The organism is Marinactinospora endophytica (genome assembly GCF_054780875.1).
Genome location: NZ_BAAGVM010000015.1, coordinates 1 through 112,584, shown reverse-complemented (window position 1 = coordinate 112,584; position 112,584 = coordinate 1). Strand labels below are relative to the sequence as shown.

Sequence of the window (112,584 nt, the reverse complement as noted above, 5' to 3'; positions counted from 1 at the left end):
CTCGCCGCCGCCGCGGGCCTGGCCGCCACCCTGCTGTCCGCCCCCGCATCCGCCGCCACCACCCCCGTGGAGGAGCACGGACGGCTGGAGGTCTGCGGCACCCGCCTGTGCGGTGAGGACGGTACCCCCGTTCAGCTGCGCGGCATGAGCAGCCACGGTCTCCAGTGGTTCGACCACTGCCTCACCGACGGTTCGCTGGACGCGCTCGCCCACGACTGGGGAGCCAACGTCCTTCGTATTTCGATGTACGTCCAGGAGGGCGGCTACGAGACCGACCCTCAGGGCTTCACCAACAAGGTCAGCGAGCTGATCGACGAGGCCACCGAGCGCGGCCTGTACGCCATTGTCGACTGGCACACCCTGACCCCGGGCGACCCCAACTACAACACCCAGGCCGCGAAGACCTTCTTCACCGAGATCACCCGCCGCCACGCGGACAAGGACAACGTCCTCTACGAGATCGCCAACGAGCCCAACGGGGTCAGCTGGTCCTCGATCAAGGGGTACGCCGAGGAGATGATCCCGGTGATCCGAGCGCAGGATCCCGACGCGGTCGTCCTGGTCGGCACGCGCGCCTGGTCCTCGCTCGGGGTCTCGGAGGGCTCCAACGAGCAGGAGATCATCGCCAACCCGGTGAACGCCGAGAACATCATGTACACGTTCCACTTCTACGCGGCCTCCCACCGTGAGCCCTACCTCGCGGCCCTGGACCGCGCCTCCCAGCAGCTGCCGATCTTCGTCAGCGAGTTCGGCACCCAGGACTACTCCGGTGACGGCGCCAACGACTTCGCCATGGCGCAGCGCTACATCGACCTGATGGCCCAGCGGGGTATCGGCTGGACCAACTGGAACTACTCCGACGACCACCGCTCGGGCGCGGTCTTCCAACCGGGGACCTGCAACGCGGGCGGTCCGTGGAACGGCGGCGCGCTCAAGCCGGCCGGCGCGTGGATCCGCGACCGCATCTGACACTACGTGCCGGGGCCGTCCTCCTCTTCTGGGAGCGGTCCCGGCCGCTTTCTGGTGCTGTTTTCTCGCCTTTCGAATCAGGGTCCTCCCTCCATCACCTTTACGATGTAGATCACGAACGGAGCGGGCACCGGCGGGAGAGGTTCGGGGAACGTCTTCGCCCTCTCCCCACGCCGCGTAGGCCCGCCAAGCGGCCAAGGCGCCACGGCCAGGACGTTCGAGGAGTGACCGTCCCGGCGACGGCCCGGCCCGCCACCGCGCGCCTCCCCCACACCACCGCAACGGGGGCGACGACCACGCCCCCTCCCCACGACCGGACTGGAGCGTGACCATCACCCGAGCGGGCGCTCCCCGGTCGCCGACAGCCGCCTCGACGGCGGCGTATTCGACACCGCCGCGGCGGCATACCTCACCCCGTCACCACCGTGACCCGGCATCGCGGAGACCGTCCAGACGTCGGCCGGCGCCAGACCCAGCCACCTGCCGCCGTCGCTTGTCCCGCGGGGACTCGGGATCCACACGGATGTCCCGCCCGGCCTGCCGCGCGGCCGCGTCGCGATCCTCACCGTGACCCAAAGTCCCCGTGGAGTCTCCCGTCCTCACCCGGACGCTCCAGGGGGTGCCGGCCGGGTACCGACCGCCCCGTCACCCGGTGGCTACACGGTAGGCCGGCCCTCCGTCCGGCCGCGCTCCCCCGCTAGGCGGGCGCCGCCGGGCCCGTACCATCGCCTCCTGGCCGCCCACCGCCGACGCGGTCACGGTGCCGCTCGCGCCGCGCTCCTCTCGACCGGGAACAGGCCGCCGCGCTCCCGCAGGCCTTCTGCCGCCAGGGCCCGTCGCCCGGTCCGCCTCCCTATGGCCGGTTCGTCGAACCCACCGTCAACGCGGATACCGCGTCCGTCCTCTCACGTCGCACGCCCTAGTCGGCGAGCATCTCCTCGCGCAGTCGGCGCAGCGTCTTGGCCAGCAGACGCGAGACCTGCATCTGCGAGACGCCTATCAGGCCGGCGATCTCGGCCTGGGTCTTGTTGCCGAAGAAGCGCAGCAGCAGCACCCTGCGCTCCCGGGGTTCGATACGTTCCAAGGCCGCCTTGAGGGCCTCACGGTCGACCACGTTCTCCAGGTCGGCGTCGTCGGTGCCGATGCTCTCCCCCAGGGAGGCGCCGTCGTCCTCGCCGGCGTCCCCTCCGTGGGGGGCGTCCAGGGACAGGGCGCTGTAGGCGGCCGAGGCGTCGATCAGCTCCAGGGCCGCGTCCACGTCGAGGCCGAGCCCTTCGGCGATCTCCGGCACCGTCGGGCTGCGCCCGTGGCTCTGGGTGAACTCGCGGGTGAAGCGGTTGAGCTCGGACCGCTTCTCCTGGTGGCGCCTGGGCACCCGGATGGCCCAGGTGCTGTCCCGGAAGTGTCTTTTGAGCTCGCCGGTGACCATGGGCAGCAGGTAGGAGATGAAAGGACGCCCGTAGTCGGGGTCGAATCCCCGGATCGCCTTCATCAGACCCATCATGGCGACTTGGCGCAGGTCGTCCCGGGGTTCCCCACGGTCGCGGTAGTGGTCGGCCAGTCGCCGCACCATCGGCGTGTGCAACTGGACGAGCCGTTCGTTGATCTCCTCGCGCAGGATCGGATCGTGCGGATGCGCGGCTCGCTGGCGAAGCAGTTCCTCGGAGTCGGTCGTGTCGGCGATCCGGAGCGGGACTTCCTCCTCACGTTCGCCCCCCTCCACGCGGGGAGGGGGCAGCAGGGAGGTGGTGGAGGTGCGCATCGTGGATTCCCCTCGTCGCAGATTCGGTGGCCCTCCCGGCTGGAAGGGCCTCGCTTCCGCGGCTCGGCCGTCGCCTCACGGACGACACGCTGCTCGCACGTGTCCACGCGGATCCGCGTAGACGCGGGATCGGACACCGCGGCGGGGCAGATGTCCGAACGCGTGCCCCGTCCCCGGACCACGGCGCCGAACCTCGGGCCGCGCTTCTGGACCCACCCTCGGCCTGCCCTGGCCACCACAGGGCAAACACAATCGGGCGCATCGCCTCGTAATGGGCATCTCACCAGGCGTGACGCGCACAGGTGGGACGCCGGTGATCGGCCGTGTCGGATGGGGTGAGTGGGGTGGGGAATGTGGGGCCCGCGTTCGGCGCGAAAACGATGCGCGCCGCTCCGCGGGCCCCTGCGAGCGGTGGCCGGGCACGCGACGGTCCCCCAACCGTCGTCCGGCCCCCCTCCCGGAGAACTCACAGGAGGGCCGGTGCCGCCGGAACCCCCGATCCAAACGGCACTGCGTCACCGCTCATGCCTTGCCTACCCGCACGGGGAGCGGCAAACATAGAGAGTGCGAGTTGTTTTCCGATCGTCGTAGTCCGGCTCCCCGGAACGGTGTCCCGACCTGCTTGCCATGTGGCGCGGGCGGCCCTCACCGGCCAGCGGGGACGGACCTGACAGGGAGGACGGCCCCGGTGGCCGTGTCCCCGGGAATGGCGGCGGCCATGACGATTCGACACGCGCTCCCCGCGGTACCCACCGTGGGGGTGGAGGAGGAGTTCCTCCTGGTCCAGCCGTGCGGCCGGCTGTCCGCGCGCGCGCCCGAGGTCCTCGGCGCGGCCGGTGCGGGGCCCGGCGAGGTGCACCAGGAATTCCGCCGCTGCCAGGTCGAGGCGGTGAGCGCGGTGTGTTCGGGAGCCGGCGACCTGTTGGCGGGCCTGCGCTGCCTACGCCGACGGTTGGCCGATTCGGCCGCCCGAAGGGGGCTGCGCGTGGCGGCGACGGCGACGCCGGTCCTCGCCGAGCCCCGGTTGCCGCCTTTGTCCATCGGCCGGCGCTACGCGCGCATGGTACGGGAGTACGGCCCCTTGGCGAGCCGTTCGGTCACCTGCGGCTGTCACGTCCACGTGGCGATCCCCGACCGTGAGACCGGTGTGCTGGTGTGCAACCACCTGCGCCCCTGGCTGCCGCTGTTGCTCGCGTTGACCGCGAACTCCCCGTTCGGCCATGGGGCGGACGCCGGTTACGCGAGCCTGCGCTACGTCCTGTGGGGCCACTGGCCCTCGGCGTCGCCGCCGCCGTTCTTCCCCTCCCTCGACGACTACGAGGCGGGAGTTCGTGGCCTGTTGGCCTCGCGCGCCGCGTTGGACCGCAAGATGGTCTACTGGGATGTCCGCCTGTCGGAACGGCATCCGACCCTGGAGATGCGCGTCTGCGACGTGGCCCCCTCCGCCGAGGAGGCCGTCATGGTGGCCCTGCTCACGCGCGCCCTGGTGGTCATGGCCATGGCCCAGCTGGAGCGCGGCCGGGCGGCGCCGCGGCTGTCAGAGCACGACCTGCGCGCGCACATGTGGCGAGCCTCCAGGGACGGTTTCGAGGGGGCCTGTCTGGACCCTTCGACCGGCCGGCTCGCCCCGGCCGAGACAGTGCTGGGCCGGCTGTTGGCGTGGACGCGCCCGGCGTTGGCGCAGGCCGGGGATCTGGACCACGTCGAGACGGTGTCGGAAAGGCTACGACGTGGTGGCAGCGGGGCTCTTCGCCAGCGCCTGGCGTTCGCCCGGCGCGGGCGCCTTCCCGACGTCGTCGACGCGGTGTGCCTGCCCCCGACCGTACCGGAACAGGCCGGTCGCGTTCCGGCCGTCCGGTCGCGGGGCTCAGAGGGAGGGTCCGTGGAACCAACGGGTGGCCGCGCGGGCCGCGGCCTCCTCGACGCTGATGCCCTTCCGGGCGAAATGCCCCGATAGCGCGAGGTCGACGAGCCCGTGCAGCATGGCCCAGGTGAGGAAGGCGAACTCGACGGCGTCGCCGGAGCGGACGGCTCCGGCGCGTTGTCCCTCGGCCAGGACCTCGGCGAACTCGGCGAGTGAGGCCGAGGCGATCCCGTGGACGGTGTCGTCGTCGCATCCGGCCGCCGCCTCCCCGAACATCAGCCGGTAGTGGCGGGGGCGGGCCAGCCCCGCGCGGACGTAGGCGACGCATCCGGCCCGCAGCGCGGAGGCGATCGAGTCCAGCGAGCCGTCACGCCCCGCCATCACCTGGGCCGTCTCAGCGCGCAGCAGTTCGAAGCCGCGTGCGGCGACCGCCGCCAGCAGGTCGCTCTTGTCGCGGAAGTGACGGTAGGGGGCGGTACGCGATACCCCGACGCGCTCTCCCACGGCGCGTAGCGTGACCGCCTCGGGCCCGCCCTCGGCGACCAGGTCCCAGGCCGCCTCGACCAACCGGTCCCGGGTCTCACCACTCCCGCGACGGGAGTGGCCACCGTGGGCGGCATCGAGAACCCTGGTCTGATCTGCGGACATGGCGTGAGGGTACGAGTCGTGGTTGACAGCGTCAACCCGCCCTCCTATGTTGACATTGTCAACTTTCCCGCCGGGGCCTCTCCGCCCCGAGGAGAACACATGGACCTCAACGTCAACGGTGTTCCCGTCAGCACCGACAGCGATCCCGACGCCCCCGCGGTGGAACTCCTCCGCGACGGGCTCGGCCTCACCGGAACCAAACTGGCCTGCGGTAACGGCGTCTGCGGCGCCTGCACCGTCCTGATCGACGGCGCCCCCGGGGCCTCCTGCCTGCTGCCCACCGCCCACCTGGAGGGACGTTCGGTCACCACCGTCGAGGGCCTCGACGGCGCCCACCCCGTGCAACGGGCGTTCGCGGCGCACGACGCGATGCAGTGCGGCTACTGCACCCCCGGCTTCGTGGTGGAGGCGGCGGCCTTCGTCGACCGCTGGCGCGCCGAGCACGGGGACGTCGACCCGGGGCGGGCCGCCGTGGCCACGGCCATGGCCGGCCACCTGTGCCGATGCGGCGCCTACGAGGGCATCTACGCCGCCGTCCGAGCCGCCTGCGCCGGCGAACACGACGACCCGGCGTCCGCCCCCCGGCCCCGCGTCGAGGCCTTCGAGAAGGTCACCGGCCGGGCCCGCTACACCACCGACATCCTGCCCGCGAAGCGGCTTGAGGCCGTGATCGTGCGCTCCCCCCACGCCCATGCGCGCGTCGGCGCGATCGACGCCGGAGACGTCCCCCACGTCGACCTGCTCCCCGATGACAGGACCCTGCGCTACGTCGGCCAGCCCGTCCTCGCCGTGGCGGCCGCCACCCGTTCCCAGGCCCTGGCGGCGGCCGCGCGGGTGCGTATCGACTACTCCCCCCTCCCCGCTGTCACCCGCCCGGAACAGGCGCGGGCGGCGGGTTCCCCGTTGGTGTACGCCTCCCGGGACGAACGGCGCGCGGCGCCCCGCTCGGGTGAGGGTCCCGGCCTGCCCGGCCGCTGGCAGGGCAACGTGCGCGGGCCGTCCGGGTTCGGCCGTCGCCAGGCCACCGCGGTGCGCCGGCTGTCCCGGGCCGCCGAACGCGGCGACGACCGCCTGGTGGCGGCCGTGTTCACCACGTCGGTCCAGGTGCACACCCCGCTTGAACCGCACGCCTGCGTCGCCCGTTGGGACGAACGGGGCGACCTCCACCTGCACGTGTCCACGCAGGCCGTCACCGACGTCGCCGAGCAGGCCGCGCGCCGTTGGGGGCTTCCCCCCGAACGGGTGCACGTCGTGGCCGAGCACGTGGGGGGCGGTTTCGGCGCCAAGGGACGGCTGGGAGTCGAGGCGATCGCCGCCGCCGAGCTCGCCCGGATCTGCGGGGTGCCCGTGCGGCTGGTGTTCGACAGGTCCGAGGAGCTCACCGACGCCGGCAGCCGCCCCGGCACCCGTACCGAGCTGGCCCTGCTCGCCGACGCCTCCGGCGATCTCGCCGCCCTGGCCGTGGACGCCCACGGTGACGGTGGCGTGTCGGTGGACACCCCCACCGCCCTGTTCGCCAACCTCGTCTACGGCACCGCGCCGCGGCGGCTACGCGACTTCGACGTCGTCACCAACCTGCCACCCGGCGCCCCGTTCCGAGGCCCCGGCGGGGCCCCACTGCTGTGGGCGCTGGAGCAGGGGGTGGACGAGATGGCGCTGCGGCTCAAGGAGGATCCGATCGCGCTGCGCCGGCGCTGGGACGGCAACCCCAAACGTCACGCGCTGTACGACCGCGCCGCTGCGCTGCCCATGTGGCAGCGGCGGAACCGGGGCGCCCAATCGGGCCGGATACGGCACGGCGTCGGGGTGGCCGCCGCGAACTGGCCCTACCTGCTGAACACGGGGGCGCAGGTCGAACTGGAGGTCCGAGAAGGCCGGGTGGTCGCCCGCGCGGCGATCCAGGACATCGGGACCGGATCGCGATCGGTGATCGCGGACGTGGTGGCGGCAGAACTCGGCCTGCCCGCCGATCGGGTGCGTGTCGAGATCGGCCACAACAACGGCCTGAAGGGTGCCTCGTCGACGGGTAGCAAGACCACCACCTCCATCGGCCCGGCCGCCCAGGACGCGGCACGGCGGCTGCGCCGGCTCCTGGGCGACGCCCCGTCGGTGGCGCATCGCCTGGAGGCGTCCGAGGGAGCCCGCGTCGTCGGAGGACGCGGACGTGACCGTCATGGCTACCTCACCCCCGTCCCCCTCGGCGGCATGGCGGTGGGCCGCGGGTTCGCCGGCGCGGTGCACGTCGCCGAGGTCGAGGTCGACACCCGCCTGGGCCGGATCCGGGTGACGCGGATGTGGGCCGGGATCGCCGCCGGCCGGATCTACTCCGAACGTCTGGCGCGCAACCAGTGCGAAGGCGCCATCATCCAGGGCATCGGCTACGCGCTGTACGAGCAGCGCCACATCGACCCCGCGACCGGGGTGGTGCTCACCGACAACCTCGAGGACTACCGGATCCCCGGCATCGCCGACACCCCGGAGATCGAGGTGTACTTCCACCAGGAAGGCTGGGAGCACGTCAACGGCGGCGGCGTCGGCCTCGGCGAGGTCGCCGCGATCGGGGTGGCCGCCTCCATCGGCAACGCCGTGCGCGACGCGACCGGCTTCCGCCCGCTCGACCTGCCCATCCGTCCCGACCGACTTCTCGAGGGGATGCGCCCGTGAACCTGCCCTCCACCATCCGCGCGGCGGCCGACACACTACGCGACCACGGCGGCCAGGCCCGGGCCGGCGGCACCGACCTCACGGCGCGGGCCGGCATCGGACGGACGAGCGGGCCGTTCGTCGACCTGCGCGGTGTCGCGGAGCTGCGGGGGAGCGAGTGGCGGCCCGACGGCTCCGTGCGCATCGGTGCCATGACCACGATCGCCGAGATCGCCGCGGACCCCCTGGTGACGGCCGGCCACCCCGCCCTGGCTGCCGCGGCCGCCCGCCTGGCCACGCCGCAGATCCGCACCGTCGCGACGCTGGGCGGCAACCTGTTGCAGCGCAACCGCTGCTGGTACTACCGCAATCCGGCCTTCTCCTGCCACCAAAGCGGGGGGCAGGGCTGTCCGGCGCGCACCGGCGCCTCGTTGTACTCGGCGGTGATCGACCGGGGCCCGTGCGTCGCCCCGCACCCGTCGTCGCTGGCGGTGGCCCTGCTCGCCTACGACGCGACCGTCCGCACCCACCGGCTCGGCGTGGTGCCGGCGGCCCGGATCTACGGTGACGGCGACGACCCCACCCGCGATCACCTGCTGGAACCGGACGACGTCCTGATCGAGGTGACGCTTCCGCCGCCCGCTCCGAGCGAGGGCTGGGCCCACCACCGCGCCGCGGCGCGCGCCGCGGCCGAGTGGCCGCTGGTCGAGGCCGTGGCCCGGGTGGGCCGTGACGGCGGCCGGCTCACCTCGGTCGCGGTCGCGGTGGGCGGGGTGGCCCGGGTCCCGCTCCGGTTGCCCGAGGTGGAGCGGGCGGTGCTGCGGGACGGGGAGGCGCCGGAGAGCCTGTCGGCCGCGGCGGCGCGGGTGGCGGACTCCTGCTCGCCGCTGGCGGACAACGGCTACAAGGTGGAACTGTTGCGCGCGACGGTCCTGGAGGTGCTGGAACAGGCCCTGGCCGCCCCATCCGCGAAGGCCGACGTGGACACCCCCGCGCGGGAGGGGTGAGCGTCGGGCCGGCGGGGGCGGGTGGCCGGAAGGTTCAACCTCTGTCTCAGGGCACGGCCCATCCCTCTCGGGCGTCGCCCCGCCCGAGAGGGATGACCTTGACGGACGCCGCCCCGCCGGCCCTGGACCGTCCGCCTCGCAGATGAACCCCGCCGGCGGGAGGACCCTCACCTTTACGGACGGGGGAGGTCCCGGGCCCATTCGACGTCGTCGGGCAGTGGATGATCCGCGGCGGGCAGCTCCTCCACCAGGTCGAGGAAGCGCCGGGCCGCCGGCGTGGGGGTGGCCCCGTCGGGTACCAGAAGGTCGATCCCGCGCGCCGTCGCCGGCCCGTCCAGGGGACGGTGCTCGATCCGGGCGAAGCCCATCAGCACGCGCACCAGCGCCGGAAGCGCCGATACCCCGAGGCCCGCGGCGACGAGCCCGCCGACCGTGGAGACGTTGCCCGCCTCGACGGTCGTGGCGACCTCGACGCCCGCCGCCGCCATGGCGCGGTCGGTCAGCCGGCGGACGCTGGAGTCCACGCCCAGCGCGATGAAGGGGTGACCGCCGAAGTCGGCCCAGGCCAGCCTCCTTCGGGCGGTGAGCGGGTGGTCGGGTGGCAAGGCGGCGAAGAAGGTGTCGCGCACGAACGGACGCGCCCGCACGCCCGGGATCGCGCGGGCGGGGACCGCGATGGCCATATCGGCCCGACCGCGCGCCACGGCCTCCAGCGCCGTGTCGGACATGCCGTCGAGCACCCGCACCCCGATGCCGGGATGACGGGCCCGGAAGGCGGCGATCACCGGGGGTAACAGCACCGCGGCCACCGACGGCAGCGTGGCGATGGTGACGGTGCCCGTCTCCCCTTCGAGGAAGCGGCCCAGCCGGCTCATCTCGGCCCGGTGCGCGGCGAGGAGGCGTTCGGCGACCGCCAGCAGTTCCTCGCCCTCGGGGGTGCGCCGCACCCCGCGGCTGGTGCGTTCCAGCAGGCGCACCCGTAGCAGGCGTTCGATCTCTTGGACGGTCCGGCTCAGGGCGGACTGTGAGACGCGCAGCTCGCGCGCCGCCTCGCTGAATCCGGCCGCCCGCGCCACCGCGGCGTAGGCCTCCAGCTGTCGCAGGGAGAGATCCATGCGTCCAGATCATAGGTCCTTGCATTTTCGATGTTGGACACGCAACGCCGGCTCCCCCACGATGGTGACCGCCATCACCTTCGACGGAGACGCGGATCTCGCCGGGAGGGTTCCCATGTCGACCGTGCTGGGCTTCGCCACCATCGCGGCCCTCCTGGTCCTGCTGCTGTCCAACCGGGTGACCGCCGTGGTCCCCCTCATCGCCGTCCCGGTGGTCGCCGCGGCCGTCGCCGGCTTCTCCCCCGGCGAGATCGCCGGCTTCGTCACCACGGGCCTCAACGGGGTCGCGGCGACCGCGGCGATGTTCGTGTTCGCCATCTTGTACTTCGGCGTGATGCGCGACGCCGGCCTGTTCGACCCGGTGATCCGCCGCATCCTGCGGTTCGGCGGCGACGACCCGGTGACGGTCTGTCTGGCCACGTTGCTGCTGGCCTCGGTCGCCCACCTCGACGGCGCGGGGGCGACGACGTTCCTCATCACCGTCCCCGCCCTGCTGCCGTTGTACGACGCGCTGGGAATGCGTCGCTCCGTGCTGGCCGCCCTGACCGGCCTGGGCGCGGGGGTGATGAACCTGCTGCCCTGGGGCGGACCGACCGCGCGGGCCGCGGCGACCATCGGCGTCGACGCCAACCAGATCTGGACGCCCCTGATCCCCGCGCAGATCGCCGGCCTGCTCGCCTGCGGAGCGATCGCCTACTGGCTGGGGCTGCGTGAGCGGGCCCGGCTCGGCGCGGGCTCCAGGGTCACGGTCACCGTTCCCGTGGCGCCCGGTCACGTCGAGGACGCCCCGGGAGGGAGAGGAGAGGATGCCGGCGGGCGCCGGACGTGGCTGACGGCGGTCAACGCGGCGCTCACCCTGGCCCTGATCGGCGTACTGGTGTCGGGGGTGCTGCCGCCCCACCTGGTCTTCATGATCGCCACGGCCGTGGCCCTGCCGCTCAACCACCGGGGGATGAAGGCGCAGACCGACTGCGTCAACGCCCACGCCCAGGGCGCGATCCTGATGGCCAGCACCCTGCTCGCCGCGGGCGTGTTCCTCGGCGTCATGGAGGAGAGCGGGATGATCGAGGGGATGGCGGGGGCGTTGACCGGCGCGATCCCCGACCAGGTGGGACCCTTGCTGCCGGTGTTGGTCGGGTTGCTCGGCGTGCCGATGAGCCTGCTGTTCGGGCCCGACGCCTACTACTTCGCGGTCCTTCCCGTGATCAACGGGGTGGGCGCCGGATTCGGGATCGAACCCCTCGTGCTCGCCCAGGCCTCGGTGATCGGGCAGGAGACCGTCGGCTTCCCCATCAGCCCGTTGACCGGCTCCTTCTTCCTGCTCACCGGGCTGAGCGGCGTCTCCATCGGATCCCACATCAGATTCCTGCTCCCCCTGGCCTGGCTGGTGAGCGTGGTCATGCTCGCGGTGGCGGTGCTCACCGGGGTGGTGCCGTTGTGGGCGGGGTGAGCGGATACCGCCCGCTGCCGGCGGCGAAGACGAGAGAGGACGGATGATGACGGCCACCCGGATGCGTATCGGCTGCGGGGCGGGGTTCGCGGGTGACCGCGTCACCCCCGCGGTGGACCTGATCGAACGGGGCGGACTGGACGTCGTGGTGCTGGAGTGCCTGGGAGAGCGCACCGTGGCACTGGCCCAGGCCCGCCGGCTCACCGGGACGGGACCCGGATACGACCCGCTGCTCGCCCGGCGGATGAAGGCGCTGCTGGGGCCGCTGCACCGGCATGGGACGCGCCTGGTCACCAACGCCGGATCGGCCGATCCCTTGGGGGCGGCCCGCATGGTGGCCGGGCTGACCCGCGCCGCGGGCGTTCCCCTACGGGTCGCCGCGGTCCTCGGCGACGACGTCACCGACCTGATCGACCCCGCCTCCCCCGCCTGGGAGGACGGGCGCCCCCTGGAGGCCCACGGCGAGATCGTCTCGGCCGGCGCCTACATCGGGGCCGACGCGCTGCTGCCGGCCCTGGAGACCGACGCCCAGGTGATCCTCACCGGCCGGATGGCCGACCCCTCGTTGTTCCTGGGCCCCCTGATGCACGCCTTCGGCTGGGCGGACACCGACCTGGACCTGCTCGCCCGTGGGACCGTCGTGGGCCACCTGCTGGAGTGCGCCGGACAGGTGAGCGGCGGGTACTTCGCCGGCCCCGGCCCCACCTCGGTTCCCAGGCTGGCCGACCTGGGCTATCCGCTCGCCGAGGTGGATCCGGACGGCGGCGCGGTGCTCACCAAGACGCCGGGCACCGGCGGGCGGGTGGACCGGCACACCGTGGTCGAACAGCTCACCTACGAGGTGATCGACCCGCGCGCCTATCTCACCCCCGACGTCGCCGCCGACCTGACAACGGTCGGGGTGCACGATCTCGGCGGGGACCGGGTGCGCGTCAGTGGGGCCCGAGGCCGGCCGCGGCCCGCCGAACTGAAGGTCAGCGTCGGCTACCGGGCCGGATTTCGCGGTGAGGCCGAGATCGGCTATGCCGGCCGTGACGCGCGGGCCCGGGCCCGCCTGGCCGCCGAGGTGGTGCGGGAACGCCTGTCCGGGGTCGTGCCCCGGCTGCGCGCCGACCTCATCGGGGTGGACGCGCTGTACGGCGGTCCGGTGTCGGACGGGGAGGGACCGTATGAGTGCCGGCTGCGCGTGGCGGGGATCGGGCCGGACCGCGAGACCGCGGAGGCGGTGGCCGAGGAGGTCGGCGCGCTCTACACCTGCGGCCCCGCGGGCGGTGGCGGGGTGCGTTCCTCGGTCACCGAGGTGATCGGGGTGGTCTCGACGGGGGTGCCGCGCGAAGCGGTGACGACCCGCGTGGAGGTCGTCGGGGACGAGGGAAGGGACGTGGGGACGCGATGAGGGTCCGGCTGTACGACGTGGCACACTCTCGATCGGGCGACAAGGGCAACCTCACCACCCTGTCGCTGATCCCCTACGACCCCGCCTGGTATCCGGCGCTGTGCGCGTCGGTGACGGCGGAGGCCGTGGCCGAACACCTGTCCTGGCGGGTGACCGGGGAGGTCGTGCGGCACCGGATGGACAATGTGGGGGCGCTCGTGTTCGTGTGCCGCAGGGCGGACGAGGACACGGTCACCACGTCGCTGTACCTGGACGCCCACGGCAAGTCGCTGAGCTCGGCGCTGTTGGAGCTGTGCGTCCAGGTGGAACACCCCGCGGACTGAGGGCGGGCGGCTCCCCGACTTGTCGCGCCCCGCTCTCGCGAAGAGGGGATCGGCGCAGGTGGCGACGGGTTCCGCGGCGCCGGGAAGGGTTACCGGAGGGGCGTACGGGTACTCCGCCGTCATGGAGACGACTCTGACGATAGCCCTGAGCTCCCAGTTGCTGCTGTTCGCGAGCCTGGCGATCGGCATCCTGATCGTGGTCGGAGTGATCGCCTTCGTGGTACGCCGTAACCGCTGAGGCTCCCCGGCCGGGGCCGGACACGCGGCCGGGGCCTGGCCGCGTTCCGTCGGGCCCGCTCAGCCGGCGTCCAGGACCGCGCAGTAGTGCGACGCGGCACCGAAGGCCTGCGCCGCCTCGTCCCGCGAACCGCGCTCCAGCGCTCCCCGAGCGGCCTGCCCCAGCGCCGCGAGAACCGGGTCGTCGGAGGCCCCCAGGGCGTCGGCCCGCGCGGCCTGGTACCCCTCCCCCCGCTCCGTCGCGGTGAGGTAGGCCACCATCTGCCGCCCGCCCGTCGGAACGCCGCGTTCGCGACAGACCTCCTGCCAGGCGAGCGACCTCCCGGCCGGAGGCTCCCCCAGGGCCATCGGCGACACCGCGGTCGGCGCCTTCTCCGTCTCGAACGGGAGCAGGACGAGGAGGAACAGCACGGCCGGGAGGAGCGCGGAGGACCACGTCTGCACCGGGCCCGGACGACGCCGCCCCGCGGGCGGCGCGGCCGGCCGCGGGGGACGGCCCCGCAGCCACGCCCCGAGGAGCGCCACCGGGCCGCACACCGCGAACAGGCCCGCGAACACGAGGACGACGGCGCGGGCGAACAGCGGCGGTGTGAGACCGCCGAAGAGGTCGGCGAACGTCACGGGCAGGCACAACGGGGCGGTGAGCCCGGCCCCGCCACACCGCACGAGGGCGAGGTGCAGCAGGAACGCCGGAAGCACCGCCGCGGCCGCGAACATCGTCATCACGGCGGTGGCGCACAGCAGCCCGCCACTCCCTCGCCGTCCTCCGACGAGCGCTCCCAGGACCAGGGCGGCCCCGACGACGAGGATGGCGGCGACCGCCCACCACAGAACGGGCAGCACGACCGCCCGATCCCGTGGTCCCGCGTCGGTCAGCACGCTCAGAAGAAGCGCCCCGATCGGGGCGACGGCGGCGTGGAGGAGGAGCGGCCCCCCGCCCAACAGCGCCGGCAGCAGTGGGTGGGGGAGGCCGCTCTCCTCCCGCGTCCCGGCCAGCGGCAGGACGGCGGCCACGGCCAGCAGCGCGGGAAGCGGAAGGGAGAAGACCGAGAACCCGGCGAGCAGCGCCAGGGTCGACCACGCCGCCGCCTCCCCGAGCAGGGCGATCCCGTGGAACCAGGTCGTGAGCCCCACCGCGGACAGTGGTGCGGCGAAGAGGAGACAGGTCCCCCATCGGCGTCGAGGACACTGCGGGTCGGCGAGCCGGCCACGCGCGCTCAGGATCACCCAGCGGATGAAACACCACGACGCCCCCCACAGCAGCAGCGCCATCGCGGCGGCGAGATCGGGGGCGTCGCGGAGCAGGGTCCCCCAGGTGGGGGCGGGCCAGGCGGGGGCGAGGAGCTGGCCGCCGAGCAGCCCCGCGGTCAACGCGGTCGCCGCGGGGAGGGCCCTCGGCCGAGGCCCGCGGAGGCGCGCCTCCCGCGAGCCCGCCCGCCAGACGCCGGAGACGATCACGAAGGCGGCGGGGACCCCGAAGAGGAACCCCACCAGGAGGTCGGCCGGATCGGCGGGGCCCAGCCACATGAGGTCGAGGAGGAAGGCGGCCGCGGTGAACCCGTAGCCGGTCACCGTCGCGACCAGGGCGAGGTCGAGGGCGCCCATGGTCAGGAGCCGGCCCGGGTCGGCGAGGATCCGGCGCCGCCGCCTCACGCTGGGATGGCTCCGAAACACCTCGCCCACGCGCTCGCGGATCCGCCGGTGGGCCCCCGCCCCACCGCCTTCCCCTTCGGCCTCCGCCAGAAGCCGGTCCAGCTCCGCGCCCGCCTGCGGGTCCTGCCCCGCGCGCACGTCGGCGTAGTGCTCACGGGTACGGAGCAGGCGGGCGCGCGCGACGTAGAGCAGCAACGGTGTCACCGCCATGGAGGTGATCGCCTGGAGGGACCCCGGACGCGCGGCCAGGAGCAGCAGGAGCGCCGGGACGATGACGAGGAGCAGGAAGGCCCACCAGCTCGCCACCGTCACATACGCGATGCCGACGTCGCGTCCAAGGATGTGCGCGGCCTCGTGGCGCACAACGGCCCTGAGCCGTTGCAGGCCCGAGGGGTTCCCCGCGATCAGCAGCAGCCGCCGATCGATCGCCACGTAGTGGCGCCCGAACGCCCCGAAGGCCCGGGCCCCACCGGCCGTCCCCGGGGTGACCAGCAGGGTCGCGCCCCTCCTCCCGGCGAGCAGCGACTCCAGCTCGGCGCGGGCGGGAGCGGCCCCCGGCTCCTCGTCGCCGACCTCGTGGGGGCGCAGCCCGCGCCTGATCAGGCACGGATGGACGAGGTGGAGCAGCAGGCTCGCGGCCAGGGGGACGAGGGCGGCCACGGCCAGGAGGAACGCCTCGCCCCGGTCGGCCTCGACGACGCACTGGGTGTAGGACCGGGCCAGTCCCGCCACATCGCCGCCGGCCACCCGGGCCCGGGCGGTCTGCGCGCAGGTGAGCCGGCCGTGCCTCTCCCAGAGTCCCGCCGAGCGCGCGGTGTCGAACACCCACTCGTAGACGAGGACGGCCCCGACGAACGAGGTGAGCAGCAGGACGGCGAACTGCGCGGTGGTCGCGGCGGGCAGCCGGAACGGGTCGGGGCGCGCCGGACCGGCCGTCCGGGGTTCACCCCCCGACTCGGTCGTCACGCGCTTCCCCGGCCGCAACGAGGACCCGGACGATCTCGGCCGCCAACCGGCCGGCCTTGTCCTGCGGCAACCGTTCGCGGACGGCGTAGGCCGTGATGGCCGCGACGACGGCGGCGGCCTGGTCGGGGGTGAGGCGGGGGACGGGAGCGTTCACCTCCACCCGGACCCGCTCGCCCCGCCCCAGGCGGGCGCGCACCCACGACCACAGCCGTCTCCACCAGGGCCGGGAGACCTCCACGAGGCTGCCGGTCACCAGGTCGTGCAGAACGGCCAGGACGATCCCGGTGACCGCGCCGGCGATGACATCGCCGATGCCCAGAGGGCTGGAGCGGCCGGGGCGTCGCCCGTGCGCCAGGAAGTCGTCACGCAGGGCCGGGTAGTGCTCCACCTCCTCCCGCGAGACCCGCTCGACCACGTGGCGCGCGACGACGTCGATGGTGGGACGGCCGGCCGGACACGGCGGTGTCGAGGGGGTGGGCATCGGGCCTCCGGCTTGCGGGGACGGTCGTAGGCCCGTGGACCGGGCGGCGCGGTTCGCACTCGCGTCCCGCCCCGCGGCTCGCGGGCCCGGGACCATGAGGAACCGTACCAACACGGAAAGTCGCGGCGAGGTCGTTCACCCGAAACGCGCATCGCCATCACCCTGCGACCCTCATCGCGTTCGAGACGGGGCCGGCCTCGACCGGCTCCGGATCCGCGGGTCGGACACTGGCGGCACCCGGCCGTCCGATGCCCGTCTCGGCCGGGGTGCCGGCCCACGCCGGTCCCCCACCGGAACCAGGGCCGCCGCTTTCCGGACCCCGGCCCCTACCCGCCCCGCGCGGAATGGGGCGAGACCGCCGCCCCCTTCGCCGTCCACGGCGTGGACGGGGAGCGCACGGCACGGGAAGGCGAGGGCTCCGGCGCGGATCCCACGGAGGGGTGCTCGTGGGGGGGCGTTGTCCTCCCGTGGAGCCGGGACGCGCTGACCCAGGGCACGCCGTGAACGCGGGAGCGTGATGTCCGGCCGCGGTGGGCGGGGGCGTGACAATCCGCGCGCCGGAGCGGGGCCGGATCGGCTCGGCGCCGTCGGCGCCCTCACGGACGCCCGGCCGCCTCGTCTCGGGCCTCCCCGCTGGTGAGCGACGGCGGGGAAGCCGGCCGCGCGCTCCCTCGGGTGCTGTGAGCGAGGACCTGGGCCACCGCGGCGAGGGGGCACCGAGCGGGTTCGGTGTCACGTCGGGAATGAAAACGGTTATCATTCCCTTCTATAGAGCGAGAGGCACGTCCTCCACCGAGAGCCCAGGAGGCGACACGCATGGCCCGCAACGACACCCGGCCCGTCATCAAGCTGCGTTCCACCGCGAACACCGGTTACACCTACGTGACCCGCAAGAACCGGCGCAACACCCCCGACCGGCTCGTGTTGCGCAAGTACGACCCCGTGATCCGCGCCCACGTCGAGTTCCGCGAAGAGCGCTGACCACCTCCCAGGAAGGACCACCATGAAACCGGGCATCCACCCCGACTACCACCCCGTCGTCTTCCGTGACCGGGCCGGGAACTTCGCGTTCCTGACCCGCTCCACCATCACCAGCGACCGGACCATCGAATGGGAGGACGGCAACACCTATCCCGTGGTCGACGTCGACATCTCCGCGGCGAGCCACCCCTTCTACACGGGGCGGGGACGGGTCATCGACACCGCCGGTCGCGTGGAGCGCTTCCAGCGCCGCTACGGCCGTTCCTGACCAGCCGACCGACGACAAGGACAGACCATGGCCGTTCCCAAACGCAGGATGTCGCGCTCCAACACCCGCACGCGGCGCTCACAGTGGCGGGCCCAGACCCCCGACCTGGTGCCCATCGTCATCGACGGGCGCCGGGCGCTGGTGCCACGTCACCTGGTCCCGGCCTACAAACGGGGCCTGCTGCGCCTGGAACCGTGAGATCCGCGGGTCCGCGGCGGCGCGCACCGCGGACCCGCACGACCGTCACCGCGCGGGCAGGCGGCGCTGCTGGGGCCCGGTGTAGGCGGCGAGCAGCCGGCGCGGGATCGGCCCCTTGATCCGCGCGCCGCTCCCCCGCTCCTCCCAGGCGTGGGCGAGAATCCCCACCGAGCGCGACAGCACGAACAGCCCGCGCCCCAGTTCCGGGGCGAACCCCAGCTCGGAGTAGACGACGGCGGTCGCGCCGTCGATGTTCATCGGGACCGGGCGCTCGCGCCCCGCCGCGAGCGCCTGTTCCAGCGCCTGGGCGGCCCGCAGGTACTCTCCCGCGACCACGCCCTCCCCGGCCGCGTCGGCGACCAGGCCGAGGAGGGGGTCGCGGCGGGGATCGCGCGGGTGGAAACGGTGCCCGAACCCCGGCACGTGCTGTCGCCGCCGCCGGTACTCCGCCACCGTGTCGGCGGCCACCTCGTCCAGGTCCTCTCCCGCCCTCCAGCGTTCCCGGATCCGCGCGAGGAGGTCCATGCACTGTTGACCGGCGCCGCCGTGCACGTCGCCGAGCAGGTTGGCGCCGGTGGCCACGGCGTTGTTCAGTCCCAGCCCGCAGGTGACGGCCATACGCGCGGCCGCGATCGAGGGCGCCTGGGGGCCGTGGTCCACCGAGGCCACCAGCGCGGCCTCCAACAGCGCGGCCTGCCGGCGTTCGGGCAGCTCACCGCGGAGCAGCAACCAGACCACCTCGGCGAACGAGGCCCCGCCGATCAGGTCCTGCACCGGATAGCCGCGCAGGTCGATCTCTCCCGGGGAGATCCGGGTGATGGAGGTGCCCCACCACTGCTCGACGTCGGCGCGGGGGATCATCTCGTCGTCGCTCATGCCACTCCGTCCTCTCGCAGCGCGGCGATCTCGCCGGCGTCGTATCCCAACTCGGCCAGCACGTCCTCGGTGTGCTCGCCCAGCAGCGGCGCCGTGCCCTGCGGCGCGCTCCTCTGCCCGTCGACGTGGATTCCGTTGCCCAGCACCCGCAGCCGGCGTTCGGCGTCACCGGGGAAGGGAAGGTCGTGGACCAGTCCGCGCTGGGCGACGTGGTCCAGGTCGAGGGCCTCGGCGACGGTGAGCACGCGCGCGGCCGGCACCCCCTCCCCCGCCAACAGCTCCTCCCACTCGGCCGCGGAGCGGGCCGCCAGCGCCTCCTCCAGTTCCTCCTGGAGTGGCCCCCGGTTGGCCTTGCGCGCCTCGCGTTCGGCGAAACGGGGATCGGTCACCAGGTCGGGACGGCCGAGCAGGCGGCACAGGGCCACGAACTGCTCCTGTTTGTTGGCCGCGATGTTGAGTGCCCCCTCGCCGGTGCGGAAGGTGCCCGACGGGGCCGCGGTGGCGTTGTCGTTTCCCATCGGTCGCGGCTCGACCCCGGCGATCAGGTGGTTGGAGACGGCCCACCCCATGGCGGTGATCGCGGTCTCCAGCATCGACACGTCGAGCACGCCCCCCTCGCCGGTGCGGCCGCGGCGGACCAGGGCCGCGCAGATCGCGTAGGCCGCGGCGAGCCCGCCGAGCGTGTCGGCGACGGGATAACCGGCGCGCAGCGGGGCGGTGCCGGGGGTACCGGTGGTGCTCATCATCCCCGACAGCCCCTGGATGACCTGGTCGTAGGCCGGCCGGTCCCGCAACGGGCCGGTGGCGCCGAACCCGGAGATCGCGCAGTAGACGAGCCCGGGGTTGAGCCGGCGCAAGACGTCGGCGCCGAACCCGAGACGCTCCAGGACCCCGGGACGGAAGTTCTCCACCAGGACGTCGGCGGTGCGGACCAGGCGGCGCAGGACCTCCTTGCCCCTCTCGTCCTTGAGGTCCACGGTGATCGAGCGCTTGCCGGCGTTTTGCGCCAGGAAGGACGCGCCGAGCCGGGCCCGGTTGAGATCGGCGTCGGCGCCGAGCCTGCGGGCGAGGTCGCCGCCTCCCGGCGCCTCGACCTTGATGACCTCGGCGCCGTGGAGGGCGAGCTGGTAACCGGCGAACGGGCCGGCCAGCACGTTGGTCATGTCGATGACCCGCACCCCGGACAACAGCCCCGTACCGAAGGGGTGCTCGCTCATCCGGCCTCCTCCCCCGAGCGCGCTCTCCCGGCCGGATACAGGCCGATCTCGGAGATCCGGTGGGCCGCGCGGGTGACGGCGCCGGCGAACTCGGCGACCGCCTCGGAGGTGAAGCGCGCGGTGGGGCCGCCGAGAGCGATCGCGGCCACGACCCGTCCGGCGCCGTCCACGACGGGAGCGGCGACGCCCGACGCCCCGACCTCGCGCTCCCCGTGGCTGACGGCGTGGCCATCGGCGCGGGCCGCCGCGATCCGGATGCGCAGGGTCTCGGCGTGGCGGGCCCCGAAGGGCGAGGCGGCGGCGACGCGGCGCAGCAGCGCGTCGTCACATCCGATGAGCAGGACCCGGGCGGCGGCCCCGGCCCACAGGGGCAGTTCGTCGCCGACGGCGACGACGTGGCGCAGGTTCTGCGGCCCTTCCTGCTGGGCGACGCAGACGCGTGTGGCGTCGCCGCGGACGTAGAGGTTGGCGGTCTCCGCGGTCTCGGCCACGAGTTCGCGCATGACCTCGCGGACCGGTTCGGGCACCTGCCAGGCGGCGCGTGCCAGTCCCGCCCAGCGCAGCAGCCCGGGACCGGCTGCGATGAGACCGTCAGGCCGGCTCCACAGCAGGCCGCGCAGCTCCAGGGTGTGGACCAGGCGCAGCACCGTGGTCTTGGCCAGACCGCTGCCCTCGGTCAGCTCGCGGATCGACCGGCTCTGGTGCCGCTCGTCGAACAGCGCCAGCAGGTCCACGGCGCGCAGCACGCTGCGCACGCCGCCGTCGGTCTCGTCGTCGCCCGGCATGACCCTCCTTACTTTGGACCAACTAGTGGAACTTTTATACCACTAGGCGGTCCAACGGATATGGCGACGGTTGCCCACTCCCCCATCCCCTCGCCGTGCGTGATCCTCCCGTCACCCAGACACGAAACGGGAAACGCGACCATAAAGACATCCACGACCATAAAGACCAAAAGGTTTACCTCACGTTCCAGCTGCGCCATTCTCGCCAGACGGGCCGGACGGTGACCCGCGTCACCACACCGAGTGACCCCCGTCGTGGCGGCATATAGCGACGGCCACACCACGGCCCGAGCCGATGAACGGACTGGATAGACCACGGAATGGACCACATGGCAGGAGAGGCGCCTTGACGAGCAAACAGCGGACACTGCGAGCCCTTGGCGCGGCAGCCGCGGCGTTGATCATCGGCGCGGCTACCGTCAACGCCGCACAGAGCGGTGACGGCGCCTCGGAGGCCCGCTCCAAGCTGACCTTCATCGTCCCGGCCGACCCGGGCGGCGGCTGGGACCTGGTGGCCCGCGAAGGGCAGAACGCGCTGCGCGAGGGCGACGTCGTCGCCAACAGCCAGGTGGTGAACGTGCCCGGTGCGGGCGGGACGATCGGGCTGGCCCAGACCGTGCGCCAGGCCGAGACCTCCAACATGCTGATGGTGACCGGCACCGTGATGATCGGCGGCATCGTCGTCAACCGTTCCGCGCACACCCTGGAAGACGTCACCCCCATCGCCCGCCTCGCCGACGACTACGAGGTCATCGTGGTCCCCGCGGACTCGCCCTACAAGACGACCGCCGACCTCGTCGACGCCCTGCGCGAGGATCCGCGCGCGGTCGCGATCGGCGGTGGCTCCCTGGGCGGGACCGACCACCTGCTCGCGGCGATGATCGCCCGTGACGTCGGGGTGGACCCCCAGCAGGTCAACTACATCCCCTTCTCCGGCGGCGGTGAGGCGCTGACCTCGCTGCTGTCCCACAGCGTCGACGTGGGGATCAGCGGCTACAACGAGTTCAGCGACCAGATCGAGGCGGGCAACCTGCGCGCTCTCGCGGTCTCCGCGCACGAACCCGTGCCGGGGATCGACGTGCCGACGCTGGCCGAGCAGGGCATCGACGCGGTGCTGCCGAACTGGCGCGGTGTCATGGCCCCACCCGGCATCTCCGCCGAGGAGCGGGAGGAGCTCACCGAGATCGTCACGGAGATGACCCGCACCCCCGCCTGGCAGGACACCCTCGAACGCAACCGCTGGGACGACACCTTCCAAAGCGGCGCGGAGTTCGAGGAGTTCCTGAGCGCCGAGATCGACCGCATCACCACTATCACCGAGGAACTGGGACTCTCATGAGCACCGAGACGACGACCGGCGCCACCAGCGCGCCGGCCCCGACCCGTGAGCGCTCCTGGTGGAGCGGGCGCAGCGAGCTGTTCGTCGCCGCGCTGGTCATCGCGATCGCCGCCGTTCTCGGCGTGCAGACCGCGCTGATGGACGTCCCCCCGGGAACGGCCTCCCCCGGTCCACGGTTCTTCCCCACGATCGTCACCGTGATCATGGCCGGTGTCGGCGTGGCGCTGGCCGTGCAGGTCATCCGCCGCCCGGCCGACCGGCCCGGCCTCGACGAGACCGCTGCCGCGGACGCCGGCGACAGCGCCCCGGCCGAGGCGAGGACGGACGACTCCGGCGGGCGCACCCAGTGGCGGCCGGTCCTGACCGTCATCGGCTCGCTGGTCGTCTTCATCCTGCTGCTCCAGCCGGTGGGCTGGCTGCTGTCGGGGGCGCTGCTGTTCTTCGGCGTCGTCCACGCCATGGGAGGCCGACGCCCGCTGTTGGACGCCACGGTCGCGCTGGTGTTCTCCTCCTTCGTCCAGCTGGCCTTCGTCGCCGGCCTGGGCCTGAACCTGCCGGCGGGCATCCTCGGGGGCATCTTCTAAATGGACGCGCTCAACCACCTCATGACCGGGTTCGCCCACGCGCTGAGCCCGGAGAACCTGCTGTGGGCGCTGCTGGGCGTCCTGCTCGGCACGGCCGTCGGCGTGCTGCCGGGCCTCGGCTCGTCGATGGCCGTGGCCCTGCTCCTGCCGATCACCTTCCAGCTCGACCCCACCGCCGCCTTCATCATGTTCGCGGCCGTCTACTACGGCGGCCTGTTCGGCGACTCCACCGCCGCCATCCTGATGAACACCCCCGGTCAGAGCTCGGCGATCGCCACCGCGATCGAGGGGTATCAGATGGCACGGCGGGGCCGGGCCCCGCAGGCCCTGGCGACCTCGGCGATCGGCGCCTTCATCGGCGCCATCCTCTCGACGACCCTGGTGGCCTTCTTCTCCCCCGCGATCATCGACCTGGCGCTGCAGTTCGGTCCGGCCGAGTACTTCGCGCTGGCCGTGTTCGCCTTCCTCGCCACCTCCGCGGTGGTCTCCCAGTCGATGGTGCGCGGCCTGGTCGCGCTGTGCGTCGGCCTGGTCATCAGCCTGGTCGGCATCGACGGCATCAGCGGTGCCGAGCGTTTCACCTTCGGCATGCCGCAACTGTTCGAGGGCTTCAGCATCGTGACGATCACGGTGGCGCTGCTGGCGATCGGTGAGGTGCTGCACGTGGCCGGCGGCCACGGGGGGACCGAGAGCGGCGCCCTGCGCCGCAGCGGCACCCCCTGGCTGGGGCGCAAGGACCTGCGGCGCACCCTGCCGGCCTGGATGCGCGGGACCCTGTTCGGCCTGCCGTTCGGTGTCATCCCCTCGGGCGGGTCGGAGATCCCCACGTTCCTCGCCTACGGCACCGAGCGCAAGCTCGCCCGCCGGCGCGCGGCGCGCGGCGGCGCCCCCGACGAGTTCGGCAACGGCGCGATCGAGGGGGTGGCCGCGCCCGAGGCCGCCGGCAGCGCGACGGCGGGCACCGCGATGGGCGCGCTGCTCGGGCTGGGCCTGCCCACGTCGGCGACCGCGGCGATCATGCTGGCCGCCTTCCAGCAGTACGGCATGCAACCGGGCCCGTTGCTGTTCGAGCGCAACGGTGACCTGGTGTGGGCGCTGCTGGCCAGCCTGTTCATCGGCAGCGTGATGCTGCTCGTGCTCAACCTGCCGTTCGCCCCCTTGTGGGCCCGGCTGCTGCTGATCCCCAAGCCCTACCTCTACGCCGGCATCACCACGTTCTCCGCGCTGGGCGTCTACGCCGCCGCGTCGGCGATGGCGGACCTGTGGCTGATGCTGCTCCTGGGACTGCTGGGGTTCATGATGCGGCGGTACGGGATCCCGCTCGCTCCCGTCCTGATCGCCGTCATCCTCGGCCCGGTCGCCGAGACCGAGCTGCGCCGGGCGCTGGCGGTCGGCCAGGGCGACGTCGCCGTGCTGTTCGACAGCGGGATCAGCCTCGCCCTGTACGCGCTGATCGTCATCGTGCTGGGCGTGGTCACGGTGAACCGGGCGCGCGCCGCGCGCGCGGCGCGCGCCCAGGTCTCGGCCCCGCATCCCGCCGAGAAGGTGTGAGCCCGGGCCCACCGTGATCCTGGGACCACGGTGGGCCTCGACCCGGTCCGCGCCGGAGGGGCCCCCTCCGGCGCGCCGGTGGTGGAGCGAACCCGCGCTAAGACGTCGGGGCGCGTTCGGGTGCCCGGCCGCTCTCCGGTCGGGAGCCGGGGCGGCTTCTCGTGTCCGGGCCGGCCCCGTGTGCCCTCCTGGCCCATCCGCCTTCCCTTCGACCGGGCCGCTCCCGGACGGGTCCGCGGCACCGCTGGACCCGCCCGGGAGATCATCGCGGGATCACCGCGGCGTCAGCACGGCGTCGATGACATAGACCGTGGCGTTGGCCGTCCGGACATTCCCGCACACCACGTTGGCCTGATCATTGACCGTGAACTCCTCGCCGGAGCCGGAGGTGGTGACCGGATCGCCCTGGAGTGAGGTGAACTCACCGTTTTCCAGGTCCTGCGGGGTGTGGCGCCCCTCGACGACGTGGTAGTTCACCACGTCGGTGAGCCGCTCCTTGTCCTGCATCAGCGCGTCGCGCTCGTCTTCGGGGAACTTCTCGAACGCCTCATTGGTCGGGGCGAAGACGGTGACGTCCTCGGCGTCGTTGAGCGTGTCGTCCAGGCCGGCCCGCGTGATGGCCTCGACCAGCGTGGACAGCTCGGGGTTGTTGGAGGCGGCCGTGGCCACCGGTTCCCGGGCCATCCCGGCGAAGCTGCCGGCCCCTTTCTGAGGAACGTCGGCGCAGGCCGGCCCGAACGGCTCGGACATCGCCCTTTCGGTTCCCACGCCCTCCTCGGGGGATGCCTGCGGATCGGAGGACTGGGGACCCGGGGAGTCGGAGGAGGCGGTGTCGCCCTCGATGTTGCCGCCGCCGGTGCAGGCGGTGACCGCGAACGCCAGCAGGGTCGTCGCGGAGATCGCCAGGAACGTGTTCTTACCCATAGAACACATCTTCTTACTCTGCGTGGCCGAACGCGGGATTGTCCCGTGCCGGTGTGGCGGCACGGGATCGTCGGCTCATCGAGCCGTCACCCGACGGAGTACCGGTCACCGGCACCGTCGGGACGGGATCGGCGCGTCGCAAGGCCGGGGGTGTGGCCGGCCGCGCCGGTCGCCCGGCCTCCAGGTCGTGGCGGCCGGGCGGCGTGGCGGTCCGTTCCCAGGACCGCTGTCGCCGGGCGCCCGGCACCTCCCCCTTTCACCATCGACCTTCACGCGGACCTCGGCCGTGTCCCCTCGGTGCCCCACGCCGCGTGGGCACCGGTATCCGCGCTGGAGGACCGTGCGGTGCCGGACCCCGTCCCCGGGAGACGTGCTCCACGGGCGGCGGCTCGCCGTCCACGGCGACAGCGGGCACGGTGGTGCACCCGCCCAGGACGTCCTGCGCCAAAGGCACGCGGGTCCGACGTCACGGAGGTACCGAGGCCGCGCGATATCGCGCGGCCGGGGCCGATCCCGCCCGGCCGGTGTGGTCGGGGCGACCGCCGCCGCCTCGGGTGGGGACGCGGGTCAGCGCGATGCCGTGCTCCCCGGTGGGGCGAAGCGGGAGAGCGGGATCTGCTCCCCGTGACCGGTGGATCGTTGCCTGCCCCTCCACCGGGCCGACCCCGAAATCCACGGGTCAGCCCCCGTGGCCGGGAATGGTCGAGGAGGGGTCGCGGGCGCGCCGCGTCCTGGATGCCCCCGGCGGTCGTGGCACCGCCCCGGTGGGGGCGGCGCCGCGCGAACCGGGGCGGCCGGCTCCCGTTGCGGGCCGCACCCGCCGGCCGCTTCCGCTCCCCCGGGCCGTCCCCGCGACGGTGCCGTCACGAGCGCCGAACGCCGCCCTGATCGCCGTACCCGGGGAGACCACGGCGGACTCACCGGCGCTCAACGCGATCGCCGTGGTGGTGCTCCCCGCGCACGCCCCGGCTTGGCACGGCCGGACCGGGCGCGTGGTCCCCGCGCGGCATCGCGCCACGCCCGTGCCCCGGACGGCGCCGGAAGCGGGCTGCTCCCGTGGTCTGAGAGGTCTCTGCCGCGCGGCGAGCCGGGAGTGTCTGACGGCCCCCGTCACGGACGGGGGTCGGACCGGATGCGGGAGAGGTAGCGTTCGTAGGCCTCGGCATAGGCTGCGACGTTCGGCCCCGGTGTGATGACGGGTTCCTCCTGCGGAGCCACAGCTGGCTCGGGCACTGCGACGGCGCGGGCCGCGAGCAGGGCGGCGCCCAGCGCCGAGGCGCTGCGCAGGCGGATCGGCCGCAGCCCCACGCCCAGGACGTCGGCGAGGAGACGCCGGAACGCGGGCGAGCGGCTGCCGCCCCCGGCCAGGCGAACCTGTGGCGGCAGCCCGTCGGGAAGGGCGTCGGCGGCATGGCGCACCGAGAAGGCGACCCCCTCCACGGCGGCGCGCAACAGCGTGGCGCGGTCGGTGGACAGCCGCAGCCCGCTCAACGCGGCGGTGGCCGAGGGGTCCAGCACCGGTGTGCGCTCACCGGTCAGATGGGGAACGAAGGTGACACCGTGGGCACCGGGCTCTCCCCGATCCAGGGCCGCGTACACCTCGTCCCACTGCGCGCCGAGCAGGTTACGCATCCACTCCAGGGCGATCCCGGCGTTGTGGACCGCGGCCATGCGATACCACCCGGTCCGCTCGGCCGTGCGGTAGACGTGGAGGGCGGGGACCGGAAGCGGGCTGGTCACCGGCATGACGATCTGGGCGCCGCTGCCGACCGTGATCTGGGCCTGGCCCTTCTCCAGTCCCGTGGCGAGCAGGGCCGCGGGGGTGTCCCCTGCCCCGCCGGCCACCGGGGTCCCCCTCACCAGCCCCAGGTCCTCGGCGGCGGGACCGCCCAGCCCGCCGGCGATCCGATCGGAGGCCAGGACCGGGGGCAACAGGGCGGAGGGCGCGCCCGTCAGGGCGACAGCGGCGGGCGACCAGGTTCCCGTGGGCATGTCCCACAGCAGCGTCGCGGAGGCGTCGGAGGGATCGGTGCCCACGGCGCCGGTCATCCGCAGCCGTATCCAGTCCTTGGGGAGCAACGCCCAGCGCGCGCGACGCAGCGCCGCCGGCTCGTGCTCGGCCACCCAGGACAGCAGCGGCCCCGTCATACCGGGGACCAGCGGGTTGGCCAGTCGGTCCTGTTCCAGCGCGGCCAGGCCCCGCCAGCGCGCCATGACCGTGTCGGCCCGCTGGTCGGCCCACAGGATCGCGGGGCGGACGGGGGTCGCGTCCTCCTCCACGAGCACCAGGCCGTGCATCTGCCCGTCCAGGCCGATGGCGGCGACCTCGACCGGACCGGAACGCTCCACCCCCGCCCGCACCGCCCGCACGACGGCCCTCCACCACTCTCGCGGATCCGTCTCGGCCCATCCCGGCCGTCGCGTGTGAACCGGATAGGCGGCGTCACCCTCCCCCAGCGTGGTCCCGTCGACGCCGAGGAGAGTGGCCTTGACCCCGCTGGTCCCCAGGTCGATGCCGAGCAGTGCCCGCCGGGCCATCAGATCGCCCTCTTCCGTTGGAGGTGGTGGAACGCCGCCCATCCGGGCAGCACCGGCAGCCAGAAGGTCAGCAGCCGAAACAGCAGCACGGCGGGCAGCGCGATCCCGCCGGGTACGCCCGCGACCGTGGTCAACCCGCCCAGGAGCGCGGCCTCCACCGCGCCCAGTCCGCCCGGTGAGGGGGCCGCCGAGCCGATCGCGTTACCCGCCAGGAACACGACCGCGACCGCCGCGATGCTGGCGTCACCGCCGAAGGCCAGCACCGAGAAGTGCAGGCACAGGACGAACCCCGCGGTGAGCAGGATCGTCCCGCCGATGCCGGTGGCGAGCTTGCGCGGGTGCTGGAGCAGGTCCAGCAGGCGGGGTAGGACGCCGTGCAGGTAGGGGCGCACGCGCGACACGACGGCGCGACGCAGCCGGGGCAGTGCCAGCACGGCGGCGACCACGACCGACAGCAGGCCGGCGACGACGATGAGCGTGCTCGAAGGAGAGAAGTCGGCGGGGTAGGCGGTACCCGTGAGGTAGGCGCACAGCAGCAGGAGCGGGACGTGCACGAGCAGCCCGACGAGCTGCGAGACGCCGACCGCCGAGACCGCCAACGCGGTGGAGGCCCCGGCCTTGGTGACGTACCGGGTGTTGAGGGCGAGGGAGCCCAGGCCGGCCGGCGCGGCGATGCGGATGAACGACGCCGCGAACTGCACGAGCACGGTCCGCCACAGGGGCAGGCGGATCGGCACGAACCCCATCAACGCGAGTGCCGCCGCCACCATGCACAGCAGCGACATGAGCAGCGCGGCACCGGCCCAGCCGAGATCGGCGTCGCGGATGGTCGTCAGGTCGACGTCGGCGAGCTGGGAGACCAGGACCACCCCGACGACCGTGGCGACCGCGACGCTGACGATGGTGCGGGGCCGCATCCGCTCCAGCTTGACCGGGGCCGCCGGCGCGTCGGGGGCGATGCGGGTGATCTCGGCGCGGATCTCCCCCAGTATCCCGGCGTGCCCTCGCAACCGTTGGCGCAGGGCCCGTGGCAGTCCCGCGGTCTGGAGGTAGGGCAGCGTCGCCGCCAGGTCCTCGGTTCCCAGCGCCCGGTGGGCGGAGCCCACCGCCCGGTCGACGCCGACGCGCAACGCCAGGGCGGCCAGGAGAGCGGCGACGTCCAGTGAGGCGGCGAACGCGCCAGCGGCGACGCTGCCCGAGGACATGCCGGTGAAGACGACCCGACCGTCCATGCGCACTCCGATGCTGTGCTCGCCGATGTTGCGGTGGGCGATGCGATGGCGGTGCAGTCGACGTAGTTCCGCCCAGATCTCGGCGAGCAATCCGTCGGTGACCCGTTCGTCGGGCAGGTCGGCCAGCCGTTCGGAGCGGCGGTGGTCGCGCACGAGCACCGCGGTGCCGGGTCCGAGCTCGCCGATGGCCTTCAGCCTGGGGGTGGCGGCTCCGGCCGCCGCGGCGGCGTAGTCGAGCAGCGCGATGTGCTCCACCCTGCGTTGCAGGCTGAACAGGACCGGCGGGGCGGCGGGATCGCGCAGGAGCAACCGGGAGGACAGCCGTTTCCACACTCCGGTGGTGACATCGGCGCGCAGGAGCAGGACGTCGAGACGGCGGTCGGTGGTGTCGACGGCGAAGCGCTCGTTGCCCTCGGGGTCGCTGCCCTCGGGGGTGATCGTCAAGGCGTCCAGGCCGAACCGTCGTAGCTCCCGCACCAGCCGGGCGGAATCGGGCCGGGGCGGCGCCAGGCCGATGGCGTAGCGGGCGACGGAGGCGCACGTCCAGCCGAGCAGGATCGTGAGGATCAGCGCGAGCGCGGTGGTGAACCCCGATAGGAGGACGGAGGCGCAGGTGATGGAGATCCCCACCCAGATCGCGGCGCGCACACGGGGCAGGTGGGCGATGCGCATCGCGCGGGTGTAGCCGATCGCGGCGGCGAGATAGCCGTGCAGTGGTTCGGTGAACGGCCCTTGCTGGAGGCCGCCCCCGGCCAGCAGCGCGGGTAACCCGTCGGATCCGGCCAATACGCCGGTGAGCGTGTTGATCCCCCCGGCGAGTCCATAACCGAGCACGGCGGCCAGCAGCGCGCGGGCGACCTGACGGAACTCCCGGTTGAACAGGCGCTCCACACCGACGGAACAGACGAGCACGATGACGGCGAGGTTGGCGATCCCGGCCCCCAGGGCGAGCAACCGGGGTGGCAGCAGGGCGCGCAGTTCCTCCGCCTCGTCTCCGGCCGCGCCCCCGGCGACGACGCTGATCAACACCAGCGTCAAAGCCAGGAGCACGACACCACCCAGCGCCAGCATGAGGTCCAGCGGACGCCGAGCGGTTCCTCGGATGCCCTCCAATACCACCTCGCCCGTCCGTTCCGAGGTGACTTCTCCCGTTTTCACGCTTTACAGACTGCCCGACCTGATGTCGTTCTCGCGTCAATATTCGCGCGTGTCCACAGCGAGACGACGCCTTCCGGCCCCGCCAGGCGCGTCCCGGGCGACGGGGCCGTGAACGGCACGTGAACGCTCAGACCGCGCGGCGCATGGCGCGGGTCGCCAGGAGAAGTCCCACCGCGGCCACCGCGACGGCCACCACGGCCCCGTACAGGACCGGTGGCGCGGCGAGCTCGCCGACGAACAGACGGCGTTGCGCCTCGACGACGTAGGTGACCGGGTTGAGGGCGGCGACGGCCCGCAACCATCCGGGGGCCGCCTCCAGCGGAAGCAGCACTCCCGAAAGGAGCATCAAGGGAAAGACCACCGTCTGGGTGACGAGATAGAACAGGGTGCCGCTGGGGCGGGAGAGGATCGCCAGGACGAACGACAACGCCCCCAATCCAGTGCCGAACACGACGAGCAGGGCGATCCCCACGATCACGCCGACGAGGTCGGGGCGCAGCCCCATGGGAATCGCCACCGCCACGATCAGCACCGCCTGTACCAACAGGATCAGCGACTCCTTCAGGGTGCGTCCCATCAGCATCGCGGTACGGCTGGCCGGGGTGACCAGCATCCGCTCCATGGCGCCCCCGATGAGCTCGGAGAGCAGGGAGTAGCCCGCCGACAGCGGCCCGAACAGGCACATCATGACCAAGACACCGGGGATGAACCACTGCCAGGTCTGCTCCCGCCCTCCGCCGCCCGCCAGGACCGGGCCGAACAGGACGAGGAACAGCAGCGGCTGGAGCATCGCGATGATGGTTCCCAGCAGGACCCCGCCGGGCTCGCGCAGCGCCGGCGTCATCTCCCGACGGAACGAGACCAGGGTGTCCCGCAGCAGGCCCTTCACCGGCCGCGTCCTTGCGCCCCGCCGCATCGAGGCCGTTTCGACCGTCACGCGGCCACCTCCTGTCGGTTGGTCTCCTCCAGGCTGCGCCCGGTGAGTGCCAGGAAGACGTCGTCCAGGGTGGGGCGGTGCCCCCGGGCCGCGCTGACCTCGATGCCCGCGGCCTCGAGTTCGCGGAGGTGGCGGGGCAGCGCCCGGTCGGCCCGGGGCACCCGCACGCGGATGTCGGAGCCGTCGATCTCGACCTCCCCCGTCCCTTCGATCCTCGCGGCGATCCCCGCGGCCCGCGCGCCCTGTTCCGGGTCGCTCAGGGTCACGGTGATGCGGTCGCCGGCGAGGTCGTCCTTGAGCCGTTCGGCGGTCCCGTCCGCGATGACCCGGCCGTGGTCGATGACGATGACGCGCTCGGCCATGTCGTCGGCCTCGTCCAGGTAGTGGGTGGTCAGCACGATGGTCGTGCCCCTCTCCCTCCTCAGGCGCAGGACGTGTCGCCACACGTCGGCGCGGCTCTGGGGATCCAGCCCGGTGGAGGGTTCGTCCAGGAACAGCAGTGGGGGGTGGTGGACCATCCCGAAGGCGATGTCGAGACGGCGGCGTTGGCCACCGGAGAGGGTGCCCGGCTTACGCCCGGCCACCTCCCCCAGGTCGAGCAGCTCCACGACCTCGTCGGCCCTGCGCCGCGCCGCGCTGCCGGACAGCCCGTACCAGAGCCCGTGGAGCACCAGCTCGTCGTGGACGCGCTGCTCCTCACCCGCCGCGTTGCGCTGGCCCACGTAACCGATCCGGGAGCGGACGCCCGCGGGATCGGTGACGATGTCATGTCCCGCCACGGTGGCGCTGCCCGCCGAGGGCGGCAGCAGTGTGGTGAGCATGCGCAGGAGTGTGGACTTGCCGGCTCCGTTCGGCCCGAGGAGGGCGACGAGTTCTCCCTGCGCCACGTCCAGGTCGACCTCCCTGACCGCTTCGATCTCCTTAGCCCTGTGGCGATAGCCGCGGCTGAGCCGCCGTGCGTGGATCAACGCCGTCCTCCCGGATGTGCCGCCGTCGAGCACCCTCGACTTCATTACTCAAATTTGAGTCAAAAGAACTGTAGGCCCATAGAGGGGGTGGCTCAACTTTGAGTACAGGAAGACAGGAGCGCCCGGAAAGACGCGAAGCAGGCTTACCTCGGCCTGGTCTCTCCCGTTAGCTCATCGGCCATGGTGTAGGCCCCCGCCCGCAGTCGCTCGATCAGGCCGCGCGTCCAGGTCAGCGCGTGATCGGCGTTGCTGTACCACAGATGAAACAACTCGGGGACGTGTTCGGTGCCGGGGGTCTCCCACCCGTCCGCCACGCCGACGACAGGGGCGATGTCGTCACGCTCCTTCTCCAGCGCCCCGCAACGGCGCTCCAGTAGCTCGATCACCTCGCCGCGGGGCAACGCCGCCATGAAGGCCAGACCGGCCGAGAGGAGGTCGGCGTGCGGTCCCGCACTACTGAGCGCGCCGCGCAGCAGCTCCAGGAACTCCGCACGCCCCTTGGGGGTGATCCGGTAGTCGGTCCGTCCCGTGGGATCCTCGCCGGAGACGGCTTCGAGCTTGCCCTCCTTGGTCAGCTGACGCAGCGCGTGGTAGATCGACCCCCACTTGATGTTGGCCCACTCCTGGGCGTTCCAGGAGAGCAGCTCGCGGTGGATCGCATACCCGTGCGCCGTGTCTCGTCCGGCGACGACCCCGAGGACCAGCAACCTCGTCGTCGACACGTCCCCCGCCTTCGTCCAGATCCCCGATCCGGGCAAGTCTATGGCAGCCGTATCCCCCCTTCCGGGAGAGGCGATACGTCCGTGAGGCCGAAGGGATCGCCCGACCAATTGACGGAGTTTTACCCTCTGCGGGGTTTTTGTAGAGGTGCGTAGAGATAGTGTCGATGGGTCACGCGGCGTGTTCAGCCGCTCTTCTTCTCACCGGCGACCGCTCCCTCGTTACCCTCGGCGGTCATCTCGTCGGAAGGAACCCCGTGATGCTGTGGATCGTACTTGCGCTGTGCTCACTGCTCGCCTCGGCCGGAACGGCCGGCGTGTACCTGTCCACCCGACCGGACCGCCAACAGCGGGACAACGGGGGATCGACCTCCCGGCCCACGCCCCCCGCTTCCAGGCAATAGGCGACGAGCCTCCGGTCTCGGGGCGCGAACCCCGGTCAACGGCGGGGCTCCAAGGGTGTAGGTTTCCGCCTTGGCGCGCCGCGCCCGGTGGGTCGCCCGACCCGCCTTCCCCGTCATCGAGAGGAAACTCCCCGGTGGTTACCGAGGTCTTCACCCGTACCTACTGCGACGTCCACGACGTCCAAGGCGAGCGCGTCGACGCCGATGGCAACATCCAGTTCGCCTGGGAGTACGCCATCCGCGAGATCGACGCGTGCCAGGAGTGCATCGAGGAGTACAACACCCGTTTCGAGCCGCTGTTCGACCGCTCCCGGGTCGCCAAGAAGCCTCGCGCGCCGAAGAGCGCCGGATGACCTCCCGCGGGGCGCGGCGAGGCATCGTCCCGTCGCGCCCCGCGGCCCCTCGGGCTACGCCGCACCTTCCCCGGACGCCGGCGTCAGCTCGACGTGAAGCTCGCCTAGCGCCCGCCGCAGCATGTCCTCGACCTCCCTTTGGGTCGTCCCGACGCTCTCGGCGACCTCGGCGTGGGACCTACCGGCGAAGAAGTGGAGCAGGAGAACCCTGCGTCGCCGCGGCGGGATCCGCCGCAGCGCGGCTTTGAGCGCCTCGCGGTCCACGCCCGGTTCCCGGTGGAGGGCGACGGATTCCCGGGAGGACCGAGGGGAGGAGGGGGCGCTCCCCGCGGACGGGGAAGGGGCGACCGTCGTCCTGTTCGCGCCGGCCTGTTCCTTCCACCCCGTGGCACCGTCGTGGGTTTCCTTCGCTGTTTCGGGCCTCTGCCCCTCACCGCGCACCGCTCCTGGGCAGGGGTGCCGCCGTTCGGTGCCGTCCCCGGACCCGCCTTCCTCCTCCCTCGTCCCTTCCACCTCAGGCTCGTCCTCCTGCGCCGGGGAGAGGGGGCCCGACGCCTCCGGTGCCGCGACGTCACCGTGGCCCGAGGAGGGCGGTGCTTCGTAGCGACGGTCACGGGGGGCGGGGTGGACCGTGCGGACGCGCCGGCGCGCGGTGATGCGCGTATCAAGTGTGGTCATGCGGAGTTCCTTCTTTTCGCCAGCGGTTGGGGAGATGCGAGGGAAAAGTGGCGTGTTCTCCACCGTGGTGACCCGGACGAGCACGCCCCATGGGAGGCGTCGCGATGCGCGGGCGTGATCGTCGAGTTCGCTCTCGGCCGCGTTGTCGGACCGTACTCACGGCACTGCCCGTCAAGGAATCCGACAAACTCCCCGAGGGAGGAGCACCGCCCCTCAGACGTGTTGACCAGGGCTTCGTCCCGTGTGAGCCGTTCGGCCGCGAGGCCACCCTCGCCTCCCCACGGCCTCGGCCCGGCTCTGTTGTTACGACCGGCGCCCCAAAGGGCAGGGGCGATGGCCATGACAGCGCACACCGACTGGGCGGACCTGGATGACGAGCGCCTCCTCGAAGCGGCATGCGCGCTCATCGACCAAGGCCGGCTCCCGCCCCAGGTCCTCGCCTTGGTCACGGCGGTCCTCCTTACCCCGCCTGCTCCCCGTCCCCCCTCGTCGGCCTCCGATCCCTGACCCTGCCACGCACGTCACGGCGTCTGAAGGGGTGGGGCCGTCCGGCCAGGGATCCGCGGGGTACGGGCCCGCCCCTGGACCACGGACGGCCCCGGCCTCGGACAGCCCAAGACCCGCCACCGTGACACGCGCCCGTCGTGTTCCGCTAGCGGGGGACGTGGACGAACACCGCCGGATTGGTGATGTCACGCCGGTAGAGGTACTCCTCTCCCGGCGGGTCGGAGGGCTCAGCCGGGAGGTCACGCGACAGGACCACCTCGTCTTGGGCCTCCTCCACGATCTGGTGACGGCCGTCGAACGGCCCACCCACCAACACGACGTCTTGTGCGCTCATGTCTGCCTCCCGGAGTCACCGGCTCCGGCACCCCGTGGTGCCAGGGCCGCGGCGCCCCCACGGACGGGGCACCGGCGGTCCCCTGCCCACCATGGCCCGGCGGGAACATGACGGCTCAGCGTCGGCTGTCCTCGTAGACCAATCGGGGAGGACGGTGGGCGCGCGCGCCGGAGAGGGCCTGCGGCGCGCGGAGGGCACGGCCCGCACTGGAACGTGCCGGGTACCCGTGCGCCCGGGCCCGATTCCGGGAGGAACCCGCGGGACGGGTCCTGCGCGGCTCGGACACGAGACGGGGACGGACCGTGCGGCCGGAGCGGGGACCAGGGGCGCGGGGCACCGAAGGGGAGCTCCGGGGAACAGCGCCGCGCTGCGCGGGCGGAGAAGAGGACCGCGAGGGGTGAGGCCCGCCGCCGGCGACCCCGCGCCAGATGATGCGCAACGCCCAGACCCACAGCCCTCCGGCGGCACCGAGCGGAACCAGCACCGACGCCCCCGGGCCCGCGAGGGCCGTGGTCAGCGTCATGGCGGGGTGGAGCAGCAGCCCCGAGGTCAGAACCAGCAGGATCCTGGGGGTCTGCCCGGCGGTGTTCCGATGACGGGTCACGCTCGGTTCCTTTCTGCCTCGGAGCCGGTCGGGGGGCCGGCCGGGGTCGGTGGCGCGTCGACGACTCCGCTCCTCGGAGCCGGTGCGTCGCTGACGCTCGTCCGCGCGATGCCGAGAGACTGCCAGAGGCGAGGGACATTTCCGCTGACCAGAGTCGGCGTGGCGAACGGCCGTTTCCGGCCGTGTGTCAAGGGAACCGGAACGAGGTCTCCCACTCCACGCCGATGCCGCCACGGCGAACCGGGACGGCGCCCTCCCGCGGTGGCGGCGATCGGCGCACGGGCGGGTATGGCGCCTCGGGGACCGCGGTGGGCCGCGACGGCGTCCCCGCGGGACGGCCCGCGGCGGCCGGCTGTCCGGCCAGCCGGCACGCCGTCCTGAATCTGCACGTGGTCGTCCCCCCGGTCCGGTGGCGGCCTGCCCCCGGTCCTCGCGAGCGCGCTCTCGGTCCCGCGCACCCGTGCCGCCGGTGCGGTGGAACACGTCCCCGGTGCCAGCGGCACCCCCCTCTTTCCCACGAGGACACGAGCGGAACATGAGGGCGGGGTTCGATCCGTCTGGTCGGGAGCGCATCCACTTTTCACTTGGATGCGTTACCGCAGGTGAGAGCGGATGGGCGGAACGATTCGGGACTCCAAAGCTGGAATTCCGGGATTTCGCCATCGGTGTCGCCGCGTCCGTCGCTCAGGTGATCGGCGCCGTCCAGGCCACCCGCCAGGTGTCGGGACCGACGATCCCGTCCACGGTGAGTCCCTTCTCGCGCTGGAACGCCGAACACACCGACCGCGACCTGGCGCCATAGGCGCCGTCCACCGTGAGAGACCAGCCGCGCTCCCGCATGCGCCCCTGCCAGGTGGAGACCGCGGGGTGGCGGGTTATGGGCGGGTAGGAGAGGTAGACGCCCGGCCAGGGCGGGACCTGTCCGCCTCCCCCGCTGCCTCCTCCACCGCCGTCGGCCTCACCGGCCCCATCAGCGGGCATGCCGTCGCGCACCCACGCGTACAAGTCGTCACCCGGGCAGTCCGTGGACCCCACGTCGCGGTGCCCCCGGATCTTGAGGGTGCGTCCGGCCTTGCGGTTGGCCTCGTCGTACAGGGCCCGGATCGCCTTGCGGGTGGCCGGGGTGGCGTCGCCGTTGCCGCCGATGAAGCAGGCGCCGATACCGGAGGTGTTGTGGCCGGTGGCGTGCGCGCCCACCACGAGCCATCCGCGCCCCTCGTAGATCTTGCCGTCGGTGTCGATGAGGAAGTTGTAGCCCACGTCGGACCAGCCGTTGGAGTCCATGTGGAACGCCTGGATCTGCCGCGGCGTCTGCGAGGGCGGCCCGGCGGAGTAGTGGACAATGAACTCGGTACGCGCCGACCAGGATGTGGTCTGGCGGGATCTGGGAGCGCGCGCGCCCCATTCGGAACGGGAGATGATGTCAACCATGCCTCTGAGCATGCGAAACAACATCAAGTAACGACAAGGGGGCGTAAAATCATCACCGCAGGTTAAGCGCGTCCTCTTCAAACCGAAACCAGGTGTCTTCCGGCGTTCTCCACGGCGTCGCCCGTCCGCCGGGCACCGCCTCCCTCTCCGCTTCTCCTGAGGCGCGGGGAAAGGGCGCCCGACCCCGCTTCTGGGCAGCGATCGGCGCCCCCTTTTCTCCCCGTCTTTTCGGTCCGCACGCCGATTGACCTCGGGGAGTCTCCGATTCCCTCGTCTGATCGGTTCGCTTTCCATCATTTGATCGGGTCACCGGCTGCGTACGCCTCGCCTGGAACGGATCCGTCGCTTCTTGAACGCGGGCCGACGGCATGGCAGTGTCGGCGATCGGGGAGGGACGGCCCGACCTGGACACCCCTCCCCGGGGCAGGACCCCGCCGCGTGGCACAGCGTGGGACGGCCCCGCCCTTCGGCCCACGAGCAATGGAGCATCTGTGACAGCGACGCCCCTCGACCTGCGTTCCGTCATCGCGGGAAAACGGCTCCCCGCCGCAAAGACCCCCCTTGTCTCGGTCAACCCCGCAGACACCGCGCAGACCGTCGCCGAGGTGAGCCTGGCCGACCGCGCCGACTTCGTCTCGGCCTGTCGTGCCGCCAAGAACGCCCAACAGCAGTGGGCCCGGGTCCCCGCCCCGGTGCGGGGCCAGGTCATCGGCGCCATGGGCGACCTCGTCACGGCCAACAAGGAGGCGCTGGCCCGAATCGTCACCCGTGACATCGGCAAGACGCTCGCCGAAGCGCGTGGCGAGGTGCAGGAGATCATCGACACGTGCGAGTTCTTCCGCGGCGAGGGCCGCCGTCTCTACGGGCAGAGCGTGCCCTCGGAGATGCCGGACAAGCAGCTCTTCACCTTCCGCACGCCGGTGGGGGTCGCCGCGATCATCACCGCGGGCAACTTCCCCGTCGCCGTGCCGGCCTGGTACATCATCCCCGCCCTCCTCACCGGTAACGCGGTGGTCTGGAAGCCGGCCGAGTACTCCGCGGCCTGCGCGTGGGCGCTGTATGAGCTGCTGACCCGCGCGGGCCTGCCCGAGGGGGTGCTCAACCTGGTCTACGCCGACGGGGAGGAGACGTTCGCGGGGCTGTCGGCGGCCCTGGGGGAGGGACTGGTCGACAAGGTGGGGTTCACCGGTTCCAGCGCGGTGGGCGCCCGCATCGGCGAGCTGTGCGGCCGGCACCTGCAGACACCGTGCCTGGAGCTGGGCGGCAAGAACCCGATGGTGATCACCGAGGACGCCGACCTGGAGGTGGCCGTGGAGGGCGCGCTGTTCTCCGGGTTCGGCACCGCGGGCCAGCGTTGCACCTCGTTGGGGACCGCCCTGGTCCACGAGTCCGTCCACGAACGCTTCGTCTCGATGCTCGCCGAGGCGACGGCCGCCGCACCGATCGGCGATCCCACCCGCGACGTGCTCTACGGCCCCATGATCGACCACCGCTTCGCCGAGCGCTACGAGTCCTTCCTCGGCTGGATCGGCGACCACCATCGCGTCCTCGGCTCCAGCGGGGTCGGCCGCATCACCTCGGCCAACCCCCGCGCGGGGTTCGTCGGCGATCCGCAGGCCGGACTGTTCTACCACCCGGTCATCCTGGACGGGGTGGTCCCCGAAGACCGGGTGTTCACCGAGGAGACCTTCGGACCGATCATCGGAGTCACCGCCTACCGTCACCTGGAGGAGGCCGTCGAGCTGGCCAACCTGCCCGGTTACGGCCTGTCCTGTTCGATCTACACCACGGACGCGAAGAAGGCGTTCGCGTTCCGCTCCGGTATCGGCGCCGGCATGGTCAGCGTCAACAACTCCACCTCCGGCGCCGAAGCGCACCTGCCCTTCGGCGGAAACGGGCGCTCGGGCAACGGCAGCCGGCTCTCGGGGGTGTGGGTGCTCGACCAGTTCACCCGTTGGCAGTCGATGAACTGGGACTACTCCGGGCGGCTCCAGAAGGCGCAGATGGACGTCCAGACGACCCAGGCCGAGCCGGACTTCCGGCTGCCGGGCTGAGACACAAGGGGGTGGAGTGCGCGGGGTCGGGGATCGACGGGGGTCGCCATGACCATGGACGGGACCGCACCGGCCGCGGCGCCGCTCTGCCGCGCGGCGCCGGATCTGGCCCGGGCCCACGCCGCCGCGCTGGGCCGCCGCCTGGACCCCCACGCCCCGGTCACGGTCGAGGAGGCGCGTGCCGGTGAGGAGGCCGCCGACGAGATCCTGCGGCGCTCCGGTCTTGGGCGCGGGGTCGAGGACTTCGCCGCGGAACTGGGCCGGGCGGAGGGGGCCGGGGCGGCCTATGAGGTGGTGCGCCGCCACGGTGTGCGGTTGTGGCGCGCGGCAACGCGCCGGGCCCAGGGCGCGGACCGGCGGCACGGGGACCTGCCGCCCTGCGACGACCGGCCACTGTATTGGGCGCGGTTGCGCATGATCGTGGCCCTGCGCCAGTGGCGCCCCGTGGCCGGGATCGACGCGGCCGAACAGGCCGGGCTGGTCACGGAGCTGGAACGCGGTTCCCGGGGGTGGACCTCGATCCGGCGGGCGCCTGCACAGCGGCCCCAGGTGGTGGTGACCGGTTTCGACCCCTTCCGGCTCGACGTCGACATCTGCCGGGCCAACCCGTCGGGTGCCGCGGCTCTCGCCCTGGCGGGACAGGTCCTGGCCTGCGCGGACACGGAGGTAGAGGTCTGCGCGGCCCTGTTCCCGGTGCGTTGGCGTGACTTCACCGATGGCGTGGTCGAACAGGTGCTGGCGCCCCACCTGCTCGGTCCCCGGCCGGCCCGTGCCGTGATCACCGTGAGCCAGGGGCGGGCGGGGCGTTTCGACCTGGAGGCCTACAACGGCGCCTGGCGCGGTGGCGCGCCGGACAACGAGGGGGCCGGGCGAGCCGAACCGGTGCCCCCTCCTCCCGTGGGCCTGCCGGCCCTGTCCCCCTTGCCCCAGTGGACGGTCTCGACCCTGCCGAGGGCCACGATCGCGGCGACCGAGACCGGCCGTTTCCCCGTCATCGACAACACGAGGGTGGTCGAGATCCCCGCGGGCATGGACTCCCCCGTGGAACGTCCCCACGGTCCCACTCCGGGCTCCACCGCGCGGGAGGGAGGGGGCGGGGACTACCTGTCCAACGAGATCGCCTACCGCAACACCGTGCTCCGCGAGGTCTCGGGGCGCTCGATCCCCGCCGGGCACCTGCACACACCGATTCCCCGCGCCAGCGGGCCCGCGGTGGTCTCGGCGGAGTTCGTCCGCGACCTCGACGACATCGTGACGCAGGTCCGGCGGATCGTCGCCACGGTGGTCGCGGGGTGAACGCGAGGGGATAAGGGGAGCCGTGCGCACCGCGCCCCCACGGCGCATGCCAAGCTCCTTTTGTGCAAAAAACACCACTGTTGATCTACACTGTCGCCGAACGTCCGGATTTGCTGGAGCGGATGTACGAACTGGACGGGACCTTCGCGCCCTTCATGTCCGCTGACCCCGTCCTCTCCTCCCTCTTCGCCCACCGCGCGGTGTTCGCCGACTACACCCTGCTCGCCTTCGACCCCGCCGATCCCGACCGGATCGTGGGACGGGCGGTCAGCGTCCCCTTCCGGCTGTCCCGTGGCGACGACGAGACCGCCGAACTCCCCGAGTCCGGCTGGGACCAGGTGGTGTCGTGGGCGGTGGAGGACCACCACGCCGGTGTCCGCACCGACACGGTCTCGGCGCTGGAGATATCGCTGGCCCCCGACCACCTCGGCCGCGGCCTGTCCTCGGTGATGCTGCGGGCCATGCGGGACAACTGCCGACGACTCGGCTACGACACGCTTGTCGCGCCGGTGCGGCCGACCGCCAAACACCTCCACCCCCGTGTCCCGATGGAGGAGTACGTGACCTGGACACGCGAGGACGGACTGCCCCACGACCCCTGGCTCCGCGTGCACGCGCGGCTGGGCGCGACGATCGAGGGAGTGGCCCCGCTGTCGATGACGATCCCCGCGACCCTGGCGCAGTGGCGGGAGTGGACCGGACTGCCCTTCGACGCCTCGGGACCGGTGGAGGTCCCCGGCGCCCTGGTCCCCGTCGTGGCCGACATCGAGCACGGTTACGCCGTCTACGTGGAACCCAACGTCTGGATGCGCCACCGCCTGTGACCCCTGCGTCGAACACGGGTCGGGCCCGTGGGATGCGCTCCCACGGGCCCGACCCGACCGCTCAGTAGGAGCCGTCGGCCCCCAGGAAGAGGTAGGAGCCGCCCAAGGCGACGATGTAGATGAGGACGAACAGCACGAACAGCGCGACGCCCGCACCGAAGCAGATCCACGACCACAGTGTGAGCTTGCGCGCGGTCTCGGGCTGGGAACCGCTCTGGGCGAGGGCGATGATCGACAGGACCAGACCGATGATCGACAGCATCCAGCAGCCGCACAGGCCGAGGATGTTGAGGATGAGCGAGGCGATCATGTTGGCCTGCGAAGGTCCTCGCGCCGGCGGAGGCGGCGTCCCCCATCCACCTGGACCGTACGGAGGCTGACCCGGGTAGCTCATGTAGCGCTTTCCTGTCGTAATGGGATTATTCCCCCTGATAGTGCCAGAACAGCCTTATCAGCGCGCATCTCACGTCCCATCCGTCACAGAATCGAGAACCGGACCGGGCTGTTCTCGTCCGGTCCGCCCCTGCTCGCTCCCGCCCCGAACGGAACACCCCGCTCATCCGTTCACGTGGCGGTCCGAAGCCGGCCGGAGGCCGCCGGGTTCCTGGATCGCCATCCCCGCGCCGGCCCGTGAGCGCTGTTCTCACGCCCGCGCCAGCCGGGCCGGGGTGGGTGAAGGGCCCGGTCACGTCGGCGGCCCTCCGGCACGCCGGCGACGGCGATCGCCCGGAGCCGACGACGGGACACGGCCACGCCATCGCGGCCGGTGGGCGCCGCGGACGGCGGATCCGCCCCGCACCGACGAGGCCGGCCGGACGTCGTGGGACGAGCCGGGGCAGGGCGGTCGCGGGTGGTCATCGAGGTGCCCGGCCTGGCCGTCCCCACGGGGATGGAGGCTGATGGTCGGCTAACGGTTTCGGACCGCCGGCCGCAACGGGAACCGCGCCGACGACGGGCCGCTCCGTCCGCCTCAGGCCAGGAGGTCGGTGCCGATCAGGTCGGCGTCGACAGCGCGCGAGGCCGCGACCGCGCCGATGATCTCGTCGATTCCGGTCACCGCGTTCCAGCCGATCGCCTCGCGGGCCCGTGTCGTGTCGGGGATCCTGTGACCGGTCTCGGTGTACCCCGGCCCGTGGGCGACCTCCCACGGGATCATCACGAGGTCGCTGTCGGATCCCGTCAGGTCGCGGACCCGCCTGGCCAGGCCGAGGATGTCGATCTCCTCGGTTCCACCGATGTTGACGGTCTCACCGTGCAGCGTCGGCCGATCGATCAACGCGACGAGGGCGGGGACGACGTCGCCGACCGAGCAGAAACAGCGCCGTTGCCGGCCGTCGCCGTGGACCGTCAAGGGGCGTCCGCGCAGGGCCTGGTCGACGAAGGTGGGGATGACCGCGCCCTGACGGGCGCTCTGCCGGGGTCCCGCCACGTTGAACAGGCGGACGTTGAGGCCGCGCACCCCGTACTCGCGCCAGTGTCGGGTGGTGATGAGCTCGGCGAGGCCGGTGGCCGTCGGCGCACACCAGCGTGTGTCCAGCGGCGACCCCAGGACGCGGTCGTCGTCCTCGCGCAGCGGACGGCCGGTGCCGTGCCCGTAGACCTCTCCGGAGGAGACGTAGAGGAGCCGGCAGTCGATGTCCGCCGCGGCCTCCAAAACGGTTTCGGTCCCGCCGACGATCGTCCGCACCGCGTGGAGGGGACGTTCCCGGACCAGGCGGGCGCCGACCGGCGCGGCCAGGTGGAAGACGGTGTCGCAGCCGAGCATGGCGCGGCGTACGGCCACCGGGTCCAGGACCGATCCCTGGACGAACTCCAGTCCCGACCGCCGCAGGGCGGAGTCGAGGTTGCGCGGGGATCCGGTGGACAGGTCGTCCAGGACGACGACCCGATGGCCGGCGTCGAGGAGGTGGTCGACAAGGTGGGAGCCGATGAATCCGGCGCCCCCGGTGACTAGGGCCCTCATGTGTCTCGCAATCTGCCGACGTAACGGTCCGCCGCCGGCCCGGCCCGGAGGGGCACCGGTTCCTGCGGGGACCGGACAAGCGGTCATCACTCCTTGTCGCCATACAACTACAAAATTTTCCCCCGATACCGCAGGAGGACGGGTGTGTCCGGCTCCGCTTACACACCGGAGGGGCTTTCGCCCCCCGGACGGATTAACGGTTTCCTCACGACGCCGGAAAAAGAGCCTTATTCGCTCCTATAAAGGGCGAGCCGTACCAGGACGTCTCTTCTCGACCGCCGTACGTTCGCCCTACGGCACCGTTTCAGGCTCTGACCTGGCCGGTCGGCCGCGTCCGCACGTCATCGACTGTTAGGACGTCCACATCGTGTTCTCCGTCACTTTCCTCGCCGGCACCGCACAAGGCCGGGCCTTCCGTTCCTTCTCCATCGTCATGGCGCTGTCGTGCGCGACGGCCTGTTCCGCGATCCCCGGTCTGGAAAAGCTCATGGGGAGCACCGGAAACACCCCCTCCGGACTCGTCACCGTCACCTCCGACCGGCTTCCCGGCCTGCGGGAGCAGCATCTGTCCACTCCCGGTGACGCGGCGACCAGCATGCGGCTTCCCGTCGTCCCCGGCGCCGACCCGTTCACCAGCGAACTGCGCACCACCATGGCCGAGCGGCAGACCGACTTCCTCACCGCCAAGGACGGGGCCGCGGGCGACTCTCCACGCGCGCTGGATCAGGAGGCCGTCCTGCTGGCCGCCTCCCCCCACGCCCTGGGGGCCCGTATCGTCAGCCGGATCCAGGCGGGGGGTGACACCTCGGTGACGGCGACCACACGCTGGTACGACGTTCGCAGTGGCGCGGTCCTGCCCTGGACGGCCCTGCTCCGGGGCGAACCCGCGATCGGGGTCCTGACCGCCCAGGTGGCCGACTCGCTGGAAGAGGGGGGCATCGCCCCGGAGCGGCTGCCCGGCGGGTTGCGCGAGGCCACGACGCAGGCCCCCGACTCCGAGGCCGTCTCCACCGCGCCCGCGCCCACCGACGCCGACGCGGCCTGGAAGCTGGCCCGCAGGCTGACCGGATCGCCGTTGGAGGACATCGGTTTCGACGCCGCGGGCAACGTCGTGGTCAGCTTCAGTCCCGGAGAACTGCCCACGGCCGACGGCACGGGCCTCCAGGTCGTCCTCGACCAGGACGACACCGAGCCCCTGCTATCGGAGTTCGGCGCGCTGGCGCGCACGGCGGCCACCACGGACCCGGCCCGGAAAGTGGAACCCGCCGCGGCCGATCCGGTTCCGGCGCTGGACTGCGACAGGGTCCCCTGCGTCGCCCTGACCTTCGACGACGGCCCGGGAGCCCATACCGCGCGGTTGCTGGAGTACCTGGAGGGCTACTCGGCGCGGGCGACCTTCTACGTTCTCGGCGAGCTGGTCGGCGACCACGCCGACCTGATGCGCGGCGCCGTCGGCGCGGGCCACGAGTACGGCGGCCACTCCTGGCGGCACGACGACCTGACCACGCTGTCGGGGGCCGAGGTCGCCGAGGACACCGAACGCACCTCACGGGCGATCGAGGAGATCATCGGGGCGCCGCCCCGCACGATGCGCCCGCCCTACGGCTCCTACAACGACTCCACGCGTGAACATGTCGGTCTTCCGATGATCATGTGGGACCTCGACACCCGTGACTGGCTGACCCAGGACACCGCCCAGACGGTCGACACCACGCTGTCGGACACCCGGCCCGGCAGCATCGTGCTGCTCCACGACGTGCACAAGTCGACCGTGGACGCCGTCCCCGAGATCCTGCGCGGCCTCACCGAGAAGGGCTACCACTTCGTCACCGTCTCGGAGTTGTTCGGTTCGGCCGAGCTGAGGCCGGGCGAGCTCTACTACCGCAGGGACTGACCCGGCCGGTCCGACGGTGGCGCCCTCACATCGGTTCGCCCAGGGGCGCCGTCGTCGTTTCGGCTACAGCGCCGGCCGGCTCAGCCGTCACCGGCACCCTCGGCCCGCCTCTCCCGACGCAGGCGCAGCAGCCGGGAGACGACGAAGTAGCCGACCGCGAGGACCACCACGGCGACGACGACCTTCTGGAACGCCCCGACGTAGCCCTCGACCAGGTGCCAGCTCTCGCCGAGCAGGTAACCGGCGACCACCAAGACGGTGTTCCAGATGAGACTGCCGAACGTGGTGAACAGCAGGAACAAGGGCATCGACATCCGGGTGACGCCCGCTGGAATGGAGATGAGGCTGCGGAATATCGGGATCATGCGACCGAAGAACACGGTCGCGCGCCCGTGCCGGTCGAACCATCGCTCGGTCCGCTCCACGTCCTCGACCTTGACCAGCGGCAGGCGCCGCGCGATCGCGCGGATACGCTCGCGGCCCAGCAGCGCGCCGAGATAGTACAGCAGCACCGCCCCGCTCACCGAGCCCAGCGTGGTCCACAGGATCGCCCCCACCAGGCTCATGTTCCCCTGGCTCGCGGTGAATCCGGCCAGGGGCAGGATCACCTCGCTGGGGATGGGCGGAAAGAGGTTCTCCAGCGCGACGATCAAGCCGGCGCCCGGCCCGCCCAGGGCCTCCATGACGCTGATGACCCAGCCGGTGAACCCCCCGGAGGTCTCCTGTGCGGCGGCGACCGTGGCGCTCACTTCATCCCTCCGAGACGCGGTGACGGGTGACGGCAGGCGTCGGTACGGACGACACTCATGCCGGTGACGCTACGCGACGGAGGGCGGGCGCGTCGATCGTCCCTGGCGGCGTCCCCTCATCCGGTGCCGTCGATCTGCCGGTGGTAGGTGCGGCGTGTCCGCTCCGTGTGCTCGCGCATGAGGCGGGCGGCCTCCTCGGCGTCGCCGGCCGCCACCGCCTCGATCATCCGCGCGTGCTCGTCCCAGGAGGCCCGGCCCCGGGAGCGGGCGACCGGGGCGTAATACCAGCGGACCCGGCGATCGACCCGCGCCGCGAGCTCGGCCAGCACCGTGTTGCCGGACAGTTCGGTGACACCGCGGTGGAAGTCGGCGTTGGCGGTGACGACGGCGTCGACGTCGCCACGGTCCAGCGCCGCGGTCCCGGCCCGCCACACCGCCCACAGTCGCTCGACGCCGTCCTCGTCGGCGTTGCGCGCGGCCAGGCGCGCGGACTCGGTCTCCAACAGGGCCCGCACCGCCAGCAGCTGATCGGCCTCGCTCTCGGTCGGCCGGTGCACGAACGCCCCATACCCGGGCCGCAGGTCCACCCACCCCTCGTTGCTCAACCGCTGCAACGCCTCACGCACCGGCTGACGCGACACCCCCAACCGGACCGCCAGCTCACTCTCCACCAGATGCCGCCCCGGCTCCAACTGACGCCGGGTGATCAGCTCCAACAGAGCCTCATACACCGCCTCACGCAACGGGACCGGACGCTGCACCTTCGCGGTGGGCGCGCTTTTCAGGGGCTGAGTGGTCATGGCCGGCTCCTCCGCGCGGCGGGGTCCGTCGACACGTCCCCCTGACGACGCCTAGGTGAATACTGTCCACAGTGTACGAAAAGCGCGCCGGGCACGTCGGCCCCTCCCCACGTCACCGGGGCAGGCGGAGCAGCTCGGCCAGGTCCCCGCTCCCCTGGGGCGGCACGACCGCGATCGCGTCGGCGACCGCGACGCCGCGCAGGTCCGCAGGCCCCACGTGCTCGACGGCCAGCGCGCCTTCCCCGCACAGCCGCACGCCGATCAACCGGGTGTCGACAGGATGGGGGCGGACGTCACCGGCCAGGCGCACCCGCCGCCCGGTGGGCGCGGGGTCGGGCCGGCCGGCGAGGCCGGCGATCACCGGTACGAGGAGCGTGAGCGCCGCGACCAGCGCGGCGCCGGGGTTGCCGGGCAGTCCGACGACCAACGGCCCCTCGGGCAACGCCGCGAGCAACTGCGGGTGACCGGGCCGGCAGGCCACCCCGTCGACGACGAAGCCGGCACCGAACCCGCCGAGAACCGCGCGCAGGTGATCGGCGGGCCCGGCCGAGGAGGCCCCGCACACGGCGACGATGTCGGCCTCTCCCACCGCGCGCTCCAGCGCCGCGGTGAGCTCGGCGGGGTCATCGCCCACGTGGGTGATGGCGGTGAGCACGCCACCGGCCCAGGAGACCGTGCCCGGCAGCATCGGCCCGATCGCGTCGCGGACCTGACCCGGGGCGGGAGTGCCGTGGAGGCGGACCTCGTCCCCGGTGACCAGGGCGTGCACCGCGGGCCGTCGCACGCGCAGCGTGTCGTGTCCCAGACCGGCCGCCAGGGCCGGGGTGACGGGGGACCCCGCGGGAGCGGCGACCGAGCCGAGGGGGGTCGTCTCACCGCGCCTGCGGATATGACGGCCGGGACGCACCCGCCCCGACACGGTGTGAGCGTTCCGCTCCGCCTCCTCGTGGGCCAGGACGGCGAGGGTCCCGGCGGGGACCGGCGCGCCGGTCGCGATCTCCACCGCCTGGCCGCAGGACAACGCGGCGTCTCGGGGTTCGGCTCCGGCCAGCAGGCGCCCCAGGACACGCCAGGGTCCGGAGCCGGCCACCGCGTAACCGTCCATGGCGGCGGTGTCGAGGGAGGGGACGGCGACCCGCGCCACGAGGTCCACGGCGAGGGTGGACCCCAACGCCTCTCCCAGCGCGACCTCGGTGACCGCTCCCCGCGGACGGGCGGCCGCGAGCTCACGGGCGGCAGCGCGAGCCCGCGGCCACGTCTGGGGGGCGCGACGGCGCGGGGAGGGCCGAGTGGAGACAGGAGCCGGCGGGGTGGTGTCCATCGTCTCTTCCTCCCCTGGGACGGACGGGGGTCCTGAGATCGGAAAGAAGCCGAGAACTTGCCGTCCGGCTCGGTTCCGCGGTCCTTTCGCGGTCCGGCCTCTGGTCACGTCCCCTCCACTTCTTTTTAGCATACTGTATACAAGTTCACCTTCCAGGAGAAGGGAGCGTCCATGCGAATCGCGGTCCTGGGCGCCGGGGCGATCGGCGCCTACGTGGGAGCGGCCCTGCACCACGGCGGCGCGGAGGTCCATCTCATCGCCCGTGGCGCGCACCTGGAGGCCATGCGCGCCACAGGGGTCCACGTGCTCAGCCCACGCGGGGACTTCACCGCCCACCCCGAGGTGACCGACGACCCCGGTGAGGTCGGCCCGGTCGACTACGTCTTCCTCGGCCTCAAGGCGCAGCACTACGCCGGCTGCGGGCCGCTGCTGCGCCCCCTGCTCGGCCCGGACACCGCGGTGATCGCCGCCCAGAACGGCATCCCCTGGTGGTACTTCCACGGCCTGCCCGGCCCCTACCGCGGACACCGCATCGCCAGCGTCGACCCCGACGGCGCGGTCAGTCGGGCGATCCCGGTGGAGCGCGCGATCGGCTGCGTGGTCTACGCCGCGACCGAGATCGCCGCTCCAGGGGTGGTACGCCACCTGGAGGGCACCCGCTTCTCCATCGGCGAACCCTGCGGCGAGGTGTCCCGACGCTGCCTGGACTTCAGCGCGGCGATGGTCGCCGGCGGACTGAAGTGCCCGGTGGAGTCCGATCTCCGCGAGGACATCTGGATCAAGCTCATGGGCAACGTCACCTTCAATCCGCTCAGCGCGCTGGCCCGTTCCACGATGGCGCAGATCTGCCGGCATCCCCCGACTCGCGAGCTGGCCGTGACGATGATGCGCGAGACCCTGGAGGTCGCGGCCCGGCTCGGCGTGCGCCCCGCGGTGTCGATCGAACGACGCATGGCCGGAGCCGAACGGGCCGGGGATCACCGCACCTCGACGTTGCACGACGTCGAGCGCTGCCGCCCCATGGAACTCGACGTCATCCTCACCGCGGTGGTCGAACTGGCCGACCTGACCGGCACGCCCGTGCCGGCCCTGCGGGCGATCGACGCCGCGGCGTCATTGCTCAACGAACGTCTGCGAGAGGGCCCCGTCGCACCCTGAACCGTTCGCGGGCCGCCCGCGCTCCTTCTTGTCTCACGTTCCAGGACGGAATACTGTAGACAGTATTTCACGCCATCGGCCACGACACTCCTGCGAGGTCCCGATGCGATCGGACTCCTTCACCGCCCCCTACCAGCGCCTCACCCGCCCGCTCGTCCGCGAGGACGGGCGACTGCGCCCAGCCTCCTGGGAGGAAGCCCTCGACCGCGCGGCCGAAGGGTTCACCCGCAACATCGAACGCCACGGCCCCGACTCCTTCGGAATGCTCTCCTGCGCCCGCGCCACCAACGAGATGAACTTCGTCGCCCAGAAGTTCACCCGGGCCGTGGTCGGCACCAACAACGTCGACTCCTGCAACCGCACCTGCCACGCCCCCAGCGTCGCCGGCCTGGCCGCGGCGTTCGGATCCGGTGGCGGGACCTCCTCCTACCAGGAGATCGAGGACACCGACCTGATCGTGCTGTGGGGCGGCAACCCGCGCTTCGCGCACCCGATCTTCTTCCAGCACGTCCTGAAGGGGGTGCACAACGGGGCCCGGTTGTTCGTCGTGGACCCGCGGCGCACCTCCTCGGCCCAATGGGCCGACCGCTGGCTGGGGCTCAACGTCGGCACCGACATCCCGTTGGCCCACGCGATCGGGCGCGAGATCATCGCCGCGGGTCTCACCAACGACACCTTCATCCGCCGCGCCACCACGGGCTTCGAGGACTACCGCGCGCTCGTCGAGCCCTGGACGCCGGCCGCGGCCGAGGCGGTGACCGGCGTGCCCGCCGAGGCCATCCGCGAGCTGGCGCACGCCTACGCGCTGGCGGAGCGCGCCCAACTGTGCTGGACGCTGGGCATCACCGAGCACCACAACGCGACCGACAACGTACGGGCGCTGATCAACCTGGCCCTGCTGACCGGGCATGTAGGCCGCTATGGATCGGGGCTCAACCCGCTGCGCGGCCAGAACAACGTCCAGGGCGGCGGCGACATGGGGGCGATCCCCAACCGCCTGCCCGGTTTCCAGGACCTGACCGACACCGTGGTGCGCGGCCGGTTCGAGGCGGTGTGGGGACGCGAGATCCAGCCCGTCCACGGCAAGACGCTGACCCAGATGTTCGAGGCGATGGACGAGGGGGAGCTGACGGCCCTCTACGTCATCGGGGAGAACCCGGTGCAGTCGGAGCCAGAGACGCAGAAGACGACGCGCCGGTTGCGGTCGCTGGACCACCTGGTCGTCCAGGACATCTTCCTGACCAAGACGGCCGAACTCGCCGACGTGGTGCTGCCGGCCAGCGCGTCGTGGTGCGAGTCCGACGGGACGTTCACCAACAGCGAGCGCCGTGTCCAGCTCGTGCGCAAGGCGCTGAACCCGCCCCCCGGCGCGCGCGACGACATCAACATCATCTGCGACATCGCCACCCGGATGGGACACCGCTGGCCCTACCCCAGCGCCGAGGAGGTCTGGGACGAGGTCCGCGCCCTGTCCCCGATGCACCGGGGCATGTCCTACCGCCGCCTGGAGGAGCACCAGGGCATCCAGTGGCCCTGCCCCTCCGAGGACTCCCTGGAGCCGAGTTACCTGCACGCGCGACTGTGGGCCGACGATCCCGCGGAGCGCGGCGAGCCCGCCCCCTTCGGCCTGGTCGGGCACTCGCCGCCGGTGGACCTGCTCGATGACGACTACCCCCTACGGCTGACCACCGGCCGCCGGCTGGACGACTACAACACGGGTGTGCAGACGAGCGGTTTCCCCTCTCCCCTGCGCCGCGGGGAGCTGCTGGACATCTCCCCCGAGGACGCCGCCCGTCTGGGCCTGGTCGACGGGGAGGTGGTGCGCGTCTCCTCGCGTCGGGGCTCGGTGCTCGTCCCGGTCTCCATCACCCCGTCGATGCGGGAAGGGCTGGTGTTCATGACCTTCCACTTCCCCCAGCAGGCCGACACCCAGCTGCTGACGCTGGACGCCACCGACCCGATCGCCGGGACCGCCGAGTACAAGGCGGCCGCGGTGCGTGTCGACAAGGTCGCCGCGGGGGCGCCCGCCGCTGAGCGGGAGCCGACCGCGGCCTCTCGGACGACCTGATCCCGGGGTGGGGCGCGCGGGCGAGGGCACCCCCGGCGTCGCGAGTGCGCCCACCTGCGTCGACGGGCCTCGTGGGCGGGGAGGGAACAGGGGGTTGCCCTCCCCCCAGTCGAGGCATACTGTAGCCCGTATACAAAATCGTGTGATCCAGATTACACACTCTCGGCGCACGGACGTGCGGCGACCGACACGACGAATTCGAGGTGACCGGGACGTGGACCTACGCTTCCTGGACGCTGTCCCCGATTCACTGGAACGTGAGGCCGTGGACGCCGTACTCGGACCCGCGGAGTCGGGTTGGGACGGCGGCGAGCGCCGAGCCGGTGACCTGCGCTACGCCCGCGGCGGACACGCCGCCCGCGCCCGCAGGGACCTGCTGCTGCCGGCGCTGCACGCGGTCAACGACCGCACGGGCTGGATCAGCCCGGCCGCCCTGGACTACATCTGCCGTCGGCTGACCGTTCCCCCCGCGGAGGCCTACGGGGTCGCGACCTTCTACGCCATGTTCTCCCTCCAAGCGCGCCCCGCCCGGGTCGTGCACGTGTGCACCGACATCGCCTGCGCCGCCAAGGGCGCCGACCGGATACGCGCCGAGCTCGCCGAGCGCCTGGGACCCCCCGGTGACGCCTCGGGGGAGCAGGCCGGCGCGATCTGGCACGAGAGCCCGTGCCTGGGCCTGTGCGAGCGCGCCCCGGCGGCCCTCGCCCTGGAGGCCGGGTCCCCGCCGCGCTTCGCCGTGGCCGCCCCGGCACGCGCCGAGGACATCGCCGCCCTGATGACCCCACCACCCGTCGACACCACCCCGTCCAACGGCCACCGCCCGGCCACGACCTTCGCCCCCTCCCCGCTCTCCGGCGGAACCGTGGAACCGGCTCCGAGCGCGGCCGTCCCCCAGGCCGGCGACCCCGGGCTGGTCCTGTTGCGCCGTATCGGTGTGGTCGACCCCGAGAGCCTGGACGACTACCGCGCCCACGGGGGATACGCGGCGTTGCGCCAGGCCCTGCGCCTGGGACCGGCCGGAGTCATCCGGGAAGTGGTCGAATCAGGACTGGTCGGACGCGGCGGGGCCGCCTTCCCCACCGGCCGCAAGTGGGAGGCGACCGCCCGCCAGCCCGCCTCACCCCACTACCTGGTGTGCAACGCCGACGAGAGCGAACCCGGCACCTTCAAGGACCGGGTGCTGATGGAGGGGGACCCCTTCTCGGTCATCGAGGCCATGACGATCGCCGCCTACGCCACCGGTGCCGAGAAGGGCTACCTCTACATCCGCGGCGAATACCCCCGCGCGCTGTCCCGGCTGGAGAACGCGATCGCCCGGGCCCGTGGGCGCAACCTTCTGGGCCGCGACATCCTCGGATCGGGTTTCGACTTCGACGTGGAGATCCGGCGCGGCGCGGGCGCCTACATCTGCGGCGAGGAGACCGCCGTCTTCAACTCCATCGAGGGGCGGCGCGGCGAACCCCGTTCCAAGCCCCCCTTCCCGGTGGAACGCGGCCTGTTCGGCCGTCCCACGACGATCAACAACGTCGAGACCCTGGTCAACGTGCTTCCGATCATGCTCATGGGCGGTCCCGCCTACGCGCGGATCGGTACCGGGGGGTCCACCGGCCCCAAGCTGTTCTGCGTCTCCGGCACGGTGAGCCGGCCGGGCGTCTACGAACTTCCCTTCGGCGCGACACTGCGCGACCTGCTGGAACTGAGCGGCGGCGTGGCCGAGGGCCGCGAGATCCGGGCGGTGCTTCTCGGCGGGGCCGCCGGGGCGTTCGTGCGCGGCGACGAGCTGGACATTCCGTTGACCTTCGAAGGGGCGCGGGCCGCGGGGGCCACCCTGGGATCGGGTGTGGTCCTGGTGCTGGACGACACCGTGGACCTGGCCTCGATCCTGGTGCGCATCGCGGCCTTCTTCCGGGACGAATCCTGTGGCCAATGCGTGCCCTGCCGAGTCGGCACGGTACGCCAGGAGGAGGCGCTGCGCCGGCTGGCCGGCGGCTCGGCCTCCCGCCGCACCGAACTGAGGGTGCTGCGCGACGTGGGCGCCGCCATGCGCGACGCCTCCATCTGCGGACTGGGCCAGACCGCGTGGAACGCGGTGGAGTCGGCGATCGACCGGCTCGGCGTCTTCGCCGCCCCCACCACCGACACCACCGAGGAGGCCCGTTGAACACCCCCGTCCCCCTCGCCCCACCCCGGCGGCTGGTCGACGTCACCGTGGACGGTCAGGAGGTCCGCGTCCCCGAGGGGGCGACCATCATGCAGGCGTGCGCCCAGACGGGCGTCAGCTGCCCGACCCTGTGTTACGGGGACACCCTCACCCCCAAGAACGCCTGCCGGATCTGCGTGGTCGAGGTGGAGGGAGCGCGCACGCTCGCCCCCGCCTGTTCCCGCCCCGTGGAACCGGGGATGGCGGTGCGCACCGACTCCGACCGGGTCCGCCACGCGCGCCGGACGGTGCTGGAACTGCTCGGCTCCTCAGTGGACCTGTCCACCACGCCCCAGGCCCAGGAGTGGATGGAGCACTACGACGCCCGCCCCGAGCGCTTCGGCCCGCGCGCCGCGCCGGCTCCCATGGGCGAGCGGGACGCCCGCAGAGCCGGCGAGCACGAACCCCCCACCGGAGCGGTGGCCGAGACCGTGGAACAGCCCGCCAAGATCGACAACGACCTGTACGTGCGCGACTACGGCAAGTGCATCCTGTGCTACAAGTGCGTCGACGCCTGCGGGGAACAGTGGCAGAACACCTTCGCCATCGGGGTGGCCGGCCGGGGGTTCGACGCGCGCGTCTCCACCGAGCACGACGTGGCGCTCCCGGACTCGGCGTGCGTGTACTGCGGCAACTGCATCGAGGTCTGCCCCACCGGGGCGCTGTCGTTCAAGAGCGAGTTCGACATGCGCGCCGAGGGCACCTGGGACGAATCCCGGCAGCGACAGACCACGACGGTGTGCACCTACTGTGGTGTGGGCTGCAACGTGACCCTGCACGTCCAGGACAACGAGATCGTCAAAGTCACCTCACCACACGACAATCCGGTCACGCACGGCAACCTCTGCATCAAGGGTCGATTCGGTTTTCAGCACGTGCAACAGCGTCGGCACGACTAAAAAGGCGTCATACGGGGAATTCCCTCACGAGTCCGGGCGAAGATGCTCGGAGGGAGGCGACGCCGGAAAGGCACGGGACCCATGGGACGAGTCACGGTCAAGGAGAAGGTTCTGCGCATCCGGGACGGCGCGGTCGGTGGCCGTGTCGACACCCTGGTCGTGGAGGAACCACTGGAGATCCGCCTCAACGGCCGCCCCCTGACCATCACCATGCGCACCCCCGGCCACGACTTCGACCTGGCGGCCGGATTCCTGGTCGGCGAGGGGGTCATCACCAAGGCCGCCGACATCGTCTCCATCCGCTACTGCGCCGGCGCCACCCAGGACGGGTCCAACACCTACAACGTCTTGGACGTGGCGCTGGCCCCCGGAGTGGCGGTGCCCGAGGCGACACTGGAACGCAACTTCTACACCACCTCCTCCTGCGGCCTGTGCGGCAAGGCCAGCCTGGACGCGGTGCGCTCCACCGCCCACTTCTCCGTCGCCGAGGACCAGGTGCGCTTTCCCGTGGCCACGCTGGCCGCGCTGCCCGACCGGCTGCGCGAGGCCCAGAGGGTGTTCGACCGGACCGGTGGGCTGCACGCGGCCGGGCTGTTCACCCCCGACGGTGAGATGCTGGCCATCCGCGAGGACGTGGGCCGGCACAACGCCGTCGACAAGCTGGTCGGCTGGGCGGTGCGCGAGGACCGGCTGCCGCTGCGCGAGACCGCGCTGCTGGTGTCGGGACGCGCCTCCTTCGAACTGGCGCAGAAGGCCGTCATGGCGGGGATCCCCCTGCTGGCGGCGGTCTCGGCCCCCTCCTCGCTCGCCGTCGACCTGGCCGCCGAAACGGGACTCGCCCTGGTCGGGTTCCTCCGCGGGTCATCGATGAACGTCTACACCGGCCGACAACGGGTCATTCTGGAGACGGCGTCCCCGACGCCGATGGCGGCCCCGGGGTGATCCGCGGCCCGGTGTAGGCGCGGGATCGGCCGGCGTCTTCTCAGCCCCCTGCGCCGGCCGATCCTGACGCGGACCCATTCGGACGCGCCCCATTCGACCTGCTCACGCCGGATTCTCCGGCAGTAGCGTCCCCAAAGGCCCCAGATCCAGATTGAGGTCGGCGACCGACAGGCCGTACCGCTCGCGCAGCTCGGTCATGCGGTCCTCCAACAGCATCAGGGTCATCCCGATGCGCTCCTCCTGCTCCTCGGTCAGGTCTCCCTGGTCCACGCGGCGCAGGGCCTGGCGTTCCATGAGCTGGCGGACCAGTTCCACCACGGTCAGCACGAGCTTGATGAGATCGCGCTCCACCGTGTCGGGGTCGGTGGCGATCCGGTTGACCGGTCCCGAGGCCGGTTTGTCCAGGGCGCGTTCCAGCTCGCCCAGCACGTCGCGCTGTTCCTCCACCTCGACCAGCTGAGGCGGTTCGTCCAGTTCGGGGGAGCGTTTCCGCCCCGCTTCGATGTCGCCGCTCATCTCTCCTCCGTTCCTTGGCGACCGACCGGCTCAGTCGGGGCGGATCCAACCGGCGAGCGGATGGCCGTGCTCCCAGGGGGAGGCCACCTGTTCGTTGATCGAGGAGACCAGCGCCCGCAGCGAGACCCGCACCAGGTCGACGTCGGCGATCGAGATCGTCAGGTCCCCGGTGATCATCACGCCCTTGGCCAGGACCCGGTCGAGCAGGTCCACCAGGGAGATCTCGCGGTTGGCCAGCGGGTGGTCCTCGTCGATCACCCGGGCCACCGAACCCTGGCCCTCGGGAAACCCGGTGAAGGACCCCTCCGTTTCGAGCGGCTCGGCCCATTCCGGTTCCCGGGTCACCGGCCGGGCCCGTTCCACCTCGCTCATCCCGTCCCCCCGTGCGCCGCCGCGGCCGTGGCGGCCTCCTCGGCGATCGCCGTGAACGAGTAGGGCGCCCACGGCCCCGACACCTCGATACGGGTCCCCGTCGGGGCGTTGGCCCGCAGCGCCTCGACGACCTCCAGGAAGCGGCGGGCCCCGCTGTCGGGAACCAGGTAGGCGGCGTTCAGCACGTTCTCCCCCGGCTCCCCGGACAACTTGGCGTCTTGCGGTCGGTGCTGTTGACAGGCGTCGGCCAGATCGGCCAGGGACTCCTCGACCCGGCGGACCAGGGCGGTCGCCGCCCGCCAGGTGTCGTCCCTGCTGCGCCGTTGCTCCTGACGCCGACGCAGGTAGGCCTTGCCCGGGCTCTCAGCGCCCCCTCCCGACCCCGCACCCGGCCGCGGCCGCTGCTCGGGGGCGGGCATGGCCGAGGGATCCGCGTAGATCTTGACCCCCCACTCGTGCCGGCCGGTCAGCCGGTCCAGGACCGCGCGGAACCGCCACCCCTCCTCCCGCAGCGCCTCGCGGGCGCGTTCCTCCCCGTGGTAGACGGTCGCCAGCCGTAGCGGGACGACCGCACCGGCCTGACCGACCGCGTCGACGACGGAGTGGTGGGCGCGGGCGATCGCCTCCAGCCAGTCCATGTCCTCCAGCCGGGCCTTGAGCGCCTGCTCGTCGAACTCGTGCAGGGGCACCGGGCTGACGGCGACCACCAGGTCGTCGTGTTCGACCAGCCGGACGGGGTAGCCTCCCACACCGCGCAATCCGTCGAGCCGCTCGGCCGGGAACGGACGTGCCACGGCGTAAGCGTAGGCGGCCTGGTCCATCGTGCTCATCGGCTCCGCTCCTCCTCTTGTCCAGCCTGCGAGGTCTCCTCGACGGAGGCCTGGGCCTGCGGTATCTGCGCCGGCGGCGCCGCGGCCTCCTCCAGGGCGGCGATACGCTCGCGCAGCCGTCGGTTCTCCTCCGCGAGCTCGTTGTCGTCGCGTGAGGCCTTCGAGGAGAGGGCGGGGTCGTGCTCCCACCAGTCGATGCCCATCTCCTTGGCCTTGTCGACGGAGGCGACGAGCAGCCGCAGCTTGATGGTCAGCAGCTCGATGTCGAGCAGGTTGATCTTGATGTCACCGGCGATGACGACGCCCTTGTCGAGTACCCGTTCCAAGACGTCGGCGAGGTTGGCCGACGACCCCCCTCGGGACCGGGCCGGGCGCGTCTCGCCCTGCCATGGTGTCGGCTCGGTCACGTCTAGCGCCTCCACTCCGCTTCGCTGGGCGGGGCGGCGCGGACGGGCGTCCGCGCCGCCCCGGAACCGGTCCGGTCAGCGCCGTGACCTTGCCGGTCTTTCTTCCTCTTCCCCTTCTTCCTCTTCGGGCAGAAGCCCTTCGTCCTCCACGGTGTCCTCGTCGTAGTCGTCCTCCTCCGCCACCGGCTCCGGCGCGGCGTCCTCCTCGTCGTCCTCGGGAAGGTCCTCCTCGCGGTCCTCCTCAAGGTCGTCGGGGCGTTCCCCGTCCTCGACGGGTTCCTCCCACGCCTCCTCGGAGTCGGGCCCGTCGTGGCCCTCCCCTTCGTTCACGGCCTCGTCGTGGCGACGCTCCTCCTCCGCCAGGGCGTCCTCGTGGTCCACGACGACCTCGCCGTCCCGGATCTCGCCGCGCCAGCCCTCGACCTCCTCGAAGCGGCTGCGCATCATGACCTGGCGGCGGTAGTGCTTGAGGTCCAGGCGCAGGCGCCGCCCCTGGGCCCGCCAGATGTTGCCCGTGCGTTCGAACAGGCCCTTGGGGTGGTACTCCACGACCAGCAGGACCTTGGTCAGGTTCTCCTCCAACGGGTGGAAGGTCACCGCGCCCTTGGTGGTCCCCTTGGCCCCCTCGGAGGTCCAGGCGATGCGCTGATCGGGAATCTGCTCGGTGACGCGGGCCTGCCAGCTACGGGTGGACCACAGCACTCGGGCGGTCCAGTTGGAGGTCGTGTCGTCGGCCTTGTCGACGCTGCGCACCCCCTTGGTGAACGAGGCGAAGTCACCGAAGCGGGTCCACTGGTCGTAGGCGACCCGGACCGGGACGCCGACGTCGATGTCCTCGACGATCACGACCGCCTTCGGACCCGCGCCCCCGCGTCCACCGCCCGTGAGCCTGCCGAGCACGCCCTTGATCCTGTCCTTGACGCCGCCGGCGCCGATCTCCACGGCGGCGCGGGCCGGGCTCTTGCCCTCGGCGATCTTCTTGCCGCCCTTGACGACGGTTCCCAGCGATCCCCCGGTCCCGGCGCCCAGGCGTTCGGCTCCGCGCCCCAGCGCCTGCGCCGCCGAGCTGACGACGCTGGTGGCCTTGGCCGCGGTGTAGCGTTCCAGCTCCTCCATGAGACGCCCGGCGGCGGGGTTACGCTCGCGCAGCCGGCCCAGGGGTCCCGTGCTCTGCTCTGCCATCGCGGTCACTCCCCGGATTTCCCGCGAGTGGCGCGGGAGCGGCCGCCGGCCGCCTTGGCCGCGCGGCCACCGCCGTCCTTGGCCGCACGCGACGTGCCCTTCGCGGCCGTGGAGGCCCCCTTGGCGGCACGCTCCCCGCCAGAGGGGCGCTTCTTCCTGGGCCTGTCGCGCTCGGCTCCGTCGTCCCCGGCGCGTTCGGCGCGGTCCTCATCGGCGGGTTCGTCCTCGGCGCCGCGTTCCTCGTCGTCCTCGGCGCGAGCGGCACCGGTGAGGGCGTCGGTACGTCGGCTCAGCGAGTCGGCGAGCCCGTCGGCCCAGCGCGAGGCCACGGCGCCGGCGGCGTTGCGCCCCGCGGACAGCAGCTCGCCGCGTGCCTGATCGCGCAGTTCCCCCACGATCGGAAGCGAGCTCAGTTCCGCTCCCACCTCGGTGAGCAGCCGACGTGGGTCGATGTCGAGTTTCTTGGCGCCCAGCCACAGTCCCAGGCCGAGCGCGAGCTTCAGTTTCTTACGGCGGCCGAGGACGTAGCCTCCGGCCACCGCCAACACGATCTTTCCGGTGTTGCCCATCTCGGTTCTCGCATCCGTGTTCGGCTCACTGTCCCGCCCGGTAGGCCATCGCCTCCTCCAGACGGTCCAGGAGCTCGTCCTCCATGCGGTCGAATTCGTCCTCGGTGAGCTCGCCGGCGTCGAGGCGTTCCGACAGCTCGGCCAGCTCGGCGCGGATGGCGTCGGGGTCGTAGTACTGACGCTCGGCCGCGTCGAGGACCTGCCGGGCGGTCCACCCGACGAAGCGGGCCGGAGCCAGGGGCGCGCCGAGAAGCGCGCTGAACAGTCCCATGACGCCCTCCTCTAGTGGACGGCTTCCTCTCGGGCCGCCACGAAGCTGTAGGGCGGTAGCGGTCCATGCATTCGGATGTCCATGAGCCAGCCCAGCGAGGAGCGCAGCTCCTGTACCGCCTGTTCGACCTCGGCCATCCGGGAGCGCTCCACCAGAAGCGACACGTTGGCCACGCAGCCGTCGACCTGCGGCCCCAGCGCGATCTCCTCGGCATGGGGACGCAGCTTCTCCACGACCCGGTCGGCGTCACGCCGGCGGTGCTCGTCGAGGACGAGGGCGACCCGCTCGCCGAACGCGACACGCTCGGCGGGGGTGCCCCCACCGGCGGCGCGCAACGCCTCGTTGGCCGAGCGCAGGCCCGCGTCCTCCCGCAGGACCTCGCGCAGTGCGGCGTCCTCGTTGTGGAAGGCCTTCACGTTGACCTCGGTGCGGCCGTCCAGGCGCGCCAGCAGGTCCTCGTAGTAGGCCGCCGCGCGGGTCAGCTCCTCCGTGACCGCGCCGTCGTCGGGGGCGACGGTACCGAAACGCATGGGCAGCACCGCCCCCTGTTCTCCCAGCAGGTCCAGTACCTCCTGGTGGGCGGTGAGGTCACGCCGCTTGGCGCGCAACCCTTCCGGCGCGTCGCTGACGACGGCCACCAGGTCACCCGCCTCGATCCTGCGCACCGGCGGCGCGGGGTCCCCCACGCCCGCGCGGCCGTCCAGCCGCAGGGGGTGCGAACTCCGGACGATCCCGTAGACGTAGGTGCTCATTCCTCGCCTTCCTTGTCCTTGGTCCGACGGCTGCGCGACGAGGAGGACGAGGAACGCGAACGCGCGGGCTGCCTGTCCTCGTCGTCGGAGCGGCCGTTCCTGATCGTGTCGGTGATGGCCTCGGCGGCGCCGGACAGCGCCCCCTTGCTCTTTCCGTGGGCGCCCTTCTCGGTCATGCTCCCGACCATTTCCGGCAGCGTCTGCGCCTTGGAGCTCGTGGTCAGGTCCAGGCGGTTGCACGCCTCGGCGAAGCGCAGGTAGGTGTCGACGCTGGCCACGACGATGCGTACGTCCACGGTGAGCAGCTCGATCCCCACCAGGGACACTCGCGCGAACACGTCGATGACCAACCCCTTGTCGAGAATGAGGTCGAGCACGTCGTAGAGGTTTCCGGAGGATCTGCCGCCTCCGCCCGAGGTCTGCTGAACGACGGTCATGTGATTGCTTCTCCTTTGCGTCGGAACCGGCGACGAATGACATCGGTGTCCCGTCCGCCGCGGCGGAGGGGGATCGGTTCGAAAGGAGCCGTGGTGTCAGGAGGCGTCGGCGCGTCCGCGGGTGTAGCGACGCAGCCTGCGGTACTCGATGAGGTCACCGTCGTCGTCGAGCTCGACGGTGTAGGTGGCGAGAAGACTGACGCTGTCGGGGACGCGCTCCAACTCCAGCGCCTCCAGCGTGACGGTCCACCCCTCGCCGCTGCGTTCCATCCCGGAGACGGCCTCCACACGGATGCCGGTCAGTTCCTCGAACTGCTCCCTGGCCTCGCGGACCCGCGCCAACGCGGACTTCTTCTTCCTGGTTCCGCGCTGCTCGCCGGCGGCCTCCTGATCCTCGCTCATGGAGCTCCCGTCGTCATCGAAGCCGTTTGGTCGGATGTGGGCCCTTGCTTGACCTCGCCCTACCGCCGACGTCCGCTTTAAAACATTCGCCATGGAAAGCCCAGTAGATGGACAAGGGGATGACCTGCGGCTTCGACGGTCCGCGGGTGCCCTCCTCCGTGGCCCGTCCCCGCCGACACGATCCGACGCGCCCCCGGCCCACGGGCCGGGACGACATCACGCGTCAACGTGGCGGGCCGCCCGCCGGCTCCTCCCCCGCCCTCTCGACGCCCCGGCCGTGGCGCCGACCTCGCGGTCGGCGCCACGGCCGGGGCTGTGCGCGGCGACGGCTCACCCGGTCCCGGGAGCGAGAAGGGCCATGGCCGCCGCGTGCACCCGGCCGTTGCTGGCGAGGACGCTGGTGATGCCCGCGTCGCGCCGGCCGGAGAGGTCGGTGAAGTCTCCCCCCGCCTCCTCGACCAGGACCTTCAGCGCGGCGATGTCCCAGAAACCGACGATCGGCTCGGCCGCGAGGTCGACGACCCCCTCCGCCACCAGACAGTGCTGCCAGAAATCACCGAACGCCCGGTTCTCCCAACAGGCGTCGACAAGCCGCAGATAGGCCGCGCGCGAGTGGAACCGGGTCCAGGTCCCCAGGCTCGTGGTGGAGAGGTAGGCGTCGGCCAGACGTGTCACCCCCGACACCCGGACGCGCCCCACCCGGCCCCGGTCGAGGGTCCAGGCGCCCCTCCCCCGGGCCGCCCACCAGCGACGTTGCAGCGCGGGAGCGCTCACCATCCCGAGGGTGGGGACACCGTCCTCGACGAGGGCGATCAACGTCGCCCACACCGGATTGCCCCGGAGGAAGTTCTTGGTCCCGTCGACGGGATCGATGACCCAGACCCGGCCCGGACGGTTCTCGCCCCCGTACTCCTCCCCGATGATCCCGTCAGCGGGACAGGCCCTGGCCAGCATCCTGCGCAGGGCCTCCTCGACGGCCGTGTCGACCTCGGTGACCGGAGTGCGGTCCGGTTTGTCACGGACCTGGAGGTCAGCGGCCCCGTAGCGTCCCATGGTCATCCGGTCCGCGGCGTCGGCGAGGTCGACGGCCGTGGCCAGATCGCTCTCACGCATGCCGGCTCCTCCCCTCGCTCATCCCCGGGACGGGCGCGCGGCGCGCCGGCACAGGAGGTTGATGTAGTCGTCGCCGTCGAGCCGCGGGATCTCCTCACGTTCCGACCCGTCGTCCTGGATCGCCCGGTACTCCAGCCCGCTACGGCGCAACAGGTCCAGGTAGGCGGCCCCGTCGCCGCCGCCCCAGCGGAGGTTGCGCGGATAGTACTCGGTCACGACCCTGATCCGGGGGGTGGCGTCGAGAAGCCTGCGCGCCCCGGTGACCACCTGCGCCTCGGCGCCCTCGACGTCGATCTTGACCAGACCGACCTCGGGGCGGCCGATACGATCCCAGTAGTCGCTGAGGGTCGTCACGGGGACCTCGTGGACACGCCCGCCCTCGCCGGTGAACTCCGTCCGGAACAGGCTGTGCCGCCCGGTGTTCCCGCTGAAGTGCAGCAGCCGGGGACGGTCGTCGTCGGCGACCGCGGTGTTGACGATGGTGACGTTGGACAACGCCCGGGTGTTGCGCTGGAGCACCTGGAAGTTCCCCGGATGCGGCTCGAAGGCGTGGACGTGCCCGTCCGCTCCCACGAGTTCCGCCAACAGGGTGGTGTAGTACCCGACGTGCGCGCCGACATCGAACACGACCATGCCGGGTTCGACCACGCGTTTCATCACCTTCACGGTGCCCGGCTCCCACCAGCCCCACGTGGGGGCGAGCCGGTCGGCCTGTTCGGGGCCCAGCCTGTGATCGGTCATCTCGAAGTCACTCCCTGCCAGGACGAGACGGATGTGTCATGTGGTCGGCGACCGCCATGGTCACCAGGTTGGTGTTGGAGCGCGGCACCCGTGGGATCACCGAGGCGTCGGCCACCCGCAGGCCCGCCACCCCCTTCACCCGGCCCCGGGGATCGACCACCGTGGCCGGATCGGCCGGATCGCCCATCCGGCAGGACCCGACCAGGTGCCACGCCTCGTGGCAGCGGGCCGCCATCCAGGAGTCGAGTTCCTCCGGGCGGCGCGCGAGCCCGCGCAGGAGGTCGGCCCCCACCGGACTTCCCACCCGCTCGAAAGCGGGGTGGCGGGCCAGATCCGCCAATCGGTCGACCCCCGCGCGCATCCGGCGCAGGTCGCGTTCTGTGCCGAGCAGGCCGAGGTCGACGACGAGGTCGTCATCGAGGCCCGCCCCCGTGACCTCGACACGTCCCCGCGCCTCGGGACGGAAGAGGGCGAGGACCACCGCCCCCACCCCGGGGCCGACCTCGTTGAGGGTGTTGAGCATCAGCTCGTTGGCCTCGCCGTCAGCCTCCCCGGAGGCGAAACGCAGGCAGCAGTTGGTGGGACGGGGCGGTGCGGTCCCTGGAGCCGCCAGCCGGATCGGGAGCGTGAGCGCGGGGTGGTCCTGGAGTCCCTGACCGACTCCGGGCAGGTCGGCGACCGGCGCGACGCCGACCCGTTCGAGACGGTGCGCGGGGCCGATACCGGAGCGGAGCAGCAGCGCCGGGGATCCCACCGCCCCCGCGGTGACCACCACCTCCCCCGCCTCGACCACCACCTCCCCGTCCGGTGTACGGCAGCAGACGCCGGTGACCCGCCCCCCGCGGACGATGACCCGCTCGGCCACGGTGCGCGCCACGACCGTCAGGTTGGGGCGGTCGAGGATCGGGGCGAGGAAGGCGTCCGCGGCCGAGACCCGGCCACCGTCTCGGGCGCTGAACGCATAAGGGGACAGGCCGGTGCTGCCCGGCGCGTTGTGGTCCTCGGCGGCGGGGAACCCCCTGTCCCCGGCCCACTCGGCGAGGGCGAGGTCCAGCGACCCCCAGGTGGGACGTGGGGGGCGGCGTACCGGCATCGGGCCGGCACCGGCCTTGGAGTCCAGGTCACGGCTGATCCGGCTCAGTGAGGAGGACACGTCGCGATGGGCCCAGCCGTCGCACCCGAGAGCGGCCCATTCGTCGAAGTCCTCGGGCATCGGCCACATGGCGATCAGCCCGTTGATCGCCGAGGTGCCGCCCACCCCGCGCCCCTGGAGGAGGGGACGCGGCCGCTGGGCGCTCCCCCGCCGGGCGCGCAGTCCGGGCCAGTGGCGGGACACGTCGCGGACCGCCGCCCGAAAGTCCAGCGAACGGAGCGCGGACGGCAGGGGCGTGTCGTCCCCGGCCTCCAGCAGGAGCACACCGTGGGCCGGGTCGGCCGACAACCGGTTGGCGACCACGCACCCCGCCGACCCCGCTCCCACGACGACGGTGTCGACGGCACTGGGCAGACTCATCGCTCTTTCCTCCTTGGTTCCGCTCGGCGGCTTGTGATCGGAGGCGCTTTTCCCGATCGGGAGAACGAGATCTCGTCCGGCCATTCCTGCAATAGGCTGGACGCGGGCAGGAAGAGGGAAACCGCTCCCCGGGACAGCGGGGCACTTCTCACAGGGAGAAGAATGACGGAAAACGGAGAAGAAACCCCTTCATCTCATTCCGGAGGAGAAGCGGATAATACCCATTCCACCCCTGGATGGCGCGATTTCCGATTGCTGTGGACGGGAAGTACCGTCAGCCAGATTCTCGGGATGACCAGCCCCATCGCGTTCCCGTTGATCGCGGCGGACCTGCTCTCCGCCTCCGTTCCACAGATCGCGGCCATCACCGCCTTCAGCTACCTGCCGTGGCTGGTGCTCACCCTTCCGCTGGGCGTCTACCTGGGCAAAGTCCCCCCGCGCACCGTTCTGCTCACGGCGGACCTGGTGCGGGTCGTGGTGATCTCCTTCGTGCCCTTGGCCTACGTTCTCGGCGTACTCGCCCTCTGGCAGATCTATGTGGTGGTCGCCCTGGTGGGCGCCTGCACGGTCTGCTACGAGATCGCCTACCAGACCTTTCCCCCCGCCCTCCTCCCCCGCGAAGACCTGACCCGCGCCAACGCGCGGCTCCAGGGCGGCCGGGCGGTGGCCTACACCATGGGGCCCGCGCTCGGCGGTCTCCTGGTGACCGTGCTCGGCGCCCCCCTCACCCCGATCGCCAACGCCGCGGGGTTCCTCGTCTCGGCCTGCTGCGTCGCCGCGATGCGCACCCGCGCGGCCCCTCCCGGCCAGGAGGGGGGCGGCACGCTCCTGCGCAGGCTGGGCGAGGGCCTGCGGTTTGTCGTCACCCGCCCGTTGCTGCGGGCCAGCACGCTGGCCTCGGCCGTGGGCAACTGCTGGTTCGCCGGCTACGAGGCCCTGGTCGTCGTCTTCCTGTCGCGCGAGGTGGGTCTGCCCACCGGTCAGGTCGGTGTCCTCGTCGGCGTGGCCGGACTGGGCAGCCTGGTCGGGGCGGGGGTCGCCGGACGGATCACCCGGCGTCTGGGGACCGCGCGCGCGCTGTGGTTGCCGATCGCCCTGGTCTCCCCCTTCGGCCTGCTGCTGCCGGCCACCCAGCCCGGGGCCGGCGTGCTGCTGTTTGTCGCCGGCGCGCTCGTCTTCTGCGCGGGGTTCGCGATGTTCACCGTGGGCCACGCGACCCTGGTGCAGATCCACACCCCTCCGGCGCTCCTCTCCCGCACCGTGGCCTCCACCCGTTTCTTCACCAGGAGCATGCTCTTCGTCGGCGGAGTGCTGGGCGGACTGCTCGGGGGGATGCTGGGGACGCGTGGAGCCCTGCTGGTGATCATGGCCGGCTGGATGCTGACCCCCCTCCTCCTCGCGTTCTCGCCCATACGCCGGCTGCGCGACATCCCCGCCTACGACGAGCACTAGGTCCTCCTCCCGCGCGGGCGCAGCCACAACGTGGCGAACCCGCCGCGCGCCTGCTCGGCCATGGCGACGTACCGGGCGTCGTCCTGTCCTCCGACGAGACAGGGGTGGTGTTCCGGACAGGCGTAGGCCTCCCTGAGGAGGACGGGGTCATAGCCCCAGGAACGGTAGAGGGACAGGACGTCGAAGGGGTCGGCTCCCGCGTCGTGGATGCCCCGCGGCCAGAACTCGCACAGCACGTGCGGTCGGTCACGTCCGAGCAGCTCCCGGAGTCCGCGCAGGGCGTGGTGGTCGCGCCCCTGCGCGTCGGTCTTGACCACCGCGATCCGTCGCTCGCGCAGTTCCTCCAGCCCGTCCAGGCGGATCCCCACCGCGTCGACCGCGCCGCCACGCGCGATACGGCTGTCCCCGCTGTTGCCCCCGGCGTCCAGGGCCAGCCGCAGGGGAACGTCGCAGTGCCACGCCGCCCCGGCGACCACGTGCAGGGCCGCGACGTCCCCGGAGGCGTTGGCCGCGACGTTACGTTCGAGCAGCAGCCGCATCACCGGCCACGGCTCGACCGCGAACACCGCGCCGGCGCCGCCCACCCGGCGCAGGGCCCGGATCGTGTAGTACCCCACGTGCGCCCCGATGTCGACGAAGCAGTCCCCCGGCCTGAGCAGGGAATCGACCAGAGCCGACTCGTGGGGCTCCCACTCCCCGTACTTGCGGAACCAGGGCAGCATCATGGTGTCCCACCGCGGCAACTCCAAGGGGCCTATGTCCGTGTCGACCACGGCCCCCGCGCCGGACCTCTCAGCGCCATTCATCGATACGACCACCTTGTCCGTCCCACCCCTCCAGCTCGGTCCTGTCTGCCTGCGCCGGGCGCCCCGTCATCCGGGCACCGCCGGAAACCACTCGGTGATGAGAATCGCCGGCTCCCCTTCGATGACGATCCGGTAGGTCCGCGTGGGGGTGCCGTCGGCCTCGCCCCCGTACCACAGCAGCTCCCTGCGGCTTTCCACCCCGCAGGCGTGGAGGGCGCTGCCGATCCCCGCCGCCTCCTCGGCGATCCCCCGCGCCAGCGGGGCGGGGATCCTCCCCGGAACCAGGAGCGACCGCGCCATCGCGTAACGGCGTCCGCTGCTGGCCCCGACGAGGTCGACCGACCGCGTGACCACCGTGCTCCCCGGGGGCACGCGAAGCTGCGCGCAGTCGCCTCCCATGGACAAGGGGGTGCTGTACTGCGCCGTGGGCGAGGCCCGCACCCCTTCCAGCACGTGGGCCTCGATGAGCCTCGTCGTCGCCTCGCAGACCAGGAGGGCCCGGTGGTAGGGGCTCAACAGCTCGATCTCAAGATCGTCGAGGTGAGCGGGGCGCAGGGGCTGGGCGCGGAAGTGGCGGGATATGACGGTCCTCGCGCCGGAGTCGCGGCTGTCACCGGCCGCCCTCACGCCGGGCCCCGCTTGTCGTGCCGTGGGGCGCCCGTCCCCTCGGGATTGCGGTAGACCTCGCGGAACGAGTCGGGCTGGCAGGCCTCGATGCGGGGCCGGAGCCCGGCCGGGCGCAGCGTCCGCCACCTCAGGGCGCGTTCCACGACCGCCTCCGCCCGCGTACCTCCCCCGAGCCATTCGACCAGTTCGCCCGCTGTGAACCCCTCGGGGTCCAGCGCCCGGGGCGGCAACACGTATCGCTGCGGCGCCGCCCCGGTCCCGTGGTGGTCGGCGAACAAGGGGGTGCCGTCGTCGCGCAGGTGGAGCGCCTCCGGGGAGATCCTGAGACGAAGGCCGCGGTCGTCCGCCCCGGCCAACGGCCGGTGGAGGACCAGCCCCAGGGAGGTCACCCGCAGCCCGGCGCCGATGTGCTCCGACCACCACAGGTCGTCGTGGACCGCCCCCTCCTCGAAGCCCTCCGTCCCGGGGTGCGGGTCGATCCGGTCCGGGGCCAGGGGGTGAAGCCCGGAGGCACGGACCATCCGGGCCACATCGGGGTTTCCGTCGGGGAGCCAGGCGGCCATGCGGGGCTTTTGTTCGATGGCGGACCGCCATCTCGGCCAGTCGAGGAAGTAGTCGACGGTCAGCACGAGCCGCCCACCGGGGCGCAGACAGCGCGCAAGAGCGCGGACGGCCGCGAGCCGCGCGGAGGCGTCGAGGTGCTCCAGGACGCTGAGACAGAAGATCAGGTCGAAGTGGCCGTCGGGGTAGGCCAGCTCCTCCAGGGGCCGGGTGTCGATCCTCGCGTGGGGAAGCTGGGCCGGGGTCTGGAAGGCGTAGGCCGGGTCGGCCGCGTGGTACTCGGCGTCCGGCACCGTCTCGGCCAGGTGCAGCAGGAAGGGCGAGTATCCGGCGCCGGCGTCCAACACGCGCATCCCCGGGCGCAGACCGGCGTGGGTGGCGGCCCAGGGGTACTCCCAGTAACGGTTGACGTTGTCGTTGCGGTCGACCAGCGCGTGCTCGTGGCAGTAGGCGGTGAAGGCGTCCGAACACGCCTCACTGCGGCGGGCCCAGCGGATCATCGCGTTCCTCCCAGGGCGACGGTCCCGTGGACCAGGCCCACCCGATCGACGGTCCTTCGCAGGGCGCTCAGCTCCGCCCCCACCCGGCGCGCCCGCGCCGCCATGCCCGGATCGCCGAGCGCCTCCTCGACGCCGGCCCGGATGTCCACCGAGGCGACGTGAGGGCGAGGGCTACGGCCCGAATACCTGTCGGTGAACTCCAACCGCCCGTCAGGGCGGGTGCGGCTGGTACGCAACAGCAGGCCGGCCCCGACACGTTCGACGAGCCGGCGACCGTTCATCTCCTGCTCCGACATGAAGGGCAGGACCACGTTGGGCACGCCGTGTTCCAGTGCGGCGATGACGGTGCTGTAGCCGCCGTGGCTGACCACCACGTCCGCCCACCCGAGCGGGCGGCGCACCCCGGTGAACCCTCCCAGGACGACGTTGTCGGGAACGGAGAGCTCGCTGCGGAAGGCGAACCCGGTCGAGACGAACACCGACCAGGGCATGCCGGCGCAGGCGTCGAGTACCGCCTGCATCGCATCGGCGCCCACCATCCCCCCGCTGCCGATCGACACATAGACCCTGGCCCGTCCGTCCTCCTCGGGCAACACCACGTCCCCGCCCGCGCCGGGAGGATCCCAGTAGAGCGGTCCCACGTGGCGGACCGTCCCACGCTCGGCCGGCTCCAGCTCCGGTGTGCTGGGGATGAGGGTGACCTCCCCCTCCAAAAGATCCTCCGCCCGGGCCACCGGTCCCAGACCCAACCGGACGGAGGCCGCGCTGATGACCGGGAGGCAGGGAGGGTGCGGAAGCAGGACGCGCGGCTCCACCGTGGACCAGGGCATCCAGGCGTTGGGACGGGGCGCGACGAAGTCGGCGTCGGCGAGGGAGACCACGGGGACCCCCACGGCGCGGGCGGCCAGCGCCGCCGTCGGGCTCATGTCGATCACCACGACGTCGGGGCGGTACCCGGCGATCGCGGCCGCGTCCTCGTCGAGCTGCCGCCCGAAGCGTTCCGCCCGGTGGTATCCGGCGGCCACCGCGAACACGCGCTCCACGTCGGCGAACGGCAGGTAGGGGGGGACCCTGCGGCGCTCCAGGTCGCGCAGCGGCGCGGTGTCCTGCTCAAGGACGCGGAAACCCGCCTCGCGCACGAGCCTCGTCGCCCCACAGTCCGCGAAGGCGATCTCGTCACCGGCGGCCGCGAGCTCCTCGGCCAGTGCCAGACAGCGCGCGGTGTACCCCGCTGCGCCGCCCCACCCCCACGGGAAGAAGAGAACACGCCGTGCCATCGTCGCCTCCCTGGTCAGGCGGTCATACCGCCGTCGACTGCGAGAATCTGTCCGGTGATGTAAGCGGCCCCGGGGGAGCAGAGGAAGGCCACCGCCGCGGCGACCTCCTCGGGACGGCCGGCCCTTCGCGCGGCCGTGCGGTCGAGGATCCCCCGGCGCCGTTGCGGCGGCATCTCCGCGTGGGAGGGGGTGTCCTCGATCAGTCCGGGGGCCACGCAGTTGCACGTGATCCCGAAGCGTCCGTACTCATGGGCGATCGTGCGGGCCAGGCCGGTCAGGCCCGCCTTGGCCGCGGAGTAGGCGGCCTGGCCGGGAGAACCGGCCAGGCCCGCGACCGAGGAGACGAGGACGAGACGCCCGCCCCTCTGCTCGATCATCGAGGGCAGGGCCGCCCGCGCGCAGCGGTAGGCGCTGGTGAGGTTGGCGTCCAGGTGCGCGGCCCACTCCTCTTCGGCGAGCCGGAGGAGCAGACCGTCACGGTGCCATCCCGCGTTGGCGACGAGGACGTCCAGGCGGCCGAACGTCGCCGTGACCCGCTCGACGGCCTGGAGGCACGTCCCCTCCTCGGCGAGGTCTCCGCGGAGGAGGAGCGCACGCCGGCCGCGCGCCCGGACCGCCTCGGCCGTCGTACGCGCGCCGGCGGAGTTGGCCCGGTGGTGGACTCCGACGTCGAAACCGGCGCGGGCCAGCTCCACCGCGATCGCGGCACCGATGCTTCCGGAGGCGCCGGTGACGAGCGCGGCCGGACGTGCCCCCGTCTCCATCACGTCGTGGTCGGCACGCGGCCCTTCCCACCGCCGATCCCGGTGATCCTGAGGATCTCGTCCACGGTCTGGTCGACGGTGAGCTCCGCGTTGTCGATCCATACTCCCTCGTCCGGGATCTGGCCGCGCATCGCCTCGTCCAGGAAGGACCAGTCCTCGACCAGCGTCTTGTCGCGCTCGCGGTTGCGGCGGGTGGTCACCTCCGGGGCGGGCGCGAGGACGATCAGGGTCAGCGGTGTCCTGCTGACCGCCTTCCGGTAGAAGTCGAGGTGGGGACGGAGCACGACGACGTCGTCGATCACGGGGACCACACCCGCGTCGACATAGCTGTCGGCGAGCAGCGCGGCGTTGCGCGCCCGGAGGAAGAGCTGGCGGTCGGCCTCCTCCTCGGGCTCCGGTCCGGGCCACCTGCCGCCCGAGACGATGAACTCCTGGAGACGGTCCACCTCGATGTGCGCTCCCAATTCGAACCTCTGGGCGAGCGCACGCGCCACCGTGGATTTTCCGCTCCCGGGAATTCCGGTGATGAGGAACGTCGCCGGTGCGGGTTCGCGGTCAATGGGAACGATCGTGAATTCCTTCACGGAATGGCCTCGCTCGGTGATGAGTAACAGATGTGGACGATTTCTCGGAAACGGGTGTGGAGCGCCGCGTCCGCGGCATCCGCTCGTTCGACAGAGACGCGGGCGTCGCCACCCGCCCGTGACATTGCGTCAGCAAGGTTATCCAAAGCGTCGAGCATTCCAGGGGCGATGGTGAGAGCCCTGCGGTAATGCGGAGCCGGATCGACGTGGTCGTTGTGCCCCACGATGAGGGCCCGGCCGAACCAGCCCGCCTTGGTGGCCGCGCTCAGGGCGGCGCGGCGGACGTCGAGGAGACGCGCGTCCGCATCGGCGTCGATGGAGGATCCGAAGAGGAACAGGAGCGGTTGGAGGTGTCCCAGGACCAGCAGGTTGACGGCGCGGGCGGTGACGCCGTCCATCCCCGTGGCGGCGAAGGAGTCCAGCAGTCTGCGCAGGGCGCGGGCGTCGGCGGCCACGGTGGCGGTGTGCCGTTCGATCTGCTCCGCCGCGTAGTCCCGCGAGGGGCGGCGGTCGGCCTCGGCGGTGACCTCGACACGGGTGACCCGGGTGCAGGAGGCGACGAGTTGGGGGGTCTTCGGCAGTTCGCGCCGGTATCCCTCGTCGGGCGGTGCGAGCGTGTCGAGCACCGCCAACGTCTCGGAGCCGGGATCCCAGCCGACCGCCAGGACGGCGTGATCGTGGTAGTGGTACAGCCCTTCGTAGTAGCTGCCCGGGTAGTGGTAGAGGTCGGGCATGATGATGACGGGCTCGCCGGCGCCGACGCGCTCGACCACGAAGGGCCAGTTCTGGGCGCCGTGGTCGGCGAACCTCCACCCGAGCCGGCATCCGGGGAACTCCAGCGCCATGTCGCGGCCCAAAAGGTCCAGCTCCCCGCCCAGACAACGGGCGACGTCGATCGGCCCGTACCCTCGGGAGCGCAGCACCGCCTCGACGCAGCGCAGCAGGCAGGTGATGCCGTCCAGGGGGCCGTCGCGCCACCCCAGTGAGCGCTCCGGGTCGAAGACCGGTGTGGTCATCGGGTGAGTTCCTTGCCGTGCGCCCGGGCCTGGGCGAGAAGCCGGGCGGCCAGGTCGCCGACCGTGTCGAACATCGACGGGTCGATCTCGGCGTCCTCGAAGGGGATCCCCCAGCGTTTCTCGAAGTGGGAGAAGACCACGATGAGGTCGAGGGAGTCGATCCCCGCCGCGCCCAGTTCGGTCTCCGCGGCCAGCCCCTCCAGTTCGGCCACGTGGGGACGGTCGGCGAGGGCCTTTCGGATCAGGGTGACGATGTGGTCGAGCTGCGCACTGTCGCTCATGGTTCCTCCTGGGGACGAGGGTCGGATGGTCGGGGTCCCGGTCCGGGCGCGCGTCCGCCCGTCGCCGCAGCGGCCTGCGGGGAGGCGCCCAGCAGCCATCTGCGGATCTTGCCCGTGCCGGTCCGCGGCAGTTCCTCCACCACGCGGACCACGGTGGGCACCTTGGTCGGGCTCAGCCGGCCGCGCAGCCGCGCGCGCAGCGCCCGAGGGTCGAGGCTGGAGGGTTCGCTGCCCGGGGAGGGCTCGACGAAGGCCCACAGGCGGACCGCGCCGTCGACCTCACGTCCGACCACGGCGCAGTCGCGAACGCCTGGCAACCGCCTGATCTCGGCCTCGACCTCGGCCGGGTCGACCTTGTTGCCGGCGATGTTGAGGAGGCCGCCCTGACGGCCGGCGAGGTAGAGGCGTCCGAAGCCGTCGACCCGGCCCAGGTCCCCGATGTCGACCCAGCCGTCGGAGTCGGCGATCGGTTCGGCGCCCTCCTCGGTCACGAGCAGCGGGGACAGACCCGCGCAACGGACCCTCACGGCGCCGGGGGCCCCGGCCGTCTGCGGGGCGCAGACGTCGATCCCCTCCAGCGGCCTTCCCACCGACCCCGCGGGGTCGGCCGGTCCCAGGGTGATCTGCCCGATCTCGGAGGCGCCGTAGTGGTTCCACAGCGGCGCGCCGCGGCGCGCCCACTCCTCGGCGATCTCCGGGGGCAGCAGGTCGCCCGCGCTGACGCAGCGTTTCCAGACCCGCATCTGCGGGATGCCCGACCCGGCGTACCAGCGGTACAGGGCGGGAACCGTCTGCAGCACCGTCACCGCGCCGCGGTGGACCAGCGCCGCCACTCCGGCGGGGGTGGCCGGCACCGAGGGGATCGCGTGTCCCGCGCCGGCGGAGAGCGCGGCGAGGATTCCGGCCTCGAGGGAGTAACTGTGGTTGAGCGGGCTGGTGGTGAGAACGCAGTCGATCGGTTCCAGGCCGAGGGCCTGGGCGTAGGCCCGGGAGTTGGCCATGGAGCCCGCCCAGGCGCGGCACACGATCCGGGGCCTGCCCAGGGTGCCGGAGGTGACCATGGCGATCGCCGGCCCCGGGGGAAGCCCTGGTGGATCGCCCGTGCGGGCGACCGCTACCACGTGGCCGTCCTCGACCACGTGTCCGGCGCCGAAGCCGCGGACCGCCGTGTCGCGTTCGGCCCGGGCCATCCTGTCGTGCAGCACGAGCACCGGAGCGCCGATGGCGTTGATCGCGGCGAAGGCGACGACGGAGGGGATGTCGTTACGGGCGACGAGGGCGATACGGCCCTGCTCGGTCACCCCTTCCCCACGAAACCGTCCCACCGCCTCCTCGACCGCCCGGAGGAGCCGGCGGTAGCTGACGTGGCCCGTCGTGTCGAGGAGCGCGACCCGTTCGCCTCCGCCGGCCCGGGTCCAGGCGCGGAGCAGCTCCAGCAGGGAGTCAGCCACGGTTCCCCTCCGGTTCCCGCACCAGGCGGATCCGGTAGCGCGCCCTCGCGCCCGGCGCCTCGACGGTGAGTTCGCGCCCCTCGGAGCCGGGCTCGCGCAGCCGCTCGGCCAGAGTGGCCAGGACGCCTGAGGCCGCGGATCCGGGCGGAAGCGCGGCCGCGCCGGAGCACCACCCCGCCTCCTCCACGATCTCGACGGACCGCAGCCCCGCCAGTCCGCCCACGTCGCGCCGTCGCGCCTCCTCCCGCGCCTCGACGAGGAGGAAGGCCGCCGTGCCCGTCGCGTGCTCCCCGTCGCCCACGCGGGCCGCGGCGGCGGGGCTCAGGAAGTCGAAGGCGCCGCACAGCACGCTCGGGTCGCCGCCGACCCGGATCCGCCGCACGGCCTGGGCGACCGTCTGGATCCCCGCCGCGGGGCCGAGCAGGGTGGCGGCGTAGCCGGCCAGTCCCAGGCGCATGCACAGTGACGCGGTCATCCCGTGCGGGGTGAAGTGGAGGAACGCCTCGGGGTCGAGCCAACGGGCCCCCTTCGCGTCCAGCCGTTGTCGGATGGACTCGGCGACGTGGCCCGTCCCGTAGAGGGAGCCGAGCAGAAGGGAGACCCGCGCGGGCTCGGCCCGTGACCGCTCCAGGGTCCCCCGCGCGAGGTCGACGAGCCGGTCGGAAAGGGCGGTGGTGAGCCGGGTGACAGCGGGCCAGCCGGGCTCGCCCTCCCCGTGGGCCCGCCACAGCTCCGTCAGGTCCACCCGGGCGGCCGTGACCGCGGTCACGACACAGCGCGGCGGCGTCGTCTGGGTCATGTCAGGCACTCCTGAAGAGCAGGGCGACGTTGAGCCCGCCGAGACCGCAGGAGACGGACAGCGCGGCGCGCAACCGCGGCGCCGGCCGGGCCCCGTCGTGGTCCACCAGGTCGAGATCGGCGTAGGCGGGGTCGAGTGCGCCGGTGATCCGGGTCGGTGTGATGGCGTCCCGCTCCAGGCACAGCACGCAGATCAGCGCCTCGATCGCGCCCGCCGCCCCTTGGAGGTGCCACAGGACGGACTTGGAGCTCACGACGGGGATCTCGGCCGTGCGCGCGCCGAAGACCTCGCGCAGGGCCTCGATCTCCACCCGGTCCCCCTGCCGTGTTCCCGGGCCGTGGGCGTTGACCAGGTCGACCTCGTCGGGATCCATGCCCGCGTCGACGAGGGCCCTCTCGACGGCGACGCGGACGCCCGTGGCGCGGGGGGTGGCGAGGTGGTCGGTCATGTTGGTGACGCCGGCCCCGGCGAGGACCGCGTGGACGCGGGCTCCCCGCGCCTCGGCCGAATCGCGGCGCTCCAGGTGGAGGAGTCCCGCCCCCTCGGACACGCCGATACCGCGCCGGTCGCGGGTGAAGGGGCGGCAGCCGTGGGGGGACAGCGTGCGCAGGGAGTTCAGGCCGAGGAAGGCGGTCTCGGTCACGGCGTCGGCCCCGCCCGCCAGGACGGTGTCGGCGTCGCCCGCCCGCAGCATGTCCCTGCCCATGGAGATTCCCAGGGCGCCCGAGGCGGAGGCCGAGGCGACGGTGACGGCCTCGCCCGTCACCGAGAGGGCCTCGGCGCAGCGCGAGGCGAGGAGGCCGGGGAACAGTCCCTGTGTCCCGCCGTCCGTGGTGGTGGGCTCGGTGCTGCCCAGGACGACCGCGGTCCGGTGGGACGGTGGCGGTGCCGCCTCCCGGACCGCCTGGCGGGCGGCCCTGACGGCGAGCTCCAGGGTGCGGCCGGGGGAATCGGGGCGCTCGTCGGGTCCGGGCACGAAGCCCGCCCGGTGGAGGGAGGCGGTCGAGGTGTCGAAGTGCTCGATGTCGCGTATGCACGCCCTCTTCTCGCAGAGCCCCCGCCACAGGGAGTGGACGTCGGGCCCCGCGGGGGAGCAGGCGCCCCGGCCGGTGACGACCGTTTCGGTCGGATCCGCCGACATCGATGTCACCGTCCTCTCCGGGCCAGGGCCGCCCTGCGGAGCGCGTCGACGAGGGAGGCGAAGGTCGTCGCGGAGAACACCGAGTCGTCGGAGAGCGCGATGCCGTATCGGCGCTCCAGCCGGGACACCGCCCCGATCAGGACGACGGAGTCCACGCCGAGGTCGGCGAGCAGGTCGTCGTCGGATATGACGGGCGGTGGTTCGGACCCCATCTGGCGGGCGAGTGCCGCGCGGATCTCCTCGGACAGACGTGCCCAGGACGGACCGGCCTGGGCCGCCGGCTGCGAACCGTCCACGTGTCCGTCCGGGGAGGCCCGCTCGAAGACGGCGGCCCCCACGGACGCCACGTCCACCTCGTCTGAATCGCCCGGAGCGGCCACCGTGACTCTCCTTCGATCGGAAATCGACGGATCAGGATGCGCGAATGAACCGAATAGGTCGCTGACGAATCGTTTATTCAGCGACGGGCACCGGATGCCCCATCGGGGAAATCGTCTCCACGGAAGAACGTGACGTATATCGACGGAAATAAGCTGCCCGGGCCACAACCAAGCTACGTGCCACATTCCCCTCCGTCAACACCCGATTACCATCCTCTTCCATATTTGAAACACAACATAAAACAGGAAAATGGACACTTTGCCACTTATGCCAAGATGCACGACAAGAGAGACTGTCGTGCTAGAAGTCCTGCATCGTCCCCATTCACAAAGAAGGCAGCGCCGGGCCGTCCCCTGGACACCCACGGGAGACACCCCGCGAGAACGGCCACCCCGACCGCCGGCACGCGGGCCGGACGACCTCTCGGTCGAACATCACAACCTCAAAAATAATGGTTTCACCATATAAGAGCGCCGTACCGCACGAATCCATAAATAAGGGCATCGCGGAAGACGTACCGACCGTCCGGCGAAATTCCTCCATTGACCCGCCCGAACGACGGCCCATACAATTCCCGTGCGCCTCGATCGACCGAGACATCTCGCCGCGGCACGCTTTCACCATCACGTTCGAGCCGGCTTCGCCCCCAAGACCATGAACGACCGATTTCTACTGGACGGGTCTTCATGTCAACAGGAATCAAACGCGCGCTGGTCACCGGCGCCGGCGGTTTCATCGGCCATCATCTCGTCGCCCACCTGCGACGCAACGGATACTGGGTACGCGGCGTCGACCTCCACCTCCCCGAGTTCCGACCCACCGAAGCCGACGAGTTCCTCCTGCTCGACCTGCGGGAAAAGAGGAACGCCGAGAGAGCGACCTCCGACATCGACGAGGTGTATGCGCTGGCGGCGGACATGGGCGGGATGGGTTTCATCTCCGCCAACCACGCCACGATCATGTACAACAACTCGCTCATCGACTTCAACACCCTGGAGGCGGCGCGGCGGAACGGAGCCTCCCGGTTCTTCTACGCCTCCTCCGCCTGCGTCTACCCGTCCCACCTCCAAAGCTCGGCGGACGTCACGGGACTGCGCGAGGAGGTCTCCCACCCCGCCGACCCCGAGGACGGGTACGGCTGGGAGAAACTCCACATCGAGCACGCCTGCGCCTACTACCGGGAGGAGTTCGGCCTGGAGACCCGGGTCGCCCGGCTGCACAACGTCTACGGCCCCTACTCGACCTACGCCGGCGGCCGGGAGAAGGCGCCCGCGGCACTGGCGCGCAAGGCGGCGCTGGCCGCGCCCGGTGGCGAGATGGAGATCTGGGGGGACGGCCGGCAGACCCGTTCCTTCTGCTACGTCGACGACTGTGTCGAGGGGATCCGCCGGCTCACCGCGTCGGACTTCCCCGGTCCCGTCAACATCGGCACCGAGCACCTGATCGCCATCGACGACCTGGCCCGGATGCTGTTGTCGATCGCCGGCAAGGAGGACGTCCGCCTGGTCCACCGGCCCGGCCCCCAAGGGGTCCGCGGCCGTAACTCCGACAACACCCTGCTGCGCGAGAAGCTGCGCTGGGAACCGGCGACCCCCCTCTGGGAGGGGATGAGCGCCATGTACCACTGGATCGAGCGGGACATCGCCCGACGCGGCCGCGACGTGGCCGTCTCCTCGATCGTCCCCCGAGCCGAGGAGCCGCATGTCCGGCCGTGACATCTCGACCGCCGTCGTCGTGACCACGATCTCCGACGGCGGTTTCCTCGACCGCCTGGCGCCCGCCCTGCGGGACGCCGGCGCGCGGCTGATCGTGATCCCCGACCGCAACACCGGTCCCGCTCTTTTCGCCGCCTGCGAGCGCCATCGCCGCCTCGGCCTCGACGTGGTCTGTCCTTCCGTGGCGGAACAGCAGGATCTCCTGGAGCGACTGGCGGTTCCCGACCTCATCCCCTACCACTCCGACAACCGGCGCAACGTCGGCTACCTCATGGCCTGGATGGAGGGATTCGACGTCATCGTCTCGATGGACGACGACAACCTCCCCACCACCGACGACTTCGTCGAACGCCACCAGGTGGTGTGCCAGGGCCCGCGCACCCAACCGGTGACCGCCTCGTCGGACGGCTGGTTCAACAACTGCGCGTTGCTGGAGGTGGAGCCCACCGAGGTCTTCCCCCGTGGTTTCCCCTTCCACGCGCGTCCGGCCCACGCGCAGGCACGGACATCCGTCTGCGAGCGCCCCGCCGACGTGCGGATCAACGCGGGCCTGTGGCTCGGCGACCCCGACGTCGACGCGATCACCCGGCTCGCCGTGCGTCCCAACGCGCTCGCCCACTCCGGGGGCAGCGTGGTCCTGGCCGAGGGCACGTGGTGCCCGGTGAACTCGCAGAACACCGCCGTGCACCGAGACGCCCTGCCCGCCTATTACTTCCTGCGCATGGGCCAACCCGTGGACGGTGTGCCGATGGAGCGGTTCGGGGACATCTTCAGCGGCTACTTCGTCCAGGTGTGCGCCCAGCACCTCGGGCACGCGGTCCGCTTCGGCGACCCCGTCGTGGAGCATCCGCGCAACGAGCACGACCTCCTCGACGACCTGCACAAGGAGGTCCCCGCCGTCCGGCTCCTCGACGACATCCTCGACCACCTGCGCGACCACCCGCTGGAGGGGGGCGACTACCTCGAGACCTACGAGTCGCTCAGTTATGCCCTCCAGGAGATCGCCGAGCGGGTCAACGGTCGCGCGTGGTCGCCGGACGCGCGGGCCTTCCTTCACCGAAGCGCCCACCTGATGCGTTCCTGGACGGGGGCACTGCGCACGGTGGCGGGAACGTGAGGCGCGGACCGGCCCTCCACCCCGCACCGGCGGGCCCCTCTCCCGGGGAACGGCTGCGCTCACTCGGGCTCGCCGCATCGGCCGACCTGCACCACGGTCCCGGCCTCTACACGTCGCTGCGCGGCCACGTCACGGCCCTCGGCCCGCTCTCCGATGGGCCCTGCTGTCTCGGGATCGACGCGGGGGCCACGATGACCCGGGTCCAGTTGGGGACGTGCGCGCCGGACGGCCCCCGGCCCCTGCTGAAGATCCGTTACCTCACCGCCGACAGGCCGGAGGGGTTCTTGGAGCAGGTCGTGGAGATCACCACGGTCGTCCGCGCGTTGGACCTGGCGGAGCCCCGAGCGATACGCATAGGCATCGCGGGCCCCGTCTACGACTCCGGGCCCCTCCCCTCCGCGCAGATCACCAACCGGCCCGGCTGGTCGCTGACGGACTTCGCCGCCCGGCTGCGCGAGCTCACCGGCTGCCACGACACAGCGGTGGCCAACGACATGACCGTGGGAATGCGCTGGCTCCCGGGAGGTCCCTGGGAACGGCTGCTCCGTCCGTTGCTCAGGCCCCGCCCCGCCGCCTCTTCCCCGTCGAGCACCGGCAGGCTGGTGAAGTGCCAGGTCGGCACCGGACTCAACATCGCCATGCGCGCGGCCGAGGGCGGCGTGGAGGCCTTCGAGTACGGTCACCATCCCTTTCCCGCCACGGGCGAGGCCGACCGGAACCTGGTGCGGGCGCTCGCCGCGATCCACGGCCGGGAGATCGTCACCTTCGAAGACGTCCTCGGTGGCAGGGGGTTCGGGCCGCTCGTGCTCGCGCACGCGGCGTCGGCCACGCCCGAAAGCCGGTTCCTGTTGCCCGCGGACCTCCGTGATCTGCTGGACTCCGTCCCGCGCGCGCCCACCGCCGTGCCCCCCGTCCCCGGGATCACGCGCACCGTGCTCGCGCTCGACACCCGGATACGGGAACTGTCGTCCCGTTTCTCCCCCGACCCCACGCGCACGTCGCTCCTGGACGCCTACGCCGGTTTCGGCCTGTGGGCGCTCGGCGACTTCCTGCGTGGGGGCTTCTGGCCGGGGTTTCGCCCCATTCTGTCCGCCTATGGCCGCCACCTGGCGTTGTTCGTCCTGTCAGCGGCGCAGATAACCGCTTGCGACGACCTCTATGTTGGGGGCAGGCTGGTCATGGATCCCACGGTGCGGCAGGGCTTTCTCACGGCCTATCCACGACTGGCCGGTCAGTTCCCGCACGGCCGACGGCTCGTGGACCGCGTGGCGGTCCACGCCTTCGACGAACCCGACTACGAACACTTCCTGTTCCTGACGGCCGCCGAGAGCGTGCCGGCCCAGGAGCGGGGATGAACGGTGGAGGACCCGTGCCCCTCAACGACGCCCGTCACAGCACCGTCGTCGTCGAAGGCGTGAGCAAGAGCTTCGGCCCACGCACCGTGCTGAGCGGTGTCTCCTTCACGGCCGGGCCGGGGCAGCGGGTCGGGGTGGTGGGACGCAACGGGGTCGGCAAGACCACCCTGCTGCGCATCGTCGCCGGCCTGGAGACCCCGGACGAGGGGAGCGTGCGCCGCCACCCGCCCGAATCCAACGTCGGTTACCTGCCCCAGGAGATCACCCCGGTCCCCGGGGAGACCCTGCGCGGTTACCTGACCCGCAGCACCGGGGTGGCCGGCGCCGAGCGGGAGCTTCAGCGTCTCGCCGCCGGCCTGGCCGACGATCCGGGCCTGGCCGACGCCTACGCCACCCAGCTCGACCGCACGATGGCCCTGGGCGCCGGCGACTTCGACGCCCGCGCGGCAGCGACGGTCGAACGTGTCGGGCTGGGCGCCGACGCCCTCGACCAGGAGATGAGCGGGATGAGCGGCGGTCAGCTGGCGCGGGCCGCCCTGACCGCGATCCTGCTGTCCCGTTTCGACCTGCTGCTACTGGACGAGCCGACGAACAACCTCGACTTCGCCGGTCTGGAGCTGCTGGAGCGCTTCATCGAGGAGGTGCGCACGGGCATCATCGTGGTCTCCCACGACCGGGTCTTCCTGGAGCGCACCGTCACCCACGTCCTGGAGATCGACCACGGCTCACACGAGGCGGTGTTGTACAGCGGCGGGTGGGCCGCCTACCGGACCGAGCAGCACGAGGCCCGACAGCGCCAATACGAGAAGCACGACCTGTACGTCTCGGAGCGCAAGCGCATCGAGGCCATGATCCACCGCAAGCGCGAGTGGGCCCGTAAGGGGGCCGCCCGCGCCAAGAGCCGCGCCCCCGACAACAACAAGGCGGCGCGGCGCGGCAGGCAGGAGGGCGCCGAGAACCTCGCGGGCGGCAACCGGGCCCTGGAACGACGGCTGGAGCGCCTGGAAGCGGTCGAGGAGCCCTACAAGGGCTGGGAGCTCCGCTTCGGTTTCGGCGAATCCGAACGCAGCGGAGAGGTCGTCGCGCAGATGCGCGGCGTCGTGGTCGAACGCGGCCGCTACCGGCTCGGACCGATCGACCTGGACCTGCGTTGGCGTGACCGGGTCGGGCTGGTCGGACCGAACGGGTCCGGCAAGTCGACCCTGGTCTCCCTCCTGCTGGGGTGGATCACGCCGACCGCGGGCGAGGTCACGCTCGGCTCCAACGTCCACATCGGGCGTTTGGACCAGCACCGCGCCCTGCTGGAGGGCAAGGAGCGGCTCTTCGACGGTGTCCAGAGCATCACCGGCCTCGACCAGGAACAGACCCGTTCCCTGCTGGCGAAGTTCGACCTGGGCGCGATGATGGCCGAACGCAGTTTCGGTTCCCTGTCACCGGGCGAACGGACCCGGGCCGAGCTGGCTCTGCTGATGCACGAGCAGGTGAACTTCCTGGTCCTCGACGAACCGACCAACCACTTGGACCTCGTCGCGATCGAGCAGCTGGAACAGGCGCTGCCGATGTTCGGCGGGACGCTCCTCCTCGTGACCCACGACCGCCGGTTGCTCGACCGGACCCGGCTCAACCGCTACCTCCTCCTTGAGGAGGAGAGGGAGGGTCCCCTGCGGCGCGCGCGGATACGCGAGTCCTTCACACACGCAGCGGATTGAACGGGGCGGGCGCCGATGGACCTGGTGTGGTTGGGTGACGACGTGTCCTCGGGCTCCCTCGCCGCGCCGGGGTGGGTGCTGGCACGGGGGCTCGCCGAGCGTGGGCACCGGGTGTCCTGGATCCTGCGCGACGATCGGTGCGCGCCCCGCAGCGTCGACGGGGTGCGGCTGTGTCCCTTCCCCTATGACGAGCGGGAGTGGCCGCCCGGCGAAGGGCTCTACTGGGGGCTGGTCCGCCTGCTCGGCCGTGAGGTGCCGGTCGACACGCTGATCGTCGATGGCGGGCGGGGCCTTCGCGCCGTGGCCCGGCGGGCGGTGGCCGCCCGCGGTCTGGAGGTCCGGGTGCGCTCCGCCCGCTCGATGTGGGAGCGAGACGGACAAGACCCGCCCCCCTTCCCCGTTCCGCTCCCCCCTCACTCCCCCGCCCCCGCGGCCGGGGCGTGCGACGGGGAGGGACCGATCCGGGTCGTCGCCGGCGCGTTGGGCTCCCCGGCCGACCTCGTGGACCTCGCCCTCCCGGTCCTCCACGCGCTCGCCGAGGCGCGGATCCGCCCGGTGGAGCTGCGTTTCGCCGTGTTGAACGGGCGCGACGCGCTGTGGGAGGGGGCCGCCGCGCTGAGCGGGTCACCGGGCTTTCGCGGAACGGTCCCGCTGTGGGGGCGGGGGTTCGACGAAGGGGGCCTGTGGCGGCTTCTCGCCGAAAGCGACCGCTACCTCTCGCTGACCCGTGGGTTCGACATGGCGGCCGGCGCCGCGGCGCTCCACGGGACCGCGGTGGTCGCTCCTCGGGACGCGCCTTGTCCCGCCGCAGCCCGCTTCGACGGCCCCCATGACCTGGCCCGGTCGCTCACCGAGCCGCTCCTGCCCTCCGATCCGGCCGCCGTCGAGCGCCTTCGGACGAGACACGCGGGCGCCGCCGTCCTGGACGCCTGGGAGAAGGGGCTGTGGTGACCGGAATCAACCTGCGGGCCAATCCCTATGGGCGCGGCAGCCTCGCCCACATCGCCCGGAAGACCGCCCAGGCCCTGGTCCGTATCGGAGCCGACGTCGCCCTGGAGAACCTGCGTCCGCACGTTGACGCGGGTCCGCACGTCGACGCGGACACCGGCGAGGAACTCCGCCGGCTGGGCGCGTTGGCGCTGGATCCGGCCTCCTACTGCCATGTGCGGATCGCCGAACCGCAGGAGGAGGAGCGCCATCTGATCGGGCGTCTGTTCGACGCCGTCCCCTACGGCCGCAACGTCTGGTGGTGGCCGGTGGACAGTTCCGTGTTCGGGGGGATCGCACCGGATCTGCTTCTCGACCACCTCGACGCGCTGTGGACCTCCTCCGAGCACTCCCGCCGTTCCTTCGTCGCGGCCGGGCTGCCCGCCGACTTCGTCCGGGTCGTACCGCACGGGGTCGACGTGCGGGCCTTTCACCCGGACGGGCCCTCCGTCCTCCTGCCCACCCCCGCGACCTTCCGGTTCCTGACGGTGGCCGACAGCGGGTTTTGGCACCGCAAGGCCCTGGACCTGCTGTTGACGGCCTACCACGCGGCGTTCAGCGCGGACGACGACGTCTGTCTGGTGCTGCACCTCCGGCGGCGGCCCGGCCCCAGCCGGGTCGAGGCCCTCCTCGCGGAGCTCGCCGACCGGCATCCGGCTCCTCCCCCGGTGCTGCTCGACTACGAGCCCCGGCTCGATCTGGCTCCGTTGTACCGGGCCTGCGACGTCTACCTGCAACCCAGCCGGGGCGAGGCGTTCGGACTGGGCATCTTGGAGGCGATGGCCTGTGGACTGCCCCCGGTGGTGACCGACTGGGGCGGCCAGCTCGACTTCGCCACCCCCGATACCGCGTGGCGGGTGGCCTACCGGCTGGTGCCGGCCATCCCGGTCACCCCCGACCGGGGCCTGTGGGCGGAGGCCGACCTGGCCGACCTCACCGCCGTCCTGCGCCGGGCACGCGAGGACGACGCCGAACGGGAGCGCAAGCGGATCGCCGGGGTGGCGATGGCGCGGCACTGGTCCTGGGAGCGTGCCGCGCGCATCGCGTTGGCGGAGGCGGGACGCCTCCAGGAGCGGGAACGGTGACTCACGTGGCCCCCGGCCCTGCGCGGAGGTCGAGCAGGACTCGGCGATCGGCGCCTGTGACGCCATGACAGTAGAGTTCGGCCACCGCGCGAAGCAGGGCGGACCGCTCCCCCATCCCCCGCCGTCCCGTCACCACCACTTTCGCGTGGTCGGTCCCTGCCGCGCGGATGTTGCCCTGTAGGGGGACCCGAAGCACCGGGTGGGGTCCGATCTCCACGAACATCCGGACCCCCTCGTCGAGGAGGGCGGCGACGACCGGGGCGAACCGGACGGGTTCACGAAGGTTACGAGCCCAGTAGCACGGGTCGGCCCACGGCGCGACGGCCGGGTCCGGATCGACGGTGGAGACCCATCGCAGACGTGGGGCGCGCGGCCGGACGTCCCTGAGACATCCCCGCAGCTCATCGAGCACGCCCTCGACGGCGGGACTGTGCGAGGCCGCGTCGATCCGGACCCAGCGGCAGCGGAGCCCTTCGGGCTCCCAGCGCTCGACGAGCCGGCGCAGCGCGTCGGCGTCGCCGGTCAGTACCGACTCGCCCGGTGAGGAGAGGGCCGCGATGGACACCGCCCCGGCCGATTCGGCGCAGGCGCGCTCCGTGGTGGCGGTGTCGCCCCGGGCGACGAGCATCCGACCACCCGCGGGGGTCGCGGCGAGCAGCCTGGAGCGGTGGTACATCACCCGGACCGCGTCGGACAGGGTGAGGGCGCCGGCCACGTGAGCCGCGGCGATCTCGCCCATGCTGTACCCGACCACCAGATCGGGCCGCAGCCCGTGCGTGAGAAGTGTCCGCGCGATGGCCACCTGGACGGCGAAGATGAGCGGCTGGACGACGGCGAGGTCGTCCACCGGGCGTTCACGCGCCTCCCGCAACATCTGCACCAGGCCGAAACCGGATTCGGCGCGGAAGAGGGAGTCGATCCGGGCGAGCGTCTCCGCTCCGGCGGGGATGCTGTCGACGAGGTCGCTTCCCATGCCCGCCCATTGGCCGCCATGCCCGCCAAAGCACCAGGCGACCGGGGAGTCCGCGTAGGCCGCTCGCCCGCTGGCCCAGGACCGGTCGGGCACCCCTTCGAGGAAGAGGCGCAGCCCTTTGAGCATCCCCGGGGGATCTGATCCGAGGACCGCGAGCCGGTGCGCGAGCTCCTCCACGTCCCGTTGCCTCGCCTTCTCACCGGCAAAGGCCCGATCGCCTTCTTCCAGAAGTTCTCCGGCCATTGCCGTTATCTCTTCCCGGGTATCGGATGAGAGCAGAATAAGCCTCTCCGAGAAGGCGTGGACAGCTTTCGCCATTACTTCAGTCCCATCGTCGGTGAACGCCTGATCGAAATGTACCCGCCACCACCCCCTGCCATTCTCCGAAAGGAGGGGTTACACTGTCCGGGTACACCTGGATTTCCTAGGTTCACCGTGCATGACGCATTTAAGGGGGATCCCCTGAGTAAGCGCGCACTGATTACCGGAATTACCGGGCAGGACGGTTCATATCTGGCAGAGCACCTACTGGGCGAGGGTTACCGGGTATGGGGTCTGGTCCGTGGACAGGATTCGCCGAGGAAGCCGTGGATCCGCCCCCTGCTCAAGGACATCGGCCTGGTCCAGGGAGACCTTCTGGACCAGAAGAGCCTGACCACGGCCATCGACCAGGTACAACCCGACGAGGTCTACAACCTGGGGGCGATCTCCTACGTCCCCCTCTCCTGGAAGCAACCCCAGATCACCGCCGAGGTGACCGGCCTTGGCGTGCTACGGCTCCTTGAGGCCATGAGAACGGTTCTGGGTGCCACCGGAAACGGTCCCCGCCACCAGGATATGAGGTTCTACCAGGCGTCCTCATCGGAAATGTTTGGAAAAGTACGCGAAGAACCCCAGAACGAATTGACCGGGTTCCATCCGCGTAGCCCCTATGCCGTCGCGAAGACCTACGGACATTACATCACGCAGAATTATCGCGAGTCATTCGGCATGCATTGCGTGTCCGGAATCCTCTTCAACCACGAGTCTCCCAGACGCGGCCCCGAATTCGTCACCCGGAAGATCACTCTGGGGGTCGCCAGAATCAAATTGGGGCTGGACGACCACCTCCGTCTGGGAAACCTCGAAGCGCGGCGCGACTGGGGGTTCGCGGGAGACTACGTGCGCGCCATGCACCTCATGGTGCGCTCGGACACGCCCAAGGACTATGTCATCGGCACCGGGCGCACCCATTCCGTGCGGGACGTCGTGGAGACCGCCTTCGCTGCGGCCGGACTCGATTGGCGCGCACACGTGCTGGTCGACCAGGACCTGATCCGGCCGGCCGAGGTCGACACGCTCCGCGCTGACTCGACGCTGGCCCGGCGGGAACTGGGCTGGCAGGCGCGGGTCGGTTTCGAAGAGCTGGTGCGGATGATGGTCGAGTCAGACCTCAGGTCGGTCGCCCAGGCCAAGTCGGGGTCGCCCGACGTCGAGGGGCTGTTCGGCGCCGTGTCATGACCCGTGGGCCGTACCGTCTCCTTCGGGGCCGCGGGCGAGACGGTACGGCTTCGGCGAGAGGCCATCGATCTAGGCCTCTAGGAGTTCGAGCAACCAGTACTCCATGACGCGGTGGACTTCGATGCGCCGGATCCTGCGCAGCAGCCGAAGGCGGCGTCCCGCGTCCCCGGCCAGCCGTTCCAGCAGCGCGCCGTCGGCGAGGTCGGCCGTACCGATGAGGACCCTGCCCCCGGGGGCGAGGTGGTCGTGGGCCTCGGCGATGAAACGCGCCTGGGCCCGGTAACCGGGGTCGAACACCGCGCTGTGCAGCCGGGAGGACATGGAGAAGTCGTTGGGAACCCACGTCCACGGCACGTTCCAGAAGACGAGGTCGAAGCGTTCCCGGGGCGCCAACGCCGCGAACAGGTCGCTGTGCAGGCTGCGGACCCGGCTCTCGACACCGTGTAACCGGGCGTTGTCCTCGGTATTGGCGACCGCCTCGGTGTTGATGTCCAGCGCGGTCACCGAAGCGACGCCCCTCAACGCGGCCGTCACCGAGATGACCCCGCTCCCGGACCCCACTTCGAGGAACGATCCGCCGACAGGGTAGGGAAGGGCCGACGCCATGACCTCCGTGGCCGCGGTGACGGTGCCGGGGAACACCCCCCGGCGCAGGGTCCACTCCCTTCCGAGCAGGGTGAAGGTATCGGGAAACCCCTCGGTGTTGATGGCGCGTTCGAGCGTCTCCTCGGCGAGGCGTAGAGGTTCCTTGGTGGCCATGGTCGTCCTTTCCACATGTCCGGTTCGACACGTTCATCGTGATCGGGTGTCGTACTCGGCCAGTGCGACGCGGTGCCGGTGGATCTTGTGGAACGCCTCGACGTAGTGGTCGATCAGTTCCTTGTCCTGCGGCCACCGGTAGAAGGTCGGGAGGGACAGGGCGTGCGCCTCGACGAACTCGGCGTTCGTGCCGGGGCGCACTCGGTTGGGGAGGTAGCGGGCCTCGGGGAACAGGGGGTTGGCCTCTGCGCAATAGAGGGGAAGGGTGGCCAGCCGGGGGCCGGAGGGCGCCCCGACCTCCATGCCCTCGGCCCGCAGAGCGGCGATCAGGGTGCCGCGGGAGATCCCCTCCAGGGCCTTGGGCCGGTACAGCGGCTTGTAGCCGTACCAGGCCCCCATGTCCACCTCGTCGCAGACGTGGACCGGCTCGATGTAGTCCACATCGGCGAGGCGGTCGGTGAGGTAGCGCAGACAACGGTGTCGGGCCTCCTTCCGTTCGGGGAAGGCCGCCAGGGCGTGACTGGCGACGACCGCGTTGAAGGGGGACATGCGCAGCTTCAGCCCGAACCCGCTCACCCAGTAGCGTCGGAGCGACTCGTCGTCGATCTCCTCGCGCGAGCGGTCGCGGTAGTGCCCCAGGAGGGTGGCGCGGTCGTGGACCGCGCGGTCGTCGGTGACGAGGATCCCGCCCTCGCCCGCGAAGACGGCCTTGTTGGCCTGGAGGGAGAAGACCGCGGCGTCGCCGAACGTACCGACCGGCCGCCCCTTGTAGCGACTGCCGTGCGCGTGCGAGCAGTCCTCGAGGACCCGTAGCCCGTTCTCCTCGGCGATGCGCAGGATCGCGTCCATGTCGCAGGGGTGCCCCCACTGGTGGACCACGGTGATCACCCGCGTGTTCTCGGTGATGGCCGCCCGCACGGCCGCGGGCGAGATGCCGCGCGTCTGGACGTCCACGTCGGCCAGCACCACGCTGCCGCGAAGGGCGTAGACCGGGCTGAGGGCCGCGTGGTAGGTCAGGGCCGGACCGACGACCTCGACCCCCTCGGTCACCCCCAGGGCGAAATAGGCGGCGAACAGCGCGCTGGTACCCGAGTTGAAGGTGACGGCGTGGCGGACCCGCCCTTCCAGGAACTCCAGGAACTCGGTCTCGAACCTGGCGATGGGGCCGCAACGCCCTTTGATCGAGATGTCGTCGTCGCGCTGCGCCGCCAGGGCCGCGAGTTCGGCGGGGTCCGCGGGAGGAGGCCACACCTCGTGCGGCCGTGGAAGCGTGATTACGGGCTCACCACCGAACAGTGCGAGTTCGTCGGATCGGTCCGCCATCGTTCTGGTCCTCCGTTCGGGTCCGTGGACGGTTCGGCGCCGTCGTCGCCGGGTCGGGGGCCGACGGTCACGGCCGGGGGCGCCCCACACGCCGTCCGGCCGGCGCCACTGGCGTAGATGCCGTCGATCAGCCGCACGGTGCTCCGCTGCCGCGCGAGGTGGGCCGCGCGGTACTCGCGGTCGTCCAGGTGTCGCACGTAGTGCGAGAACATCGCCTCGACAACGGCTCCCTTGGGCGTCTGCGGCGACAGCCGGTCGATGTACTCGCCCCTGCGAGAGCGCAGTTCGGCACTGCCGGGCTCGACCCGGAAGGTCCCCTCGGCTCCGAGGACCGTCAGGCGCTCGGTCTTCTCGTGGTAATGGCGGGACACCGTGACGGTCCCGGCCATGGAACCCGACGGATAGTAGAGCTGCACGCTGGCCAGGTCCTCCAGGCGGCGCAGGCGCATCTCCTCGTAACAGTGCAGGAAGGTGCTCTGCACCGACGCGGGCATACCGAAATAGGCGTTGATCACGTCGATGACGTGATAGCCCATGTCGAGCATGACCCCGCCGAGCGCGCGGGCGTAGTCGGCCCGCCAGCCACAGGTCGGTTCGGGAAGATCGAGGTGGTAGTCGTAGGCGAACCAGTAGGGGCGCCCGATCTGGGGAAGATGGCGCCGGGCGAAGTCGAAGGTCGCCACGAAACTACGCTGTACCAGGGTGTAGACGCTGCGGTCGTTGGCCACCGCGAGCCGGGTCAGCGACTCGGCGTCGCGTTCGGTGATCGCGAAGGGTTTCTCCTTGATGACGTGTTTTCCGCTGCCCAGCAGGAGCTCGCACATGGCGTAATGGGCGCTGTGCGGGACGGTGATGAGCGCCAGGTCGAAATCGACGGCGCGCAGCGCGGATTCGACGCTGTCGAAGTGGGGGAGACCGAGCCTGCGGGCGGTCTCCTCGCCTTCGGCCGAGCTTTCGACGAGCCCGACCGGCCGGGAGTACTTCATGAGCAACGGTAGGTATTCGCGTCCTTGTTTTCCGGCGAATCCGACCGCTATCGAACGAGGGGGCTTTCTTCCACGGACAGCGGACACGGGTGTCCCTTCTGCGGCGTCGAGCGGGTTCACGCCTTCCGACCGGGGCTCGGGGGACGTATTTTCTCCGAATGCGCCCCAGGTTCCCGGGACGTCACCCTGACGACGTTTCCCTTAGCCAACGATGCGCATCCGCGACGACGTTTCGGATGAAATCGCTTCCGGTGCGGCGCGCGTCCTCATCGAGGATCGCGATGTCACGGGGAGAGAGCCACGCAAAACAGGAATGCTTGTCCCGTTCGAGCCGTGGAGCGTCCAGGTCTCCGATGACGTCCACGACGAAGTCGACCTCGCTGTGGACCACACCTTCGGCCTCCCATTCACGGCGCCCGAGGCATGTGAGCGTCCGCCTCAGCCGCCATCCGGTCTCTTCGAGGATTTCTCTGCGCAGGGCCTCGATGAGTGTCTCGCCCGGTTCGACCGCGCCACCCACGATGTCCCAGCACCCGGGAAAGAGGGAGCGGGACTCGGATCTGCGTTGGACGAACACCCGGTCGCGGCCGTCGCGAATGAGGGCGCCCACCACCACGGGTCCGCTCATTCGGTCTCCGAAGATTCCACGTCGCTCCCAGACATCGACCGAAGACGCATTTTCCTGTATTCCCCCGCGCCGGAGAACAGCATTTTCCGATGCGGCGGGGAACGCCATATCCACCCTTCCCTCGCCATCTGAACGGGCGGACGATTCACGACACGACTCCCAGGCTAAGTCAGGCCATGAAGAGGGTCAATACCTCCACAGGGCGAAACCCCTCCGTCTCGCACGCGCCATCCCACGACACGCACCCCGCAGACCTTCAGGGAATGCACACCACTCCCACCCCACCGGAAATCAGAAACTCCTTTTCCTCCCCTAAAAGGCATTTGGAGTATTAACCACGACAAACCCTTTTTCTTCTTTCAGGAAGATACATGCATATAGCCCGACTTTCCGGCCTTCTTCACCGCGGTCGGCGGGACAAGGCGCGGGTCACAGATCACAGGCCGCACCGGCCTCCGGACGGCAGACCCGGCCCTCCGCCCTCCCCCGGCGCCGCTGTGGTCATGAGCCCGCCCCCGGTTCCCGGCCGCGGGTGTCGGGGAGGCCGAGAACCGGGCCGTTCCCGGCCCGGGAGGGCGTCCGCGGTCACAGCGGTCCCGGGCCGGACCGTCAGCGGAAAGGCCCCTGTCCTACACCCCGCGGGCGGCCCCTCCCCTGCCGCGAGGGACCACCCGCGGCGGGGTCCACTGGGGGGAGCGGGCTCTTCCCCGACGGCGTCCACCAGGCCGCGTGAACGGCACCGGGCGGCCTCTCTTCCAGGAGACGGGCCGTCTCCTGGCGGAGGATGCCGGTGAGCTTCGCCGCGATCTGCTCCTCGCCGAGCCGGTGGGCGGTTTCGATCAGCGCCCGCTAGGAGGCGATCTCGACCTGCTCGGGGGCGTAATCGGCCAGGGCGTCCTTGACCATCGCGTCCCGCGCCGGCCCATGCCCTGCATCGCGCCGAACACGTCGGCGAAGGCGCTCTTGACACCGGACACGCCGTCACCGAGGGTCTCGATGCGCCCGCGGACGATCTCGGCCTGCTCGCGGGTCTCCCCGATGTGGCGCTCGATGCGCGCCCGCGCCTCGGGCGGGCCTTCGGCGTCCTTGGCGTGACGCCGCAGGACCTCCGCCAGTGCCCGCTGCATGGCGTAGACGCCGTTGAGCCAGGAGATCAGGCGGTGGACCTCTTCCATGCCGTCGAACCGGGAGGTGCCGGCGTCGAGGCGACGCCTTCCCGAGCCCCGCGATCGTCCGCCGGAAAACGGTGGAAACCGCTGTACGGGCGCCGGCGGCCCCCTTCTCACCCGGCACGGCGACGGCGGAGAGCGGGCGGGCGAACCGGGAGACGCACCGAGCGGAGCGGGCCCCTCATACGACGACGTGGCGCGTCCCACGTCTCCCAAAGAACCGAAAAAGGAGTGAAACGGACAGTGCGGGTACGGCAAAGGCGACAGACAAGGAGGTCACCATGGCCGAGAACATCTTCGTCCTGGGACTGGACGAGCACAACCGCGAGACCCTGGGGAGCCTTCCGCACCTGTCGCGCTACCGTTTCCACGGGCTGCTGACGATCGAGGAACTCCAGCACGAGGACATCGACGTGCCCGCGCTCCTGGAACGCGCCCGCGCGCAGCTGGAGGCGTTCGACGGCACGGTCGACGCCATCATGGGCTACTGGGACTTCCCGGTCAGCTCGATGGTCCCGATCCTGTGCGAGGAGTACGGGCTGCCTTCGGCGTCGCTGGAGTCCGTGGTCAAGTGCGAGCACAAGTACTGGAGCCGGCTGGAGCAGCGCGAGGTCATCGACGAACTGCCCGGCTTCGCTGAGGTCGCGCAGGACGCCACGGAGCCGCCGGCCGGCCTGTCCTACCCCATGTGGCTCAAACCGGTGAAGTCCTTCTCCTCCGAACTGGCCTTCCGGGTCACCGACGATGAGGAGTTCCGTTCCGCCCTGGCCGAGATCAACGAGGGCGCCGGCCGGATCGGCGAGCCGTTCGAGTACGTGCTGGGGCGGGTGAACCCGCCGGCCGCGATCGCCGAGGCCGGGGGGACGGCCTGCCTGGCCGAGGAGGAGGTCGGCGGGCGACAGGTCACCGTCGAGGGGTACGTCCACGAGGGCGAGGTCGTCGTCTACGGCGTCGTGGACTCGCTGCTCTACCCCGACAGTCCCAGTTTCCTGCGCTACCAGTACCCCTCACGGTTGCCCGGGCATGTCACCGAACGGCTCACCGCCGTCTCCCGCCGGGTCGTCGAACGCCTCGGCCTGGACTCGGTCACCTTCAACATCGAGTTCTTCTGGGACCCCGAGACCGACCGGATCCGGCTGCTGGAGGTCAACCCGCGCCACTCCCAGTCCCACGCCAAGCTGTTCGAGTACGTCGACGGCACCCCAACCACGAGTGCGCGCTGAGCCTGGCGCTGGGCCGCTCCCCCGAGCTCTCCCCGGGTGACGGCGAGTACGCGGTCGCCGCGAAGTGGTTCCTGCGCCGTTTCGAGGACGGCGTGGTGCGTCGCGCGCCCGGCCCCGAGGATGTGGCCCGTGTGGAGCGCGAGATCCCGGGCACGACCGTGAAGGTCGTGGCGCACGAGGGCGACCGGCTGTCACGGCTGCCCGGCCAGGACAGCTACAGCTACGAACTCGCCCAGGTCTTCGTCGGCGCGCGCGACGAGGAGGAGCTGAAGGACAAGTACGACCGGTGCGTCGCCGCGCTGCCCTTCGAGATCGACACCGTCGGCGACGCCGAAGACCGATGAGGGAGGAGGTCTGAGGAGGATGCGAACGGTCACCTCCCTGCCGCACCCGGTGCGGGAGGACGAGCACGTCGAGATCCCGATGTCGGACGGAACCCGGCTGGCCGCGCGGATCTGGCGGCCCGAGGACTCGAGGGAGCGTCCGGTGCCCGCCGTGCTGGAGTTCATCCCCTACCGCAAGCGCGATCTGACCGCGCAGCGCGACTCCATCCACCACCCCTACCTGGCCGGGCACGGCTATGCCTGCGTGCGGGTGGACCTGCGTGGCAGCGGCGACTCCGAGGGCGTGCTGACCGACGAGTACCTGGAGCAGGAGCTGCGGGACGCCGAGGAGGTGCTGGCCTGGCTGGCCGCGCGGCCCTGGTGTGACGGCCGTACCGGGATGATGGGGATCTCCTGGGGCGGGTTCAACGCCCTCCAGGTCGCCGCGCGGCGCCCGCCCGGCCTGTCGGCGATCATCACGGTGTGCTCCACCGACGACCGTTACGCCGACGACGTCCACTACATGGGGGGCTGTCTGCTCGGCGACAACCTCTCGTGGGCCTCGACCATGTTCGCCTACAACTCCTGTCCTCCCGACCCCGAGCTGGTCGGCGACCGATGGAGGCGGATGTGGCGGGAGCGGTTGGAGGGCAGCGGCCTGTGGCTGGACACCTGGCTGCGCCACCAGCACCGGGACGCCTACTGGCGGCACGGGTCGGTGTGCGAGGACCTGTCGGCGATCCAGGTGCCGGTGCTCGCGGTGAGCGGCTGGGCCGACGGGTACTCCAACGCGGTCTTCCGTCTCATGGAGGGGCTGGAGGTGCCCCGGCTGGGACTGATCGGCCCCTGGTCGCACAAGTACCCGCACCTGGGTGAGCCGGGGCCGGCGATCGGCTTCCTCCAGCACGCGGTGCGCTGGTGGGACCGTTGGCTCAAGGACGAGGACAACGGCATCATGGACGGCCCCATGCTGCGCACCTGGATGCAGGAGAGCGTGCCCCCCTCCACCGCCTACGAGGACCGGCCCGGCCGCTGGGTGGGAGAGCCGGCCTGGCCCTCCCCCCACATCGGCGAGGTCCGGTTGCCGCTGGAGCGCGGGGCTTTGGCGCCCCCCGGCACCGAGGTGGGCGAGCGCGACCTCACCGTGCAGTCACCGCTGTCCGTGGGCCAGTTCGCCGGCAAGTGGTGTTCCTACAACGCGCCGCCCGACCTGCCCTACGACCAGCGCGAGGAGGACGGCGGTTCGCTGGTGTTCGACGGCGCCGTGCTCACCGAGCGGCTGGAGATCCACGGTGCCCCGCGACTGGACCTGGAGTTCTCGGTGAACCGGCCGGTCGCCATGGTCGCGGTGCGGTTGTCCGACGTCGCCCCCGACGGCAAGGCGACGCGGGTCACCTACGGCCTGCTCAACCTGACCCACGCGCAGGGCCATGAGCGGCCCCGGCCGTTGGAGCCGGGACGGCGCTACCGCGTCTCGGTCGCGCTCAACGGGGTGGCCCAGGCGTTCCCGCCGGGGCACCGGCTGCGCCTGTCGCTGTCCACGTCGTACTGGCCGCTGGCCTGGCCGCCGCCCGAACCCGCGCTGCTGACCGTGCACCTGGGCGGCCACACGGCGCTGGCGCTGCCGGTCCGGCGCGCCGACGCCGACGACGAGGTCGATCCGGCGCCGTTCGAGGCCCCCGAGGGGACCCCGCCGATCCGCAGCAGTGTGGTGGAGCCGGGAGAGCAGCGCTGGAACGTCAGCCGTGACCTGGTCACCTACCGTTCGGCGCTGGAGGTGGTCAAGGATCTGGGCACGGTCCGTTTCGACGACATCGGTCTGGACGTGACCCGCCGTTCCCGGGAGGAGTACTCCTGGACCGGAGACGACTTCACCTCGGTGCGGGGCGAGACCGAGTGGACGATGGGGTTCGAACGCGGCGACTGGTCGGTCACGACGGTCACCCGCACCGTCGTGACCTCCACGCCCGACGACTTCCACCTGTACGCCCAGCTCGACGCCTATGAGGGCGGTGAACGGGTCTTCTCCCGCGAGTGGGACAGCGTCATCCCACGCGAGCTCGTCTAGGGGCGGGCGCCGCGCGGGCCGGGAGGGGGTTCCTCCCGGCCCGCCGCCTTTTTCGCTGGAGGTGTCCGTCAGCTCCTCAGGCGAAGTCGTCGAGGTGGGCGCACAGCCAGTTCTCGACCTCCAGGACGTGCATGGTGGCCGCGGCCCGGGCGGCGTCGGGGTCCCTGGCGAGAAGGGCCCGGTAGATGCGTTCGTGGTCCTCGCGTAGCCGGGCGACGACTCCCGCCTCGTGGTGGCCGTGCCAGACCCGGGCCTTGAAGGTGCGGGAGGACAGGCCGCCGTTGATCGCGGCGAGGGTGGTGTTTCCCGTCATCTCGACGATGGCCTGGTGGAAGGAGAGGTCCGCCGCGACGGTGTCGCCGATGCCCTCGTCCCGGCCGATGCGTTCCAGCACGGTGCCGAGCCGGCGCAGTTGGTCGTCGTCGGCGCGCGCCGCGGCCAGCGCGGTGGCGGCGGGTTCCAGGATCCGGCGCACCTGGAGGACCTCGACCAGGGTCTCGCCGCGCGCCACCTCGGCCAGGACGGAGAAGGTCTCCAGCAGGTCGGCGGGGCGCAGGGCGGTGACGTACACCCCGGCCCCGTGGCGGGCCTCCAACACGCCCAGGGTGGTCAGGGCCCGGATCGCCTCGCGCATGGAGCTGCGTGACAGCCCCAGTTCCGCCGCCAGTTCGCGTTCGGTGGGCAGTCGTTGCCCCGGGCGCAGGGTCCCGTCGGCGATCATCGCCTTGATCTGCTCGATCGCGCGCTGGGTGACCGGTACGCGGTCGGCCTCGGCGGCCGGGTCGGCGGGCGGGACGTCGGGGCTGCTCACTGTGGCTCCTCGGGTGGTTCACGGGTCTGGCCGCGGCGCGGCGGGGCCGTCCACCATCTTGACACCTTCCGGTCTCCGCGAGTAGAAGTGGTCAGACCAATTTTTCCATCACGCGGCATATGCGACCGAGAAACTCGCTATAAGCCGTCTCTGGCTCAAGACACCGCGAAGTGATCAGACCAATGATCATTCCGGGCCGTGGAACCCCTGACCGGGAGGCGACGTGAAGATCCTCCGCTTCGGAGCATCGAGGGCCGAACGACCTGCCGCGCGGACCGGGAAGAACGTGTGCGCCGGGTCGGACCACGCCGACCACCCGGCCGAGAGCGGAGCCGGCCCCCCGCGGTGTTCCTCAAGGCCGGCCAGACCGTGGGGCATCGCCGACGCCTTCGAGCGGGTCCCGGCCACGCCACGGCGGTGGCCGGTGGGACACCGACGAGCCGCGCGAGACGTGCAGGCCCTGGCCGGCGGCTCCAACGCGCTGGGCGCCCCAGGTTCCGGATTCGCGGTCGCGGGTCACCGGGAAACCGGTCCACGACGGCCCCGCCGAACATGCTCTTCGGCGTGTATCACCTGCTGTGGCCCCTGAGGACCGGCCGGAACGGCCCTCCCCGCGTCCCGGGGACGTGATGGAGCCGGAGGAGGTCGCGGGGCCGGGGCGGCAGCGCCCACGGCCCGTCCCGGACCCGGGCGCGGGGAACGGTCCCCGCCACCGGCGACCACCACCGCGGCGACACACGCCGCGGCAGAGGAGATCAGCGGCACCGCGCCGGCCACGGCGTACGGTCGTGGCATCGGCGCGGTGCCGGCCAACGGAATGAGGGAGCCCATGCGGATCGCCCTGTTCATCACCTGTGTCAACGACACCCTCTTCCCACGGACGGGACGGGCGGTCCTACGGCTGCTCGAACGCCTGGGCCACGAGGTGGAGTTTCCCCAGGCACAGACATGTTGCGGGCAGATGCACTACAACACGGGGTACCGGCGCGACGCCCAGAAGCTGGCGGTGCGGTTCGTGGAGACCTTCGCCGACTACGACGCCGTCCTGGTCCCCTCCGGCTCGTGCGCCGGCATGGTCCGTGACAACTATCCGCGCCTGGGCGAGCCGGGGAGCCGGCTGCGGCGCGAGGTCGAACGGGTGGCCCCGAAGGTCCTGGACCTCAGCGAGCTGCTCGTCGACGTGCTGGGGGTGACCGACGTCGGCGCCTACTTCCCGCACCGGGTCACCTACCACCCCACCTGCCACGGCCTGCGGCTATTGCGCCTGGGGGACCGGCCCGAGCGCCTGTTGCGGGCGGTGCGCGGCCTGGAGCTGGTCGAACTCGACGGGGCGACCGAATGCTGCGGCTTCGGCGGCACGTTCGCGGTGAAGAACGCGGCGGTCTCCGCGGCGATGGGATCGGACAAGGCCCGGCACGCCGCCGACACCGGCGCCGAGGTGCTGTGCGCCGTCGACAACTCCTGTCTGATGCACATCGGCGGCACGCTCAGCCGGCAGCGGACCGGCGTGCGCGTGCTGCACCTGGCCGAGATCCTGGCCTCGACCGAGGAGGAGCCCGCCCTATGAGCACGACCTTCGTCGGCATGCCGGCGTTTCCCGACGCCGCCCGAGCCGCCACCGGCAACGCCCAGTTGCGTCACAACCTCCGCAAGGCCACCCACACCATCCGCGACAAGCGCGCGGCGGTCGTCGACGAGCTCGACGACTGGGCCCGGTTGCGCGCCGCCGGCGCGGCGATCAAGGACCGGGTGCTCCGTCACCTCGACGTCTACCTGGAGCGTTTGGAGGCGTCGGTCACCGCGGCCGGCGGCACCGTGCACTGGGCGGCCGACGCGGCCGAGGCCAACCGGATCGTCACCGACCTGGTGCGCGCCACCGGCCACGACGAGGTGGTCAAGGTCAAATCCATGGCGACCCAGGAGATCGGGCTCAACGAGGCGCTGGGCGAAGCCGGGATCACCGCCTACGAGACCGACCTGGCCGAGCTGATCGTCCAGCTCGGCGACGACACCCCCTCGCACATCCTCGTCCCGGCCATCCACCGCAACCGGTCGGAGATCCGCGAGATCTTCCGGACCAGGATGGCCGAGTGGGGCGTCCCCGCACCCGAGGGCCTGACCGACGACCCGCGGGCGCTGGCCGAGGCCGCGCGGGTCCACCTGCGGGAGAAGTTCCTCAGCACGAAGGTCGCGATCTCGGGGGCGAACTTCGCGGTGGCCGACACCGGCACACTGGTGGTACTGGAGTCGGAGGGCAACGGGCGGATGTGCCTGACCCTGCCCGACACCCTCATCTCCGTGGTGGGGATCGAGAAGGTCGTGCCGACCTGGAGCGACCTGGAGGTGTTCCTCCAGTTGCTGCCGCGCTCCTCCACCGGGGAGCGCATGAACCCCTACACCTCCACCTGGACCGGCGTCACACCGGGTGACGGCCCTCGGGAGTTCCACCTGGTGCTGCTGGACAACGGGCGCAGCGCCACCCTCGCCGACACCGTCGGCCGCCAGGCGCTGCGCTGCATCCGCTGCTCGGCCTGCCTCAACATCTGCCCGGTCTACGAACGCGCGGGCGGCCACGCCTACGGTTCGGTCTATCCCGGTCCGATCGGCGCGATCCTGACCCCCCAGCTCCGTGGCGTCACCTCGGAACTGGACGCGTCGCTGCCCTACGCCTCCTCCCTGTGCGGGGCGTGTTACGAGGTCTGCCCGGTGGCGATCGACATCCCCGAGGTGCTGGTGCACCTGCGCGAACGGGTGGTCGAGGGCAAGGGGCACCGCGCCGAGAAGGCCGCCATGGCCGCGGCCGGGTGGGTGTTCGGCGACGACCGCAGGCTCGCCCTGGCCCAGCGCGCGGCCGGGGCGGCGCGCGGCCTGGTCCCCCGGCACCTGCCCGGTCCCGGGGCGGCCTGGACCGACACGCGCGACATCCCCGACATCCCGCCCGAGTCGTTCCGTGACTGGTGGCGCAAGCGGCACACGAAGGAGGGTGAACAGTGACCGGATCACGCGAACGCGTCCTGGCCCGGGTGCGGGCGGCGCTGGCCGACGTGCCCCGCGAGGAGGCCCCCGAGGACGCCCCGGTCCCCCGCGGCTACGCGCGCGAGCACGGTCTGGGGGATCCGGTGGCGCTATTGGCCGACCGGCTGGTCGACTACCGCGCGGTCGTGCACCGGGTGCGTCCGGCCGGCCTGGCCCGAACCGTCGGAGCCGCGCTCCAGCGCCGTGGACCGGGTCCGTTCGTCGTCCCACCCGGCCTTCCCGAGGCGTGGCTGCAGCGAGCCGGGGTGGAGGTGGTCCACGACGACGGCCTGGGGGTGGCGGAGCTGGACGCCGCCGCGGGCGTGGTCACCGGGTGCGCGGTGGCGATCGCCGAGACCGGAACGATCGTGCTCGACGCCGGGGCCGACCAGGGCCGTCGGGCCATCACCCTGGTGCCCGACTACCACCTGTGCGTCGTCCCGGCGGAACGGATCGTGGCGAGCGTCCCCCAGGCGCTCCCCCATCTGGATCCGCTCCGGCCGCTGACCTGGATCAGCGGCCCTTCGGCCACCAGCGACATCGAACTCGACCGGGTCGAGGGCGTGCACGGCCCGCGCACCCTGGAAGTGGTCATCGTCGAGGACGCCGGCTGAGACACCGCCGACGTCACGCGCGGTGGCGGCGGCACATGGGGGGAAGGAGCGGCGGCACGCGCTCGGCCACCGGGCGTCCGCACCTATTGCCGGAAGCCTGACCACGGCCGCCGCCCTCCCTGTGCCGCCGGACGGGGAGCGACGAAACAGCCCCTGAACGGCACATCAAGATCATAAAAGTTCTACGGAACGTGACCGACCACGCGACAATAACGCCTCACAGTCACTATCCGGTTGCGCAGTGACGTTCCCCCTACGCATTCTCACCACTACTTTGGGTCACGCGGGCGGGCGATATCAACCGTGGGAAACCGCGGCGCGATGCCAGATGATCGGGGCATGACCTTCGACGAGGAACCCCTCTCGGGAGGGAATGTCAGTGCGGGGGTGGTGCGGGTCGGCGACACCGTACGCCGCCCTGCGGGTCCCTGGACACCGGCCGTCCACGCCCTGCTGGACCACCTGCACTCCGTCGGCTTCCACGCCGCCCCACGCGCGCTGGGCCTGGACGAGCGGGGACGCGAGGTGCTGTCCTACTGCCCGGGGGTCCCCACGTGGCCCGAGCGCTTCGACCTCATGGAGCCTCGCTCGGCGCTGACCCGGGTGGGACACATCATCCGGGACTTCCACGACGCGGTGGCGGGGTTCACGCCTCCCCCGGGCGCCCGGTGGCGGGTCCTGTACCCGCAGGCCGGTGACGAGATCATCGCCCACCACGACCTCGCGCCGTGGAACCTCATCGCCGGCACCGACTCCTGGGCGTTCATCGACTGGGACACCGCGGCCCCGGGAACCCGGCTGTGGGATCTCGCCTACGCGGTGGTCTCCTTCGTCCCCTTGTCCGCCGAGCCGGCCCTGCGCCGCGGCGACCCCGTGGAGCGGATGCGCGCGCTGGTCGAGGGCTACGGGCTGGAGGACGAGGACGACCGCAGACGGCTGATCGGTCTGACGGCCGAGCGCGCCCGCGCCATGCACGACCTCCTCGCCGAACAGGCGGCCCGGGGCAATGCCCCGTGGGAACGGTTGTGGCGCGAGGGACACGGCCGCATCTGGCGGGCCAACGCCGACCACATCCTGGACAACCGGCAGCGCTGGGAGGACGGCCTGCTGGGTTGAGCGGCCCCTGGCGCGGACGGCGCCGCGGGGCGGTCCGCCGCCCTAGCGGGACAGCCGCATGTGAAGGCGCACCGTGGTGGCGCCGTCCGCGGAGTGGATCTCGACCAGGTCGCACAGCTGGCGCACCAGCCACAGTCCCCGTCCACGGCCGCTGTGGGGGTCGGGCGGGGCTCCGGCCATCGGCGCCAGCGGCCGCCACGACGTGGCGGCGGGGCCGCGCACGGTGTCATCGACGACCTCGCACAGCACCTCGTCGGCCTCGGTCCACAGGCGCACGGAACCGCGGCCGCTCCCATGCTCGGCCGTGTTGGAGGCCAGCTCGTTGACCGCGAGCACCAGGTCGGCGGCTGCGCGCGCCGGGACGCCGGCCCGGGCCGCGTAGGCCGCCACCCACGCGCGCACGCTCGCGAAGTCGGCGTAGCCGAACCTGCGTTCGGCCCGCCGGGGCGGTGCCGGGCGTAACGTGCGTGGTCCTCCTCCCGGAGCGAACGCGCTGGGATCGACGTAGTCGGGACTGGGAACCGCGTGGCGCCCCTGGACCATCTCCGGGTGGGTGCGTACGGCGTCGGCGAGGATCGGCGCCGGCACCGATCGCGCGTCGTAGGGGCAGATCATCCAGATCCCGGTGGCCGCGAACAGCGCGTTGAGAGCGGACTCCATGCGCGTCCAGGCGTCGATCTCGCTGGGCGAACGCCCCGTCCACACCGGTTCGGCGAGGATGCGCACCCGGGCGGCGGTAGCGGCGTGCCGTCGCCAGTAGCGGTCGAAGACGGTGATCCGCTCGGGGGGCCGGGCACCGAACCGCACCGACTCCACCCCTTCGATCCCTCCCCCTTGATCTCCCAGGGCCTCGCGCAGCAGGCACAGGTTGCGCGGCGTCGTCGCGGCGATCGCCGGCTCTCCCGCCTCGACGGCGCCCCTGAGGAAGGGGAGGGCCATGTCGAGGAACTCCGCGTCGCCGGAGTAGATGCACCCCTGGTGTGTCATGCCGCCGGGGCGGGGCAGACCCGTCAGATCCTCCCCCCGGTTCGGGTTGGGGCTGTCGAGTGCCTTGGAGGAGTCGGGCATCAGCGGATCCTTACCAGAGCGTTGGGTCCGGGAACCTGGTCCCGGCCGGGGAGCCACGGTGTCCTGTCGGTGGGAGGGCGGGTTCCCTGCGGGAAGGGGACGGCGGCCATCGGCCACTCCGGTGGCGGCGTCCACGGGGCCGCCGCCACAGTCCCGCGTGGCGTCGGCGGGCCGGGTGGCGTTGCGGTCGGGGGCGTCCACGCTACCCCCGGGGCGGGCCGTTACGGCGCGCGGGTGGGACGTGGGGCCCCGCCGCCGCGGGTCCGGGCCGGCCGTACCGGCGGATCGTGGTGGCGGCCTCAACGCGCGGGGCGGCGACCGCGCGGGGTGGGGCGAAGCCTGTGGCGGCCGATGGCGGACCGGTCCCGTTGGTGCCGCGCTCCGGCCGGGGCGGTCCCGTCCCCACGGGGGCGGGGCGGGGTGGGCTCGGGATCTCCTCCCCCTGCCCGGGGCTCCGCGGACAGGAGGGCCACGGTGGTCTCGTCACGTCCGTCCTCGGTCGCGGGGGACGGGCGCTCATGGCCGATGGGGGCCGCCTCCTCGACGGGCCGCGGCCTCGGGGGTGCGTTCATCCGGGCCGCCTTCCCGTCGGGCTCGTCGGTCCACTGTCTGGACGGGGCCTGGATCGAGGCCCGTCTCCCTGTCCCTGCCTTGTCTCCGGGCACGGCGGAAGGCCGGACGGAGCCCGCGCCGTCCCGGTAGGCGATGCTAGCGTCCGGGACACGGTACCGGGAGGCGAACAGCGCAGCCCGGCGCAGGACGCCGCCCTCCCCGGCCCGTCGGATCGGGAGGGCGGCGAGGGCGACGGATCGGAGACGGCGAGCGGGGACCGGATGGCCCTGGCCTCCGCGGTCCCGCACTCAGCGGGGTCGCCGCTCCTGGGAGCGCGCCCTGGACGGCTTGGGACGAGGACGCGCGCCACCGTGACCGGGCCTCGTCGAAGCGGTTCGTCGATCAGCGCCCGCCCGGATCGGCGCTCCGTCACGCCCCTGGGCCATCCCTGTTCGAGCGGGCCGGGGGCCGAAGCACCTCCGTTCGGTTTCGTTCCCGTGTTGGCCGCTCGGCCGGCCCGGCGCGCCCACCGGCGCTCTCCCGGAGAGGCGGCGGAGCTAGGACCGCTTCTCCAGCAACGGCCCCAGGGCCGCGCAGGCGGCGTTGAGCGCCGCCGAGCGCAGCTCCTCCGGCGGCATGCCGATGAAGACGAGCGTGCAGTCGGCCAGTCCTCCGATGGCGACCACCGCGCGGGCACGGTCCTCCAGGGAGGGATCGGGGCCGGCGAGCAGGGCGATCAGCCGGAGACGCCAGTCGGCGACCCGGGCGGCGAAGTCGAGGTAGCCCAAGACGTCGGGCTCGCGGGCCACCAGCGCGGTGATCCGGCGATGGCGCAGGTAGAGGTCGTAGTAGCCGGCCAGCAGGGTCCGCGGGTCCACGTCCTCCTCGGCCTCGACCCGGGCGAGGAAGGACTCGACGTCGTCGACGAGCGGTTGGATGAGGCTGCGCACGAGCTCTTCGCGCGAGGAGAAGTGGTAGTAGAGGGCCGGCTTGGTCAGCCCGAGCCGTTCGGCGATCTGACGCAGGCTGGTGCGCTGGACCCCCTGTTCGGCGAACAGCTCCAGGGCCACGGCCCGGATCCGGTCCTTGGTATCGCTCGTTCGCGGTCGGACCACGTGCGTGTCCTCCTTTCTCGACCGCCCGAGCCTAGTCGATCGCGATTCACCTTCCCGGGGTTGACGCTCACCCCTCATTCATTTACCTTCCGGTAAGTAAATGAATAGGAGAGGCCCTATGGAACCTCGCAGCACCACCGTTCTCATCTCTGGAGCGGGCATCGCCGGCCCTCTCCTGGCCTACTGGCTGCACAGGTACGGCTTCACCCCCGTCGTGGTCGAACACGCCCCCGCCCTGCGCGCCGGCGGCCACCCCGTCGACCTGTTCGAACCCGCCATGGACATCGCCGACCAGATGGGGATCGCCCCCTGGATCCGCGAGGCGGACACCACGACCCGGACGCTGCGCCTGGAACGCACCGGCCGGCGTCCGATCGAACTGGACCTGGACCGCCTGTCCACCGGTGCGACCGAACGACACGTCGAGGTCATGCGCGGCGACCTCTCGGCCCTCCTCCACGAACGGACCCGCCACGACGTCGAATACGTCTTCGGCGACTCCGTGCGGTCCCTGCGCGAAGACCCCGGCGGGGTGGACGTCGAATTCGACCACGGCCCCTCCCGCCGCTTCGACCTGGTCGTCGGCGCCGATGGCACGCGCTCGGTCGTGCGCCGCCTGGCCTTCGGTCCCGACGACCGCTTCCACCACTACGTGGGCGGGCACGTCGCCGTCTTCGCTCCCCCAGGTCTGCGGGTACCGGCGGGACGTATGACCGTCCACCTGGGGGTGGGGCGATTGGCGGCGGTCTATGGGACACCGGATGACGGCGAGGGCCGGGCGGTGTTGCTGTTCCGGCGCGCCGAGGAGATCCCGGCCGAGGAGCGCCGCGACCGGGACCGGAGCCGCGCCCTGCTGCGCGCGGCCTTCGCCGGCGAGGGAGGGCGGGTCCCCGAACTGCTCGCCGGGCTGGACGCGGCCGAGGACCTCTACTTCGACGCGATCGGACAGGTCCGATCGGACCCCTGGCACCGGGGCCGGATCGTCCTGGCCGGGGACGCCGGATACGCCCCCGGAGCGGCCGTGGGAGGCGGCACCACCGTGGCCTTCGTCGGCGCCCACTCCCTCGCCCGCTGGCTGGCGCGTACCGGCGGCGACCACGCCGCCGCCTTCGCCGGCCACCGGGAGGAACTGCGCGACTACATCGGACGCGCCCACGGGATCGCGCCCACGGCCATGCGGACGCTCCTGCCCACATCCGCAGCGCGGGTGGCGCTGAGCGCCGCGGTGCTCCGGGCGGTTCCCCTGCTGCCGGCCCGGCTATGGCGCGCCCTGCTCTCGACGGAGCGACGCGCCACCGGGGTGCTGTCGAAGGCCCCCTGACAGAACCGGGTTCTCGTGGTCGTTGCAGCACCCCACGTGAAGGGGTGGGATGGGCGACTTCGAGGTCCGGGACCGCCGGGAGCCCCACGGCCCGAGGAGGCCGGCCCGCGAGCGGGAGGCATACTTGCGCCTCCTGGACCAGGAAGTCTCCTACGCCGAGGCGTGCCGCATCGGCGGCATCACCACCTGGACCGGCAAGCGGTGGCGCAACGGCCGCAACGCCTCGGGCCGGGACTCGTCCGGACGCCCCCGAAACGATCACCAGATCCGGCGGGTGGTGAGCACCGCCGGTTCCGCGGGCGTGGACCTGGCGACGCCCGCCCGCGCGGCCCCGCCCCGAGTAGACGAAGGTGAGCGGACCGGACATCCGCCCCGTCGTGGACCGCTCGGCTCCCTCAGCCGCTCTCGGGGGACAGGAAGACCACGATCTCCTCCCCGGGCTCGTCCGGTTCGGTCGCCTCCTGCCAGCCGCGACCACGGTAGAAACCGACCGCCTGCGGGGACCGGGCCGAGGTGACCAGCCAGGCCCGCCCCCGCGGAGCGCGCCCGCGCATCGTGTCGAGCAGGCGCGTGCCCAGGCCGGCGCCACGCCCCTCGGGAACGACGGCGAGCTCGTCGACCTCCAGGGCGTCGACGAGCCGGACACGCACCCGCTCCGCGCCGAGACGGCGGGTGACGTCGGGGTAGCGGCGGTCCGTGGGAAACGGCGCCTGGGTCAGCCAGGCCGTGGCGAACCCCAAGGGGTGCGCCTGGTCACCCGCCAGCGCCGCCACGAACCCGGGGCGCAGGACGTCGGTCCGCAGCCGGCGGGCGAACAGCCCGACCCCTTCCTCCGGTTCGTTCCACGGCGGCGCGCCGAAGACCCTTCGGTACATCTCCACGAGCGCCGGTGCGACCTCCAACGCCTCCGCGCCCTCATACACCCGGATCCGCACGCCCACGCCCCCTCCACGACTTCCTGCCGTCCCACGACTTCCCCCTGTGTCGCCCGTCACTCTCGCAGGCGCCACGCGGTGCGGCAAGCACACGCGGCCCTCTCCGCGTTCCCGGGGAAGGGGCCGGGTACCCGGCCGGGGCCCGGGGCGGGACGGTGTCGCCTCGGCGTCCACCGCGCCACGGGACGCCGCCAGGCGGGACCGGCTTCCCCGCGCTCAGCCTCCCCCGCCGCGCTCCCCTCCGGGGTGTTTGTCCCCTCACCGCGCGGGCAGCCGCCCTGCGGGCGGCGAAGCCGCCGCCCTGTCCCGACGCAGGAGGACGGAGGCAAGATGAACGGCGTTTTCTCGCGCGGCGCGCTCTACGGACTGCTGGCCGGCGCCGCCGGCACCCTGGTGATGACGCTCGGCGAACGGCTGGAGCAGCGGTTCACCGGCCGGCCCGACTCTCAGGTGCCGGCGCGGACCCTGGAGCGCCTCACCGGCCGGCCCGAGCCCTCCCGCGGCACCGGCCCGGCCATGCACGTCGGCCAAGGGGTGCTTCTGGGCACCGTACGCGGCGTCATGTCCTGCGCGGGCCTGCGCGGCCCGTGGGCGTCGGCGATGTTCGGCGTGGTCCGCCTGACCTCCGACCAGATCCTGGAGAACGCGACCGGGGTCGGCGCTCCCCCTGGACCTGGCCGCGCCGGGAACTCGCCGTCGACCTCGCCCACAAGGCGGTCTACGCCTTCGCCACCGGTCTGGTCAGCGACCTGCTGGCCGCCCGCCACGGTCCCGGCCCCGGTCTGCGGCACGCCGAACTGCTTCCCGGGCGGCACGAGGACGTCGGGCCGCTCCCCCGGCCCCGGCGGGCTCCGGGAGGCTGACCCCTCCCCGGTTACCCCGGCCACCGTCGGGTAGCCGGGGAGCGTGGAGACGTCCGAAGGCACAGACGCGGTGACGGTGACCCCGTGCGAGAACGGCCCCCTGCTCCTTAGAGGCGCGTTCCGGCTGACCACCCACGAGGGCGAGGAGATCGACCCCGGCCGGCGCACGGTCGCACTGTGCCGGTGCGGCGCCTCAGCCGTGAAACCGTTCTGCGACGGCTCCCACAAGGCGATCGGCTTCGTCGCGCCCAGCGGTGCCGAGGTCGCGCCACGCGAGGATCCTCCCCCGGACGGCGCGCCGACGTAGCGCCCTGGAGGGGTGCGCGGCCACCCGCAGGCGTCCTCCCGCGTAGGCCACCCCCCTGCCGCTGACCGCGGCGGCCAGCGCCCCCCAGCTGCACACCCCGCGCTCGAGCACCCACACCGGGGCCAGCAGGCTGGCCCGGAGCGGGAACACCCGGGTCCCCTCCCCCCTGCGCCTGCCCCACTCGGCCAGCGCGACCAGCGCGCCGGCCCCCGCGGCCAGCGCCCGGTAATGACGTCCCCGCAGCGCGACGCCCACGGCCGGCAGCACCGCCAGGAACAGCGCCATGCGCAACGGCTGTGCGGTGTCGTCGTAGGCCTGGCGAAGCCGCTGGTCCCAAAAGCGCCTCGTGGTGGGGGGCCGCCGTCGGACGTGCAGATGGGCCGGCCGGACCTCCACCCCGCCGTGCGCCCGTACGGTACGGATCAACTCCAGGTTCTCGAACAGGACATCACCGTCGTATCCCCCCATGCGCAGGAAGGTCGACCGGCGCACCCCGAAGGTGCCCGGATAGTCGTGGCCCACGCCACGGTTGAGAAGGGTGCGCGCGGTGTCCCAGAGGGCGTGCCAGGGGAGCGGGTCGAAGTAGTTCTGCGGTCGCACGAGGTCGGCGTGTTCCAGCAGGGCGGCGACATCCGCCAGTGCGCGCGCGTCGTAGCGGACGTCGTCGTCGGCGACGATCACCCGCTCCGCCCCGGCGTGCCGCATCCCCGTGAGCACGCCCCACACCTTCCCGTTGGCGCACCGCAGGTCCGGGTCGGGGCGGAGATGGGTGACCAGTCCCGCCCAGGCGCGGGCGTGGGCGGCGAAGACCTCCGGCGGGGACCCGTCCACGACGAGCACCTCGGCCCGGGCGGCGATGCGGCGCAGGTAGCCGGTCAGCTCGGCCAGTCCCTCGTCCCCCTCCCACCGGAGGGGGAGCACGTAGGACAGCGCGGGGGCGTTCACGCCGGCACCCCCCGGCCGATCGGATCCTCGGCGCGCAGCGAGGACGCGCCCCGCTCCCAGCAGGCCATCAGGTGCGTGGCGAACAGGCGGTCCAGTTCCAGGCAGACCCCGGCTCCGAACAGCACCTCCCCGGCGAGGTCGGGGTGCTCCCCGGCGAAGCGGCCGCACATGTCGTGCGCGGCGACCTGCTCGTGGACCGCGTCGGCCTGGACGTGCTCGTCGTAGAAGAGGCGCGTCGCCGCGTCGGCCCCCAACCGGCGCAGCCCCGCCGAATAGGCGCGATTGGGCAGGGAGGAGGTCATCTCGAAGGCCGCGAGGTGTCCCAGCAGCGCGGCCCGCCGGGACCGGTGCAGGCCAAGGAGTGACATGGCGTTGTCCACGGCGAGGGTGATCGCGGGAGCCCGCTCCACGTGGGCTCCGTAGGAGTCGTCCAGGCCCAGGCCGCGCATGGTCGCGCGGAACAGCTCGGCGTGCATGCGTTCGGGCCGGCCGCCCCCGTACTCATCGGCCTGGATCTCCACCAGGGCGGCCTTGGCCGCCCCCCTCAACCGGGGGATCGCCCAGGTGTGCGGATCGGCCTCCTTCAGATGGTAGACCGAGCGGTGGACGACGAACTCGCGGAACTGCTCGATGTCCGCGCGGCGTTGCAGGAACGCCGACAGCGACGGTCCCGTCTCCCGCGCGGTCATCCGCGCCAACGCGCGTGGGACCTCGGCGGCGTCGACGCGGGGCAGCGGCGGCACCACCGCGCGCAGCGCCTGTTCGAAGCGCCGCTCCAGCCCGCGGCGGACCCGCAACAGCGAGGGCTCCCACTCCCAGTCGGCGGCGACCTCGTCGTAGCCGTTGTAGTGCAGCTCGTAGCAGACGTGGAGGGCGAGCTGGAGATCCTCGTCGTGGAGCGCGGTGTCGGCCGGTCCCCGCGCGGGCGCCGGCAGGGGCGCCAGCTCGCCGACAGGGCCGGTCAGCTCGGCGAACAGCGCTTCGGTGAGCGGTCCGCGGGGCGTGGGCAGCGGCATACGGTTCTCCTCTCCAATAGCACGTGGGGTCAGCAGGGGCGGCGGTAGACCGTGACGTGCTCGCGGCTGGTGTCGGCGAAGGGGGTACCGTGCCAGTCGGACCAGCGATGTTCCAGCTCCAGCCCGGCCAGCCGGGCCATCAGGTCCAGCTCCGCCGGCCAGGCGTAACGGTGGTTGGCGGGCAGCAGCCGCACCCCGCGCGAGGTGACGCGCACCTTGGTGGTGCGCATGTACTGGTCGGCGGGGAAGATCTGCGCCGCCTCCAGCACGACCTCGTCCTCGGCCACCGACAGCAGCCGTACGGCCTTGCCGTCCCGGAAGGCCGCCGAATCCGGCGTCCACGCCTCGACGACGAAACGGCCGCCCTCGCGCAGGTGGGCCGCCGCGTTGGCGAAACAGCGGACCTGCGCCTCCTGGGAGGGCAGGGCGAAGACGGTGTTCAGGGCGAGCAGCACCAGGGCGAACTCGCCCTCCACCCGGGTCTGGGAGAAGTCGCCCATGTGGACGGGGATGTCGCGGCCCCCGGGTTTGGCCCGCAGCTGGGCGGCCATGTCGGGCGAGCCCTCGATACCGGCCACGGGGATGCCTCGCTGTACCAGGGGCAGGGCCAGGCGTCCGGTGCCGACCCCGAACTCCAGGACGGGTCCGCCCTCGCTCAGCTTGGCCAGACAGGCCACGGCCGCCTCGGTCGGCAGCCCCTTGACGGTCGCGTCGTAGATGTCGGCGATACGGCTTCCGTAGTCGGACGGATCGAAGTCCGGCTCCATGGCGGCTCCCCACACTCGGCTCGGCCGCCAGCTACCCCCCGCCCCTTGCGCGAAACGACGGTCCGTTCTCGCGGGAGTCCGCCCGCGCCCCCGCGCCGCACCCTGTTCGGGAGGAGTGCGCCCGCGTCTCCCGTCGCGGGGCTCGGGTCACGTCTCCTCGCGCGCTCCGCCGGAGGGGGCGCCCGGTCCGCGGTCCCCTCCAGCGCGCAGTGCCGCGTGCAGGACCTCGGCGAGGTGCCGGGCGCGCCGGTCGGTGCCCTGGGCGATCTGGGTGCGGCAGGAGAAGCCGTCGGCGAGGACCAGGTCCTCGCGGGCCGCGGCCCGGACCTTGGGATAGAGCTCGCGCTCGGCGCAGGCCTGGGAGACCTCCCAGTGGCCGCGTTCGAACCCGAAGTTGCCGGCGAGGCCGCAGCAGCCCGAACCGATCCTGTCGGACCGGACGCGCAGGCGCCCCAGCACCCTCAGGTCGGCGTCGAAGGACCCCTTCGCCTCCTGGTGGCAGTGGATCTGGGTGACGGCGTCGACGTCGAGGTCACCGAAGGGCCAGGGACCGTCGTGGGCGTCGACGAGCTCGGCCAGCGTGGTGACCAGCCGGGCCAGACGGTGCGCGCGCGGATCGTCCGGCAGCAGCTCGCGCGCCTCCTCCCGCAGCATCACGGCGCAGGAGGGCTCCAGCACCAGCACCGGCCTGTCCGCGGCGAGCGCCTCCTCCAGGGCGCGCAACGCCCCGCGCAGGGCGCGGCGGGCCGGGCCGAGCTGGCCGGTGGAGTGCCAGGTGAGTCCACAGCACACGGGGCCGCGCGGTAGTTCGACGCGGTATCCCAGTGTCTCCAGTACCTCCACCGCGGCTCGGCCGGGCCCGGGATCGTGGAAGTTGGTGAAGGTGTCGGGCCACAGCACGACGGTTCGGGGACTCTGGGATGTCGTGTCTCGTGCCACTGCCTTTACATTGTAGATTTTCTGAGATGAAGGGCGCCTCCCCATCCACCGGCGCAGCGTCGGCGCGGCGAAGCCGATCATCTCTCGCCTCGGCTCGATCCCCGCGATCCGCTTGACCAGGGCGGCCACCGCCGGGCGGGCCGTCAGCGCGTTGACCGCCCGCGCGACCGGAGCCGCCGCGGTCACCAGACGGGACCACACCGGAAGCCACCCCATCGACAGGTGGGCCAACGGACGGGGCCGCCAGGCGTAGTGGCGGTGCAGGAACTCCGCCTTGTAGGTGGCCATGTCCACGTTGACCGGACACGCGGTGGCACAGGCCTTGCACGACAGGCACAGGTCCAGCGCGTCGCGCACCTCGGTGGAGCGCCACCCACGCGGCAGGGTCTGTCCCCTGAGCATCTCGGCCAGCACCCGGGCCCTGCCTCGCGTGGAGTGGACCTCGTCCCGGGTCGCCTTGAAGGAGGGGCACATCGATCCGGCGTGCAGCGTGCGACACGACCCCACCCCCACGCAACGGCCGACCGCGCGGGCGAAGGACCCGCCGTCGCCGCTCAGCGCGTGCACGGGAAGGAGGTCCAGGCGATCGTGCCCCGGCCCGGGGCGGACCTCGGCGTCCAGCGGGGCCGGATCGACCAGCACCCCGGGGTTGAGCAGCCGCTCCGGGTCGAACACCTCCTTGAAGGCGGCGAAGGCCGTCAGCGTCTGCGGACCGTACATGCGCGGCAGCAGCTCGGAACGGGCCCGGCCGTCACCGTGCTCTCCGGACACCGAACCGCCGTGCGCGGCGACGAGATCGGCGGCGTCGGCCATGAACGCCCGATAGGCGGCGAGCCCGTGTTCGGTGTGCAGATCGTAGTCACAGCGCAGGTGCAGGCACCCCTCGCCGAAATGGCCGTAGGGGATACCGCGCAGCCCGTGGGAGTCCATCAACCGGTAGAGGTCGCGCAGGTAGTCGGCGAGCGCGCCCACCGGTACGGCGGAGTCCTCCCAGCCCGCCCACGCCTCGCCGCCGTCGGCCATCCGCGCGGCGATGCCCGCCCCGGCCTCGCGGATGGCCCAGAGGGCACGCGCCTGGGCCGGGTCGGTCACCACCCGCGCGCTCGCCGCGGGGAAACGCTCGGCGACCAACGCCGTGACGGCTCGCGCGGCCGCCATGGCCTGTTCGGTGTCGGCGCCACCCACCTCGCAGTACAGCCATCCGTCACCGGGGGGAAGTTCGCCACCCGCCTGTTCGCGGCCGGGCCGGGTCCGCAACGCGTCGATGAGGTCGCGGGCCATGCCCTCCACGGTCAAGACGTCACAGCGCGCCACATCGGCGGCCGCGGTCGCCGCCTCGAAGACGTCGGGGAACCCGAAGACCACCAGGAGGCGCACCGGAGGGGAGGGGACGAGCCGGACGGTGGCCTCGGTGACCACCGCGCACGTGCTCTCGCTGCCGACCAGGGCCTTGGCGACGTCGAAACCGTTCTCGGGCAGCAGGTGGTGCAGGCCGTAACCGGAGACCTGGCGGCTGAAGCGCCCCAGTTCGGTGCGTAGGGGGACGAGGTGACGGTCGCGCAGGCGGCGCAGCCGGTCGTCGATGTCGGGGTCTCCGCTGCTCCCCCGCCCGGCGTCGATGGCGCGGCCGTCGGCGAGCAGCCCCCGCAGCCCGATCACGTTGTCGGCGGTGGTCCCCCAGCGCACCGAGTGCGGACCGCAGGCGTTGTTGCCGATCATCCCGCCGATCGTGCAGCGGGAGTGGGTGGAGGGGTCGGGGCCGAAGGTCAGCCCGTGCGCCGCCGCCGCGGCGCGCAGGTCGTCCAGCACGACACCGGGCTGCACGACGGCCGTGCGCGTCCCGGGGTCGATGGAGACGATGCGGTCCATGTGCCGGGAGAAGTCCAGCACGATGCCCTCGCCGATCGCGTTGCCGGCGATGGAGGTGCCACCCCCGCGCGCGGTGACCGGGGTGCGGCTCTCCCGCGCGACCTCCAGCACCCGGGCGACGTCGTCAGCGTCTCGGGGCAGCACGACGGCCGACGGCGGGATCCGAAAGACCGAGCCGTCGGAGACGTAGGCGGCCCGGGTCGTCGCGTCGCCGCGCACGACCTCGGCCGGGAGGACCCGCCGCAGGCGTTCGATCACCTCCCGCGCGTTGTCTCCCGCCGCCGCACGCGCCTGTTCCCGCCTGACCACCACGTGATCAGTCCTATCAGCCCGCGCCGGTCCGGCGCGAGGGTCCCGGCGGCGCCCGCCGGGACCGCCCCCTCGGCGCGGCCGGGGCC

103 protein-coding genes (1 of these 103 only partly in view) are annotated in these 112,584 nt (G+C 72.0%); 41 read left to right on the top strand and 62 right to left on the bottom strand.

What is annotated here, in order from left to right; genetic code table 11:
• Positions 1-969: the 3' portion of a glycoside hydrolase family 5 protein gene (locus tag ACYVHU_RS23940; protein WP_498949554.1), read on the top strand. It extends 39 nt beyond the left edge of the window; 969 of the gene's 1,008 nt are visible here — the last part of the coding sequence; the start codon falls outside the window, past its left edge; it ends in the stop codon at positions 967-969.
• A 919-nt stretch (positions 970-1,888) separates the two neighbouring features.
• On the opposite strand, the gene ACYVHU_RS23935 is transcribed toward ACYVHU_RS23940, so the two are convergent.
• Positions 1,889-2,731 carry a SigB/SigF/SigG family RNA polymerase sigma factor gene (locus ACYVHU_RS23935; protein WP_078761036.1) on the bottom strand — a complete coding sequence of 281 codons (843 nt, stop codon included), beginning with the start codon at positions 2,729-2,731 and terminating at the stop codon, positions 1,889-1,891.
• Between the two features lie 718 nt (positions 2,732-3,449).
• Between ACYVHU_RS23935 and ACYVHU_RS23930 the strand changes: the two genes are divergently transcribed.
• Positions 3,450-4,688, top strand: coding sequence for a carboxylate-amine ligase (locus tag ACYVHU_RS23930; protein ID WP_078761355.1), 1,239 nt, complete (start codon positions 3,450-3,452; stop codon positions 4,686-4,688).
• On the opposite strand, the gene ACYVHU_RS23925 is transcribed toward ACYVHU_RS23930, so the two are convergent.
• Positions 4,599-5,243, bottom strand: a complete 645-nt coding sequence (locus ACYVHU_RS23925) for a TetR/AcrR family transcriptional regulator (RefSeq protein ID WP_078761035.1) — start codon at positions 5,241-5,243, stop codon at positions 4,599-4,601. The two genes, ACYVHU_RS23930 and ACYVHU_RS23925, sit on opposite strands and share 90 nt — an antisense overlap.
• A gap of 99 nt (positions 5,244-5,342) precedes the next feature.
• Here ACYVHU_RS23925 and ACYVHU_RS23920 point away from each other — a divergent pair, with 99 nt between their 5' ends.
• Together ACYVHU_RS23920 and ACYVHU_RS23915 are read left to right on the top strand one after the other, a co-directional pair.
• Positions 5,343-7,907, top strand: coding sequence for a molybdopterin-dependent oxidoreductase (locus ACYVHU_RS23920; RefSeq protein WP_498949552.1), 2,565 nt, complete (start codon positions 5,343-5,345; stop codon positions 7,905-7,907).
• A complete protein-coding gene (locus tag ACYVHU_RS23915; protein ID WP_498949551.1) occupies positions 7,904-8,893 on the top strand; it encodes an FAD binding domain-containing protein in 990 nt (329 codons plus the stop codon). Before ACYVHU_RS23920 ends, ACYVHU_RS23915 begins: the two co-directional genes overlap by 4 nt.
• Before the next feature lie 173 nt (positions 8,894-9,066).
• On the opposite strand, the gene ACYVHU_RS23910 is transcribed toward ACYVHU_RS23915, so the two are convergent.
• The gene (locus ACYVHU_RS23910) at positions 9,067-10,008 is read right to left on the bottom strand and encodes a LysR family transcriptional regulator (RefSeq protein WP_432940813.1); all 942 of its coding nucleotides are present in this window, start codon (positions 10,006-10,008) and stop codon (positions 9,067-9,069) included.
• 115 nt (positions 10,009-10,123) lie between these two features.
• On the opposite strand from ACYVHU_RS23910, the gene ACYVHU_RS23905 reads away from it, so the two are divergent.
• The 3 genes from ACYVHU_RS23905 to ACYVHU_RS23895 are packed head-to-tail and all read left to right on the top strand — an operon-like array spanning position 10,124 to position 13,177.
• Positions 10,124-11,458: a CitMHS family transporter gene (locus tag ACYVHU_RS23905; protein WP_432940816.1), complete on the top strand. Its 1,335-nt coding sequence runs from the start codon at positions 10,124-10,126 to the stop codon at positions 11,456-11,458.
• 43 nt (positions 11,459-11,501) lie between these two features.
• Positions 11,502-12,854, top strand: coding sequence for an acyclic terpene utilization AtuA family protein (locus ACYVHU_RS23900; protein ID WP_235000854.1), 1,353 nt, complete (start codon positions 11,502-11,504; stop codon positions 12,852-12,854).
• Positions 12,851-13,177 (top strand): AtuA-related protein, encoded by a 327-nt coding sequence (locus ACYVHU_RS23895; protein WP_078761030.1) that lies wholly within the window; start codon positions 12,851-12,853, stop codon positions 13,175-13,177. Before ACYVHU_RS23900 ends, ACYVHU_RS23895 begins: the two co-directional genes overlap by 4 nt.
• 297 nt (positions 13,178-13,474) lie before the next feature.
• Here ACYVHU_RS23895 and ACYVHU_RS23890 read toward each other — a convergent pair whose 3' ends face one another.
• Positions 13,475-16,033 carry a M48 family metalloprotease gene (locus ACYVHU_RS23890; protein WP_432940819.1) on the bottom strand — a complete coding sequence of 853 codons (2,559 nt, stop codon included), beginning with the start codon at positions 16,031-16,033 and terminating at the stop codon, positions 13,475-13,477.
• A complete protein-coding gene (locus tag ACYVHU_RS23885; RefSeq protein ID WP_498949549.1) occupies positions 16,011-16,514 on the bottom strand; it encodes a hypothetical protein in 504 nt (167 codons plus the stop codon). The genes ACYVHU_RS23890 and ACYVHU_RS23885 overlap by 23 nt, the downstream gene beginning before the upstream one ends.
• Positions 16,515-17,330: 816 nt before the next feature.
• On the opposite strand from ACYVHU_RS23885, the gene rpmG reads away from it, so the two are divergent.
• From rpmG to rpmF, 3 genes are read left to right on the top strand one after another with little or no spacing between them, the layout of a single operon-like run.
• On the top strand, positions 17,331-17,495 hold the full coding sequence (gene rpmG / locus ACYVHU_RS23880) for a 50S ribosomal protein L33 (RefSeq protein ID WP_078761026.1): 165 nt from the start codon (positions 17,331-17,333) through the stop codon (positions 17,493-17,495).
• Between the two features lie 22 nt (positions 17,496-17,517).
• Positions 17,518-17,763: a type B 50S ribosomal protein L31 gene (locus tag ACYVHU_RS23875; protein WP_078761025.1), complete on the top strand. Its 246-nt coding sequence runs from the start codon at positions 17,518-17,520 to the stop codon at positions 17,761-17,763.
• A 27-nt stretch (positions 17,764-17,790) separates the two neighbouring features.
• Positions 17,791-17,961 carry a 50S ribosomal protein L32 gene (gene rpmF / locus ACYVHU_RS23870; RefSeq protein ID WP_078761024.1) on the top strand — a complete coding sequence of 57 codons (171 nt, stop codon included), beginning with the start codon at positions 17,791-17,793 and terminating at the stop codon, positions 17,959-17,961.
• 45 nt (positions 17,962-18,006) lie between these two features.
• On the opposite strand, the gene ACYVHU_RS23865 is transcribed toward rpmF, so the two are convergent.
• The 3 genes from ACYVHU_RS23865 to ACYVHU_RS23855 are packed head-to-tail and all read right to left on the bottom strand — an operon-like array spanning position 18,007 to position 20,839.
• Entirely contained in the window at positions 18,007-18,837 is an 831-nt protein-coding gene (locus ACYVHU_RS23865; protein WP_078761023.1) for a citryl-CoA lyase, read from the bottom strand.
• Positions 18,834-20,054, bottom strand: a complete 1,221-nt coding sequence (locus tag ACYVHU_RS23860; protein WP_078761022.1) for a CaiB/BaiF CoA transferase family protein — start codon at positions 20,052-20,054, stop codon at positions 18,834-18,836. The genes ACYVHU_RS23865 and ACYVHU_RS23860 overlap by 4 nt, the downstream gene beginning before the upstream one ends.
• Entirely contained in the window at positions 20,051-20,839 is a 789-nt protein-coding gene (locus tag ACYVHU_RS23855; protein WP_078761021.1) for an IclR family transcriptional regulator, read from the bottom strand. Before ACYVHU_RS23855 ends, ACYVHU_RS23860 begins: the two co-directional genes overlap by 4 nt.
• Positions 20,840-21,185: 346 nt before the next feature.
• On the opposite strand from ACYVHU_RS23855, the gene ACYVHU_RS23850 reads away from it, so the two are divergent.
• Genes ACYVHU_RS23850 through ACYVHU_RS23840 form a run of 3 tightly spaced genes read left to right on the top strand, consistent with a single transcriptional unit; the run spans position 21,186 to position 24,313 of the window.
• Entirely contained in the window at positions 21,186-22,178 is a 993-nt protein-coding gene (locus ACYVHU_RS23850; RefSeq protein ID WP_235000853.1) for a Bug family tripartite tricarboxylate transporter substrate binding protein, read from the top strand.
• Positions 22,175-22,762: a tripartite tricarboxylate transporter TctB family protein gene (locus tag ACYVHU_RS23845; protein ID WP_078761019.1), complete on the top strand. Its 588-nt coding sequence runs from the start codon at positions 22,175-22,177 to the stop codon at positions 22,760-22,762. The genes ACYVHU_RS23850 and ACYVHU_RS23845 overlap by 4 nt, the downstream gene beginning before the upstream one ends.
• Positions 22,763-24,313, top strand: a complete 1,551-nt coding sequence (locus ACYVHU_RS23840; RefSeq protein ID WP_432940830.1) for a tripartite tricarboxylate transporter permease — start codon at positions 22,763-22,765, stop codon at positions 24,311-24,313. It abuts the gene before it with no gap.
• Positions 24,314-24,586: 273 nt separating this feature from the next.
• Here the strand turns inward: ACYVHU_RS23840 and ACYVHU_RS23835 are convergent, their stop codons facing one another.
• From ACYVHU_RS23835 to ACYVHU_RS23810, 6 genes are all read right to left on the bottom strand, one after another.
• Positions 24,587-25,237: a fasciclin domain-containing protein gene (locus ACYVHU_RS23835; protein WP_498949547.1), complete on the bottom strand. Its 651-nt coding sequence runs from the start codon at positions 25,235-25,237 to the stop codon at positions 24,587-24,589.
• A 1,110-nt stretch (positions 25,238-26,347) separates the two neighbouring features.
• Positions 26,348-27,775 carry a xylulokinase gene (locus ACYVHU_RS23830; protein WP_498949546.1) on the bottom strand — a complete coding sequence of 476 codons (1,428 nt, stop codon included), beginning with the start codon at positions 27,773-27,775 and terminating at the stop codon, positions 26,348-26,350.
• On the bottom strand, positions 27,775-30,078 hold the full coding sequence (locus ACYVHU_RS23825; protein ID WP_498949564.1) for a lysylphosphatidylglycerol synthase transmembrane domain-containing protein: 2,304 nt from the start codon (positions 30,076-30,078) through the stop codon (positions 27,775-27,777). The genes ACYVHU_RS23830 and ACYVHU_RS23825 overlap by 1 nt, the downstream gene beginning before the upstream one ends.
• Positions 30,079-30,292: 214 nt before the next feature.
• On the bottom strand, positions 30,293-31,102 hold the full coding sequence (locus ACYVHU_RS23820) for an ABC transporter permease (protein WP_432940835.1): 810 nt from the start codon (positions 31,100-31,102) through the stop codon (positions 30,293-30,295).
• Positions 31,099-32,070 (bottom strand): ATP-binding cassette domain-containing protein, encoded by a 972-nt coding sequence (locus ACYVHU_RS23815; RefSeq protein ID WP_078761014.1) that lies wholly within the window; start codon positions 32,068-32,070, stop codon positions 31,099-31,101. Before ACYVHU_RS23815 ends, ACYVHU_RS23820 begins: the two co-directional genes overlap by 4 nt.
• Before the next feature lie 143 nt (positions 32,071-32,213).
• On the bottom strand, positions 32,214-32,792 hold the full coding sequence (locus tag ACYVHU_RS23810; RefSeq protein WP_498949545.1) for a PadR family transcriptional regulator: 579 nt from the start codon (positions 32,790-32,792) through the stop codon (positions 32,214-32,216).
• A gap of 535 nt (positions 32,793-33,327) precedes the next feature.
• Here ACYVHU_RS23810 and ACYVHU_RS23805 point away from each other — a divergent pair.
• Complete coding sequence (locus ACYVHU_RS23805; RefSeq protein WP_078761012.1) at positions 33,328-33,546, top strand: hypothetical protein; 219 nt, start codon at positions 33,328-33,330, stop codon at positions 33,544-33,546.
• 54 nt (positions 33,547-33,600) lie between these two features.
• On the opposite strand, the gene ACYVHU_RS23800 is transcribed toward ACYVHU_RS23805, so the two are convergent.
• The 4 genes from ACYVHU_RS23800 to ACYVHU_RS23785 all read right to left on the bottom strand — a co-directional run bounded on the left by ACYVHU_RS23800 (position 33,601) and on the right by ACYVHU_RS23785 (position 37,100).
• The gene (locus ACYVHU_RS23800; protein ID WP_078761011.1) at positions 33,601-34,224 is read right to left on the bottom strand and encodes a sigma-70 family RNA polymerase sigma factor; all 624 of its coding nucleotides are present in this window, start codon (positions 34,222-34,224) and stop codon (positions 33,601-33,603) included.
• Positions 34,225-34,876: 652 nt separating this feature from the next.
• Complete coding sequence (locus ACYVHU_RS23795) at positions 34,877-35,065, bottom strand: DUF8847 domain-containing protein (RefSeq protein ID WP_078761010.1); 189 nt, start codon at positions 35,063-35,065, stop codon at positions 34,877-34,879.
• Between the two features lie 115 nt (positions 35,066-35,180).
• The gene (locus ACYVHU_RS23790; protein WP_498949544.1) at positions 35,181-35,669 is read right to left on the bottom strand and encodes a hypothetical protein; all 489 of its coding nucleotides are present in this window, start codon (positions 35,667-35,669) and stop codon (positions 35,181-35,183) included.
• 684 nt (positions 35,670-36,353) lie between these two features.
• Positions 36,354-37,100 carry a peptidoglycan recognition protein family protein gene (locus tag ACYVHU_RS23785; RefSeq protein ID WP_078761351.1) on the bottom strand — a complete coding sequence of 249 codons (747 nt, stop codon included), beginning with the start codon at positions 37,098-37,100 and terminating at the stop codon, positions 36,354-36,356.
• Positions 37,101-37,591: 491 nt separating this feature from the next.
• Here ACYVHU_RS23785 and ACYVHU_RS23780 point away from each other — a divergent pair, with 491 nt between their 5' ends.
• The 3 genes from ACYVHU_RS23780 to ACYVHU_RS23770 all read left to right on the top strand — a co-directional run bounded on the left by ACYVHU_RS23780 (position 37,592) and on the right by ACYVHU_RS23770 (position 41,274).
• On the top strand, positions 37,592-39,154 hold the full coding sequence (locus ACYVHU_RS23780; protein WP_498949542.1) for an aldehyde dehydrogenase family protein: 1,563 nt from the start codon (positions 37,592-37,594) through the stop codon (positions 39,152-39,154).
• 48 nt (positions 39,155-39,202) lie between these two features.
• Positions 39,203-40,450, top strand: coding sequence for a PA0049 C-terminal domain-containing protein (locus tag ACYVHU_RS23775; RefSeq protein WP_498949541.1), 1,248 nt, complete (start codon positions 39,203-39,205; stop codon positions 40,448-40,450).
• An 80-nt stretch (positions 40,451-40,530) separates the two neighbouring features.
• On the top strand, positions 40,531-41,274 hold the full coding sequence (locus ACYVHU_RS23770) for an N-acetyltransferase (RefSeq protein ID WP_498949540.1): 744 nt from the start codon (positions 40,531-40,533) through the stop codon (positions 41,272-41,274).
• 61 nt (positions 41,275-41,335) lie between these two features.
• Here the strand turns inward: ACYVHU_RS23770 and ACYVHU_RS23765 are convergent, their stop codons facing one another.
• Together ACYVHU_RS23765 and ACYVHU_RS23760 are read right to left on the bottom strand one after the other, a co-directional pair.
• Positions 41,336-41,584, bottom strand: a complete 249-nt coding sequence (locus ACYVHU_RS23765) for a hypothetical protein (RefSeq protein WP_078761006.1) — start codon at positions 41,582-41,584, stop codon at positions 41,336-41,338.
• Positions 41,585-42,244: 660 nt separating this feature from the next.
• Positions 42,245-43,237 (bottom strand): NAD-dependent epimerase/dehydratase family protein, encoded by a 993-nt coding sequence (locus ACYVHU_RS23760; RefSeq protein WP_078761004.1) that lies wholly within the window; start codon positions 43,235-43,237, stop codon positions 42,245-42,247.
• 367 nt (positions 43,238-43,604) lie between these two features.
• On the opposite strand from ACYVHU_RS23760, the gene ACYVHU_RS23755 reads away from it, so the two are divergent.
• A complete protein-coding gene (locus tag ACYVHU_RS23755; RefSeq protein ID WP_235000849.1) occupies positions 43,605-45,131 on the top strand; it encodes a polysaccharide deacetylase family protein in 1,527 nt (508 codons plus the stop codon).
• Between the two features lie 80 nt (positions 45,132-45,211).
• Here ACYVHU_RS23755 and ACYVHU_RS23750 read toward each other — a convergent pair whose 3' ends face one another.
• The 3 genes from ACYVHU_RS23750 to ACYVHU_RS23740 all read right to left on the bottom strand — a co-directional run bounded on the left by ACYVHU_RS23750 (position 45,212) and on the right by ACYVHU_RS23740 (position 48,001).
• Entirely contained in the window at positions 45,212-45,814 is a 603-nt protein-coding gene (locus tag ACYVHU_RS23750) for a DedA family protein (RefSeq protein WP_078761349.1), read from the bottom strand.
• A gap of 182 nt (positions 45,815-45,996) precedes the next feature.
• Positions 45,997-46,680, bottom strand: coding sequence for a GntR family transcriptional regulator (locus ACYVHU_RS23745; protein ID WP_498949539.1), 684 nt, complete (start codon positions 46,678-46,680; stop codon positions 45,997-45,999).
• Positions 46,681-46,792: 112 nt separating this feature from the next.
• A complete protein-coding gene (locus ACYVHU_RS23740) occupies positions 46,793-48,001 on the bottom strand; it encodes a molybdopterin molybdotransferase MoeA (protein ID WP_498949538.1) in 1,209 nt (402 codons plus the stop codon).
• 171 nt (positions 48,002-48,172) lie between these two features.
• Here ACYVHU_RS23740 and ACYVHU_RS23735 point away from each other — a divergent pair, with 171 nt between their 5' ends.
• From ACYVHU_RS23735 to fdhD, 5 genes are all read left to right on the top strand, one after another.
• Positions 48,173-49,159, top strand: a complete 987-nt coding sequence (locus ACYVHU_RS23735; RefSeq protein ID WP_078761001.1) for a 2-dehydropantoate 2-reductase — start codon at positions 48,173-48,175, stop codon at positions 49,157-49,159.
• A 103-nt stretch (positions 49,160-49,262) separates the two neighbouring features.
• Entirely contained in the window at positions 49,263-51,227 is a 1,965-nt protein-coding gene (locus ACYVHU_RS23730) for a molybdopterin oxidoreductase family protein (protein WP_078761000.1), read from the top strand.
• Between the two features lie 214 nt (positions 51,228-51,441).
• A complete protein-coding gene (locus ACYVHU_RS23725) occupies positions 51,442-53,388 on the top strand; it encodes an NAD(P)H-dependent oxidoreductase subunit E (RefSeq protein ID WP_432940857.1) in 1,947 nt (648 codons plus the stop codon).
• Positions 53,385-54,326: a 2Fe-2S iron-sulfur cluster-binding protein gene (locus tag ACYVHU_RS23720; RefSeq protein ID WP_078760998.1), complete on the top strand. Its 942-nt coding sequence runs from the start codon at positions 53,385-53,387 to the stop codon at positions 54,324-54,326. Before ACYVHU_RS23725 ends, ACYVHU_RS23720 begins: the two co-directional genes overlap by 4 nt.
• A gap of 81 nt (positions 54,327-54,407) precedes the next feature.
• Positions 54,408-55,268: a formate dehydrogenase accessory sulfurtransferase FdhD gene (gene fdhD / locus ACYVHU_RS23715; protein ID WP_432940860.1), complete on the top strand. Its 861-nt coding sequence runs from the start codon at positions 54,408-54,410 to the stop codon at positions 55,266-55,268.
• A 102-nt stretch (positions 55,269-55,370) separates the two neighbouring features.
• Here fdhD and ACYVHU_RS23710 read toward each other — a convergent pair whose 3' ends face one another.
• The 13 genes from ACYVHU_RS23710 to ACYVHU_RS23650 form a co-directional block, all read right to left on the bottom strand.
• Positions 55,371-55,784 (bottom strand): gas vesicle protein K, encoded by a 414-nt coding sequence (locus ACYVHU_RS23710; RefSeq protein ID WP_235000848.1) that lies wholly within the window; start codon positions 55,782-55,784, stop codon positions 55,371-55,373.
• Between the two features lie 30 nt (positions 55,785-55,814).
• A complete protein-coding gene (locus ACYVHU_RS23705; RefSeq protein WP_144390029.1) occupies positions 55,815-56,156 on the bottom strand; it encodes a gas vesicle protein in 342 nt (113 codons plus the stop codon).
• The gene (locus ACYVHU_RS23700; protein WP_498949537.1) at positions 56,153-56,986 is read right to left on the bottom strand and encodes a GvpL/GvpF family gas vesicle protein; all 834 of its coding nucleotides are present in this window, start codon (positions 56,984-56,986) and stop codon (positions 56,153-56,155) included. Before ACYVHU_RS23700 ends, ACYVHU_RS23705 begins: the two co-directional genes overlap by 4 nt.
• Entirely contained in the window at positions 56,983-57,393 is a 411-nt protein-coding gene (locus ACYVHU_RS23695) for a gas vesicle protein (RefSeq protein ID WP_078760995.1), read from the bottom strand. Before ACYVHU_RS23695 ends, ACYVHU_RS23700 begins: the two co-directional genes overlap by 4 nt.
• A 75-nt stretch (positions 57,394-57,468) precedes the next feature.
• A complete protein-coding gene (locus ACYVHU_RS23690) occupies positions 57,469-58,575 on the bottom strand; it encodes an SRPBCC family protein (protein WP_498949536.1) in 1,107 nt (368 codons plus the stop codon).
• Positions 58,576-58,580: 5 nt separating this feature from the next.
• Entirely contained in the window at positions 58,581-59,144 is a 564-nt protein-coding gene (locus ACYVHU_RS23685) for a hypothetical protein (RefSeq protein ID WP_498949535.1), read from the bottom strand.
• 25 nt (positions 59,145-59,169) lie between these two features.
• The gene (locus ACYVHU_RS23680) at positions 59,170-59,415 is read right to left on the bottom strand and encodes a gas vesicle protein GvpG (protein ID WP_078760993.1); all 246 of its coding nucleotides are present in this window, start codon (positions 59,413-59,415) and stop codon (positions 59,170-59,172) included.
• Between the two features lie 11 nt (positions 59,416-59,426).
• Positions 59,427-60,167, bottom strand: coding sequence for a GvpL/GvpF family gas vesicle protein (locus tag ACYVHU_RS23675; protein ID WP_078760992.1), 741 nt, complete (start codon positions 60,165-60,167; stop codon positions 59,427-59,429).
• Entirely contained in the window at positions 60,164-60,604 is a 441-nt protein-coding gene (locus ACYVHU_RS23670) for a gas vesicle structural protein GvpA (protein ID WP_078760991.1), read from the bottom strand. Before ACYVHU_RS23670 ends, ACYVHU_RS23675 begins: the two co-directional genes overlap by 4 nt.
• A 96-nt stretch (positions 60,605-60,700) precedes the next feature.
• Positions 60,701-61,006, bottom strand: coding sequence for a gas vesicle protein GvpO (gene gvpO, locus ACYVHU_RS23665; RefSeq protein WP_432940868.1), 306 nt, complete (start codon positions 61,004-61,006; stop codon positions 60,701-60,703).
• A gap of 330 nt (positions 61,007-61,336) precedes the next feature.
• Positions 61,337-62,119: an inositol monophosphatase family protein gene (gene hisN / locus ACYVHU_RS23660; protein ID WP_498949534.1), complete on the bottom strand. Its 783-nt coding sequence runs from the start codon at positions 62,117-62,119 to the stop codon at positions 61,337-61,339.
• Positions 62,120-62,137: 18 nt separating this feature from the next.
• Positions 62,138-62,860 (bottom strand): class I SAM-dependent methyltransferase, encoded by a 723-nt coding sequence (locus ACYVHU_RS23655; RefSeq protein WP_498949532.1) that lies wholly within the window; start codon positions 62,858-62,860, stop codon positions 62,138-62,140.
• A gap of 7 nt (positions 62,861-62,867) precedes the next feature.
• Positions 62,868-64,373, bottom strand: coding sequence for a GMC family oxidoreductase (locus ACYVHU_RS23650; RefSeq protein ID WP_498949531.1), 1,506 nt, complete (start codon positions 64,371-64,373; stop codon positions 62,868-62,870).
• Positions 64,374-64,535: 162 nt separating this feature from the next.
• Between ACYVHU_RS23650 and ACYVHU_RS23645 the strand changes: the two genes are divergently transcribed.
• Positions 64,536-65,825 (top strand): MFS transporter, encoded by a 1,290-nt coding sequence (locus ACYVHU_RS23645; RefSeq protein ID WP_498949530.1) that lies wholly within the window; start codon positions 64,536-64,538, stop codon positions 65,823-65,825.
• Here the strand turns inward: ACYVHU_RS23645 and ACYVHU_RS23640 are convergent.
• The 12 genes from ACYVHU_RS23640 to ACYVHU_RS23585 form a co-directional block, all read right to left on the bottom strand.
• Positions 65,822-66,631 (bottom strand): FkbM family methyltransferase, encoded by an 810-nt coding sequence (locus tag ACYVHU_RS23640; protein WP_498949529.1) that lies wholly within the window; start codon positions 66,629-66,631, stop codon positions 65,822-65,824. The two genes, ACYVHU_RS23645 and ACYVHU_RS23640, sit on opposite strands and share 4 nt — an antisense overlap.
• A 66-nt stretch (positions 66,632-66,697) precedes the next feature.
• Positions 66,698-67,258 carry a hypothetical protein gene (locus ACYVHU_RS23635; RefSeq protein WP_498949528.1) on the bottom strand — a complete coding sequence of 187 codons (561 nt, stop codon included), beginning with the start codon at positions 67,256-67,258 and terminating at the stop codon, positions 66,698-66,700.
• Positions 67,255-68,319, bottom strand: a complete 1,065-nt coding sequence (locus ACYVHU_RS23630; protein ID WP_498949527.1) for a class I SAM-dependent methyltransferase — start codon at positions 68,317-68,319, stop codon at positions 67,255-67,257. The genes ACYVHU_RS23635 and ACYVHU_RS23630 overlap by 4 nt, the downstream gene beginning before the upstream one ends.
• Complete coding sequence (locus tag ACYVHU_RS23625) at positions 68,316-69,596, bottom strand: glycosyltransferase (RefSeq protein WP_498949526.1); 1,281 nt, start codon at positions 69,594-69,596, stop codon at positions 68,316-68,318. The genes ACYVHU_RS23630 and ACYVHU_RS23625 overlap by 4 nt, the downstream gene beginning before the upstream one ends.
• A gap of 14 nt (positions 69,597-69,610) precedes the next feature.
• Positions 69,611-70,360, bottom strand: a complete 750-nt coding sequence (gene fabG / locus ACYVHU_RS23620) for a 3-oxoacyl-ACP reductase FabG (protein WP_078763665.1) — start codon at positions 70,358-70,360, stop codon at positions 69,611-69,613.
• Positions 70,360-70,944 carry an AAA family ATPase gene (locus ACYVHU_RS23615; protein ID WP_200813745.1) on the bottom strand — a complete coding sequence of 195 codons (585 nt, stop codon included), beginning with the start codon at positions 70,942-70,944 and terminating at the stop codon, positions 70,360-70,362. Before ACYVHU_RS23615 ends, fabG begins: the two co-directional genes overlap by 1 nt.
• Entirely contained in the window at positions 70,941-71,960 is a 1,020-nt protein-coding gene (locus ACYVHU_RS23610; protein ID WP_432940884.1) for a hypothetical protein, read from the bottom strand. The genes ACYVHU_RS23615 and ACYVHU_RS23610 overlap by 4 nt, the downstream gene beginning before the upstream one ends.
• The gene (locus tag ACYVHU_RS23605; RefSeq protein ID WP_078763667.1) at positions 71,957-72,241 is read right to left on the bottom strand and encodes a phosphopantetheine-binding protein; all 285 of its coding nucleotides are present in this window, start codon (positions 72,239-72,241) and stop codon (positions 71,957-71,959) included. The genes ACYVHU_RS23610 and ACYVHU_RS23605 overlap by 4 nt, the downstream gene beginning before the upstream one ends.
• Positions 72,238-73,692, bottom strand: coding sequence for a class I adenylate-forming enzyme family protein (locus ACYVHU_RS23600; RefSeq protein WP_078763668.1), 1,455 nt, complete (start codon positions 73,690-73,692; stop codon positions 72,238-72,240). The genes ACYVHU_RS23605 and ACYVHU_RS23600 overlap by 4 nt, the downstream gene beginning before the upstream one ends.
• Entirely contained in the window at positions 73,685-74,491 is an 807-nt protein-coding gene (locus ACYVHU_RS23595; RefSeq protein ID WP_078763669.1) for a beta-ketoacyl-[acyl-carrier-protein] synthase family protein, read from the bottom strand. Before ACYVHU_RS23595 ends, ACYVHU_RS23600 begins: the two co-directional genes overlap by 8 nt.
• A gap of 1 nt (position 74,492) precedes the next feature.
• The gene (locus ACYVHU_RS23590; protein ID WP_498949524.1) at positions 74,493-75,632 is read right to left on the bottom strand and encodes a beta-ketoacyl-[acyl-carrier-protein] synthase family protein; all 1,140 of its coding nucleotides are present in this window, start codon (positions 75,630-75,632) and stop codon (positions 74,493-74,495) included.
• 5 nt (positions 75,633-75,637) lie between these two features.
• Positions 75,638-76,012, bottom strand: a complete 375-nt coding sequence (locus ACYVHU_RS23585) for an acyl carrier protein (RefSeq protein WP_159457298.1) — start codon at positions 76,010-76,012, stop codon at positions 75,638-75,640.
• Between the two features lie 687 nt (positions 76,013-76,699).
• Between ACYVHU_RS23585 and ACYVHU_RS23580 the strand changes: the two genes are divergently transcribed.
• The 6 genes from ACYVHU_RS23580 to ACYVHU_RS23555 are packed head-to-tail and all read left to right on the top strand — an operon-like array spanning position 76,700 to position 83,981.
• Positions 76,700-77,728: an NAD-dependent epimerase/dehydratase family protein gene (locus ACYVHU_RS23580; RefSeq protein ID WP_078763672.1), complete on the top strand. Its 1,029-nt coding sequence runs from the start codon at positions 76,700-76,702 to the stop codon at positions 77,726-77,728.
• Positions 77,715-78,845 (top strand): hypothetical protein, encoded by a 1,131-nt coding sequence (locus ACYVHU_RS23575; RefSeq protein WP_078763673.1) that lies wholly within the window; start codon positions 77,715-77,717, stop codon positions 78,843-78,845. The genes ACYVHU_RS23580 and ACYVHU_RS23575 overlap by 14 nt, the downstream gene beginning before the upstream one ends.
• Positions 78,842-80,200: a glucokinase gene (locus ACYVHU_RS23570; protein ID WP_432940891.1), complete on the top strand. Its 1,359-nt coding sequence runs from the start codon at positions 78,842-78,844 to the stop codon at positions 80,198-80,200. The genes ACYVHU_RS23575 and ACYVHU_RS23570 overlap by 4 nt, the downstream gene beginning before the upstream one ends.
• Positions 80,197-81,909: a ribosomal protection-like ABC-F family protein gene (gene abc-f / locus ACYVHU_RS23565; RefSeq protein WP_078763675.1), complete on the top strand. Its 1,713-nt coding sequence runs from the start codon at positions 80,197-80,199 to the stop codon at positions 81,907-81,909. The genes ACYVHU_RS23570 and abc-f overlap by 4 nt, the downstream gene beginning before the upstream one ends.
• Before the next feature lie 30 nt (positions 81,910-81,939).
• The gene (locus ACYVHU_RS23560) at positions 81,940-82,860 is read left to right on the top strand and encodes a hypothetical protein (RefSeq protein ID WP_498949523.1); all 921 of its coding nucleotides are present in this window, start codon (positions 81,940-81,942) and stop codon (positions 82,858-82,860) included.
• On the top strand, positions 82,857-83,981 hold the full coding sequence (locus ACYVHU_RS23555; protein WP_159457299.1) for a glycosyltransferase family 4 protein: 1,125 nt from the start codon (positions 82,857-82,859) through the stop codon (positions 83,979-83,981). The genes ACYVHU_RS23560 and ACYVHU_RS23555 overlap by 4 nt, the downstream gene beginning before the upstream one ends.
• A gap of 1 nt (position 83,982) precedes the next feature.
• Here ACYVHU_RS23555 and ACYVHU_RS23550 read toward each other — a convergent pair whose 3' ends face one another.
• Positions 83,983-85,197 carry an acyltransferase domain-containing protein gene (locus tag ACYVHU_RS23550; RefSeq protein WP_159457300.1) on the bottom strand — a complete coding sequence of 405 codons (1,215 nt, stop codon included), beginning with the start codon at positions 85,195-85,197 and terminating at the stop codon, positions 83,983-83,985.
• 192 nt (positions 85,198-85,389) lie between these two features.
• Here ACYVHU_RS23550 and ACYVHU_RS23545 point away from each other — a divergent pair, with 192 nt between their 5' ends.
• Positions 85,390-86,454 carry a GDP-mannose 4,6-dehydratase gene (locus ACYVHU_RS23545; RefSeq protein WP_432940899.1) on the top strand — a complete coding sequence of 355 codons (1,065 nt, stop codon included), beginning with the start codon at positions 85,390-85,392 and terminating at the stop codon, positions 86,452-86,454.
• A 69-nt stretch (positions 86,455-86,523) separates the two neighbouring features.
• On the opposite strand, the gene ACYVHU_RS23540 is transcribed toward ACYVHU_RS23545, so the two are convergent.
• The 5 genes from ACYVHU_RS23540 to ACYVHU_RS23520 form a co-directional block, all read right to left on the bottom strand.
• Positions 86,524-87,213 (bottom strand): methyltransferase, encoded by a 690-nt coding sequence (locus ACYVHU_RS23540; RefSeq protein ID WP_078763679.1) that lies wholly within the window; start codon positions 87,211-87,213, stop codon positions 86,524-86,526.
• 33 nt (positions 87,214-87,246) lie between these two features.
• The gene (locus ACYVHU_RS23535; RefSeq protein WP_078763680.1) at positions 87,247-88,536 is read right to left on the bottom strand and encodes a DegT/DnrJ/EryC1/StrS aminotransferase family protein; all 1,290 of its coding nucleotides are present in this window, start codon (positions 88,534-88,536) and stop codon (positions 87,247-87,249) included.
• Positions 88,488-89,609, bottom strand: a complete 1,122-nt coding sequence (locus tag ACYVHU_RS23530; protein ID WP_268805629.1) for a Gfo/Idh/MocA family protein — start codon at positions 89,607-89,609, stop codon at positions 88,488-88,490. The genes ACYVHU_RS23535 and ACYVHU_RS23530 overlap by 49 nt, the downstream gene beginning before the upstream one ends.
• Positions 89,610-89,703: 94 nt before the next feature.
• The gene (locus tag ACYVHU_RS23525) at positions 89,704-90,150 is read right to left on the bottom strand and encodes an NUDIX hydrolase (RefSeq protein WP_078763682.1); all 447 of its coding nucleotides are present in this window, start codon (positions 90,148-90,150) and stop codon (positions 89,704-89,706) included.
• Positions 90,151-90,989: 839 nt separating this feature from the next.
• Entirely contained in the window at positions 90,990-91,325 is a 336-nt protein-coding gene (locus tag ACYVHU_RS23520) for a DUF892 family protein (RefSeq protein ID WP_498949522.1), read from the bottom strand.
• A gap of 275 nt (positions 91,326-91,600) precedes the next feature.
• Here ACYVHU_RS23520 and ACYVHU_RS23515 point away from each other — a divergent pair, with 275 nt between their 5' ends.
• The 3 genes from ACYVHU_RS23515 (at position 91,601) to ACYVHU_RS23505 (ending at position 94,933) form a co-directional block, all read left to right on the top strand.
• Complete coding sequence (locus ACYVHU_RS23515; RefSeq protein WP_498949521.1) at positions 91,601-92,542, top strand: ATP-grasp domain-containing protein; 942 nt, start codon at positions 91,601-91,603, stop codon at positions 92,540-92,542.
• 131 nt (positions 92,543-92,673) lie between these two features.
• The gene (locus ACYVHU_RS23510) at positions 92,674-92,886 is read left to right on the top strand and encodes a hypothetical protein (RefSeq protein WP_498949520.1); all 213 of its coding nucleotides are present in this window, start codon (positions 92,674-92,676) and stop codon (positions 92,884-92,886) included.
• Positions 92,887-92,905: 19 nt separating this feature from the next.
• Entirely contained in the window at positions 92,906-94,933 is a 2,028-nt protein-coding gene (locus ACYVHU_RS23505; RefSeq protein WP_078763684.1) for a CocE/NonD family hydrolase, read from the top strand.
• Positions 94,934-95,009: 76 nt separating this feature from the next.
• Here ACYVHU_RS23505 and ACYVHU_RS23500 read toward each other — a convergent pair whose 3' ends face one another.
• Positions 95,010-95,744 (bottom strand): FadR/GntR family transcriptional regulator, encoded by a 735-nt coding sequence (locus ACYVHU_RS23500; RefSeq protein ID WP_078763685.1) that lies wholly within the window; start codon positions 95,742-95,744, stop codon positions 95,010-95,012.
• An 829-nt stretch (positions 95,745-96,573) separates the two neighbouring features.
• Between ACYVHU_RS23500 and ACYVHU_RS23495 the strand changes: the two genes are divergently transcribed.
• The 4 genes from ACYVHU_RS23495 to ACYVHU_RS23480 all read left to right on the top strand — a co-directional run bounded on the left by ACYVHU_RS23495 (position 96,574) and on the right by ACYVHU_RS23480 (position 100,489).
• Positions 96,574-97,311, top strand: coding sequence for a (Fe-S)-binding protein (locus ACYVHU_RS23495; protein WP_078763686.1), 738 nt, complete (start codon positions 96,574-96,576; stop codon positions 97,309-97,311).
• Positions 97,308-98,738 carry a LutB/LldF family L-lactate oxidation iron-sulfur protein gene (locus ACYVHU_RS23490; protein WP_078763687.1) on the top strand — a complete coding sequence of 477 codons (1,431 nt, stop codon included), beginning with the start codon at positions 97,308-97,310 and terminating at the stop codon, positions 98,736-98,738. Before ACYVHU_RS23495 ends, ACYVHU_RS23490 begins: the two co-directional genes overlap by 4 nt.
• Complete coding sequence (locus tag ACYVHU_RS23485; RefSeq protein ID WP_078763688.1) at positions 98,735-99,373, top strand: LutC/YkgG family protein; 639 nt, start codon at positions 98,735-98,737, stop codon at positions 99,371-99,373. The genes ACYVHU_RS23490 and ACYVHU_RS23485 overlap by 4 nt, the downstream gene beginning before the upstream one ends.
• A 339-nt stretch (positions 99,374-99,712) precedes the next feature.
• Entirely contained in the window at positions 99,713-100,489 is a 777-nt protein-coding gene (locus ACYVHU_RS23480) for a phosphotransferase (RefSeq protein ID WP_078763689.1), read from the top strand.
• A gap of 42 nt (positions 100,490-100,531) precedes the next feature.
• Here ACYVHU_RS23480 and ACYVHU_RS23475 read toward each other — a convergent pair whose 3' ends face one another.
• Complete coding sequence (locus ACYVHU_RS23475) at positions 100,532-101,557, bottom strand: sensor histidine kinase (RefSeq protein ID WP_078763690.1); 1,026 nt, start codon at positions 101,555-101,557, stop codon at positions 100,532-100,534.
• A gap of 1,109 nt (positions 101,558-102,666) precedes the next feature.
• Positions 102,667-103,224, bottom strand: a complete 558-nt coding sequence (locus ACYVHU_RS23470) for a TetR/AcrR family transcriptional regulator (RefSeq protein WP_078763691.1) — start codon at positions 103,222-103,224, stop codon at positions 102,667-102,669.
• 118 nt (positions 103,225-103,342) lie between these two features.
• On the opposite strand from ACYVHU_RS23470, the gene ACYVHU_RS23465 reads away from it, so the two are divergent.
• A complete protein-coding gene (locus tag ACYVHU_RS23465) occupies positions 103,343-104,545 on the top strand; it encodes a Rossmann-fold NAD(P)-binding domain-containing protein (protein WP_498949517.1) in 1,203 nt (400 codons plus the stop codon).
• 395 nt (positions 104,546-104,940) lie between these two features.
• Here ACYVHU_RS23465 and ACYVHU_RS23460 read toward each other — a convergent pair whose 3' ends face one another.
• Positions 104,941-105,486, bottom strand: a complete 546-nt coding sequence (locus ACYVHU_RS23460) for a GNAT family N-acetyltransferase (protein ID WP_200813747.1) — start codon at positions 105,484-105,486, stop codon at positions 104,941-104,943.
• Positions 105,487-105,810: 324 nt separating this feature from the next.
• Between ACYVHU_RS23460 and ACYVHU_RS23455 the strand changes: the two genes are divergently transcribed.
• Both ACYVHU_RS23455 and ACYVHU_RS23450 read left to right on the top strand, forming a co-directional pair.
• Positions 105,811-106,377, top strand: coding sequence for a hypothetical protein (locus tag ACYVHU_RS23455; protein ID WP_498949516.1), 567 nt, complete (start codon positions 105,811-105,813; stop codon positions 106,375-106,377).
• A 9-nt stretch (positions 106,378-106,386) separates the two neighbouring features.
• Positions 106,387-106,650: a CDGSH iron-sulfur domain-containing protein gene (locus ACYVHU_RS23450; RefSeq protein ID WP_078763694.1), complete on the top strand. Its 264-nt coding sequence runs from the start codon at positions 106,387-106,389 to the stop codon at positions 106,648-106,650.
• Here ACYVHU_RS23450 and ACYVHU_RS23445 read toward each other — a convergent pair.
• The 4 genes from ACYVHU_RS23445 to ACYVHU_RS23430 all read right to left on the bottom strand — a co-directional run bounded on the left by ACYVHU_RS23445 (position 106,537) and on the right by ACYVHU_RS23430 (position 112,498).
• Positions 106,537-107,595 carry a glycosyltransferase family 2 protein gene (locus ACYVHU_RS23445; RefSeq protein WP_078763695.1) on the bottom strand — a complete coding sequence of 353 codons (1,059 nt, stop codon included), beginning with the start codon at positions 107,593-107,595 and terminating at the stop codon, positions 106,537-106,539. The two genes, ACYVHU_RS23450 and ACYVHU_RS23445, sit on opposite strands and share 114 nt — an antisense overlap.
• Complete coding sequence (locus ACYVHU_RS23440) at positions 107,592-108,611, bottom strand: iron-containing redox enzyme family protein (RefSeq protein WP_078763696.1); 1,020 nt, start codon at positions 108,609-108,611, stop codon at positions 107,592-107,594. The genes ACYVHU_RS23445 and ACYVHU_RS23440 overlap by 4 nt, the downstream gene beginning before the upstream one ends.
• Before the next feature lie 29 nt (positions 108,612-108,640).
• Entirely contained in the window at positions 108,641-109,378 is a 738-nt protein-coding gene (locus ACYVHU_RS23435; protein ID WP_078763697.1) for a class I SAM-dependent DNA methyltransferase, read from the bottom strand.
• A 147-nt stretch (positions 109,379-109,525) separates the two neighbouring features.
• Positions 109,526-112,498, bottom strand: a complete 2,973-nt coding sequence (locus tag ACYVHU_RS23430) for an FAD-binding and (Fe-S)-binding domain-containing protein (RefSeq protein WP_498949515.1) — start codon at positions 112,496-112,498, stop codon at positions 109,526-109,528.
• Positions 112,499-112,584 lie beyond the last annotated feature (86 nt).

What these genes read in the sequence shown, in the direction of transcription:
- ACYVHU_RS23765 (WP_078761006.1), bottom strand. Translation starts at nt 41,584, where the DNA reads ATGATCGCCTCGCTCATCCTCAACATCCTCGGCCTGTGCGGCTGCTGG.
- ACYVHU_RS23900 (WP_235000854.1), top strand. Translation starts at nt 11,502, where the DNA reads ATGATGACGGCCACCCGGATGCGTATCGGCTGCGGGGCGGGGTTCGCG.
- ACYVHU_RS23825 (WP_498949564.1), bottom strand. Translation starts at nt 30,078, where the DNA reads ATGCTGGCGCTGGGTGGTGTCGTGCTCCTGGCTTTGACGCTGGTGTTG.
- ACYVHU_RS23640 (WP_498949529.1), bottom strand. Translation starts at nt 66,631, where the DNA reads ATGAATGGCGCTGAGAGGTCCGGCGCGGGGGCCGTGGTCGACACGGAC.
- ACYVHU_RS23750 (WP_078761349.1), bottom strand. Translation starts at nt 45,814, where the DNA reads ATGGAGGCCCTGGGCGGGCCGGGCGCCGGCTTGATCGTCGCGCTGGAG.
- ACYVHU_RS23740 (WP_498949538.1), bottom strand. Translation starts at nt 48,001, where the DNA reads ATGGACACCACCCCGCCGGCTCCTGTCTCCACTCGGCCCTCCCCGCGC.
- ACYVHU_RS23490 (WP_078763687.1), top strand. Translation starts at nt 97,308, where the DNA reads ATGAGCACGACCTTCGTCGGCATGCCGGCGTTTCCCGACGCCGCCCGA.
- ACYVHU_RS23865 (WP_078761023.1), bottom strand. Translation starts at nt 18,837, where the DNA reads ATGAGCGACGACGAGATGATCCCCCGCGCCGACGTCGAGCAGTGGTGG.
- ACYVHU_RS23745 (WP_498949539.1), bottom strand. Translation starts at nt 46,680, where the DNA reads ATGACCACTCAGCCCCTGAAAAGCGCGCCCACCGCGAAGGTGCAGCGT.
- ACYVHU_RS23920 (WP_498949552.1), top strand. Translation starts at nt 5,343, where the DNA reads ATGGACCTCAACGTCAACGGTGTTCCCGTCAGCACCGACAGCGATCCC.
- ACYVHU_RS23830 (WP_498949546.1), bottom strand. Translation starts at nt 27,775, where the DNA reads ATGGCCCGGCGGGCACTGCTCGGCATCGACCTGGGGACCAGCGGGGTC.
- ACYVHU_RS23800 (WP_078761011.1), bottom strand. Translation starts at nt 34,224, where the DNA reads ATGACCACACTTGATACGCGCATCACCGCGCGCCGGCGCGTCCGCACG.
- ACYVHU_RS23525 (WP_078763682.1), bottom strand. Translation starts at nt 90,150, where the DNA reads ATGAGCGGACCCGTGGTGGTGGGCGCCCTCATTCGCGACGGCCGCGAC.
- ACYVHU_RS23540 (WP_078763679.1), bottom strand. Translation starts at nt 87,213, where the DNA reads ATGGCCACCAAGGAACCTCTACGCCTCGCCGAGGAGACGCTCGAACGC.
- ACYVHU_RS23700 (WP_498949537.1), bottom strand. Translation starts at nt 56,986, where the DNA reads ATGAGCACGATGGACCAGGCCGCCTACGCTTACGCCGTGGCACGTCCG.
- ACYVHU_RS23520 (WP_498949522.1), bottom strand. Translation starts at nt 91,325, where the DNA reads ATGGAAGAGGTCCACCGCCTGATCTCCTGGCTCAACGGCGTCTACGCC.
- ACYVHU_RS23625 (WP_498949526.1), bottom strand. Translation starts at nt 69,596, where the DNA reads ATGGCACGGCGTGTTCTCTTCTTCCCGTGGGGGTGGGGCGGCGCAGCG.
- ACYVHU_RS23435 (WP_078763697.1), bottom strand. Translation starts at nt 109,378, where the DNA reads ATGGAGCCGGACTTCGATCCGTCCGACTACGGAAGCCGTATCGCCGAC.
- ACYVHU_RS23505 (WP_078763684.1), top strand. Translation starts at nt 92,906, where the DNA reads ATGCGAACGGTCACCTCCCTGCCGCACCCGGTGCGGGAGGACGAGCAC.
- ACYVHU_RS23775 (WP_498949541.1), top strand. Translation starts at nt 39,203, where the DNA reads ATGACCATGGACGGGACCGCACCGGCCGCGGCGCCGCTCTGCCGCGCG.
- ACYVHU_RS23605 (WP_078763667.1), bottom strand. Translation starts at nt 72,241, where the DNA reads ATGAGCGACAGTGCGCAGCTCGACCACATCGTCACCCTGATCCGAAAG.
- ACYVHU_RS23875 (WP_078761025.1), top strand. Translation starts at nt 17,518, where the DNA reads ATGAAACCGGGCATCCACCCCGACTACCACCCCGTCGTCTTCCGTGAC.
- ACYVHU_RS23670 (WP_078760991.1), bottom strand. Translation starts at nt 60,604, where the DNA reads ATGACCGTCGTTCAGCAGACCTCGGGCGGAGGCGGCAGATCCTCCGGA.
- ACYVHU_RS23930 (WP_078761355.1), top strand. Translation starts at nt 3,450, where the DNA reads ATGACGATTCGACACGCGCTCCCCGCGGTACCCACCGTGGGGGTGGAG.
- ACYVHU_RS23590 (WP_498949524.1), bottom strand. Translation starts at nt 75,632, where the DNA reads ATGTCGGCGGATCCGACCGAAACGGTCGTCACCGGCCGGGGCGCCTGC.
- ACYVHU_RS23760 (WP_078761004.1), bottom strand. Translation starts at nt 43,237, where the DNA reads ATGAGGGCCCTAGTCACCGGGGGCGCCGGATTCATCGGCTCCCACCTT.
- ACYVHU_RS23795 (WP_078761010.1), bottom strand. Translation starts at nt 35,065, where the DNA reads ATGAGCGCACAAGACGTCGTGTTGGTGGGTGGGCCGTTCGACGGCCGT.
- rpmG (WP_078761026.1), top strand. Translation starts at nt 17,331, where the DNA reads ATGGCCCGCAACGACACCCGGCCCGTCATCAAGCTGCGTTCCACCGCG.
- ACYVHU_RS23710 (WP_235000848.1), bottom strand. Translation starts at nt 55,784, where the DNA reads ATGAGCGGCGACATCGAAGCGGGGCGGAAACGCTCCCCCGAACTGGAC.
- ACYVHU_RS23655 (WP_498949532.1), bottom strand. Translation starts at nt 62,860, where the DNA reads ATGACCGATCACAGGCTGGGCCCCGAACAGGCCGACCGGCTCGCCCCC.
- fdhD (WP_432940860.1), top strand. Translation starts at nt 54,408, where the DNA reads ATGGGACGAGTCACGGTCAAGGAGAAGGTTCTGCGCATCCGGGACGGC.
- ACYVHU_RS23465 (WP_498949517.1), top strand. Translation starts at nt 103,343, where the DNA reads ATGGAACCTCGCAGCACCACCGTTCTCATCTCTGGAGCGGGCATCGCC.
- ACYVHU_RS23440 (WP_078763696.1), bottom strand. Translation starts at nt 108,611, where the DNA reads ATGCCGCTGCCCACGCCCCGCGGACCGCTCACCGAAGCGCTGTTCGCC.
- ACYVHU_RS23455 (WP_498949516.1), top strand. Translation starts at nt 105,811, where the DNA reads ATGAACGGCGTTTTCTCGCGCGGCGCGCTCTACGGACTGCTGGCCGGC.
- ACYVHU_RS23925 (WP_078761035.1), bottom strand. Translation starts at nt 5,243, where the DNA reads ATGTCCGCAGATCAGACCAGGGTTCTCGATGCCGCCCACGGTGGCCAC.
- ACYVHU_RS23835 (WP_498949547.1), bottom strand. Translation starts at nt 25,237, where the DNA reads ATGGGTAAGAACACGTTCCTGGCGATCTCCGCGACGACCCTGCTGGCG.
- ACYVHU_RS23730 (WP_078761000.1), top strand. Translation starts at nt 49,263, where the DNA reads ATGCGATCGGACTCCTTCACCGCCCCCTACCAGCGCCTCACCCGCCCG.
- ACYVHU_RS23845 (WP_078761019.1), top strand. Translation starts at nt 22,175, where the DNA reads ATGAGCACCGAGACGACGACCGGCGCCACCAGCGCGCCGGCCCCGACC.
- ACYVHU_RS23610 (WP_432940884.1), bottom strand. Translation starts at nt 71,960, where the DNA reads ATGACCACACCGGTCTTCGACCCGGAGCGCTCACTGGGGTGGCGCGAC.
- abc-f (WP_078763675.1), top strand. Translation starts at nt 80,197, where the DNA reads ATGAACGGTGGAGGACCCGTGCCCCTCAACGACGCCCGTCACAGCACC.
- ACYVHU_RS23840 (WP_432940830.1), top strand. Translation starts at nt 22,763, where the DNA reads ATGGACGCGCTCAACCACCTCATGACCGGGTTCGCCCACGCGCTGAGC.
- ACYVHU_RS23935 (WP_078761036.1), bottom strand. Translation starts at nt 2,731, where the DNA reads ATGCGCACCTCCACCACCTCCCTGCTGCCCCCTCCCCGCGTGGAGGGG.
- gvpO (WP_432940868.1), bottom strand. Translation starts at nt 61,006, where the DNA reads ATGAGCGAGGATCAGGAGGCCGCCGGCGAGCAGCGCGGAACCAGGAAG.
- ACYVHU_RS23735 (WP_078761001.1), top strand. Translation starts at nt 48,173, where the DNA reads ATGCGAATCGCGGTCCTGGGCGCCGGGGCGATCGGCGCCTACGTGGGA.
- ACYVHU_RS23535 (WP_078763680.1), bottom strand. Translation starts at nt 88,536, where the DNA reads ATGGCGGACCGATCCGACGAACTCGCACTGTTCGGTGGTGAGCCCGTA.
- ACYVHU_RS23645 (WP_498949530.1), top strand. Translation starts at nt 64,536, where the DNA reads ATGACGGAAAACGGAGAAGAAACCCCTTCATCTCATTCCGGAGGAGAA.
- ACYVHU_RS23895 (WP_078761030.1), top strand. Translation starts at nt 12,851, where the DNA reads ATGAGGGTCCGGCTGTACGACGTGGCACACTCTCGATCGGGCGACAAG.
- fabG (WP_078763665.1), bottom strand. Translation starts at nt 70,360, where the DNA reads ATGGAGACGGGGGCACGTCCGGCCGCGCTCGTCACCGGCGCCTCCGGA.
- ACYVHU_RS23905 (WP_432940816.1), top strand. Translation starts at nt 10,124, where the DNA reads ATGTCGACCGTGCTGGGCTTCGCCACCATCGCGGCCCTCCTGGTCCTG.
- ACYVHU_RS23495 (WP_078763686.1), top strand. Translation starts at nt 96,574, where the DNA reads ATGCGGATCGCCCTGTTCATCACCTGTGTCAACGACACCCTCTTCCCA.
- ACYVHU_RS23855 (WP_078761021.1), bottom strand. Translation starts at nt 20,839, where the DNA reads ATGCCGGGCGACGACGAGACCGACGGCGGCGTGCGCAGCGTGCTGCGC.
- ACYVHU_RS23580 (WP_078763672.1), top strand. Translation starts at nt 76,700, where the DNA reads ATGTCAACAGGAATCAAACGCGCGCTGGTCACCGGCGCCGGCGGTTTC.
- ACYVHU_RS23860 (WP_078761022.1), bottom strand. Translation starts at nt 20,054, where the DNA reads ATGAGCGAGCACCCCTTCGGTACGGGGCTGTTGTCCGGGGTGCGGGTC.
- ACYVHU_RS23515 (WP_498949521.1), top strand. Translation starts at nt 91,601, where the DNA reads ATGGCCGAGAACATCTTCGTCCTGGGACTGGACGAGCACAACCGCGAG.
- ACYVHU_RS23675 (WP_078760992.1), bottom strand. Translation starts at nt 60,167, where the DNA reads ATGAGCACCTACGTCTACGGGATCGTCCGGAGTTCGCACCCCCTGCGG.
- ACYVHU_RS23785 (WP_078761351.1), bottom strand. Translation starts at nt 37,100, where the DNA reads ATGGTTGACATCATCTCCCGTTCCGAATGGGGCGCGCGCGCTCCCAGA.
- ACYVHU_RS23475 (WP_078763690.1), bottom strand. Translation starts at nt 101,557, where the DNA reads ATGCCCGACTCCTCCAAGGCACTCGACAGCCCCAACCCGAACCGGGGG.
- ACYVHU_RS23650 (WP_498949531.1), bottom strand. Translation starts at nt 64,373, where the DNA reads ATGAGTCTGCCCAGTGCCGTCGACACCGTCGTCGTGGGAGCGGGGTCG.
- ACYVHU_RS23885 (WP_498949549.1), bottom strand. Translation starts at nt 16,514, where the DNA reads ATGCCCACCCCCTCGACACCGCCGTGTCCGGCCGGCCGTCCCACCATC.
- ACYVHU_RS23705 (WP_144390029.1), bottom strand. Translation starts at nt 56,156, where the DNA reads ATGAGCGAGGTGGAACGGGCCCGGCCGGTGACCCGGGAACCGGAATGG.
- hisN (WP_498949534.1), bottom strand. Translation starts at nt 62,119, where the DNA reads ATGCGTGAGAGCGATCTGGCCACGGCCGTCGACCTCGCCGACGCCGCG.
- ACYVHU_RS23690 (WP_498949536.1), bottom strand. Translation starts at nt 58,575, where the DNA reads ATGGCAGAGCAGAGCACGGGACCCCTGGGCCGGCTGCGCGAGCGTAAC.
- ACYVHU_RS23685 (WP_498949535.1), bottom strand. Translation starts at nt 59,144, where the DNA reads ATGGGCAACACCGGAAAGATCGTGTTGGCGGTGGCCGGAGGCTACGTC.
- ACYVHU_RS23575 (WP_078763673.1), top strand. Translation starts at nt 77,715, where the DNA reads ATGTCCGGCCGTGACATCTCGACCGCCGTCGTCGTGACCACGATCTCC.
- ACYVHU_RS23550 (WP_159457300.1), bottom strand. Translation starts at nt 85,197, where the DNA reads ATGGCCGGAGAACTTCTGGAAGAAGGCGATCGGGCCTTTGCCGGTGAG.
- ACYVHU_RS23480 (WP_078763689.1), top strand. Translation starts at nt 99,713, where the DNA reads ATGACCTTCGACGAGGAACCCCTCTCGGGAGGGAATGTCAGTGCGGGG.
- ACYVHU_RS23595 (WP_078763669.1), bottom strand. Translation starts at nt 74,491, where the DNA reads ATGACCCAGACGACGCCGCCGCGCTGTGTCGTGACCGCGGTCACGGCC.
- rpmF (WP_078761024.1), top strand. Translation starts at nt 17,791, where the DNA reads ATGGCCGTTCCCAAACGCAGGATGTCGCGCTCCAACACCCGCACGCGG.
- ACYVHU_RS23680 (WP_078760993.1), bottom strand. Translation starts at nt 59,415, where the DNA reads ATGGGACTGTTCAGCGCGCTTCTCGGCGCGCCCCTGGCTCCGGCCCGC.
- ACYVHU_RS23910 (WP_432940813.1), bottom strand. Translation starts at nt 10,008, where the DNA reads ATGGATCTCTCCCTGCGACAGCTGGAGGCCTACGCCGCGGTGGCGCGG.
- ACYVHU_RS23630 (WP_498949527.1), bottom strand. Translation starts at nt 68,319, where the DNA reads ATGATCCGCTGGGCCCGCCGCAGTGAGGCGTGTTCGGACGCCTTCACC.